This is a genomic window from Trujillonella endophytica (assembly GCF_900110555.1).
Taxonomy (GTDB): domain Bacteria; phylum Actinomycetota; class Actinomycetes; order Mycobacteriales; family Geodermatophilaceae; genus Trujillonella; species Trujillonella endophytica.
On sequence record NZ_FOEE01000017.1, the window covers coordinates 1 to 91,352 of the forward strand.

Below are 91,352 nucleotides of genomic sequence, written 5' to 3' on the forward strand. Positions count from 1 at the left end.
TGGCGGGCATGAGCGGTCGGCGATGGAGCGGTATGCGGTGACCGAGGAGTTGCTGGCGGCGGGGGCGCCGGTGGCGGCTCATTGGATCGCTGATCGGCAGTCGGGGCCGAATCTGTTGCGGTACGGCACGGAGGAGCAGCGGGAGACGCTGTTGCCGCGGATCGCGGCGGGGGAGTGTTTCTTCGTGATCGGGATGTCGGAGCCGGATTCGGGGTCGGATCTGGCGTCGATCCGGACGCGGGCGACGCGGAACGCGGCGGGGGACTGGGTGGTGAGCGGGGCGAAGGTGTGGACCTCCAATGCCCACCACACGCATTTCGGGATCGTGCTGGTGCGGACCTCGCCGGCGGATCCGGCGAACCGGCATGCGGGGTTGAGTCAGTTGCTGGTGGATCTGTCGTTGCCGGGGATCGGGATCAATCCGATCCGGATCCTGGACGGTGGGCATCACTTCAACGAGGTGGTGTTCGACGACGTCGTGGTGCCCGGGGACATGCTGTTGGGGGAGGAGGGTGGGGGCTGGCATCAGGTGACGGCGGAGTTGGCGTTCGAGCGCAGCGGGCCGGAGCGGTTCCTGTCGACGTATCCGTTGCTGGCGGAGTTCGGCCGGCGCGCGGCGGCGACCGGTGATGCGGGGCAGTTGGCGGTGTTGGGGCGGTTGTCGGCGCGGTTGCTGGCGTTGCGGCAGTTGTCGTTGCGGATCGCGGCGGCGCTGGACCGGGGGGAGTTGCCCAACATCGCGGCGGCGCTGGTGAAGGACGTGGGGACGACGTTCGAGGCCGATGTGGTGGACGAGGTGCGGCGGGTGACCGATGTGCCGGCGTCGCTGGACTCACCTGATCCGCTGGGTCGGGCGTTGGCGGAGGCGCAGTTGCACGCGCCGGGTTACACGCTGCGTGGGGGGACCAACGAGATCCTGCGCGGGATCGTCGCTCGTGGATTGGGACTGCGCTGATGGCATCCGAGCAGGACCTGCTGGTCGAGACCGTCGTCGACATCCTGGGCGGGCACGAGCCGTTCGTGCTCACGCCCGACCGGCCGTGGGACGAGCCGCTGTGGGCCGCGCTGGTGGAGACCGGCCTGACCGGCGTCGGCATCGCCGAGGACGCCGGCGGCTCCGGGGGTGAGCTCGCCGACGCGGTGGCGATCGTGCGGACCCTCGCCGCCGGGGCCGCGGCGGCGCCGGTGGCCGAGCAGCTGCTGGTCGCCGGACCGGCGCTCACGGCCGCCGGCGTGCCGGTGCCGTCGTGGGAGGCGCCCATCGGCGTGGCCGTCGCACCCTCGGTGCAGGCGACCGCGGACGGGGACCGATTCCTCCTCACCGGGACCGCGACCGGGGTGGCCTGGGTCGGCGTCGCCGAGCGCGTCGCGGTGTTGACCGGGAGCGGCGAGGAGACCGTGCTGGCCCTCGTCGGGACCGCCGGGCCGACGACCGTCCCGGCGGCGAACCTGGCCGGGGAACCGCGCGGCACGGTGACCTTCGAGGCGACCGCGGCCGCCGGTGCCCGGCTCACCGCGGAGCAGGCCGACGTCTTCCGGGCCCGCTACGCCCTGGCCCGGGCGGTGCAGATCGCCGCGGCCCTGGAGCAGGTGCTGGCCTGGACCGTGCAGTACGCCGGCGAGCGCCACCAGTTCGGCCGGCCGCTGGCGAAGTTCCAGGCCATCCAGATGGAGCTGGCCGAGATGGCCGGCGAGGTCACCGCGGTCACCGCGCTGACGGACGCCGCCGTCCAGGCCCTCGACCGGAGCGAGGGCGTCGTCCTCGCGGCCGCGGCCGCCAAGGTGCGGGCCGGCGCGGCCGTGGAGGTCGTGGCGCGGCTGGCGCACCAGGTGCACGGCGCGATCGGCTTCACCCAGGAGTACCGGCTGCACCACCTCACCCGGCGGTGCTGGTCCTGGCGCGACGAGGCCGGCAGCGAGCTGGAGTGGTCCCGCGTCCTGGGCGCGGGCCTGCTCGCCGGCGGCGGCGACGCGCTGTGGGAGTCGCTCACCCGGGCGGTCTGACCGCCCCGTCCGGCAGCGGGGCTCAGCCCCGCTGCCAGACGACCCGGAGCTCGGTGCGCCGGCCGAAGCGCTCCAGGTGCGAGCCGACGACGGACTCGACCCGCTCGAGGGCCTCGGGATCGGCGCCGGTGGCCAGCAGTTCCAGGCTGCCCTCGTGCGGGCGCAGCAGGCAGTCGCCGATCGCCAGCACGATCCGGAGGCCGTCGGCCTCCTCGCGGACCTCGCTGCGCCGGCCGAGGTGGGCGGCGAGCTGCATGGCGTAGCGCTCGGGGGTCGCCGTGGCGACGTCGGCCCGGGCGGTGAGCGGCGCGGTCACTCGGCACCACCCCCGGCCGCCGGGGTCTCGGGGCCGTCGGCGAGCAGCAGGTACAGCGACCGGCGGGTGTCGGCGAGGATCCGGGCCGCCGCGGCGCGCTGGGCCTCGGTGCCGGTGCGGGCGATCTCCTTGACCGCGCCGTGCACGCCCATCGTGAGCCCGCGCAGGTCGGGCCCGGCGCCGGCCTCCTGGTCGTCGGCGAACGGGTCGCTCCAGGTCTGCCGCCGCTCCTCGACGTGGGCACGGCCGGCGTCGGTGAGGGTGACCAGCTTGCGCCCGGACTCGGCGGTCACGGTGACCAGGCCCTCGTCCTCGAGCTGGCTGATGGTCGGGTAGATCGCGCCCGGGCTGGGGGTCCAGCGGCCGCCGCTGCGCTCGCCGATGGCCTGCATCAGCTGGTAGCCGTGCATCGGCTGCTGCGTGAGCAGTTGGAGCACGGCCGTGCGGACGTCACCGCGCGGCCGTCGGCCGCGGCCGCCGTGGTGGGGTCCGCCGCGGAACGGGCCGCCGCGGAAGGGGGCCCCCTCGGCGAATCCGGGAGCGTCGCCGCGGGGGTGGTGGAAGCGCGCGCCGGGGTGGCCGGCGTGTCCGCGCCTGGGATGCATGGGATGCATGGTGTTCCTCCTGGTGTATCGGATGACGCTAACGATACATCGCTACCGTCTGCCGTCAAGGGTGAAGCAGCCCGATCGGCGGACCCCCCGGGGTCACGTCGGGTGATCGGCGCACCGCAAGGCGTACAGCCGACTCCCAGCCGACGCCCAGGGCGGTGGTGGTTGCGGGAGGCAACGTGCTGGTCGTCCCGCCGTCGACCCCTGGAAGGCCGGATGAACCAGATCGCACTGCTCGCCGCCGACGTCCTCGCGATCGGCCTGCTCACCTTCGCCGTCTACTTCCCCCGCCACCGCCGCCGCGACCTGGTGCTCGCCTTCATCGCGGTGAACGTCGGCGTGCTCGCCGTCGCCACGGCGCTGGCCGGCAGCGGGGTGGGCGCCGGCGTGGGCCTGGGCCTGTTCGGGGTGCTGGCGATCATCCGGCTGCGCTCCACCGAGCTCGACCAGCACGAGGTCGCCTACTTCTTCTCGGCGCTCGCGCTCGGACTGCTCGGCGGCCTCGGGACCTCCGACGTCGCCCTCTCCGTCGCGCTCATGGCGCTGGTCGTGGCCGTGGTGTTCGTCGCCGACCACCCGCGGCTGCTGTCGCGCTACCGCCAGCAGCTGATGGTGCTCGACACCGCCTTCCCCGACGAGCGGGCGCTGATCGCCCACCTCGAGGGGCTGCTCGGCGCCCGGGTGCACCGGGTGACGGTGCAGCGCGTCGACCTGGTGAACGACACGACGTGGGTCGACGTCCGGTTCGAGACGCCGCGGCGCACGGCGGCGGCCCTGCCGGACGCCGCCCCGACCGGACGACCGTCGGCCGCCGGGCTACCGCAGACCGCCGCGGTGCAGGGGTGACCCCGCAGCTGCGCGCCGCGGCCGCGCTGGCCCCCGTTGGGCTCGAGGAGCTCGTGGCCCGCGCCGCCCGCCAGACCCGGATCGACCGCAAGTACGTGCTGCCGCTGGCCGCGGCCGACCGGCTGGTCGCCGAGCTGGGCCGGACCGGAGGCGCCCGGGTGCTGGACAGCGCCGGCGCCCGCGACTTCGGCTACGCGTCGCTGTACCTCGACACCCCGGACCTCGCCGGCTACCACCTGGCGGCGCGGGGGAGACGGCGGCGGTTCAAGGTCCGCCGGCGCACCTATCTCGACTCGGGTGATGCCTACGTGGAGGTGAAGACCCGCGGCGCGCGCGGGACCACGGTCAAGCAGCGCGTGCCCGACGACGGCGACGCGGCCGGCTTCGTGGAGGCCGCCCTCGCCGCGGCCGGGCACGGCGCCGTGCGCAGCCACCACCTGTCCCCGGTCCTGCACACCGCCTACCGGCGCACGACGCTGCTGCTGCCCGCGACCGACGACCGGGTCACCGTCGACACCGAGCTGACCTGGTGGCTGCCCGGAGCGGCCGCGCTCACCCTGCCCGGCCTCGCCGTCGTCGAGACCAAGACCGGCTCGGGCGTCTCCGCCGCCGACCGGCTCCTGTGGCGCAGCGGGCACCGCCCGGCCCGCGTCTCCAAGTACGGCACCGGGCTGGCCGCCCTGCGCGGCGACCTGCCGGACAACCGGTGGTGGCCGGTCCTGCGCCGCCACTTCACCGCCCTGACCCCCTGCACCTCTTCCTGCCCCGCCGACGATCGGATCCCCGCGTGACCCGCCTGAAGAAGACCCGTACCGCCGTCGCCGGCGCCCTCATGGCCGCGCTGCTCGCCGGCTGCACCGCCGAGGCCGCGTCGATCTCCGCCGACACCGCCTCGAGCGGTGGGGCCGGCAGCGTCTCGGCCGAGGAGGTCGCCGCCGTCACGGGCGTCACCGTCGGCGACGCGCTCGCCGCGAACGTGACCCCGGAGGACGTCGACGTCACCTACGACGAGGACGACGTCGTCGAGGTCGCCCTGAGCGGGGACTCCGCGACCTCGGACTCCGATGCCGTCACCGCCGCCGACGGCACCGTGACGATCACCGCTGCGGGTACCTACCGGCTCAGCGGCACCCTCGCCGGCCAGGTCGTCGTGGACAGCCCGGACGACGGCGTGGTCCGGCTGGTCCTCGACGACGCCGCGATCAGCTCGTCGACGACCGCGGCGATCGCGTTCCTGGACGCCGGATCCGCCGTCGTCGTGCTGGCCGACGGGTCGACCAACACGCTGTCCGACGGCGCCGACCCCACCGCCGACGACGCCGAGCCGAACGGGGCGCTCTACAGCACCGCGGACCTGGTCGTCACCGGCGACGGGTCGCTGGCCGTCACCGGTAACGCGAACGACGGGATCGCGAGCAAGGACGGTCTCGTGATCGCGGGCGGGGCGATCACCGTCGACGCGGTCGACGACGGCATCCGCGGCAAGGACTACCTGGTGTTCTCCGGCGGGGACGTGACCGTGACCGCGGGTGGCGACGGCCTGAAGTCCGACAACGCCGAGGACGCGGCCGCCGGGTACGTGTACGTCTCCGGGGGCACGGCAGAGGTGACCGCAGGCGGGGACGGCGTCTCCGCGGCGACCGACGTCGTCGTGGGCGGCGGCGCGGTCACCGTGACCTCCGGCGGCGGCGCCGGGCAGGCCGTCGCGGACGACGCGTCCGCGAAGGGGCTGAAGGGTGACGTGAGCGTGGTCGTGGGCGGCGGCACCGTCGAGGTGGACGCCGCCGACGACGCCGTGCACTCCGACGGCGCGGTCAGCGTCACGGACGGAACGCTGACGCTGGCCAGCGGGGACGACGGCGTCCACGCCGAGGCGGACCTCACCGTCGCGGGCGGCACCCTCACGGTGTCGGAGTCCTACGAGGCGCTGGAGAGCGCGGTCGTGACCATCAGCGGCGGCTCGCTGGACGTGACCGCGAGCGACGACGGCGTGAACCTCTCCGGCGGGTCGGGGGCGCTCACGATCTCCGGCGGGACGCTGGTGGTCGACGCGGAGGGCGACGGGCTGGACTCGATCGGCGCCGGGACGATGACCGGCGGCACGGTGGTGGTGAGCGGCACGACCGCCGGCGGCAACGGCGGGCTGGACCTCGACGGCGGGCTGACGGTCGACGGGGGAGTGCTGCTGGTGACCGACAGCGGCTCGATGTCGATGTCCCCCTCGGCGGACTCGGCGCAGGGCTGGGTCGCCGCGTCGCTCGGCTCGTCCCTGCCGGCGGGGACCGTCGTCCAGGTGCTGGACGACGCCGGCGAGGTGGTGGCCACGTACACGGCGCAGAAGTCGATGGCCACGCTCGTGTACTCGGCCGGCGACGTGGCGAGCGGCGCGACGTACTCGATCGTCTCCGGTGGCACCGCGTCGGGCGACGACACCGGCGGCCTGGCGCCGGGCGGATCGGCGGAGGGTGCGGCGGAGCTGACGAGCGTGACCGCCGGTGCGGCGCTGGCCGGTGGGATGGGCGGCGGCATGGGCGGGGCCCCCGGCGCGGGCGGCGGCTTCGACGGCGGGCCGCGGCCCGGCAACTGACCCGAGCGGCACGACCCGGCGGCGCCGTCCCTCCTCGGGACGGCGCCGCTGTCGCGTCTCCGGGCGCGGACACCTCGCCGCGCGGGGAGGCTGGTGGATGTGAGCGACAGAGAGATGGTCATCCACGTCCCGGATCACAGCCTGAGCCTGAGCGGCGTGGACGACGCCGTCGTCGACGCGTTCCTCGACTGGTTCCGACGGGCGGGGCCGGACGAGGTCTACGAGGTGTCCTCCGGGCAGGACCAGTCGACCTACGTGCAGAAGCGCAACATCACGCAGGTCCGCGTGAACTCGCACCGCTAGGAGCGCTGGCACCCGCCGGAACCCCTCCGGACGCGCGAACGGCGCCACCCCCTGCGGGGTGGCGCCGCTGGCGGGCCGGTGCGGGCGGTCAGTCGCCGTGGCCGCCGTGCGGCCAGTGGCCGCCGCGCATGCCGCCGGGCTCGGTGCTGTTCACCCGCTCGGTGACCCGCTCCTCCAGGTCGGCGAGCCGCTCGTCGGCCTCGGCCCGGGTGAGGTCGCCGTCGGTCACGGCCTGCTCGATGCGATCGGTCGCGGCCTGGACGAGCGCCGCGACGAGGTCCTCGACCGGCACGCCCTGGGCCTGCGCCACGGTGGCCAGCGAGGCGCCGTCGGCCTGGAGGGCGGTGCGCAGCTCGTCCTCGGTCATCCCGAGCGCCTCGGCGGCGGTGGACAGGCCGAGGTGGAGGCCCCAGCCGTGACCGCCGTGGCCGCCGAGCCCGGCGTCGCTGAGCGTGGCCGCCACCTCGTCGGCCTGCTCCTGGGTGAGGGTCCCGTCCTCGACCAGGTCGGCGAGTGCGTCGCGGATGTGCCCCTCGGCCCCCGGGGTGCTGGTCGAGGGGGTGTCGTCGTCGGCCAGGGCGGGGACGGCCACCGCCAGGCCGCCCAGGGCGAGCACGCCGGTCGCGCCGGCGATGATCAGCTTCTTGCGCACGGGTCCTCCTCGATGGCCGGTCCGTCCGGCCCTCGGCACGAGCGTGGGCTCCGCTCCTGTGTGCCGGCTGTCATCGACCTCCCGGCGACCTGTGCGTGTGGCGCGGACCGGACGCTCAGCCCGCCGGCGGGTGCTCGGCGATGCAGAAGAGGTTGCCCTCCGGATCCGTGAGGGTCGACCACTGCACCCAGGGCACCTCGTCGAGGACGTCCCAGCGGTGCGTGGCCCCCAGCCGGACCGCGCGGCCGACCTCGGCCTCCCGGGTCCCCCAGGGCACGGTCAGATCGACGTGCTGCCCCTGGCGCTCGGGTCGCGGCTCGATCCGCTGCTGGAAGAACATCGCGAACCCACCGGGCTCCCGGGCGCTCACGAAGGCGTACTCGTCGGTGGCCCCCTCCACGGCGCCGCCGAGCAACTCCGCCCAGAAAGCGGCGAGCGCCCGGGGATCGTCGGCCTCGACGTTCACCGCGCCGAGGGTGAGCCCGGTTGCAGGAGTCATGCCCGGCAGGCTACGGCGGGGGACCGACGGGTCCCGGCGCTCCTTCGAGGCGGCCCCGGCTCCCCGGCCCCTGCGGCCCGGCCCTAGCGACCCAGCCGCTGGGCCAGCAGCTCGGCGAGGTGCACGCCCTGGCGTCCGGCGAGGTCGTCCAGCTGGGTGCGGCAGGAGAAGCCGTCGGCCAGCACGACGCCGTCCTCCGGCAGCGCCGCCACCGCCGGCAGCAGCTGGTGTTCGGCGATCGCGACCGACACGTCGTGGTGGCCCTTCTCCACGCCCCAGTTGCCGGCCAGCCCGCAGCAGCCGCCCAGGCGCCGGAGCTCGGCGCCGGCGTCGCGCAGCAGCTGCTCGTCCGTCGCCCACCCCATGGTGGCGTGGTGGTGGCAGTGCGGCTGGGCCACGACGGGCACCCCGGTCAGGTCCGGCGGCTCCCACCCCGGGGTGTCGCGCAGCAGCTCGGCCAGCGTTCGCGTCGCGGCGGCGACCGCCTCGGCACCGGGCACCATGTCCTTCGCCTCGCCGCGCAGCACCGCGGTGCAGGACGGCTCCAGGCCCACGATCGGCACCCCGGCCGCGGCGAGCGGGGCGAGCGCGGCGACCGTCGGGGCGAGCACCCGGCGCGCGGCGTCGAGCTGGCCGGTCGTGATCCACGTCAGCCCGCAGCAGGTGTCGGCGCCCGTCACCTGCACCCGGTAGCCGGCGTCCTCGAGCACCGCGACGGCGGCGCGCGCGACCGACGGCGCGAAGTGGTCGGTGAAGGAGTCCACCCAGAGGGCGACCGGCGGTCCGTCGGAGGTCACCGTCGACGGCACGGCCGGCCTGGCCGCCCACTCCGCCCGGAACGTGCGCGGCGCGAACGCCGGCAGCGAGCGGCGCTGGTCGACCCCTGCGGTCCACTTGGCCAGCCGCCCGCCGAGACGGGAGGTCATCATCGCGTTGGCCAGCCGCGGAACCCGCGCCGCCAGGTCCGACCAGAACGGCAGCCGGCCCAGGACGTAGTGCGCGCGCGGCCGGATCCGGCCCTTGTAGCTCTGGTGCAGCACCTCGGACTTGTACGTCGCCATGTCGACGCCGGTCGGGCAGTCGCTCGAGCAGCCCTTGCACGACAGGCACAGGTCCAGGGCGTCGTGCACCTCCGGCGAGCGCCAGCCGGTGACCGGGCCACCCGGGGCGAGCATCTCCTGCAGCACCCGGGCGCGGCCGCGGGTGCTGTCCTTCTCCTCGCGGGTGGCGACGAAGGACGGGCACATCACCCCGGCGGACGCCGACAGGTCCGCCCGGCACTTGCCGACGCCGGTGCAGCGGTGCACGGCGTTGGAGAAGTCGCCGCCGTCGTGCGGATAGGCCAGCGCCAGGCCGGTCGTCAGCCGCGGCGCCGCGGACACCCGGATGTCGGCGTCCACCGGCGCCGGCCGCACGAGGATGCCGGGGTTGAGGACGTCGTCGGGGTCGAACACCGCCTTGACACGCTCGAACAGCGACAGCACGCGCCCCGAGTACATCGAGGCGAGCAGCTCCCCGCGTGCTCGGCCGTCGCCGTGCTCGCCGGAGATCGATCCGCCGTGCCGGGCGACCAGGGCGGCGGCGTCGGTGACGAACGCCCGGTAGGCACCCCGGCCGCGGTCGGGCTCGCGGCCGAACGGGAAGTCGATCCGCACGTGCACGCAGCCGTCGCCGAAGTGGCCGTAGGGCACGCCCTGCAGGTCGTGCTCGGCCAGCAGCGCGTCGAACTCGCGCAGGTAGGTGCCGAGCCGCTCGACCGGGACGGCGGCGTCCTCCCAGCCGGCGTGCGCCGGGCGCCCGTCGGACGTGCGGGCGGCCAGGCCGGCGCCGTCCTCGCGGATCCGCCAGATCGCCGCGGCCTGCGCGACGTCGGTGACCACGAGGGAGTCCAGCGCGCCGGCGTCGGCGAGGACGCCCTTCGCCTTCGCCTCGATCTCGGCCACGGAGTCGCCGGTCAGCTCGACGACCAGCCAGCCGCCGCCGCGGGGGAGGTCGGGCACGACCGCGGCGGGGACGTCGCGCAGCCGCTGCACGATCCGCTCGTCGAGGCCCTCGACCGCGGTCGGGCCGTGGGGGAGCAGAGCGGGGGTGGCGTCGGCGGCGTCGGCCATCGACGGGTAGCCGAGCACGACCAGGCCGCGGTACGGGGCATCGGCGACCAGCCGCACCGTGGCCCCGAGCACGAGGGCGAGCGTGCCCTCGCTGCCCACCAGGGCCCGGGCGACGTCGAAGCCGCGCTCGGGCAGCAGGTGCTCCAGCGAGTAGCCCGACACCTGCCGGCCGAAGCGCCCCAGCTCGGTGCGGATCGCCGCGAGGTCCCCGGCGACCAGTTGCTGCAGCCGGTCGAGGGTGGCCGATCCCGCCACGGGCCCGGCGCCGAACGTCAGCCGCTCGCCGCCGCCGGTGACCACGTCGAGGCCGACGACGTTGTCCGACGTCCGCCCGTAGCCCAGCGCCCGGGACCCGCACGCGTTGTTGCCGATCATCCCACCGACCGTGCACCGGTTGTGCGTGCTCGGGTCCGGCCCGAAGCGCAGCCCGTGCGGCCGGACCGCGGACTGCAGCGCGGCCTGCACGACCCCCGGGTCGACCGTCGCGGTCCGCGCCTCGGCGTCGATCGAGCGGACCCGCGTCAGGTACCGGCTGGTGTCGACGACGACGCCCGTGCCGACCGCGTTGCCGGCGATCGAGGTGCCCGCCCCGCGCGCGGTCAGCGGAACGCCGAGGGACCGGCAGACCTCGAGGACGGCGACCAGCTCGTCGGGGTGCCGCGGGCGGACCACCGCACGCGGGAGCACGCGGTAGAGCGATCCGTCGGAGGAGTACAGGGCCCGGGCCAGGCCCGAGTCGTCGACATCGGTCAGGCCGGCGCGGCGCAGCGCGGCGCCCAGCTCGGTGGCCTCGGCGGCGGCGGTGCGACTCACGACATGACCCTACGGGCGCCGCCCGGACCCCCGACGTCCCCCTGCCGGGGCGCGGTCAGGCCGGGGCGTCGAGCGGCAGGACGCGGACCGCGAGGACGGCGACGTCGTCCTCGGCGCGATCGGGGACCAGCCGGGAGAGCAGCCGGTCGCACAGCGCCCCGGGCCCGACGCCGGCGAGGTCCGCGACGGTGGCGGCGACCCGCGCGAGCCCCTCGTCGATCCCCACCCGGCCGGCCTCCACCAGCCCGTCGGTGCACAGCAGGACCGTGTCGCCGGGGTGCACGACGGTCCGGTGGTCGGTGCGCCGCGCCGGCTCCTCGGTGCCCAGCATCCGCTCGGCCGGCGTCTCCAGCAGGCCGGTGCGCCCGTCGGGGTGCAGCAGCAGCGGCGGCAGGTGCCCGGCCGAGGACCACCGCAGCGCGCGGCCGCCGTCGGGCCCCGGACCCTCGAGCCGCGCGACCAGGGCGGTGGCGAGCAGGCCCACGTGCAGGCCGGCGAGCACCCGGTCGACCCGGTCGAGGATGCGCGCGGGGCTGTCGGGGCGGTCGTAGGCCAGCGTCCGGACGGCGCTGCGCAGCTGGGCCATCGCGGAGGCGGCCTCGACGTTGTGGCCGACGACGTCGCCGATCACCAGCAGCGTCGCGCCGTCGGACTGCTCGAACGCGTCGTACCAGTCGCCGCCCACCAGCGCGTGCGAGCTCGCCGGCCGGTAGCGGACGGCGATGGCGAGCCCGGCGGGCTGCACCGGCGGCGTGAGCAGGCTGTGCTGCAGGGTCTCGGCCACCTGGAGCTGGCGCTCGTAGAGGCGGGCGTTGTCCACGGCCGGCGCCGCGCGGCGGGCCACCGCCACCGCGGCGGCGATCTCGGCCGCGCCGTGCGGCTCACGGCCGCCGCAGTTGACCAGCGAGAGCATTCCGAGGGCCGTGCCGCGCGCCTGCAGCGGCACGAACAGCGACGACGTCGGATCCAGCCGCCGCCAGGCCGCGCGCACCTCCGGGTCCGGTTGCGCGTCGGGCCCGAGGTCGAGCGCGATCTCGCGCAGCTGCACCGGCTCGCCGGAGCGCAGGGCGGCGGTCAGCGACGACTGGTCGCGCGGGGCGGTGACCCGGCGGGAGATGTAGGTGCGGACGTCGGGGAGGCGGCCGGGGTCCCGGTGCGCGACGGCGGAGCGATCGGGGGAGCCGTCCTCCCCGAGCACGGTCACCGTCGCCCAGTCGGCGAGCCCGGGCACGACCAGCGCGGCGAGCTGGCCCGCGGCCTCGACGACGTCCAGGCTGCCGCTGAGCGCGTCGAGCGACCCGGCCGGGACGGGCGGCTCGCCGTCCGCCGCCACGCCCCCGCCCAGCCGCAGCGCCGGCCCGTCCGGCGTGTTCTCCGCGGTGATCGTCAGCGGCTCTCCGGTGTCCGGGTGCCGGCCGTGCCAGGTGACCGGGCCGCCGCGGACGGCGAGCGCGTCGGCCAGCGGGGAGAGGACAGGGGCGAGCCAGGCGGGTACCGACCCGTCCGCGGCCGATGCGCTCACCCTGCCCCCCTTCGTCCGCGGGCCGCTACGGCAGGGGACCGCTGGGCAGGGTACGGGAGCCCGCCGGCGGTCCGGCGGAGCCGGGCCCGGTCACGGGACGACGGTGACCGGCCACTCGCCGGCCCGGACCAGACGCAGTGCCAGGCTCCCCGCCACCCGGTGCCCGGGATGGGTCGAGGCGCCGACGACCACCACGTCGGCGCGCCGCTCCCGGGCGGCGGCGGTCAGCTCGCGGTAGGGGTTGCCGACCCGGACGACGAACTCCGCCGGCGGCGCACCGGGCTCGGCGAGCTGCTCCACCGCCTGCCCCAACTCGGCCTGCACGGCGTCCTGCACCTCCCGCGCGGAGACCAGCGCCTGCGGGTCCAGGCCCGCGCCGATCGCGGCGGTCGTCGGCACCGGTTCGCGGACGTACACCAGGACCAGCCCGGCGTGCAGCCGGCGGGCCACGCCCACGGCGTAGGCGGCGGCGCGCAGGGAGGTGGGGGACCCGTCGACCCCGGCCACGACCGTCGACCCCCGCCGGTCGCCGGACGCGTGCTCGGGTGCCACGGGGCGACCGTAGCGCCGGAGGTGGCGGCGGGGAGGCCGGTCCCGCGGCGCCCCGGCGGACCCGAACCCGGGTCCCCACCCGGCCGCCCGGCCTAGCATCGCGGCGTGCGTCGGCCCTTCCTCCTCCTGGCCACGCGCGCCGAGGACGCCGCCGCCGACGACGAGTACGCCGCGTTCCTCCGGTTCACCGGGCTGGGGGAGTCGCAGCTGCGGCGCGTGCGGCTGGAGGCCGCGCCGATGCCGGAGTTCGACCTGGACGACTACGCGGGGGTCCTGGTGGGCGGGAGCCCGTTCACCTCCAGCGACCCCGACGAGCGGAAGTCGGCGGTGCAGCGGCGGGTGGAGGCGGAGCTGTCCGCGCTGCTGGACCGGGTGGTGCCGGCCGACACGCCGTTCTTCGGCGCCTGCTACGGCATCGGCACCCTCGGGGTGCACCAGGGCGGGGTGGTGGACCGCACGTACGGTGAACCGGTCTCCTGCGTTCCGGTGACCCTCACGCCGGAGGGCCGGGCCGATCCGGTGCTGGCCGGGATGCCGGAGGTCTTCGACGCGCTGGTCGGGCACAAGGAGGCCTGCCGGGTGCTGCCGCCGTCCGCGGTGCTGCTGGCGAGCTCGCCCGGCTGCCCGGTGCAGATGTTCCGGGTCGGCCGCAACGTCTACGCCACCCAGTTCCACCCGGAGCTCGACGTCGCCGGTGTCGTCACCCGGGCGCGGGTCTACCAGCACGCGGGCTACTTCCCCCCGGTCGAGCTCGAGGAGCTCGTCAGGCGGATCTCGACGGCGGTCGTGACCGAGCCCGGCCGGATGCTGGCGACCTTCGTCGACCGCTACCGCTGATCCGCCTCCGGGGGGGCGACGCGCAGCGCGGCCAGCGCGCGGTCCAGCAGCCGGACGTACTCCTCGGTCGGCTGCTCGGGCTGCCAGGTCCGGAAGGCGGCGCTGAGCGCCGCGCCCGCCGCGCCGGTGAGCAGCCGGGCGTGCAGCGGGTCGTCGGGGAGCCGCCGCTGCGCCCAGGCGGCCAGTGCCCGCTCGACGAAACCGTGCGCGGAGCCCACGTACTCGCCGAACTCGGGGAACTCGCCCAGCAGCCGCCGCCGCAGGGCGAGCCCCTCGTGGGACCCCGCCGCGGCGAAGCCGCGGCAGATCCAGCACAGGTCGGCCCACGGGTCGTCGGTGCGCGGCGACCGGTCGACGAGCTCGCGCAGCCGGCCGGCCATCTCCGGATCGGGGTCGAAGAGGGCGGCCACCTTGGTCGGGAAGTAGTTGAAGAAGGTGCGCCGGGACGTGCCGGCGGCGGCCGCGACGTCGTCCACCGTGACCGCCGCGAAGCCGCGCTCGGCGACCAGCCGGACGGCCGCCGCCTGGATGCCCCGCCAGGTCCTCAGGCGGGACGCCGCCAGGCGGTCGGCGTCCCGCGTCGGCTCGGGCATGGTCCGGCACCCTAGGGCTTGCACTCAGTGCAAGGAAGCCCCTAGCGTTGCGCGCGGGCTCGGGTGTGCCGAGGGGACGCCGGGAGGACCGCGGGGATGGCCGGAGACAGCGCGAGCCGGGCGCTGGTCCTGGGCGGGGGCGGCATCGCCGGCGTCGCCTGGGAGATCGGTCTGCTCGCCGGCCTCGCGTCGCACGGGGTGCACGCGCGTCGCGCCGACCTCGTCGTCGGCACGTCCGCCGGCTCGGTGACCGGCGCGCTGCTGCGCGGCGGCCGGGACCTGGCGGAGCTGTACGCCGAACAGCTGGCGCCCGTGCCCGACGGCGAGCCGGCCGTGGAGTTCGACGTCCTGACCCTGATGACGGCGATCGGTGCCGCACTCGCCGGCACGGCGGGGGAGCAGGACGCGCGGGCGCGGGTGGGGGAGTTCGCGCTCGCCGCCGACACCGTGCCCGAGGCCGACCGGCGTTCGGCGATCGCCTCGCGCATCGGTGACCCGCCGTGGCCTGCGCAGCGGCTGGTGGTCACGGCCGTCGACACGGCCGACGGCGCGTTCGTCGCCTTCGACGCCGACGCCGGGGTGTCCGTGCTCGACGCGGTCACCGCCAGCTGCGCCGTGCCCGGCCTCTGGCCACCGATCACCCTCGGCGGGCGCCGCTACATGGACGGCGGCATGCGCTCGGCGACCAACGCCGACCTCGCCTCCGGCTTCGACCGGGTGCTGGTCGTCGCGCCCGTCGACGGGAGTGCCGTGAACGCGCTGGGCCCGGGTTTCGCCGCCGAGCTCGACGGCCTCCGGCGCACCGGTGAGGTGCACGTGGTCGTCGCCGACGACGCCTCGCGCGCCGCCTTCGGCACCAATCCGCTGGACCCGCGCACCCGGGAGCCCTCGGCCCGCGCCGGACGCGCACAGGCCGACGCCGTGGCCGCGCAGGTGCGGGCGTTCTGGTCGTGACCGTGGTCGAGGCGGGTGCCGCGCTCCCGGGCGGGACGTCGGCCGGCCCGCCGGAGCTGATCGAGACCGAGGTGCTCGGCACGCCCGTGTCGGTGCTGGTCGCGCACGCGCCACGGCCCCGCGCGGTGGTGTACGCGCTCCACGGGGGCGGCTCCGGCAAGGAGTACTTCGACCACCCGCTCGCGCCGTCCCTGTCGCTGCTGCGGCTGGGTCCGGCGCTGGGGTTCACGGTGGTCGCGCCGGACCGGCCGGGCTACGTACCCGACGACGGCGCCTCGTCGATGCCGGCGCAGCGGCGGACCGACCTGCTCTACGCGGTGCTGGACACCGCCCTCGGCGACCGGGAACGTGGCGCGGGCGTGCTGCTGCTGGCGCACTCGATGGGCTGCATCTCGGGCATCCGGATGGCGGCCGACGACCGGGGCGCCGACCTGCTGGGGCTGGACTTCTCGGGCACCGGGCTGCGCTGGGCGCGGGCGGTCCACGAGGCCACCGCCGCGGGCGACGGCCGCGTGGGCGGCAGCGACCTGGGCCGGCTGATCTGGGGGCACGAGGAGCTGTACCCGCCGGGCAGCCGCCGGGCCGTCCGGCCGGCCACCCCGGGGGCGGCGAGCGAGGGGACCGACATCGACGGCTGGCACGCGGAGCTGCCGCGTGCGGCCGCCCGCGTCCGCATCCCGACGCGCTACGTCCTCGCCGAGCACGAGGCGTGGTGGGAGGGCGGACGGGAGGCGCTGGCCGAGGTGGCCGCCCTGTTCACGGCCGCACCCCTCGTCGAGACCGCGATCGAGGCCGGCGCCGGGCACAACATCAGCCTGGGCTGGACGGCGCGGGCCTACCACCTGCGCGTGCTCGCGTTCGCCGAGCAGTGCATCGCGCGGCGCGCCGCGGCCGGTACCGCATCCGGCGCGCGCTGATCGCTCCGCCCGCCGATCCTGCTCGCGATGCTGCCGGCGGGCCGGCGTCAGCGGTGGGCCAGCACCTCGTCGAGGTGGGCCAGGGGATCGGGGGATCGGTCCTCGGCGAAGTCGACCAGCCAGACGCGGAACGCGGCCAGGACCTGCGCGACCTCCACGCGGAGCCGCCAGTCGGGTGCGTCCGGCGTGCCGTGGCGGGCGGTCAGCAGCCCGGCCAGGCGCTGCTCGTGCTCCTCCAGCGAGAGCAGGGGCCCGACGCCCGCCGCCTCCGCGTCGCGGACGACCCGGAAGACCAGGCCCGCGGATCCGCCGGGGACCACGACGTCCTCGCCGAGGGCCCGCAGCCCCCGCCGCAGGACGCCGACGTCGTCGGCGTCCACCGGCGCGGCCGCGATCCACTCCGCCAGCCGGTCGGCCATCTCGTGCACCGGCGCCGAGAGCACCTGCTCCTTGGACGCGAAGTACCGGAAGAAGGTGCGCGGGGCGATCTGCGCGGCGGCGCAGATGTCGGCGACGGTGACCTTGGCGTAGCCGCGCTCGGCGAACAGGTGCAGCGCCGCGTCCACGGTGGCCGCGCGGGCGTGTGCGCGCTTGCGCTCCCGGAGTCCTTCGATGGCTGCTCACCTCGTCTGCCGGTCCGGCGAACCGGATCTGTCGATGATCGTCTCAATGTGGCATAGTCTGCCTCGTGGCATACCGTGCCACCAAACCGCGGCCCCGTGCCGCCCGGACCCGAGGACCGGCCGTGCCCGTACCCCGCCCGCCGCTGCGCCTGGGCGCGCCGGCCGCCGGAGTGCGTGCGAGCTGCCCGGCCGGGTCGGGGAGGACCGGCCGGGCAGCTCGACGCGGGAGCGTCCGCCTACTCGACGGGCGTGCCGCAGAAGGGCTCGCCGTCGTTGAGCGGGCGGAACCCGTCACCTTCGAGGATCAGGTAGAACGAGCACTGCTCGTCGTAGGTCGTCGTGGTCTGCGGGATGGGGTTGGGGTACAGGCCGTTGGCGTCCCAGTCGTCGGTCTCCTGCAGGGTGGAGATGAGCTCCTCCTGCGAGGCGTCGCAGCCGGCCTGCTCCAGGCCGTAGAGGAACAGGTCGGCGCCGAACCAGCCCTGGCTCTCGTAGAAGCCGGGGATGCCCGACTCGTTGCCCTGGGCCTGGAGGGCGGCGGCCAGTTCCTGGGTCGCCGGGGTGTCGTTCTCGACCGGCGTGAAGGCGTTGGAGAAGATCACGCCCTGCCCGACCGCGACGGCCGGCTCGGAGGCGAGCAGGTCGGCGCCGTAGCCGGTGGGCGAGGTGAAGACGCCCTCCCAGCCGGCCTGGCGCAGACCGGCGACCAGCGCCAGCGAGGTGTCGAAGTTGATGGTCGGGTACACCGCGTCGGCCCCGGCCTCGAGGATGCCGAGCACCAGCGGGCCGACGTCCGTGCTGCCGAACTGCACGCTGTCGTTGGTGTAGCTGACCTCGAGACCGGCCGCCTCCATCGAGGCCAGTCCGGACGCCAGGCCGGCCTGCGAGCTGGGGCTCACGTAGGCGATGCCGGCGACGTTGGTCGCGCCCTGCTCGGCGTAGAACTCCCCGGCGCCCGAGAAGACCGTCTCGTAGTCGGGCACGAAGCCGGAGTTGAACAGGTTGTCGTCGGTGGCCGTCCACTGCTCCGCGCCGTCCCACGCCCCGCCGAAGACCGGCACGCTGCTGCCCTGCGACGTGAGCCAGGGCGAGGCCCCGTAGAAGAAGGCGCTGACGTTGATCAGCGCGAAGACCTCGTCCTGCTGGACGAGCTTCTGCGCGCCGGTCAGAGCGCCCGCAGTGCTGGACGCGTCGTCGGCCTCGACGATGTCGAACTCCAGGTCGCTGCACTCGCCCTCGTAGGACTCGAACCGCGCCTCGGCCCCGCGGATGGAGCCCGCGGCGGCGTTGGCACCCGGGCCGCTGAGCGAGGTGAGCAGGCCTACCTTGACCGTGCCGCCGTTCCCGCCGCCGCCGCCACCGCCGCCGCCGTCACCCCCGCCGTCCTCGTCGTCGCTGCCGCACGCGGACAGCACGAGCGCCGCGGCGCACGCCACGCTGACCGCTGTCATGCCACTTCTGCGCATATCCCTGGGCTCCCATCGGGACGAAGGTTGTCGAACGATCGCAGGACCGCCGGGCGCACCATGCACCACGGTGTGGTGCGTGTCACTACCTGCCTCGAAGCCCCCGAGGCCGCCGACGAAGATCGTTACGGCGCCGTGACCTGTGCCACATCTCGTGGCAGCAAGTGCCAGGTCCGGACGGCGAACGGCCCGGCCGGTCCGTGTCGGACCGGCCGGGCCGTCGAAACGCCTCGTGCCGTCGGGCAGGGCCAGGGCCCGCCCGCCCCCCGGACGGGGTCCGCCGCGCACGTGTGCGTGGTGGGCCCCCTCCGGGGTCGGCGATCAGGAGAGCGGCGTCCCGCAGAACGGCTCACCGTCGTTGAGCGGCTGGAAGCCGTCGCCCTCGAGCACCACGTAGAACGAGCACTGCTCGTCGTACTCGGTGGTGCTCTGCGGGATCGGGGTCGGGTAGAGCCCGCCGCCGTCCCAGTCGTCGGTCTCCTGCAGGGTGGAGATGAGCTCCTCCTGCGTGGCGTCGCAGCCGGCCTGCTCCAGGCCGTAGAGGAACAGGTCGGCGCCGAACCAGCCCTGGCTCTCGTAGAAGCCGGGGATGCCCGACTCGTTGTCGGAGTGCTCGATCAGCGCGTTCTTGAGCTGCTCGGTGGCCTCCGTGCCGGCCTCGACCGGGGTGAAGGCGTTGGAGAAGATCACGCCCTGCCCGATCTGGACGGCCGGCGCCGAGGCGAGCAGGTCGGCACCGTAGCCGGTGGGCGAGACGAAGACGCCGTCCCAGCCGGCCTGGCGCAGACCGGCGACCAGCGCCAGCGACGTGTCGAAGTTGATCGTCGTCCAGACCGCGTCGGCACCCGAGTCGAGGATGCCGAGAACCAGCGGGCCGACGTCGGTGCTGCCGAACTGCACGCTGTTGTTGGTGTAGCTGACCTCGAGGCCGGCCTCCTCGATCGACTGGATCGCGACCTCGAGCCCGCCCTGCGAGCTCGGGCTGGTGTAGGCGATGCCGGCGACGTTGGTCGCGCCCTGCTCGGCCAGGAACTCGCCCTGGGCCGAGTACACGGTCTCGTAGTTCGGCACGAAGCCGGAGTTGAACAGGTTGTCGTCGGCTGCCGACCACTGCTCCGCGCCGTCCCAGGCCCCGCCGAACACCGGCACGGTGCTGGCCTGGCTGGTGAGGAACGGGGACGCGCCGTAGAAGAACGCGCTGACGTTGATCATCGCGAAGACCTCGTCCTGCTGGACGAGCTTCTGCGCGCCGGTGAGCGCGCCCGCCGTGCTGGAGGCGTCGTCGGCCTCCACGATGTTGAAGTCCAGGTCCCCGGCACAGCCCTCGCCGGCATCCTCGTACGCCGCGAACCGCGCCTCGGCGCCGCGGATGGATGCCTGGGCCGCAGCCGCACCCGGGCCGCTGAGCGCCGTCAGGATCCCGACGTCGACGGTTCCGGTGGCGCCGTCGCCACCGCCCCCGCTGCCCGACTCCTCGTCGTCACTGCCGCAGGCCGACAGCACGAGCGCTGTCGCGCACGCCATGCCCACGAACGCCACGCCTCTTCTGCGCATTTACCGGTTCCTCCATCAAGACGAGAGTTGTCGAACGATCGCAGGATCGCCCTCGGCACCATGCACGACGGTGTGGGCGGTGTCACCGGTGGGGTGCAGATCACGCGGCAGTCTCTGCCAGATCGTTACGTGGCCGTGACGTGGGAATCGAGCCCGTCGGGTCCGTCAACCATGGCCACCCGGGGCCCCGGGCGGCAGCACGTGGCCTGGTCAGGGGGGCGCAGCGACACGCGGTAGCGAACGCGACGAGGTCTCAACTGTGACCCAGGGCACGCGACACGCGTAGAGGTGTTGACGTGTGTCGAACGGTCGAGCACCCTGCCGAACATCCTGTGTGATGTCGGCGGGGCAGTCGTGGCTGCCGGCACACCGTTGCTCCCGGTTCTATGGAGTCGATGTGCTCTCGTACGTCCTCGCCGGCTTGGGCCTCGGGTCCATCTACGCGATAGCGGCCGGCTCCCTCGTCATCACCTACGTCGCCTCCGGCATTTTCAACCTGGCCTTCGCCGCCATGGCCTACTCGGTCGCCCGCTTCTACTACTTCCTCCTCGTGGAGGAGGACTGGGCGATCATCCCCGCGGCGATCGTCTCCCTCTTCGTCTTCGCTCCAGCGCTCGGGATGTTCCTGTACGCGGTGCTCTTCCGGCACCTGCGGCTGCGGTCGACCCTGGTGAAGCTCATGGCCACCGTGGGTCTGTCCGTGGCGCTCCCGCCGCTGATCAACCTGTGGCTCGAGCAGCCCACCGACCCCACGGCGCCGGGTCTGGCCCCGCGCCCGCTGGCGACGTACGACATCTTCGGGTCGACAATCAACGCCGACCAGCTGGCCACCTACATCGGCCTCGTCGTCGTGCTGATCGTGGGCGTGGGCCTGCTGCGCTTCACGAACGTGGGGCTCAAGGTCCGGGCGCTGGTCGACTCCGAGGCGCTCACCAGCCTGAGCGGTACCAGCCCCGGGCGGGTCTCCCTCGGTGTCTGGGCGGCGAGCGCGACGCTCGCCGGGCTCGCCGGCATCCTCATCGCGCCCACGGCCGGCCTCTCGGTCGGCTCGATGACCTTCCTGATGTCCGCGGCCTTCGCCGCGGTGGTCGCCGCCAAGCTGCGCAGCCTCCCGCTGGCCGTCGGCGTCGCCCTGCTCATGGGCGTGGCGACCAACGTCGTGCAGAAGTACATCGACCCCTCGAGCGACTTCGGCGCCGCGGTGGTGCCGAGCATCCCGTTCGCCTTCATGCTGCTCTTCCTGCTCTTCTACGCCCTGCGCGGCCAGGCCGGTGACCTCGTCGCCGGCGGGGCGCTGGACCGGGCGATCGCCACGCAGGGTGGCGACCCGAGCGTCGTCTCGGCCGTCACGGGCGGATCCAACCGGCTGATCCTCAACCCGGGCGTCCTCGCCGGGGTGATCTTCGTCGGGATCGTGGCCTTCATGCCGGGCATGCTGGACCGGTTCTGGTCGGGCCTGCTCGCCGGCGGCATCGCGATCGCGATCGCGCTGCTGTCCTACACGCTGGTCACCGGCGAGGGCGGGATGGTCTGGCTGAGCCAGATCACGTTCGCCGGCGGCGGCGCGGTCCTGGCGGCCGAGCTGGTCCGCAACTACGAGTGGGACCCGCTGGTCGCGGTCCTGCTCGGCGCGGTGTTCATCGTCCCGGTCGGTGTGATCATCGGCCTGCTCACCATCCGGCTGGGCAACCTGTACGTGGCGCTGGTGACCCTCACCTTCGGGTCGCTGATCCAGACGCTCGTCTTCGCCCGTGACCCGTTCTACAACTTCGGCTCGGGTCAGCCGATGCCGCGGCCGGAGTTCGCCACGACGAACGACGACTTCGCCTACCTGGGTCTGGCGGTCTTCGTCATCCTGGCGATCCTCATCGTCAACGTCCGGCGGTCCACCGCGGGTCTGGCGATGAGCGCGGTCCGGTTCAGCGAGAACGGCGCGAAGACCCTCGGGATCAGCGTCGTCCAGACGAAGGTCCTGGTCTCCGGGCTCGCGACCTACACGGCCGCCGTCGGCGGCGGGTTCATCGCGATGAACGCCGGCTCCACGCTGCCCGACTCGTTCAACCCCACCGGCGGTCTGGTCTGGCTCGCGGTGCTCGTGACCATGGGCGCCCGGTCCAACATCGCCGCGCTGATCGCCGGGATCATGTTCGTGATGATGCCGCAGGTCTTCTCGACCTACGTCAGCCACGACTACGCCGACGTCCCGATCATCCTGTTCGGTCTCGGTGCGCTCGGCCTCGCCCTGCACCCCGAGGGCGTGGTCATCCAGACCGGCAACAACATCATGAAGCTGTTCGGCAGGGGCAGGCGCACGAAGGCGGTCGTCCCGCCGGGCACGCCGGGTGCCTCCGGGCCGTCGGCGCACGAGTCGGGCGACGTCGACGCCACCCCGGGTTCGCCCGTGTCGGTCGAGAAGATCACTGCTGGAGGGCAGGCATGAGCACCGCACTGCACGCGCCGAACGCGCCGGTCACCGACACGGCGCCGCCGCGGCTCGAGGCGCGCGGGGTCACGATGCGCTTCGGCGGTCTGGTGGCGCTGAAGGACGTCGACCTCGCGGTCGGCAGCCAGGAGATCGTCGGGCTCGTCGGCCCCAACGGCGCCGGCAAGAGCACGCTGTTCGCCGTGATGTCGGGGCTGCTCAAGCCGACGGCCGGCCGCGTCTTCATGGACGGTCAGGACGTCACCGGCAGCTCGCCGCAGAAGCGGGCGGCTCGCGGGCTGTCGCGCACCTTCCAGCACCCGGAGCTGTTCTCCTCGCTCACGGTCCGCGAGCACCTCGTGCTCGCCTACCGGATGAAGAACGCCAAGAGCCGGATCTGGACCGACCTGGTCAACTTCCGCGGCTTCTTCTCGGCGCCGAAGACCGAGGACACCCGGGTCGACGAGCTGATCGACTCCCTGCAGCTCGGGGCCATCCAGCACCAGCCGGCCGCCGGCCTGCCGCTCGGCTCCGCCCGGCTGCTGGAGATCGCCCGGGCGCTCGCCCGGGAGCCGCGGGTGCTGATGCTCGACGAGCCGTCCTCCGGTCTCGACGTGCGGGAGACCGAGGAGGTCGCCGAGGTGCTCAAGGCCGTCGTGCGCGACCACGGTGTGTCGGTCGTGATGGTCGAGCACGACGTCGAGCTGGTCCTGGGCATGTCCGACTCCGTCCACGTGCTCGACTTCGGCGTCAAGATCGCCGGCGGCACGCCGGCGCAGGTCCGCCAGGACCCGGCGGTCCGCGCGGCGTACCTGGGCGAGGAGATCGAGAAGCCGGCCGTGCAGCGGGCAGAGGCCGAGATCGAGCAGGGGGAGACGGCGTGACCACGAGCGAGTCGACGTCGCTGCTGCAGGTCCAGCACCTGGCCGTGCGCTACGGCGCGGCCCAGTCGCTGTTCGACGTCAGCATCGACATCCCGGTGAACAGCGCCCTTGCGGTGCTGGGCTCCAACGGCGCGGGCAAGAGCACGCTGGCCCGGGCGCTGTCCGGCCTGGTGCCCCCCTCGGGAGGGCGGGTGATCTTCGACGGCAAGGACATCTCCAAGTGGTCGCCGACGAAGATCCGCCGGGCGGGCCTCGTCCACCTGCCGGAGGGCCGGGGTGTGTTCCCCGCGCTCACCGTCATGGAGAACCTGCGGATGGCCCTGACCACCCAGCGGGGCGGCAAGGACGCGTCCCTGGACCACGCGTTCGAGCTCTTCCCGGTCCTGGGGCAGCGGCGCAAGCAGCTGGCCGGCACTCTGTCGGGCGGTGAGCAGCAGATGCTGTCCCTCGCCCGGGCGCTGATGGTCTCGCCGAAGCTGGTCATCGCCGACGAGATGTCGCTGGGCCTGGCGCCGAAGCTCGTGGACGTCGTCTTCGAGAGCCTCGGGAAGATGCGCGAGGCGGGCGTCGCCGTCCTCATGATCGAGCAGTTCGCCAGCCGCGCGCTGGCCTTCGCCGACCAGGCGATCATCCTGCAGCGCGGCACGGTCACCTGGGCCGGGCGCGCAGAGGACGCCGGCGAGGAGCTGCTCCACGCCTACCTGGGTGGGGCCACCGCGGCCTGACCGATCGCAGTGCACGGCCCGTCGGGAGCATGCTCCCGGCGGGCCGTCGCCGTTCCCGCACCCGGGGGCGGTCGTCGGCACCCCGCCGATCTGGTAGGCCCAGTGGTGAGAGAACCGCGCCGGCGCCCCACCGCCGGTCCCGTGATGCCGAGGAGGCGCCCATGACCTCGATCGACGTGCCCGCGAGCCGTCAGCGGCCGTCGTTCGACGCCGCCCGCGCCGAGGCGGCCGTGCGCGAGCTGCTGGTGGCCGTCGGGGAGGACCCCGACCGCCCGGGGCTGCGCGACACCCCCGCCCGGGTCGCCCGGGCCTACGCCGAGACGTTCGGCGGCCTGGTCCAGGACCCGGCGGAGGTGCTGTCGACGACGTTCGAGGAGGACCACGACGAGCTCGTCCTGGTCAAGGACATCCCGATGTACTCCACGTGCGAGCACCACCTGGTCCCCTTCCACGGCGTGGCGCACATCGCGTACATCCCGTCCGAGGACGGGCGGGTCACGGGCCTGTCGAAGCTGGCCCGGCTGGTCGACGTCTACGCCCGCCGTCCCCAGGTCCAGGAGCGGATGACCCGGCAGGTCGCCGACGCGCTGCACGACGTGCTGAAGCCGCGGGGCGTGCTGGTGGTCGTCCAGGCAGAGCACCTGTGCATGGGCATGCGCGGCATCCGCAAGCCCGGCGCCGTGACCACGACGTCGGCGGTGCGCGGGCTCTTCCGCGACAGCGCGGCGACCCGGGCCGAGGCGATGTCCCTGGTGCTGGGCCGGTGACCCCCGCGGGCGGTCAGCGGCGCGGCCGGGCGATCGCGATGACCGGCGAGGAGGTCGACGCCTTCCTGGCCGAGGAGCGCACCTGCCGGGTGGCGACCACCGGCGGCGAGGGCGGGCCGCACGTCGCCCCGCTGTGGTTCGTCTGGGACGGCGGCGCGCTCTGGCTGAACTCGCTGACCCGCAGCCGGCGCTGGGCCGACCTGGCGCGCGATCCGCGGGTCGCGGTCGTCGTCGACGCCGGCACCGAGTACACGGAGCTGCGCGGGGTGGAGGTCACCGGACGCGCCGAGCCGGTGGGCGACGTGCCGCGGGGCACCGCGGACGTGCCCGAGCTGGGGGCCGTCGAGGGGGCCTTCGCGCGCAAGTACACCGGCCAGGACGTGTTCGTCCCCGACGGGCGGCACGCGTGGCTGCGGATCACTCCGGAGAAGCTGGTCAGCTGGGACTTCCGCAAGCTCGCGAGCCTGTCCCGGTGAACCGGCCCCGCCGCTGGGGGCCGCCGCGCGCCGGCGAGTGGTGGGCCCTGAGCAGAGGGCCCTCCGCTCAGGGCGCGAACACGGAGGTGAGCGCCGAGGCGACCTCGCGGTGACCGGCGACCAGCCGGCAGCGCCCCCGGCCGGCCCGGGCGAGGTCGCGGCCCAGGTCGACGTCGTCCTCCCCGGTGGTGTCCAGCAGCACGTCCAGGCGCGGCAGGCGCGCGGCGATCAGCCGCGGGTCGGGCCCGGCGTTGTGCACGCAGTCCGACAGCAGCAGGACGCGGCCGTCGCGCGCCGGGACGCCGGCCAGCTGGGCGGCGGCCGTCTCCAGGGCGAACGAGACGTTGGTGAGCCCCTGGGCGGGCATGCGGACGAGCAGGTCGAGCACCTTTCCCGGGTCCGTGGGCTCGCCCATCCGCACCAGCACCGCCGCGTCGGACCAGAACGCGACCACCGCGAGCCGGTCCCGGGCCAGCTCCCCGGCGAGGGCGCCCACGGTGGCGGCGGCGGTGCGGATCCGCTCGCCGCGCATCGAGCCCGAGACGTCCACGACGAGCACGACGGCCCTCCGGCGGCGCACGCGCTCGCGCACGATGACGTCGTCGTCGTCGGGCAGGGGCTTGGCGACCAGGGCGTCCAGCGTGCGCTCGAGGTCGAGCTCGTCCGACCCGCCGCTCCACGGCAGGCTGGTGAGCTCACCGACGCCCCGGCGGGGCCGGCGCTCCCGCGGAGGCCGGGCCACCGCCAGCCGGCGGGCGATCTCCCGGGCGCGCTGGCGCACTCGGGCCTCGGCGGCGTCGGCCGCGGCGAGGTCGGCCAGCGCGATCACCGTGCCGTCCTCGTCGGTCGCGCCACGGGCCGTGCGACCCGGGGGAGTGGTCCCCGGCCGCATCCGGCGCCGGTCACCACCGGTGAGCGTCAGCCCGCCGCCGCCGGAGCTGGGCGTGAACAGCGAGGGCTGCTCGGTCAGCTGCTTGGGCTTGCGCTTCAACGGCCGGGCGCCCCGAGGGCTGTCCCGCCGGTTGCCGCTGCGCCGCTCGACCGGGGAGTCGGCGGCGATCGTCCTTCAACCGGGGTCGGCTGCCGAGGGCTGCAGCAGGAAGTGGTCCTCCCAGATCTCGCGCAGGACGAACTCGGGGGTGGACTCGAGCGCCTCGTCGAGGAAGATCCGCCCCGACAGCGCCAGCATCAGCGCGTCGAGCACCACCGCGGTGTACTCCTCCGGCAGGCCACGGGGAGGCGCCACGGAGGGCTCGTCGGGCAGAGGGACGGCGCGCATGGTGGCCAGCTGCGCCGCGACCAGGGCCAGGTCGATGGCCCCGCGCACGCTGCTGCCCTGGCGGACGTCGTCGCGCTCCCGCGTCGCCCGCGTCAGGGCGACCGCATCCGCGATCAGCCGCGGGGACTCCACCCCGGTGCGCCGGCCGACGATGCCGCGCTCGGCCTCGTCGTCCTGGTAGTCGATCGACAGGCGGCAGAGCCGGTCGTAGACCGACGTCGACAGCCGGGTCGTGCCGATGTTGTCGTAGGGGTTCATGGAGGCGACCACGCGGAAGGAGGGGAGCGCTTCCACCGTGCCCACCCGCGGGATGGAGATGCGCCGCTCGGCCATCGCGGTGAGCAGCGTGTTGAGCGTGTCCTCCGGTGCGCGGTTGAACTCCTCGACGTAGAGGAAGCCGCCGGAGCGCATGGCGTCGACGAGGGGACCCGCGACGAAGTTGTCGGCGGTGTAGTCCTCGCGCAGCACGCGGGCGGGGCTGTGGTGCCCGACCAGCCGCGTCGGGGTGAGGTCGGCGTTGCCCTCCACGAACATCAGCGGGATGCCCCACTCGGTGGTGATGGAGCGCAGCAGCGTCGACTTCGACGTCCCCGGAGGCCCCTCGAGCAGCACGTCGCGGCCGGCGGAGACGCTGGCCAGGAGCAGGTCGAGCTCGCGGTCCCGGCCGACGAGGTGGCGGGCCACGCGGCGGCGGATGTCGCGCACCGAGGCGCCGTCGGCTCCGCCCACCCGCGAGCCGGTGATGACGGCGTCGGACGGGGGCGGGTCGCCGGGGAGGCTGGTGTCGAACGTCTCGTCGGGTGTTGCCACGAGTCCTCCTCGCCACGGCGCGCCCGGTGCTCCGGCCGCCATCCTTCGACCATGTTATGACTGCTGTATCGAGAGGCTTCCCGGAGGCGGACATCCGCGGGGCCGAGTCCGTCCACCCGCCTCGGAGGGACCATGACCGGCGAGATCAGCGGGGCGGTGACGACGACGGCGGATCCGGCGCCCCTGCGGCCGATGGCGCTGCTGCGCATCCGCCCGTTCGCCGTCCTGTACCTCAACGCCACGGTCATCGGCCTGAGCGTGATGGCGCAGACGGTCGCCCGCAGCTGGCTGGCCTTCGAGCTGACCGGCTCCAACGCAGCCCTCGGCGGCGTGCTCCTCGCCTTCGGGGTCGCGATGCTGGTGATGACCCCCTGGGGTGGGGTGGCCGCCGACCGGCTGCCCAAGCGCCTGGTGCTCCAGGTCTCCGTCGGCCTGCTCGCCGCGTCGAGCGCGTGGATCGGCCTCGCCGCGGCCTTCGACGTCATCGAGTACTGGATGCTGCTGGGGGCGAGCGTCCTGCAGGCGGTCGCGTTCGCGGTGTTCGGCCCCGCCCGCATGGCCTTCCTCGGGGAGGTCGTGCCCCGGGGGTCGCTCGGCAACTCCGTGTCGATGCTCCTGGTCAACAACGAGCTCAGCCGGGTGGTGGGGCCGGCGGTGGCCGGGGTGGTCGTCGGCGCCGTGACGGTCGGCATCGAGATCATCTTCCTGAGCAGCGCGGCGCTCCTCGCCCTCGGCGTCCTCACCACGGTCCGCATGCCGCCGGGGCTCCCGTCGGGCGACGCGGCGGTGCGCTCACCGCTGGGCGAGCTGACCGACGGCATCCGGTACGTCCTGCGCAGCCCCCAGCTGACGGCTCTGCTGTGGTGCGGCTTCGGCGTCACCATGGCCGGCCTGCCCTACGTCGCGTTCCTCCCCACGGTCTCCAGCGACCTCTTCGACACCGGCTCCGCGGGATACGGGGTGCTCTCGGCCACCGCGGCGGTCGGGGCCGTGGTCGTGGGCCTGCTCATGGGCCGGCGGCGGCACCGCGGATCGGAGACCCGCACCTTCGTGGTGGCGGGCGTCGTCTTCGGCGCCGCCGTCGGGCTGCTGGCGGTCGCACCCACGTTCTGGGCCGCCGTCCTCGTCCTCCTGGTGGTGGGCGCGGGGAACCTGGCATTCCAGACGGCCAACCAGTCCCTGCTCCTGGGGCTGTCCGACATGGCCTACCACGGCCGGATCCAGGGCCTGGTGATGATGAGCTTCGGAGCCTTCGGCATCGCCGCGCTGCCGCTGGGCGCGCTGGCCGACGCCGTGGGGCTGCGCTGGGTGCTGGGCGGCATGGGCGTCGCCACGCTGCTGGTGATGGGGGCCTTCGTCCTCGTCACCCGCGGTCGGCTGGCGCGCGAGGACGTGCTCCGCGACCTCGGCTGAGCGAGGGCGGGAGCGGCGTCCTCGCGTGGCGAGCCGGGCCGGCTAGCGCCGCCAGTCGACCCCGGGCAGCGACGCGGTCCAGGACTCCGTGATGAGGCCGCCCTCGAGCCGGTGGACGGTCAGCCAGGTCACCACCGTCATCGCGCCGGTGTCGAGGTTGATCCCCTGGGTGGTGGCCCGCGTCCACACCCGGTCGCCGTCGGCCACCTGGTCGTCCACGGTGGTGGTCGCGTCGTGCAGCAGGCGCCACGCGCCCGAGAGTTCCTTCTTGAACTCGGTGCGGGACACCGCCCGGGTGCCGGCCGAGGAGTGCCGCACGTAGGGCTCGGCGATCAGCTCGTCGACGACCCCCAGGTCGTGCCGATGCCACAGCCCGTCCCAGTAGCGGGCGACGACGTCCCGCGGATCTCCCTGCACGGACGCCGATGCTAGAGGTCGAGCACGCCGGGGGCCCGCGACCGCACGGTCACGGGCCCCCGGTGTCGGTGCTGCTCAGCCCGCGAAGGGGTCGCCCTCGATCTCCTCGGTGCCCAGGAAGATCGGCGCGTTGAACGAGTCCTCCGGGTGGGTCATCAGCAGGCCGTCGCGGATCCGGATCGAACGGACGCCCTGCTTCGTGAGCCACGCCTCGGCCGAGTCCAGATCGGTGATCTTGAAGCGGAGGCTGTAGATCATGTTGCCCCACTGGGCGACGTGCCGGCCGAGGTCGGAGTCCGGGGACTGCGGCTCGGCGAGCTCCAGCAGGCAGTCACCGAGTTGCAGGGTGGCGTACTTCGCCTGCAGGTCGGGGTCGAAGCCGTGCTTGAGCGGGATGGCCTGGAACTCGTCGACGTAGCTCTCCACCGCCTTGTCGAGGTCCTTCACGCCCAGCGTCACGTAGGAGAAGCGCTCGATCGTCAGCGGGTGGCTGCGCCACAGCTTCTCCAGGGAGGACCAGGTGTCCTGGTCGCGCGGGTCGTTGGGCATGTCGTGCTCGCAGAGCTCGACCATGAGCCCGAAGGTGTCGCGGGGGCTGGGGTAGCAGTAGCCCAGCCCGGGCTCGGCGCCCTCGACCTTGCCGCCGCCGGGCCGGCCGATGTAGATGCCCTTGCCGATGAGCCGGTCCACCAGCCCGCCGAGGTCCTCGACCTTGTACCCGACGGAGTGCAGGTGGGTGCCGAACTTGTCGTAGAACTTGCCGACGGGCTTGGACGTGTTGACCGGGAAGGCCGGGGCCATCGTCTCGATGCAGAGGTCACCGACCATGATCAGGGTGGCGTACCGGTCCTCGACGGGCAGGTAGTTCGGCTCGTCGACGCCCATGTAGACCAGGCCGCCGAAGACCCGCTCGTAGAACTCGCGCAGCTTCTGCGCGTCGTCGGCCATGTGGACCACGTGCACCATCTGACCGATGCCGTGGTCACCGGTGACCTTGACCTGCTTCTTCACTGGGCATCCTTCGTCTGTGTCGTGAGCGGGCTCCCGGCCGCGGGCGGGGCGGTGCGGATGTCGGAGGCGTGCCGGGTGCCGAAGAACATCGGCGCCCCGTGCGAGTCCTCGGGGTCGGTCACCAGGAGGTCGTCGCCGATCCGCTTCGTCCGGACGCCGTTGCCCTCCAGCCAGGAGGTGGCTGCGTCGAGGTCGCGGACCAGGAAGCGCAGGGCGTAGATCATGTTGCCCCAGGTCGCGACGTGCCGCCCGAGGTCGGAATCGGCCGACCGGGGCTGCACGATCTCCAGCAGGCAGTCACCCAGTTGCAGGACCTGGAAGTCGGTGTCGAGCTCCGGGTCGCTGCCCGACGCCAGCGGCACGGCCTGCAGTGCGTCGACGTAGGTCTGCACCGCCGAGTCCAGGTCGCCGACCGCGAGGACCACCGAGGAGAAGGACTCCAGCGTCGACGGGTGCGTACGCCACATCCCCTCCAGCGACGACCAGGTGGGGAGCAGCCGGGGGTCGTTCTGCATGTCGTGGGACGTGAGCTCGATCAGCAGGCCGGCCGTGGCCCGCGGGCTCGGGAACAGGTACGCGGCCTCGGGGTCGACGTCGGACAGCTTGCCGCCGCCGGGGCTGCTGATCGGGATGCCGCGGTCCAGCAGGCGCCGCTGCAGGCCGTTCAGGTCGTCGACCTTGTAGCCCACCGAGTGCAGGTGCCGGCCGTACTTGGTGTGGAACCGGGCGACCGAGAAGCGCGGATCGGCCGGCAGGCGCGGGGCCATGGTCTCGATGCAGAGGTCACCGACCATGAGCAGCGTCGCGTAGCGGTCCTCCCAGTCCAGGTAGTCCGGACCGTCGACACCGCTGTAGACGAAGCCGCCGAGGACGCGCTCGTAGAACTCGCGCAGCGCCTGCGCGTCCTCGGTGACGTGGATGACGTGGACCATCTGGCCGATGCCGTGGTCCCCCGTGCGACGGGCGTTCTGCTCCATCCGGGACTCAGGCGTCCGCGCCGGTGGCGGCGAACCACTGGAGGTCCGGCGGGTTGCCCGTCATGTCGATCGTGTCGGTCGGGCGCAGCCGCCCGGCCTGGCCCGCGGCACCCAGTTGCCCCGCGGCCGTGGCGACGTCGGCGTCCCCGAGCTCGTAGACGGCGACGTAGCGGGGCGCCGCCGTGCCGCCGGTGAGGTCGACCAGGCGGTAGCGGCTCACCCCGGTGACGGACGGGATGGCGGCCCGCACGTCGGGGATGTGGATCTCGTCGTACCACTGCTCGTACTCGGCGTCCTTGCCGGGGACGGCGCTGCTGTAGGCGATCAGGAGTGCCTTGGCCATACCGGGCTCCTCGAACTCAGGGGATGGGGGTCGGTCGTCGTGGGTGCGCATCCGCGGTTCCGCGGCCGACGAGGTCGATCTCCTCGACGGGCATGGAAGGGGTCAACCTCCTCGGCTGGGATGCGGTCGGGCCTGGCGCGGGCGGGGTGGGGCGAGCGGGGCCTCAGCCGGCCGGGGCGAGCGCGGTGAGGTGGCGCGGGCCGGCAGCGAGGCCGCCACGGAACCGGCCGGCGGTGCCGTCGCGCGGCGACGTCGATCGGGCCGGTCGGAGCTTCCGGGAGCGGCGTTCGCGGGGGGCGGTGGGCGGTGTCCAGACCTCCACCGGTCCCGGCACGGCCCACCTCGCAGTCCCTCGGCGCACGCCTGCTCCGGAGGCGCGCTGCCTCCGAAGGTAGACGAGCAGGCCAAAGGTCGTAAATACTTCGAATCGACGACGTGGGTCACACCACATCGCCTCGCGGCCGCGCCGTCCGGTGCAGTGCCGCCACCCGGCCGCCGCGGTCCGCGCGGGGAGCCCCGAGCCCGGGAGTCGTCGTGTCGCAGGACCCGGAGGACGTAGCGGTGCTGCCGCCGCCCCGGCGACCCGGGGCCACGAGCGCGGACGTCGCGCGCCTCGCCGGGGTGTCCCGCTCGACGGTCAGCCACATCCTCAACGGTCAGGTCACCCGGTTCGCCGAGGAGACCGTCGGACGGGTCCGGGACGCGGCCGCCCGGCTGGGGTACGTCCCCTCCGCCGCGGGCCGGTCGCTCGTCCTCGGGCGCAGCGACCTCGTCGTCCTGGCCGTGCCCAACACGACGCTGACCAACGTCCAGGACATCATCGAGGCGATCGCCGCGGACCTCGACGACCTGGGCTACAGCGTGGTCGTGCACTTCGACCGTGGCGGCGGCGCGGCGGCCAACCTCGCCCGGCTCCAGCACGTGGTCGACACGCTGCGCCCCGCCGGCATCGTCGACCTCGGCAGCCTGTCCCTGCGCGACCTCGACACGCTCGAGGAGCAGGGCTGCCCGATCCTCTCCCCGCGGCCCCGGCACGTCCGGGGCGTCGACGAGGGCAATCTGGCCATCGCGCGCACCCAGGCCGAGCACCTGATCGACCGCGGCTACACCGCGCTGGCCTACGCCTTCCTCGTCGACCACCGCGACGATCCCTTCGGGCGGATGCGCGCCGCGGTGGTCGCCGACGTCTGCGCCGAGGCGGGGCTGCCCGCTCCCACCGCCATCAGCGTCCCGCTCGACGCGGCCGGGGCGCAGACGGCGCTGTGCGACCTGCTGCGCGCGCGTGGGCGGCCGGTCGGCATCGCCTGCTCGAACGACGAGGTCGGGCTCGCCGTGTCCTTCGCCGCGCTCGCGCTGCGCGCGGCCGTGCCGGGGGACGTCGGGGTCATCGGCGTGGGCGGCGGGAGCGTCGGCCAGCTCGTCGCCCCCCGGCTCAGCACGATCACCTTCGACGTCCGGGCGTCGGTCGGCACGATCCGCCGCGGGGTGGCCGCCGCGCGCGGGGGAGTGGCCGAGGACGACGACCCCACGCTTTCGCCCGAGATCTTCCTGGTCCTGCAGGGCGAGACCACCTGAGGCTCCACCAGCCCGTTCGCCGAGAGCCCTCCGAGGCGCCCCGACGAAACGGTGGCACGATCTGCCACGTGACCGTTGACACGTGTCACCGCGCTCCGTACGGTCGTCGCGGCCGGGTGATCCGGCCCACACGGCCGGGATATCCGGAGGTGTGCGTGCTGGCGAGGAGGCTGGCCATGCCGGGTGCAGGGAACTACGACGTGGTGGTCGTCGGCTTCGGGGTGGCAGGCGCGTCGGCCGCCCTCGAGGCTGCTCGCACCGGCGCCCGCGTCCTGGTCCTGGACCGACGTGGCGTCCTCATCCGGCCGGGCGCACTCGCCGGCGGCACCGGCGCGGACGGCGCCCCCGCCGGCGCCTCGATGCGGGTGCGCCGCCGCCTGCGGTCCCGCCCGCGCACCGCCGTGCCACCGCTGTCCACCCTGCGCGCGGAGGCGCTCGCCGCCGGGGTCGAGGTGTGCCGGCAGGCGGCGGTGCACGAGCTCGTGGTCGAGGGCGGCCGGGTGACCGGCGTCGGCTACGCGGCCATGGACATGATGACCCCCTCGGGCGCGCGGTACTGGTGGCTGGACCGGCTGAGCGGGTGGACGCCCCGGCTGTCGGCCGGTCTGACCCGCACCCTGCGCCGCGCGGCCGAGGCGCTGTGGCACGACGCCTCCGAGGTCGGGGCCGTCTCCGCCGGCGCGGTGGTCCTCGCCACCGACCGGGCCGGCTGGGACTTCGTCGGCCCGGCCGTCTGGGGCGCCGGGGTCGCAACCGCCCGGCCCGCGGCCGGGGCAGCCCGCCGGCGACGGCTCAGCCTGGTCGCCGACGGCGCGACCGCACCCGGTCCCGAGCTGGAGGCCCGCGCCTGGTGCGCCCGCGAGACCGGTCTCGGGGCCGGCACCGACGCGCTCGCCGAGCTCCGGGTCGACCGCGGCACCGGCCAGGTGTGCGCCGGCGAGGGCCGCGAGGTTCCCGGCCTGTTCGCCGCCGTCCCCGCACCGGGAGACCGGACCGACGCGCTCCCGGCCGACAGCGCCCTGCTGGTCGCCGTCGGGCGGCGGGCCGGCCGGGCCGCCGCGACCGGGCGCCCCCGGCGCGGCCACCTCCGCTCGGTCGGCTGAGGACGCCGGTCCGGCGGAGCGGTCAGCGACCGACGAAGCGCGGCGGCCGGTTCTGCCGGAAGGCCGCGATGCCCTCGTGCAGGTCCTCGGTCGTCATGGTCACCGGCTGCGCCATGGCCTCCCACTGCAGGGAGGCCTCCAGGCCGGCGGCCGACTGCTCCAGCCCGGTCTTGGTGAGGCGGGCCGCGATGGGAGCGGCCTCGGCAAGGCGGTCGGCGACGGCGAGGGTGTGGGCCAGGACGTCGTCGGCGATCCCGGTGACCAGGCCCCAGTCGCACGCCTCCGCGGCCGGTACCTCGCGGCCGGTGAAGAGCATCTCGCGCGAGCGGGAGACGCCGATGGCCTCGGGCAGCAGCCAGGTCGCGCCCATGCCGCCGTGCGTCCCGCGGAAGATGAAGGGCGTGCTGAACCGCGCGCCGGTGGCGGCGAAGCGCAGGTCGCAGGCGAGCGCGAGGCAGACGCCGGCGCCCACGGTCGCCCCGTTGACCGCGGCGAGCACCGGGAACGGCAGCTGCCGGGGGCGCAGCCAGCTCCGGTAGAAGGGCAGCATCCGGTCGCGGAGCCGGTCGATCGTGACGTCGTCGTCGGACCCCTGGTCCAGCCAGGAGAGGTCCGCACCCGAGCAGAACGAGCTGCCCGCGCCGGTCACCACGACGACCCGGGTGTCGCGGTCGGCGGTGACCTGGTCGAGGGCGCGGTCCCAGGCCACGGTCATCTCCGCGGTCATGGCGTTGCGCACGCCCGGGCGGTTGAGCGTGAGCAGGCGGACGCCTCGCGCCGGCTCGCTCACCAGCACCGCGTCGCCCGGATCGGCCGCCATCGGTCGTCCCCTTCGCTGTCGGGAGCGGGGGGATCTACGGCAGCGCGTCCCGTCCCGCGGTGTGCCCGGGTCGCCGCCACGGGCACACCGGGGAGGAGCGGACTACCAGGTCAGGAGAGCGGCGGGGCGAGCGGTGTCGTCCCCGACGGCGGCCTTGAGGGCCGGCCGATCGGCCGACGAGGGGCCGGTCGCGGTGCCGTCCACGACCAGGCGCGGACCCGGGGCGAGCAGCCACATCTCGTCCATCAGCGACCGCAGCACCTCGCGGCGCAGCGAGTAGAAGTAGTTGCGACCCCGCTTGCGCACCTCGATGAGCCCGGCCTGGGTCAGGATCTTGGTGTGGTAGGAGATCGTCGGCTTGGAGACGGGCAGCGTGTCCTCGAGGACGCTGCACGCCAGCTCCTCCTGCTGTGCCATCTGCTGCACGATGTTCCATCGGATGGGGTCTCCGAGTGCCTTGAAGACCTCCGTCGCAGCGACGGGTTCACGGGTCATGACGCGGGCCCCTCCGGATCGATCACGCTCAGTAGTTCAACGGTTGTCAATCTAACGCGCGTTCCGCCCGGATGCCCACCCGTCTGCGCGGTGAACCGTCCCACAGCGCGTGACGGGCCTCCCCGGCCCGCGGTCGAGGAGGATCACTCGTCGACCGTCCAGGTGTCCCGCCCGCGCAGCACCGCCTGCAGGTCCGGTCCGCCCGCGCGCTGCGCCGCCTCGCGGGCCTCGCCCACCTGTGCCCGCACCGCGTCGTCGTAGGTCGTGCGCCGCACGTCCCGGAAGACGCCGGTCACCGTGTGCGTGAGGTCCTGGTCCGACAGCCGCGACAGCGCGAACGCCAGGTGGACGTCGGTGACGTCGTGCACGACCACGTCCGCGGGGTCGACGTCGGCGGCCTCGGCGACGGCCAGCCCGAATCCCGCGCGGACGACGACGGAGGTGCCCAGCCCGTCCTCGCCCTTCGGACCGAACCGGATCGGCTCCCCGTGGGTGAGCGGGATCAGCCGCTGCGGGGCGGTGTCGGGCCGGCGCAGCACGTCGAAGGACCCGTCGTTGAAGATCGGGCAGTCCTGGAAGATCTCCACCAGCGCGGTGCCGCGGTGCGCCGCGGCGGCGGCCAGGACCGCGGTCAGGCCCTTGCGGTCGGAGTCGATCGCGCGGCCGACGAACGTCGCCTCGGCACCGAGGGCCAGCGACACCGGGTTGAACGGATGGTCGACCGAGCCCATCGGCGAGGACTTGGTGACCTTCCCCGTCTCGCTGGTGGGGGAGTACTGGCCCTTGGTCAGCCCGTAGATCCGGTTGTTGAACAGCAGGATCTTCAGGTTGATGTTGCGGCGCAGGGCGTGGATGAGGTGGTTGCCGCCGATCGACAGCGCGTCGCCGTCGCCGGTCACCACCCACACCGACAGGTCCGGCCGCGCCACCGCCAGGCCGGTGGCGATCGCCGGCGCCCGGCCGTGGATGGAGTGCATGCCGAAGGTGTCCATGTAGTACGGGAACCGGGACGAGCACCCGATCCCCGACACGAAGACGGTGTTCTCCCGCTTGATGCCCAGCGTCGGCATGAAGGAGCGGACGGCGGCCAGCACGGCGTAGTCCCCGCACCCGGGGCACCAGCGCACCTCCTGGTCGGAGGTGAAGTCCTTGGCCGTCTGCGGGGCCTCGGCCGCGGGGACGAGGTCCAGCCCGCCGAGGCCGGGCATGCCCAGGTCGATCATGGTCACCGCTGGGCTCCCGGGAGGTGGGTGAGGAAGACGTCCTGCAGTTCCTCGGCCTTGAACGGCTGGCCCGACACCTTGGTGTGGCTCTGCACGTCGACGAGATAGCGGGAGCGCAGCAGCGAGGCGAGTTGCCCGAGGTTCATCTCGGGCACGAGCACCGCGCGGTAGCGGGCGAGCACCTCGCCGAGGTTGGCCGGGAACGGGTTGAGGTGGCGCAGGTGCGCGGTGGCCACGGGCAGGCCCCGCGCCCGAACGCGGCGGGCGGCGGCGCCGATCGGGCCGTAGGTCGAGCCCCAGCCGAGCACCAGCAGCCCGGCGTCCCCGGTCGGGTCGTCCACCTCGAGGTCGGGCACCTCGATGCCGGCGATCTTCGCCGCCCGCAGGTGGACCATCCGCTCGTGGTTGGCCGGGTCGTAGGAGATCGAGCCGGAGCCGTCGGCCTTCTCCAGGCCACCGATGCGGTGCTCCAGTCCGGCCGTGCCGGGGACGGCCCAGGGGCGGGCGAGGGTCTCCGGGTCGCGGAGGTAGGGCCAGAAGGCGCCCGACCCGTCCGGCGCGTTGGGCTCGGTCGCGAACGCGGGGTCCACGGTCGGCAGCTGCGCGACGTCGGGCACCTGCCACGGCTCGGACCCGTTGGCCAGGGCGCCGTCGGACAGCAGGATCACCGGCGTCCGGTAGGTGACCGCGATGCGGACGGCGTCCAGGACGGCAGCGAAGCAGTCGCCGGGCGTCTGTGGCGCGATGACCGGGACCGGGGACTCGCCGTTGCGGCCGTGCAGCGCCTGCAGCAGGTCGGCCTGCTCGGTCTTGGTCGGCAGCCCGGTCGAGGGGCCGCCGCGCTGCACGTCGATGACCAGCAGCGGCAGCTCCAGGGCCACGGCGAGGCCGATGGTCTCCGCCTTGAGGGCAATGCCCGGCCCGGACGTCGTCGTCACGCCGAGCGCGCCCCCGAAGGAGGCGCCCAGCGCGGCCCCGACGCCGGCGATCTCGTCCTCGGCCTGCACCGTCGTCACGCCGAAGGCCTTATGCCGGGAGACCTCGTGGAGGATGTCGGTCGCCGGGGTGATCGGGTACGTGCCCAGCAGCACCTCGAGCCCGGTGACGTGCGGAGCGGCCACGATGCCGTAGGCCAGCGCCGTGTTGCCGGTGATCTGGCGGTAGGTGCCGGCCGGCAGCTTCGCCTTCGCGACCTCGTAGACGACCGCGAAGGCCTCGGTGGTCTCGCCGTAGGCGTGCCCGGCCCGGAACGCCAGGATGTTGGCCTCGGCCAGCTCGGGGCGCTTGGCAAACTTCTCCCGCAGGAAGCGCTCGGTGCCCTCCTGCGGCCGGGAGTACATCCACGACAGCAGGCCGAGGGCGAACATGTTCTTCGCCCGCTCGGCGTCACGCTTGGGGAGGCCGGTGGACTCCAGGGCGCCGCGGGTGAGCGTGGCCATGGCGATCCGGTGCACCTGGAAGTCGGCGAGCGAGTCGTCCTCGAGCGGATCGGCCGCGTACCCGACCTTGGTGAGGTTGCGCGGGGTGAACTCGTCGGTGTTGACGATGACGATGCCGCCGCGCGGCAGGTCGCCGATGTTGGCGCGCAGGGCCGCAGGGTTCATCGCCACCAGGACGTCGGGCCGGTCGCCGGGGGTGAGGATGTCGAAGTCGGCGAAGTGCACCTGGAAGGACGAGACGCCGGGCAGGGTGCCGGCGGGTGCGCGGATCTCGGCCGGGAAGTTCGGCAGCGTCGACAGGTCGTTGCCGAAGCTGGCGGTCTCGGAGGTGAACCGGTCGCCGGTGAGCTGCATGCCGTCGCCGGAGTCGCCGGCGAAGCGGATGACGACGCGGTCGCGTCGCACCACGGTCGGGCGGCGCGTGCCGTCGGAGGCGCTCCCGGCCGGCGTCGTCGTGTCGGGGGACGTCGTGTCGGTGGACGTCATCGCGGGGTCGTCAGCCTCGTTCCGGGCGCGGTGGTTTCTCCAGGTCGCGCGGGCAGGGCGACGATGCCCGCGCGCGCGGAGGCACGAGAATGCACAAGGTTCGATGGATTGACAAGTCTCTTCACCCCGTGGTCTGCTCGCCAGGGGTCCGTCCGGGGCGCGCGGCACCGCCGTGCAGCCCGCCGCGGGAGTGCGTGTCAGCCTCTCGTCGGGGGCGGTCCTCCCCACAAGCCCCACGACGTCGTGGAACGGAGAAGCGGTGGAGCTCGAGCTCACGGCCGATCAGAAGCTCTTCCAGTCATCGGCCAGGTCACTGCTCGAGAAGGACCACTCGCTCGACCGGCTGCGCCGGCTCGAGCCGGGTGAGTCCGCGTGGGACCGCGACTCGTGGCAGCGCGGCGCCGAGCTGGGCTGGGCGGCGACGATCGTTCCCGAGGAGCTCGGCGGCGGCAGCGTCTCCGGCGAGGGGGTGCGCGACCTGACCCTCCTCGCCGAGGAGCTCGGCTCCGTCGTCGCCCCGGGGCCGTTCCTGCCCGTCAACGTCGTGCTCGCCGGCCTGGTCGCCGCGCACGGCACCGGTCCCGACCACACCGCCACCATCGAGGCGCTCGTCGCCGGCGAGCAGGTGGCCGCGTGGGCGGTGTACGAGCCCGGTGGCCACTGGGCCCCCGAGGCGGCCCACGTCGCGGCCTCGCCGACCGCCGACGGCTGGCGGCTCGACGGCACCAAGGACCGCGTCGAGGCCGGGCTCCAGGCCGACCTGCTGCTGGTCACCGCGACCACCCCCGAGGGGCTCGCGCAGTTCCTCGTGCCGACCTCCGCCGAGGGCGTGACCACCTCGCCGCAGTGGGCGCTGGACCTGTCCCGCCCGCTCGCCGAGGTCCGCCTCGACGGCGTCGTCGTCGGCCCGGACGCGGTCGTCGGCACGCCGGCCACCACGGCCGAGATCGTGGAGAAGCAGCTGCAGATCGCGCTGCTCGTCCAGTGCGCCGAGCTGTGCGGCGGCCTGGAGAAGATGTTCGCCCTGACGATGCAGTGGGGCTTCGACCGCTACTCCTTCGGGCGCCCGCTGGCCTCCTACCAGGCCCTCAAGCACCGCTACGCGGACATGCGCACCTGGCTGGAGGCCTGCCACTCCACCACCCAGGCCGCGGCGGAGGCCGTCCAGGCGGGCTCGCCCGACGCGCCGCAGCTGGTCAGTGTCGCCAAGTCCTTCGTGGCCGAGCGCGCACAGTGGATCCTGCAGGACTGCGTGCAGCTGCACGGCGGGATCGGCGTGACCTGGGAGCACGATCTGCACCTGTACCTGCGCCGGGCGACGTCCGACCGTGCCCTGTACGGCACGCCGGAGGACCACCGCCGCCGGCTCGCCGACCTCTCCTCTCTCTGAACTCCCCGTCTGCGAAGGGCTGACCACCGATGACGACTGCCGAGACGGAGACCGTCGAGTCGTTCCGCCTGCGTGCCCGCGCCTGGCTGGCGGAGAACATGCCGCGCCTGGACGCCGACGCGCCGCTGCCGACCCTGGGCGACGACGACCACGAGTGGGTGCGCGCGCGGGAGCTGCAGAAGCTGCTGCACGCCGGCGGCTTCGCGGGCATCTGCTTTCCCCGTGAGTACGGCGGCCTCGGCCTGAGCCCGGCCCACCAGCGTGCCTTCACCGAGGAGACCGCCGGCTACGAGATGCCGGTGCAGCTGAACATCCCGACGTTCAGCATCGTCGCCGCCACCCTGCTCGACATGGGCAGCGAGGAGCAGAAGCGCGAGCGCATCTCGGCGGCCATCCGCGGGGACGAGGTGCTCTGCCAGTTCCTGTCCGAGCCCAGCGGCGGCTCGGACCTGGCCGGCCTGCTCACCCGGGCCGAGCTCGACGGCGACACCTGGATCCTCAACGGCCAGAAGACGTGGAGCACCTCGGCGTACGCCGCCGACTGGGGGCTGTGCCTGGCGCGCACCAACTGGGACGTGCCCAAGCACCGCGGCCTGACCATGTTCCTGATACCCACCGAGGCCCCGGGCCTGCACATGAACCGGGTCAAGATGGTCAACGGCTCCCGCGAGTTCTGCGAGGAGTTCTTCACCGACGTCCAGCTGCCCGCCTCGGCCGTCGTCGGCGAGGTCAACAACGGCTGGGCCGTCGCCTCCCGGCAGCTGTTCCACGAGCGCAACGCCGTCGGTGGCGGATCGCCGTACGTCAGCGGCATCGCCGGCCGTCCGCGCGCCCTCGGCGGCCAGTCGCTGTTCACCGTCGCCCGCGCGACCGGCCGCGCGGCCGAGCCCGGGGTCCGGGAGCGGGTGGGGGAGTGGGTGGCGCTGGAGGCCGTCAAGAACCAGATGGTCTCCCGGGTCAGCCGGGCCATCGGCAGCGGCGCCCTGCCGCCGCCGGCCGCCTCGCTGCTGCGCCTGTTCCACGCCGAGGCCGCCCAGCGGGGCACCGACCTGGCGATGGACATCGCCGGCGCGCAGATCGCCGCGGGCGTCGGCACCGACGAGGGCGTCACGGGCCGCGCCGGTGTCTCCTACCTCAGCCGCCAGGGGGCCAGCCTGGGCGGCGGCAGCAGCGAGATGGCGCGCAACCAGATCAGCGAGCGCCTGCTCGGCATGCCGCGCGAGCCCGCCGCCGATCGGGACATCCCGTTCAACCAGGTCAAGCGGGGCCGGGTGTGATCGGATCCCGTCCGCATCTGCGCACCGCCCCGACCACCAACACCCGGAGTTCCGAATGAACCTCGCGATGATCCTCGACATGGTCGCCGACGGGATGGCCGACCGTGTCCTCATCGGCAACAAGGAGGACGGCCTCACCGGGGCCACGCTGCGGGCCAAGGCCTCCGCCGGCGCCGCGCACGTGGCCTCCCTCGGTGCCGACCGCCTCGTCTACCTCGGCCCCAACGGCTCCGGGTTCCCCGTGGCGCTGTTCGCCGCGACGCTCGCGGGCGTGCCGTTCCTCCCGCTGAACTACCGCCTCGGCGAGGAGCAGCTCGGCGAGATCATGAGCCGGCAGACCGCGCCGCTGGTCGTGACCGACACCCCCGAGCGGGTCCCGGGCTCGCGCACCATCGGCATCGCGGAGTTCGCCTCGCTGCCGGCCGTCGACGCCGCGCCGCTGCAGGCGTACGAGATCGAGTCCGAGTCGGTCGCCGTCCTGCTGATGACCAGTGGCACCACGGCGGCGCCCAAGAGCGCCGTGCTGCGGCACAGCAACCTGACGGCCTACCTCTTCGGCTCGGTGGAGTTCGCCTCGGTCGAGGAGACGGACGCGACGCTGGTCAGCGTCCCGCCTTACCACATCGCGGCGGTGGCCAACTGCCTGTCCAACCTGTACGCCGGCCGGCGGGTGGTCTACCTCGACGTCTTCAGCCCGGGCGAGTGGCTGGACGTCGTGGAGAAGCAGGGCATCACCCATGCCATGGTCGTGCCGACGATGCTCTCGCGCATCGTCGCCGAGCTCGAGACGCGGGGGACCGAGGGTCCGGCGTCGCTGCGCTCGGTGTCCTACGGTGGCGCCAAGATCGCCGCGGAGGTCATCGAGCGGGCCCTGCAGCTGTTCCCCGCGACGGGCTTCGTCAACGCCTACGGCCTGACCGAGACCGCGTCGTCGATCGCCGTCCTCGGCCCCGACGACCACCGCGAGGCCGTCGCGTCCGAGGACCCCGCCGTGCGCGCCCGGCTGGGTTCGGTGGGCCGCGCCCTGCCCTCGGTGGAGATCGAGGTGCACGACGACGAGGGCACCGTGTGCGCGCCCGGCGTGGTCGGCGACATCGTCGTCCGGGGCCCGCAGGTCGCGGGGGAGTACCTCGAGCAGGGCAGCAAGGTGCAGTCCGACGGCTGGTTCCCGACCCGGGACCGCGGCTACGTCGACGACGCCGGGTTCATCTTCGTCCGCGGCCGTTCGGACGACACGATCATCCGCGGCGGCGAGAACATCGCCCCGGCCGAGATCGAGGACGTCCTCGGCCGGCACCCGGCGGTACTCGAGGCGGTCGTCGCGGGCGTGCCCGACGTCGAGTGGGGCCAGGTCATCGGCGCCTTCGTGCAGCTGCGTCCCGACGCGCAGGCGACCGAGGACGAGGTGCGGCAGTGGGTCCGCGAGCGGCTGCGCGGCTCGAAGACCCCCGACCGGGTGGTCTTCGTCGAGGAGTTCCCGACGACCCCCACCGGCAAGGTGGTCCGGCGCGAGCTCGTGGCGCTCGTGACCCAGCCCAGCGCGCAGCCCGCCTGACCCGCCCGACCCCCGTCAGCCCGGGGGTCGGACCAACCGCCGACCGGCCGGTCGGGCCCCCCGCGAGGGGGTCCTCGACCGGCCGTTCGGCGTTCCGGGAAGGCTCGCCGGGCCCCCGCCGCCACGCTGTGAGCCAGAACGCATCCGGCCCTTGAGTTCGACACTTCGATGGATATACTCCGGATCGACTCAGGCGTGAGGGAGGTCTCCATGACCTGCACGAACGCGCGCGGCCCTCGCGGGTCCGGGCGGGCGTCCCGACTCTCCTGACCAGCCGGCCGCATCGTGCCGTGTGGTTCCCCCTGTCGAGAAGCTGAGGTTGCATCGCGTGTTGAAGCCGATGGAGGGCGTCCGGGTCCTCGAGGTCGCCCAGTTCACCTTCGTGCCGTCCGCCGGCGCTGTGCTGGCGGACTGGGGTGCCGATGTCATCAAGATCGAGCACGCCGAGAAGGGTGACGCGCAGCGAGGCCTGGTGAAGGCCCTCGGTCACGACGTCACGGGCAAGAACAGCTTCGCGCCGATCATGGACGGCCCCAACCGCGGCAAGCGCAGCCTGGGTCTCTCCCTGGAGAAGCCCGAGGCGCGCCGCGTGCTCGAGGACCTGATCAAGAGCAGCGACGTCTTCCTCACCAACTTCCTGCCCGAGGCGCGCCGGAAGCTGGGCATCGAGGTCGAGGACGTCCGGGCGATCAACCCGAAGATCATCTACGCGGTCGGCTCGGCCTTCGGCTACGCCGGTCCCGAGGCGGAGAAGGGCGGCTACGACGGCACGGCCTTCTGGTCGCGTGCCGGCGGCGCCGACACCGCCACCCCGCTCGACTACGAGGGCCTGGTCCAGCAGCCCGGTGGCGCCTACGGCGACAACATCGGCGGCATGACGATCGCCGGCGGCATCTCGGCCGCGCTCTTCGCCCGTGAGCGGACCGGTGAGGCCGCGACCGTCGACATCTCCCTGCTGGGCGTCGGCGCATGGGCCGGCCAGATGAACATCGGCCTCGCGCTGATGGCCGGTGGTCCGCTGCCGAAGTTCGACCCCAAGGCGGGCAACATCACCAATCCGCTGACCGGCACGTACAAGACCAAGGACGGCCGCTACCTGTCCCTGGTCATGCTGCAGCCGGGCCGGTACTGGCCCGACTTCGTCGCCAAGGTCGGGCGGCCCGACCTGGCGACCGACGAGCGGTTCGACTCGGCCGAGAAGCTGATGCAGAACTCCAAGGTCGCCGCCGAGATCGTCGCCGAGATCATCGCGGAGAAGACCAAGGACGAGTGGCTCCCCGCCTTCACGGCGATGGAGGGCCAGTGGGCGGTCGTGCAGAACACCTACGAGGTGGGCACCGACCCCCAGCTGGTGGCGACCGGCAACATCGCCGACGTCACCGACGCCGAGGGCAACCCCCGCAAGCTGATCACCAACCCGGTGCACTTCAACCGGGAGGCGCCGAAGCTCGCGCGCGGCCCGCTCTTCGCCGAGCACACCGACGAGATCCTCGCCGAGCTGGGGCTCTCCGACGAAGAGGCCATCCAGCTGAAGATCGCCGGCGCCGTCACGTGAGCGGGACGACCCCCACCCCGCCGACGACGGACCGGGTCGGCTTCATCGGCCTGGGCAGCCAGGGCGGTCCGATGGCCCGCCGCATCGTCGAGGACGGCGTCGCGACGGTCCTGTGGGCCCGCCGGCAGGAGACGCTCGACGCCTACGCCGACACCGCCGCCGAGTACGCCTCGTCCCCGGCGGACCTCGCGGCGCGCGTGGACATCGCGTGCGTGTGCGTGCTGAACGACGAGGGCGTGGAGGAGGTCGTCGCCGGGCCCGAGGGGCTGCTGTCGGCGATGGCCCCCGGCGGCGTCATCGCCATCCACAGCACCGTGCACCCGGAGACCTGCCAGCGGCTGGCCGAGCAGGCGGCGGCCAAGGGGATCACCCTCATCGACGCCCCGGTCAGCGGTGGTGGCCCGGGTGCCGAGGCCAAGCGCCTGCTGGTCATGGTCGGGGGGGACGCCGAGACGCTGGAGCGGGTCCGTCCCGTCTTCGAGACCTACGCCAACCCGATCGTCCACCTCGGCCCGGTGGGCGCCGGCCAGCGCGCGAAGCTGATCAACAACCTGATGCTGACCGCCAACCTCGGGGTCCTGGAGAGCGCCTACGCCCTGGCGCGGTCGCTCTCGGTCGACCCGGAGCAGCTGAGCACCGTGCTCAGCCACGGCAGCGGCAACAGCTTCGCGGTCAACGTGCTGCGCGGGCCGGACTTCGTGCTCGGCCCGATGGGTGCCATGGCGGGCCCGCTGCTGCAGAAGGACGCGCGGCTCGTCGTCGACCTGGCGACGGCCGCCGGCGCCGAGCCCGGCACCGTCCTGACCGCCGCGGACGCCGCCCTGTCCTCCATGGGCTGCCAGCGGTGACCTGCGCACCTGCGCGGAGGGCGCCGGCCGGGTCCGCCCGGCCGGCGTCCTCGACCCGTCCCCACGCGGAGGACTGACATGTTGCCCGACGACGCGAAGGTCGTCTCCGTCGACGACCACGTCGTCGAGCACCCCCGTGTGTGGCTGGACCGGCTCCCCCTGCGTCACCGGGAGGCCGCGCCGCAGATCGAGCGCGGGCCCGGCGGGCGGGACACCTGGGTGTTCGAGGGGGAGCCGGTGACGGACTTCGGTCTCGACGTCGTCGCCGGCAAGGACCCGCGGGAGTTCGGCGTGGATCCGCTGGGCTACCGCGACATGCGGCCCGGCTGCCACGACATCGGCGCGCGGATCGCCGACATGGACGCCGAGGGCGTGTGGGCCCAGCTGTGCTTCCCCACGTTCGGCGGCCCGGCGGGCAGCACGTTCTTCCGCGCCCGGGACCACGAGCTGGCGACGGCGTGCGTCCGCGCCTACAACGACTTCGTCCTCGACGAGTGGTGCGACGCGGCGCCCGACCGGCAGATCCCGCTCGTGCTGGTCCCCTTCTGGGACGTGCGCGCGGCGGTCGCCGAGGTGCACCGGACCGCGGCGCTCGGCGCCCGCTCGGTGAGCCTGCTCGAGGCGCCGCACCGGCTCGGGCTGCCGTCCTACAACTCCAGCCACTGGGACCCGCTGCTGCGCGCCTGCGAGGAGGCCGAGCTGCCGGTCTCCCTCCACTTCAGCTCCAGCGGCGCCCCGCAGGGCGTCGCGCGCGACTCCGACGCCCTGGTCACGATCGCGCTGTTCGGGGTGAACTCCGTCGTCGCCTGCGTCGAGCTGCTGATGTCGCCGGTGTTCCACCGGTTCCCCGGCCTGCGCGTGGTGTTCTCCCAGGCAGGGATCGGCTGGATGCCCTACGTCCTCGAGCGCGCCGACTACTCCTGGGAGCGGCACCGTTTCTGGTGCGACGTCGACGCCGAGCGCCGCCCCTCGGAGCTGTTCCGCGACCACGTGTACGGCTGCTTCACCTCCGACCAGGCGGGCCTGGACCAGCGGTACGCGATCGGGGTCGAGCAGATCCTCTTCTCCGGCGACTACCCGCACGCCGACTCGAACTGGCCGCACACCCGCAAGGTGCTGGGCGAGCAGCTCGTCGACGTCCCCGACGCCGAGGCCCGGCTGATCGCGGAGGGCAACGCCCGCCGCCTCTTCCGGTTCGCCGCGTGACCACGACCCCCCGCCCCACCCCTGCACAGACCTCGAGGAGCACCACGTGAAGCTGGGATTCATCGGCGCCGGACGCATCGGCCGGCCCATGATCGGCCGGCTCGTCGCCGCCGGTCACCAGGTGCACGTGCTCGACCGTTCCGAGGCGGCGCGCGAGGCCGTGGCCGCCGCCGGCGCCATCCCGGTCGACGACGTCGCGACCCTGGCCGAGGGCGCGCAGGCGGTCCTGCTGTGCCCCTACAGCGACACCCAGGTCAAGGAGATCGCCCTCGACGGCGACCTCATCGACGCGATGGAGCCCGGCACGTTGCTGGTCATCCACACCACGGGCAGCCCGCTGACGGCGACCGCGATCGCCGAGCGCGCCCGGGCCAAGGACATCGAGGTCGTCGACGCGCCCATCAGCGGTGGCCCGCACAACATCGAGGCCGGCGCGGTGACCCTGTACACCGGTGCCACCGAGGCGGGCCTGGAGCGGGCGCGACCCGTGCTGTCGGCCTACGGCGACCCGATCGTGCACCTGGGCACCACCGGCGCCGGGCAGCAGGTCAAGCTCCTCAACAACGCCGTCTTCGCCGCCAACATCGGCGTCATCGCCGAGGCCGTCCGGCTCGCCGGCGAGCTCGGCCTGGACGAGGGCGCCGTGCTGCGCGGCATCACCAACGGCAGCGGCAACAGCATGGCCCTCGGCGGGGCGGCCAACGCCGGCTCCATCGCCACCTTCGGCAAGGCGGTGGGCGAGTTCGTCGGCAAGGACATCGCCGTCGTCAAGCAGGTCGCCGCCCAGCTCGGCGTCGACCTCGGGGTCATGGAGGGCCCGCACCAGGTCCTCGCCGACCTGCTCCTGCCCGAACACCGCGCGCTCCTGCTCGCCGACGCGAGCGCCTGACCACCGTCCGACCCCCCTGTCGCGTGCAGTCGCCGCGACACCTCAGTGAAGAGGAGACCCACATGGCGTTCGCCGTGGACCGGATGCTCATCGACGGCGAGCTCGTGCCCGCCGGCACGGGCAGGACCTTCGACAACATCAACCCGGCGACCGAGGAGGTCGTCGGCTCCGTCCCGGACGCCGACGCCACCGACGTCGAGCGGGCCATCGGCGCCGCGCGCCGGGCCTTCGACACGACCGACTGGTCGACCGACGTCGAGCTCCGCCGGCGCTGCCTCACCCAGCTTCGCGACGCCCTGCGCGCCGAGGTCGAGACCCTGCGCGGTCTCGTCGTCGCGGAGACCGGTTCGCCGGTCATGCTGACCCAGGGCATCCAGCTCGAGGCGCCGATCGGCTTCTTCGACCACTACATCGACCTGCTCGAGAGCTTCGAGTTCGAGCGCACGGTGCCGACCAAGGAGCTCATGGGCTCCCGCGTCGACCGGGTGATCCGCCGCGAGGCGGCGGGCGTGGTCGCGGCCATCACGCCGTGGAACTATCCCTTCTACCTCAACATCGCGAAGATCGCGGGCGCCCTGGCGGCCGGCTGCACCGTGGTGCTCAAGCCCGCCCCCGACACCCCGTGGAGCGCGCTGGCCATCGGCGCCATCGCCGCGGCCCACACCGACATCCCGGCCGGTGTCCTCAACGTGGTGACCACCAGCGACAACTCGGTCGCCGAGATCCTGGCGACGCACCCCGACGTCGACCAGGTGACCCTCACGGGTTCCACCGCGACCGGCCGCAAGGTCATGGCCGCCGCCTCCGGGACGATCAAGCGCGTCACCCTGGAGCTGGGCGGCAAGTCTGCCGCGATCCTGCTGGAGGACGCCGACTTCCAGGCGATCATCCCGGGGCTCGCCGGTGGCGTCTGCGCCCACGCCGGTCAGGGGTGCGCCCAGCTGACCCGCATGCTGGTGCCGCGTGCCCGGTACGAGGAGGCCATCGCGATCGCCGCGGCCGTCATGCCGCACGTCCCGTGGGGCGACCCGACCGAGCCCGGCACCGTCATGGGCCCGGTCGTGAACGCCCGCCAGCGGGACGGCATCCTGCGCTACATCCAGTCGGCGCGTGACGAGGGCGGCCGCATCGCCTACGGTGGCGAGCCGCTGGACCGCGAGAAGGGCTACTACGTGCCCCCGACCCTCATCGCCGACGTGGACCCCAAGTCCACCGTGGCGCAGGAGGAGATCTTCGGGCCGGTCCTCGTCGTGCTGCCCTACGACGACGAGGAGGACGCCATCCGGATCGCCGACAACACACTGTTCGGCCTGTCGGGCGCCGTCTTCAGCGCCGACACCGCGCGGGCCATGCGGATCGCCCGCCGGCTCCGGACCGGCACGGTCGGGGTCAACGGCGCCCAGTGGTTCGACGTCCAGTCCCCCTTCGGTGGCTACAAGCAGAGCGGCCTCGGCCGTGAGTGGGGCAACGAGGGGCTCGAGGACTTCCTCGAGGTCAAGACCATCGCCTTCCCCGCGGCCGACTGACCGCGGGCTCGAGAAGAACAGAGAGGACATCCAGTGGGAAGAGTTGAGGGCAAGGTCGCCTTCGTCACCGGTGCCGCCCGCGGCCAGGGTCGCAGCCACGCCGTCCGCCTGGCGGAGGAGGGCGCCGACATCATCGCGGTCGACATCTGCAAGGACATCGCGACCAACGAGTACGCGCTCTCCTCGCCCGACGACCTGAAGGAGACCGCGCGCCTGGTCGAGGCCCACGACCGGCGGATCGTCACCGTCGAGGCCGACGTCCGGGAGCGCAGCCAGCTGGCCGCGGCCCTCGAGCAGGGCATCGCGGAGCTCGGCAAGGTCGACATCGTCGTCGCCAACGCGGGCATCATGCCGCTGGGCGGCGAGCCGAAGCTGCAGGCCTGGACCGACGTGGTCGACACCAACTTCCTCGGTGTCGTCAACGCCGTCCACGCGGCCCTGCCGCACCTCCCCGACGGCGCCTCGATCATCGCTACCGGGTCGGCCGCGGCGTTCATGACCGGCGCGGGCATCGCGCAGGCGGGGGAGAACCCCGGCGGCGCCGGCTACAGCTACGCCAAGCTGCAGCTGTCGGAGTTCATCCACGAGATCGCCCGCAACGTCGCGCCCCGCATGATCCGGGCCAACGTGGTGCACCCGACCAACTGCAACACGAACATGCTCAACAGCGCCCCCATGTACCGGGCCTTCCGCCCGGACATGGAGAACCCGACCCGCGAGGACGCCCTGCTGGCCTTCCCGGCCCAGCAGCTGCTGCCCATCCCGTACGTCGAGCCCATCGACATCAGCAACGCGGTGCTCTTCCTCGCCTCGGACGAGTCCCGCTACGTCACCGGTCTCCAGCTGCGGGTGGATGCCGGTTCCTACCTGAAGTTCCACGACTTCCATGTCTGAGACGCTGAGGAGCACCCAGATGAAGGTCCGCGTCGACCCGAACATCTGCCAGGGACACACCCTGTGCGCCATGACCGCGCCCAACCTCTTCGTCCTGAGCGACGAGGACGGCCACGCGTCGGCCATCACCGAGGACGTCCCCGCCGGCCAGGAGGAGCTCGCCCGCGAGGCGGCCCGCTCCTGTCCCGAGCAGGCAATCGTCCTCTCGGAGTGACGGCGGGGCACACGGGAGGACCGAGATGAGCATCGACGAGACGACCGCTCCGCGCGTCGACGACGAGTCGCGCAAGGAGGGACGTCGCATCGTCCTGGACCGGCACGGCCCGGAGTACCGGACCGAGTTCGTGGACTGGGCGCAGCGGTTGCACGCGGGTCCGCGCATCGCGTGGAACGACACGCACGGCGGTTACTGGTTCGTCAACGGCAACCAGGAGCTGTTCGACGTCGCCCGCCGGTCCGACGTGCTGTCGAACGATCACGACATCCACAACCGGCGGCGGGGGTACAAGGGCATCAACGTGCCCCCGCCGCCGGAGAGCAGCGGCACCATCGGCGGGTTCCTGGAGATGGACCCGCCGCGCCAGCGGTACTACCGCAACGCCCTGAACCCCTACCTGTCGCCGGCGGCGGTGGCACGGTGGCAGCCGGTGCTCGACGAGATCACCCGCGCCGCGATCGACGAGAAGATCGAGAGCGGCCGGATCGACTTCGTCGAGGACCTGGCCAACATCGTGCCCGCGGTCCTCACCATGGCCCTGCTGGGGCTGCCGCTGCGGGACTGGGTCGTCTACAACGAGCCGGCCCACGCCACGGTGTACACGCCGCAGCACTCCCCGGACTACCCGCGGGTGATGAAGATGGCGATGGACATGGGGATGTCGCTGTTCGGGCGCCTGCAGGAACTCAGGGCCACCCCCCGTCCCGGTCTGATCGACGCGATCATCAACGCGGACCTGGGCGGGGAGGGCCCCGAGGACGACATGGAGATCGTCGGTGTCGTCATGCTCCTCGTCGGCGGTGGGTTCGACACCACCACCGCGCTGACGGCGCACTCGCTCGAGTGGCTGGGGGAGCACCCCGACCAGCGCGAGCGGCTGCACCGCGAGTGGGACGCCCTCCGCGACAGCGCCACCGAGGAGTTCCTGCGCTTCTACACCCCGGCGCAGGGCGACGGCCGCACGGTCTCGGCGGACGTGGAGATCGACGGCGTCCGGTTCCACGAGGGCGACCGGCTCTGGCTGTCCTGGGCCATGGCCAACCGGGACGAGCAGGTGTTCGCCGATCCGCACGAGATCAAGCTGGACCGCACGGGCAACCGGCATGCCAGCTTCGGCCTCGGCATCCACCGGTGCATCGGCTCGAACGTCGCCCGCGCGGGGTTCAAGACGATGACGAAGGCGGTCCTGGACCGCATGCCCGACTTCGTGTGCGACCCGGCGGGGACCGTGCACTACGAGACCACCCAGGTCATCAACGGCATGCGGCACCTGCCCGCCACCTTCACCCCGGGCAAGCGCCTCGGCCCGGGGCTGGAGGAGACGATCGACAGGCTCCAGACGATCGTCGACGAGCAGGGGCTCGCCGAGCCGATCACGGTCCGCAAGGACCGCGCCCGGCTCGCCTGAGCGCGCTACGCGCGGGGGCCGGGCCGGGGCGCCAGACGTCCCGGCCCGGCTCCTGTGCCGTCGCAGGACCGGGCGTGGCCACCGCGCCGCGCCCACCCCGATCCCTCACCGCGGAACCGACGACGTCGGGCCCGCACCACCGCAAGGGGAGAACGGCATGACCGTCGACGACGCCCTGGCCCCCGAGGCCGACCGCGCGCGGCTGCGCATCGAGCTCGACCGCCACGGACCGGAGTACCGCACCGAGTTCGTGCGGTGGGTCGACCGCCTGCACGCCGAGGCGCCGATCGCGTGGAACGACACCCACGGCGGCTACTGGTTCGTCAACGGCAACACGGAGCTGTTCGACGTGGCCCGCCGCGCGGACGCCCTCTCCAACGACGCCGACATCTTCAACCGGCGCCGCGGCTACGACGGGATCAGCATCCCCGCCGGCCCCAAGGAGGCCCGCGGCGGCATGATCGGCGGGTTCCTCGAGATGGACCCGCCGGTCCAGCGCTACTACCGCAACGCGCTCAACGCCTACCTCTCGCCGGCCGCGGTCGCGCGCTGGCAGCCGGTGCTCGACGAGATCACCCGCGCGGCCCTCGACGAGGTGATCGAGACCGGCCGGATCGACTTCGTCGACGACCTGGCCAACATCGTCCCCGCGGTCTTCACGATGGCCCTGCTCGGGCTGCCGCTGGAGGACTGGGTCATCTACTGCGAGCCCGCGCACGCCGGCGTCTACACGCCGATCCACTCGCTGGACTACCCGCGGGTGCGCGAGCTCGGGATCACGATGGGCATGCGGATGTTCCAGAGCATCCAGGAGCTGAAGACCGACCCGAAGCCGGGGCTGCTGGACGCCGTCATCCGTGCCGACGTGGGTGACCACGAGAAGGACGACATGGAGATCGTCGGGATCGCCATGCTCCTCATCGGCGGCGGTTTCGACACCACCACGGCGCTCACCGCCCACGCCCTCGAGTGGCTGTCGGAGCACCCCGACCAGCGCGAGCGGCTGATCAGCGAGTGGGACACCCTGCGCGACAGCGCCACCGAGGAGTTCCTGCGCTTCTACACCCCGGCGCAGGGCGACGGCCGCACCGTCTCCCAGGACGTCGAGATCCACGGCGTCCACCTGCAGGAGGGCGACCGGCTCTGGCTGTCGTGGGCGATGGCCAACCGTGACGAGACGGTCTTCGAGGACCCGCACTCGGTCAGGCTCGACCGCACGGGCAACCGGCACGCCAGCTTCGGCCTCGGCGTCCACCGCTGCATCGGCTCCAACGTCGCCCGCGCGGCGTTCAAGACCATGCTGCAGGCCGTGCTGGACCGGCTGCCCGACTTCGTGTGCGACCCCGCCGGCGCCGTCCACTACGAGACGACGCAGGTGATCAACGGCATGCAGCACCTGCCGGCCACGTTCACCCCCGGGCGCCGCCTCGGCCCGGGGCTGCAGGAGACCATCGCCCGCCTGCAGCGGATCGTCGACGAGCAGCGTCTCGCCGAGCCGATCACGGTCCGCAAGGATCGGGCGCAGCTCACCACCTGAACACGGCCCCCTGCCCCCCGTCGACCGTGGCGGGGAGCAGGGGGCGAGAGTGGTGCCGGGGGCACGGGCTGGAGCCCGAGCCCCCGGCACCGGCATGACGACCCCGAACCGGTACCGACCTGTTGGAGCAACTCCCATGACCTACGTGATCGCCGAGCCCTGCGTCGACGTCCTCGACCGTTCCTGCGTGGACGCCTGCCCGGTCGACTGCATCTACGAGGGCGGCCGGATGGCCTTCATCCAGCCCGAGGAGTGCGTCGACTGCGGTGCCTGCGTGCAGGTGTGCCCCGTGGAGGCCATCTTCTACGAGGACGACCTGCCCGAGGAGTGGGCCGGGTACACCGCCCTCAACGCCGCCTTCTTCGCCGGCGTCGGCTCCCCGGGTGGGACGGCGAACCTGCCGAAGGGGACCGTGCCCGACCCGGCCGAGGTCACCGCCCTCCCGCAGCGGCCGGCCGAGGACTGACCTCCCCGCTCCGCCGACCGTTCTCCCCAGCCACACCCCGGCGCCCCGCCGACGCGGCGCCACGACCCGAGAGAAGGACACGTGACCCAGCCCCTGCCGTTGGTCCTGCCGTGGACCGAGTGGTACTGGACGTCGGGTGCCGACGGGAAGCTGCGCGTCCAGGGCTGCTCGTCCTGCGACGCGCTGATCCACCCGAGCAAGCCGATCTGTCACCTGTGCGGGAGCCGTGACCTCGCCGTCCGCGAGCTCTCCGGTCGCGGCACGCTCTTCGGGTTCACGATCAACCACCACTTCCCCTTCCCGGGCGTGACCAACCCGTTCGCCGTCGCCCAGGTGGCGCTCGAGGAGGACCCCCGCGTCAAGCTGACGACCCGGGTCGTGGAGGCCGAGCCGGACACGCTGCGCCTCGGCATGGCCATGGAGGTCGTCTTCGAACAGGTCGACGACGTCTGGCTGCCGCTGTTCCGGCCGTCGGCGCAGCAGCCGGCCGAGCCGGCGCCGCTGCCCGAGGACGAAGAGCCCGTCGAGCGGATCCGGACGCTGGTCCGCCCCCGGCTCGGCACCCGCAAGTTCGAGGACGACGCCGTCCTCTCCGGGGTCGGTGCCTCGAAGGTCGGCCGCCGGCAGATGGTCGACCCGCTGTCGCTGACCGTCGACGCCTGCCAGGCGGCGGTGGCCGACGCCGGTCTCACCATGGCCGACATCGACGGCCTGTCCACCTACCCGGGCGGCGGGGTGGAGAGCGGCTTCAGCGAGGGCGGCGTGACCGCCCTCGAGGCGGCGCTGCGCATCCGCCCCACCTGGTACAACGGCGGCGGCGAGACCTTCGGCCCGGGCGGGTCGGTCATCGCGGCGATGCTCGCCGTCTCGGCCGGGCTGGCCCGGCACGTGCTGTGCTTCCGGACGCTGTGGCAGTCCAGCCAGGAGACCCTCGCGCGGCAGGGCTACTTCGGCGGTGGCGGCCGCATGCGCATCGGCGGGGACATGGGCTGGGGGATGCCGTTCGGCGCGACCTCGGCGGCGCACCTGCTCGCCCAGACCGCGAACCGGTACATGCACAAGTACGGCGCCACCCGCGAGACGCTCGGCTGGATCGCGCTCAACCAGCGCGCCAACGCCGCGCTCAACCCCACCGCCGTCTACCGCGACCCGATGACGATGGACGACTACCTGGGTGCCCGCATGGTCACGACGCCGTTCGGGCTCTACGACAACGACGTGCCCATCGACGGGTCCATCGCGGTGATCGTGTCCGCCGCCGACGCGGTCGGTGACCTGGCCAAGCCGCCGGTGCGCATCGAGGCCGTCGGCACGCAGCTCATCGAGCGGATGGAGTGGGACCAGAGCACCTCCACCCACGAGCCCCAGGTGTTCGGCCCGGCGGCGCACATGTGGACCCGCACGGACCTGCGCCCCGACGACGTCGACGTCGCTTTGCTCTACGACGGCTTCAGCTTCAACTGCCTGTCGTGGCTGGAGGGGCTCGGTTTCTGCGGCGTCGGCGAGGCGAAGGACTTCCTCGACGGCGGCAAGAACATCGCCCGGGACGGCGTCCTCCCGCTGAACACCAACGGCGGTCAGCTGTCGCACGGCCGCACCCACGGGATGGGCCTGGTCCAGGAGGCGGTCCTGCAGCTGCGCAAGGAGGCCGGCGACCGGCAGGTCCACGGCGCCCGCACCGCGGTGGTCAGCAGCGGCGGTCTGACGCCCAGCGGCGTGCTGCTGCTGCGTACGGACTCCTGAGCCGACGGTGTCCCCGGGCCGCCCGGCGGCCCGGGGACACCCTCGACCCGAGGCGCGGGCGGCCGTATGCTGCCTGATGTTGTGATGCCTTTAGAAACATGGATGGGTGGCATGGCGGACGACGGGGAGACGCTCTTCATCGACGGGAAGTGGCTCCCGGCCGACGACGGGCGGACGTTCGACGTCACCGACCCCAGCAACGGGCGGGTGATCGGCCGGGCCGCGGACGCGGGCGCGGCCGAGACCGACCGCGCGATCGCCGCGGCCGACGCGGCGTTCGTCTCGTGGAGCCGCACCACGGCCTACCAGCGCGCCGAGGTGCTCTGGACGGCCCACCGCCTGATGACCGAGCGGGCGGAGGAGCTCGCCGCGCTGATGACCGCCGAGCAGGGCAAGCCGCTCAAGGCGGCCCGCAACGAGGTGCGCTACGCCGCGGACTTCCTCAGCTGGTTCGCCGAGGAGGCCAAGCGGGTCTACGGCAGCACCATCCCGTCGTCCCGCCCCGAGCAGCGGCTGTCGGTGCTGCGCCAGCCCGTCGGCGTGGTCGCGGGCATAACGCCGTGGAACTACCCGATCTCGATGATCACGCGGAAGGTCGCCCCCGCGGTCGCCGCCGGCTGCACGATCGTGCTCAAGCCGGCCGAGCAGACCCCGCTGTGCGCCGTCGCCGTCTTCGAGATCCTCGCCGAGGCGGGCCTGCCTGCCGGCGTCGCGAACCTGGTGACGACGAACCGTCCGGAGTCCGTCGGCGACCGCCTGCTGGACTCGCCGGTGGTGCGCAAGCTGACCTTCACCGGCTCCACCGAGGTGGGGAAGGCGCTCGCCGCCCGCGCCGCGGCGACCATGAAGCGCGTCTCCATGGAGCTCGGCGGCCACGCCCCGATGATCGTGTTCGACGACGCCGACCCGGTGCACGCGGCCAAGGGCGCCGCACTGGTGAAGTTCCTCAACACCGGTCAGGCGTGCATCAGCCCGAACCGCATCTACGTGCAGCGCGGCATCTTCGACACCTTCGCCGCCGCCCTCGTGGACCGCGTGGCCACGCTCAAGGTCGGCGCCGGCACCGAGCCCGGCGTGGGCATCGGCCCCCTGGTCGACGAGGCCGCGGTGGCGAAGGTCGAGCGGCAGGTCGACGACGCCGTCGGCAAGGGCGCGCGCCTTCTCTCGGGCGGCGGCCGGCTGGCCGAGGGCGATCTGGCCGCCGGCCGGTTCTTCGCCCCGACCGTGGTCGCCGACGTCGACGAGTCGATGGTCATCTACCGCGAGGAGACCTTCGGCCCGGTCGCGGCGCTCATCCCGTTCGACGACGAGGACGAGGTCCTGCAGCGGGCGAACGACACCGAGTACGGGCTGGCCTCGTACGTCTACACCAACGACCTCGGCCGTGCGGTCCGGGTGTCGGAGGCGCTGCGCTTCGGCATCGTCGGCGTCAACGACATCAATCCGACGGCCGCGGCCGCGCCCTTCGGCGGGGTCGGGGCCAGTGGCCTCGGCCGCGAGGGCGGGGCCGAGGGCATCGACGAGTACCTCGACGTCAAGCTCGTGGGGCTCGTCGTCCCCTGAAGGGGCACCCTGGGAACCCAGGGACACAGACCGGCGTCCTGGACGTCGCCCGGCGGCGCCGACCGCGAGTCCGCCGCCGGGACAGTCGTACACATCGAACGAGGAGTGGATATGAAGCTCAAGGTCGGACAGACGCTGACCAGTGCGGTCGACGCGACGTCGCTGGTGGTCGTGCGGGCGCCGGAGGGCGACGTGGACGTGACCTGTGGTGGCGCGCCGATGACCGCGCCGGGGGAGACCGCGGCCGCCGGTGCCACCGCGGAGGGCGAGGCCGGCAACGGCGTCCTCATGGGCAAGCGCTACGCGGACGAGGCCCTGGGCCTCGAGCTGCTGTGCGTGAAGCCCGGCGACTACGCCGTCGCCGTGAACGGCACGCAGCTGGCGCAGAAGAGCGCCCAGCCGCTGCCCGCCTCGGACTGACCGCCAGGGGGCGGGGCCGCGCGGCCCCGCCCCCGGCAGCGGATCCCTCGGCGCACGGCGCCGGGGGATCCGGCGCACCCCACGAGAGTTCACGGTCGGCCGCCGGCGGCGGTCGGCCCCCAGAAGGGAGAGTCCGGTGGCCCGGAAGGCACGGACAGACACGGGCAGCTCGGGCGTCGGCGTGGCCCGGTTCCTGCTGCGCACCGCGGTGGGCGGCACCATGATCGCCCACGGCGTGAAGCACGGCCGCTCGCTCAAGGGAACCGCCGGCTGGTTCGGCTCCATCGGCTTCAAGCAGCCGATGCTGCAGGCACGGACCAGCGCCGTCGTGGAGATCGGGTCCGGTGCCGCGCTGATCGCGGGTGCGGCCACCCCGCTCGCGGCGTCCGCGGTCGTCGGCACCCTCGCCGTCGCCGCGCGGTCGGTGCACATCCCCAACGGCTTCTTCATCAACGCCGAGGGCTGGGAGTACGTCGCCAACCTCTCGGTCGCCTCGGTCGCGCTGGCGGCGCTGGGCCCCGGCGGCTGGAGCGTGGACCGCGCCCTGGGCACCGACCGGTTCTCCGGCCCGCGGGCCGCGCTGTTCGTCGCGGGCCTCGGCCTCGGCGGCGCGGCGGCCCAGCTGGCCACCTTCTGGACCAAGCCGGCGCCGAAGCCCGTCGCGGGCTGAGCGGAGGACACCGTGAGCCAGATCCCGGAGCACGTCGTCGTCGTCGGTGCGGGGCTGGGCGGTCTGCGGACCGTCGAGCAGCTGCGTTCCCGCGGCCACACCGGGCGCATCACCCTCATCGGCGCCGAGGTGCACCCGCCCTACGACCGGCCGCCGCTGTCCAAGCAGATCCTCAACGGCACCTGGGAGCCGGCCAAGGCCACGTTCCGGGACCTCGAGGGGCTGGCCGAGCTCGACGTCACCACGGTCTTCGGCAAGCGCGCCGTCGGCCTCGACGGCACCACCGTGCAGCTCGAGGACGGCACCGCGGTGAGCGGCGACGTCGTCGTCCTGGCGACCGGCGTCACCGCGCGCACCCTTCCCGGGCAGCCGGCCGGGGTCGTCACCCTGCGGACGCTCGACGACGCGATCGCCCTGCGCGGGGCCTTCGACTCGCTGTCGTCGCTGCTCATCGTGGGCGCCGGCTTCATCGGTGCCGAGGTCGCCTGCGCGGCCCACGCCCGCGGGGTGCAGGTGACCGTGCTCGAGGCGCTCCCCGTTCCGGTCGAGCGGGCGCTCGGGCGTGAGGTCGGCGCGCTGGCCGCCCGCCTGTTCACCGAGGGCGGCATCGACCTGCGCTGCGACACGCGGATCACCCGCTTCGTGGACGAGCGCACGGTCGAGCTCTCCGACGGGTCGACCCTCGGCGCGGACCTGGTGCTGGTCGGCATCGGGTCGCTGCCGGACGTGGACTGGCTGGCGTCGTCGGGCTTCGACACGACGAACGGGGTCGCCTGCGACGCCTCCGGACGGGTCGTCGGCACCAGCGGGGTGTGGGCCCTCGGGGACATCGCCTCCTGGTGGGACGAGTCCCGGGGCCGCCACCACCGCAACGAGCACTGGACCACGACGGTGGACCAGTCCTCCATCGTGGCCAGCGACATCCTCGGCACAGAGCCGCCCGCCGCCACGGTGCCGTACGTGTGGTCCGACCAGTTCGGCATGAAGGTGCAGACCTTCGGGCGCACCGACCTCGCCGACGAGGTCGCCCAGCTGCACGGCACGGGGATGGACGGCGGTCCCGTGAAGGGCACCGTCGTCGGCTACTTCGCCGGTGGCGTGCTGGTCGGGGTCGTCGGCTTCGGCGCGCCGGCCAAGCTGGTGCGCTACCGCGCGATGATCGCCGAGGGGGCCGCCCGGGACGCCGTCCTGGCCCAGTCCGACGCCGGGTCCGCGGTCGGCGGCTGACCGGACCCACCGCTCCACCCGACGCGCACGCTCGCCGCGGGCCCCGACCTCCGGGCCCGCGGCGAGCGTGCCGTCTCAGCACGTACTCCGACCGGACCGTCCGCCGGAGCCTCCACGACAGGAGATCTGCATGACCGCGAACAGGCTCGCCGGCAAGGTCGCGCTCATCACGGGCGCGGCCCGTGGCCAGGGCCGGGCGGAGGCCGTCCGGCTGGCCGCCGAGGGCGCCGACATCATCGCCCTGGACAACTGCGTCACCGCCGGGACCACCGACTACGCCGGTCCGACCGAGGAGGACCTGGCCGAGACCGTGAAGCTGGTCGAGGCGCAGGACCGGCGGATCCTGGCCCGCAAGGCCGACATCCGGGACTTCGCGGCGCTGCAGGCGCTGGTGAAGGACGGCGTGGAGGAGTTCGGCCGGCTCGACGTGGTGGTGGCCAACGCCGGCATCTGCTCGGGCAACTGGTCGTGGGAGATCCCGGTCGAGCAGTGGCAGGAGACCATCGACGTCAACCTGACCGGCACCTTCTACACGATGAAGGCCACCATCCCGACGCTGATCGAGCAGGGCACCGGCGGGTCGATCATCATCACCAGCTCGGTCGCCGGGCTGCGCGGGCACCCGTTCCTGGCCCACTACGCGGCCAGCAAGCACGGCGTCGTCGGCATGGCGAAGTCCATGGCCGTCGAGCTCGGGCAGTACAACATCCGGGTCAACACGATCCACCCGCACGGCGTCGCGACCGGGATGCAGCCCGGGCGGATGGGCGAGCTCATCGTGGAGAACGCCGCCACCCTCGGGCCGATCTTCATGCAGACCCTGCCCGACCCCATCTCGCAGCCGGAGGACATCGCGGCCGTGGTCGCCTTCCTCGCCTCCGACGACTCCCACCACATGACCGGCGTCCAGCTGCCGGTCGACCTGGGCACGCTGCTGCGCTGATCCGGCGCAGGACGCACGAACGGCCCCGGGCGCTGGACGCACCGGGGCCGTTCGGGTTCGGAGGGGCCGCTAGACCCCCGGGTGGAGCCGGACGCGGGCGGTGCCGGGCGCGGTCTTCGCGCCCGTCTGGTTCTCCGACCACAGGTCCAGCTCGAGGACGGTGCTGCCGTCGTCGGCCGTGGTCCGCCCGGTCACGGTGCCGGTGATCGTGATCCGGTCGCCCTTGAGCGCCGGGGACTTGAAGCGGCACTCGAGGTGCTCGAGCAGGCCGCGGTCGCCGACCCACTGCTCGACGGCGCAGTGCATCCACGCCCAGATCAGGTTGCCCATGCCGAAGGCGCCGGGCATGCCGGCGGCCTTGCCGGCCTCGTCGTCCATGTGGATGTCGACGAACTCGTAGTTGACCGCGGCGTAGCGGTTCCAGGCGTGCAGCCCGGCCTGCCGGACGAACGGCGGGACGGTGGCGCCCACCTCGAACTCTCCCGCGGTGGCGGCCGGGGTCTGGACGTCGGTCATCGGATCTCCCTGGCTGGTTCGGCGGGTCAGTAGCGGATCAGGGACATGGTGGCGGTCTTGATCCGCTCGCCGTCCTGGTTGGTCCACGTCGTCGCGGTGTCGGTGACGAGCATGGCGCCCAGCCGGCTCTCCTTCTCCTGGTACCGGGCGATGACCGTCTCCGAGCGGATGACGTCCCCGGGCCGGATGCGGACGCCGGTGTAGTCGACGACCAGGCCGCCGTTGAGGGCCCGGAACAGGTCGGGCGGCTGGACGCCGAGGTTCTGCTCCATGGCGCCGACCGCCTTGTACTTCGGGTCGACCTCGAAGGCCTTCGCGTTGGGCTCGGTGCGGGCCGCGGCCCAGGCGAAGACGCTGATGTCGAGGGGGGCGACGAGGGTGCCCGCGGCCTCGGCGCCGGGGTCCAGGTAGTGCGCCGGCGGGGCCTCCGGGTAGTACACGGCGATGGCCCAGCGCCGGATGTCCGATGCGGTCACCGGATAGGAGACGGTGACGCCGTAGGGCTGCCCCACGATCGCCGCCATGTCCGGCCGGACCAGTCCCAGCTCGCTCATGTGCTCACCTCTCGCGTTCGCCGTCGTCGGCGACTCCCGGCTTCGGAACATACATGTGGAACTGTCGACCCAGAACAGACCCCTGAGTCCGGTTCAGCCCTCGGTCGCGTGGGCGGTCCGTCCGGCCAGGACGACGGCCCGTACCCGCTCCGCCGAGGGGGTGTCGAGCACGTCGGCGGGGCTCCCGTCGAGGAGTACGAGATCCGCGGGGACCCCGGGCGCCACGGCGCGGGGCGGCCCGCCGGGGGAGTCGGGCGGGCCCAGGTAGGCGGCCAGCGCGGCGGCCGGGCCCAGCCGCTCCGCGGCACCGACGACGGCGCCCGCGCGGGTCCGCCGGCCGACCGCGGCGGCGAGCACGCGCCAGGGGTCGAGGGGCCCGTGCGGGGCGTCGCTGGACAGCGCCACCGGTACGCCGCACGCGAGCAGGCTGGCCGCGCGGTACAGGTCGTCGTGCTCGTCGGCGGGGACGTCGCGCAGGTAGTCGTCGCCCCGGTCGGCCAGGAACCCCGGCTGGGTGACCACCCGCAGCCCCCGGCGGGCGAGGTCGGCCACAACCGCCCCGGGGACCAGTGCGGCGTGCTCGACGCGGTCACCCGGGCGGACGCCGGCGAGGTCGAGCGCGGCCAGGAGCAGGGCCAGGGCCTCGCGGGTGACGACGTGCACCGCCACCGCGCGCCCGGCGGCGTGCGCGGCGCGGATGCGGGCGACGAGCGGATCGAGGTCGGGCAGCCCCGAGTCGGCCAGGACGATCTTGACCGGCCCGGCGGTGAGCCCGGCGGGCAGGGCGCCGTCCAGGGGCGCGCCCAGGAGGGTGACCCCCTGGGGCAGCACGCCGTCGCGCCGCGCGGCCGCCAGCGCCGCCACGGCCGCCGGGGCGAGGTCCGGGGTCGCGTCGGTGACCGCCGTGATGCCGAACCGGGTGAGCTCGCCCCCGACGGTGGTGAGGTCCGGCAGCCGGGCGGGGCCCAGGCGCTCGCGCAGCCAGTCGTCGGCGCGCCACAACCGCCCGGTCGGCCGCCCGGATGCGTCCCGTTCCACGCCGGGATGGTCGGCCGAGGCGAGCCCCAGGGCCGCGGCGCCGGCGGAGTTCACCACCCACAGGGCGCCGCTGCGGTGCTGCACCCGGACCGGCCGCTCGGCGTGCAGCCGGTCCAGGGCGGCGGAGTCCAGGTCGCCGGCGACGGTCTCGGCGTAGCCGGTGCCCCGGATCCACCCGTCCTCGCCCGGCCCCGCCGCCGCCAGCGCCCGCCGCAACAGGCCGGCGTCGGTCACCGCGGGCGGGCCGGACGGCACCGAGCGGGCCGCCGCGGCCATCGCGTGCAGGTGCAGGTGGGCGTCGACCAGGCCGGGCAGCAGTGTGCCCCCCCGGCCGGGCAGCACCTCCTCGGTGGTCCGGTGCAGGGCCGGGCCCACCTCGACGACCCGGACGCCACCGACCCGGACGTCGACCCGCCGGCCGTCGAGCAGGACGACGTCCCGGAACAGCAGCCCGCTCACGGGGCTCATGGTTCGCTCCCGCGCGGCGCTCCGCTCCTCGCTCGCTGGCGCTCGCTGCGATGCTCACGCCGCTGTCCGCTCACGGGCTTCATGGTTCGCTCCCGCGCGGCGCTCCGCTCCTCGCTCGCCGGCGCTCGCTGCGATGCTCACGCCGCTGTCCGCTCACGGGGCCCCGATGCCCAGCTCGGCGAGGACCGCCGCAGTGTCCGCACCGGCCTGGGGAGCGACCCCGGGCACCGTGCGCCGCCGCGGGGGCGCCACCGGGACGGCGCCGTCGGCGGTGTCGACCACCCAGCGCTCGCCCTCCCGGCGGGCCGCGGGGGACGGGCCGTCCGGGACGCCGACGAGGGTGGCCGCGACGACGTCGGTCATCGAGACGTCCCGGAGGACACCGGGCCCGTCCGGCGACGCGGTCATCGCCAGCGCGGCGACGGTGAGGCCGGTCAGCGGATCGGCGATCGCGTCGCCGACGAACAGCGGGGACCCCTCGGCGTCCCGGGCGACCAGCCCGGCGCAGGCCGCGACGTCGTCCCCGAAGCCGATCCGGCCCGAGGCCCGGCCCCCCGCGGTCAGCGAGATCCAGGTGGTGCCCGCGGCGACCGCCGCCTCGGCGTCCAGCCCGAAGCCCGCCAGCGCGCGCGGCCGGGACGCCTCGATCACCACGTCGGCCGCCGCGACGAGGGCGCCCAGCGCCGCCCGCCCCCGCGGCTCGCCCGGGTCGAGCAGCACGGAGCGGTGCCCCGCGTGCAGGAGGCGGTAGAAGTCGGGGTCGCCGCGGCGGGCGCCGTCCGGCCGGTCGGGGACCTCGACCTTCACGACCCGGGCCCCGGCGAGGCCGAGCAGGGACGCGGCCAGCGGGCCGGCCCAGAGAGCGCTGAAGTCCACGACGAGCAGGTCCTCGACCGGCCGCGGCGACCCGGCGGGGAGCGAGGGAGGGGGTGCGGCGGGGGGGCGGACCGGGCCCGCGGGCACGCCGAGCAGTTCGGCACGCGCGGCCAGTTCCTCGCCCGGGTGCGCGTGGACCCAGGCCGCGACGGCGGGCCACGGATCGGCGGGCAGCTCCCGGCCGACCAGCGCGCCGAGCAGCAGGGGGTCGTCCGGGCGGGCGCAGGAGACGGCGGCCCAGCCGTCGAGCGTGGGCAGGAGGCGGCAGCTTCCGCCCGCCGAGACCCGCCCGGCGCGCCGGTGGCCGGTGAACGCCGCGCGCTCGGCGAGGAGGGCCGCGCCGTCGAGCACGACGGGGTGGGCGGTGCCGGCCGTGGCAGCCGCGATGCGGTCGGTCAGCTCCCGGGCGACCGTGGCGGCCCGGCCGGGCGGCACCAGGGGTGGGCCGTCGGGTGCGCCGGTGAGGGCGACGACCCCGCTGGCGGCCCAGTCGGTCGGCTCGGGCACGACGACCTCCTCCGCTCGGGGCCCGGCAGGCGCGCGAGGCTGGACGCGGCGGGCCGCCGAGCCTACCGTGGCACTCAGTGCCATCCGATTCTCCGAGGGTCGGTACCGAGCGATGAGGGGTGTGCTGTGGGCAAGTGGTTCGAAACGGTGGCGGAGGCCCAACGACGGGCGAAGCGTCGGCTGCCGAAGGGCGTGTACGGCGCCCTCGTGGCGGGGTCTGAGAAGGGCCTGACGGCGGCCGACAACCTCGCCGCGTTCGACGAGCTCGGCTTCGCGCCGCACTCGGCGGGCCTGGCCAACGACAAGCAGATGGCCACCACCGTCATGGGCCAGGAGCTGTCCCTGCCGGTGATGATCAGCCCGACCGGCGTCCAGGCGGTGCACCCGGACGGCGAGGTCGCCGTCGCCCGCGCCGCGGCGGCCCGGGGCACGGCGATGGGCCTGTCCTCGATGGCCAGCAAGCCGATGGAGGAGGTCGTCGCCGCCAACCCGAAGACGTTCTTCCAGCTCTACTGGGTCGGTGACCGCGACACCATGGCCGCCAAGGTCGAGCGGGCCAAGCGCGCCGGCGCCGCCGGCCTGATCGCCACCCTCGACTGGTCGTTCTCCTACGGCCGCGACTGGGGCAGCCCGTTCATCCCCGAGAAGATCAACTTCGAGGCGATGTACCGGTACGCACCGCAGGTCGCGCTCAAGCCCTCCTGGCTCTGGAGCTTCGCCAAGACCGGCGCGATCCCGGACCTCACCGTGCCCAACATGGTCGCGACGCCGGGCGACACGGCGCCGACCTTCTTCGGCGCCTACGGCCAGTGGATGCAGTCGCCGATGCCGACCTGGGAGGACGTCGCCTGGCTGCGGAACCTGTGGCCCGAGGCGCCGTTCATGCTCAAGGGCATCATGCGGGTGGACGACGCCAAGCGCGCCATCGACGCCGGCGCCACCGCCATCTCCGTGTCCAACCACGGCGGCAACAACCTGGACGGGACGCCGGCCTCCATCCGCGCCCTGCCGGCGGTCGCCGAGGCCGTCGGGGACCAGATCGAGGTCCTGCTGGACGGCGGGATCCGGCGCGGCTCCGATGTGGCCAAGGCCCTCGCTCTCGGCGCCCGCGCGGTCATGATCGGCCGCGCCTACCTGTGGGGCCTCGCGGCCAACGGCCAGGCCGGCGTCGAGAACGTCCTGGACCTGCTGCGCGACGGGCTGGGCTCGGCGATGGTCGGCCTCGGCCACCCCTCGATCACCGAGTTCTCCAAGGACGACCTGGTGATCCCGGCCGGCTTCGAGCGCCACCTGGGCGAGGACTCGGCCCACTCCCCGGGAACCGCCGCAGGCGCGCCGACCCAGCAGGAGAAGCCCGCCCCGCGTTGACGCAGCCGACGGCGGTGCGGCCCCGGATCACCGGGGCCGCACCGCCGCCGTCGTGTCCGGGGGCGGGGCCGCGGGCGCCGGTCAGCGGGCCTGGGTGCCCGACTGCTCGGCGCCGTCGACCGGGGCCGGCGCCGCGTCGAGCACCTCGTCGACCAGCCCCCAGGCGTGCGCGGTTCCGGCGTCGACCCGGGTGCCGGACAGCCCCAGCCAGGCCGCCCGCCAGCGCCCGGCCCGGCGGACGATGCTCACCGTGCCGCCGGCGCCGGGGATGAGCCCCATGGCGAGCTCGGGGAGCCCGAGGCGGGTGTCGGGGGCGGCGAGGACCCGGCCGGCGAAGCACGGCAGCTCGAAGCCCGCGCCCAGGCAGGTGCCGTGCACGCGCATCGTGACCCGGTCGCGGATGCGGTGCACCACCTCGGCGACGCCGGCGCCCAGCCGCACGACGTGCGCCCGCGCCGGGTCCGGCGCCGAACCGAACTCGTCGAGGTCGCCACCGGCCGAGAACGCGGGCCCGGCACCGGTGATCTCCACCAGGAGGTTGGGGTCCCACTCCGCCGGGGTCAGCGCGGCCACCAGTGCGTCGCGCATGGCGGCGTCCACGGCGTTGCGGCGGGCGGGCCGGTCCAGCCGGACGTGCAGGACGTCCCCCACGCGGGTGCACACGACCCGGTGCGTGCGGTCGTCCGGTTCGCGCGCGGGGCCGCGGGCGGCGAGCCAGCGGGCGAACTCCGGACCGGCGAGCAGTGTGGAGTAGGCGGCCGATTCCGCGGAGAGCGCGGCGGGCACCGGCAGCCCGGCGCTCTGCCGCAGCAGCCACACGTAGGTGAGGGCGGCGAGGGGCGTGGCGGCGAACCGCTCGGCGAGGGAGTCCAGCGCCTCCCCGAGGTGGGGGACGGCGACCGTGCGGGCGTCGGCGGCGCCGGGGGCGGCGGTGAGCCCCAGGTCCACGGCCTGGGCGAGGTCTCCCGGGATGCGGTCGGTGCCCCGGGCGACGGCCACCGTGGCGCGCCGGCTGCCCCGCAGCGCAGCGACGGCGCGGCTGCGCACCGGCGGCGGCAGCTCCGCGAACTCGCCCGCGTCGACGACGAGCAGGGGGTCGACCGGCCGGCCCGCCGGATCGAGGGTCAGGGGTGGAGGTGGCATCTCGGCGAGGTCGGCGGCGTGCAGCGTCGGCAGGCCGGGAGGGAGCTCACCGGGCGTGCCGGGGTCGCTGGCCTGCATGTGGGGGCTCCCGTCGGGTCGGCCGCGGCGGTGGGGGGCCCGTCGGCTCGCGAGGCGGCCGAACGTACCTCCTTGTTACCTACCGTAAGGCGTTCTACATTGCGAGATGGGTCCCGCGACGGTCCGCTCGCGGGCTGATCCCCGTCCCACCCACGTTCCTCCGTACCGATCGAAGGTCCCATGCCCGAGGCAGTCATCGTCAGCGCAGTCCGAACCGCGATCGGGACCACCCGCAAGGGCACCCTCGCGGACACCACGGCCGAGGAGCTCTCCACCGCGGTGCTCGCCGCGAGCGTGGAGCGGTCCGGGCTCGACCCGCAGCTCCTGGACGACGTCATCTGGGCGGAGTCGCTCTACGGCGGCGGCGCCGTCGGCCGGTTCGCCCTGGCCGGGATGGGCCTGGAGCACGTCCCCGGGGTCGCGGTCAACCGCCACTGCGCCGGCAGCCTCACCACGGTCGGCATGGCCGCCGCCTCGATCCGCGCCGGCATGGACCGCGCGATCATCGCCGGTGGCGTCCAATCCGGCTCGCTGTCGCCGATCACGCACCGCCGCGTTCCGGGCACCGTCGACGAGATCGTGTCGTGGTTCCCGCCCACCCACCCCGACAGCGCCGACGCCCCGAACCGGGACATGTCGATCACCGTCGGCTGGAACACCGCGCAGGAGGCGGGGCTGACCCGCTCCGACATGGACGCGTGGGCCCTGCGCTCCCACCAGCGGGCCGTCGAGGCGATCGACGCCGGCCTGTTCGTCGACGAGATCGTCCCGGTCAAGGCGCTGCAGAAGGACGGCAGCTACCTGGACTTCTCCGTCGACGAGCACCCGCGCCGCGACACCTCCATGGAGAAGCTGGCCGGGCTCAAGGTGCTGCACCCGGAGATCGAGGGTTTCTCGATCACCGCGGGCAACGCCAGCGGCAGCAACGACGCCGCGGCCGGGCTCACCCTGGTCAGCGACGAGCTCGCCGCGAGCGAGGGACTCACCCGCCTGGCGACCGTGAAGGCGTGGGCGTCCACCGCCACCGACCCGCGTCGCACCGGCATGGCACCGCTCGACGGCATCCCGAAGGTCCTCGAGCGGGCGGGTCTCTCGGTCGCCGACATCGCGGTGTGGGAGATCAACGAGGCCTTCGCCTCGGTCCCCGTCGCCGCGTGCAAGCTGCTCGGCATCGACGAGGACAAGGTCAACATCCACGGCAGCGGCTGCAGCCTCGGCCACCCGATCTCCGCCTCCGGCGCGCGCATGCTGACCACCCTGGTCAACGACCTGCGCCGGCTCGGCGGCGGCTACGGCGTGGCCACCATGTGTGCCGGCGGCGGCATGTCGGGCGCGGTTCTCATCCACGTGTAGCCGAGGGACCCCGTCGCCCTCACCCCCGCAGGCCGGGGGTGAGGGCGACGGGGCCGTCACAGCCCCCGGTCGGCCCCCTCGGCCGCCGGGGGCTGTTGCGTGCGGGGGCGGCGCATGAGGCCCTCCTGGACGACGGTGGCCACCAGCCGGCCGCGCAGGTCGGTGATCCGCCCCTGGTTGTAGGTCCGCCCGGCGCCCGCCGACGGCGACACCTGGTCGTACAGCAGCCACTCGTCGGCGCGGAACGGCCGCAGGAACCACAGGGCGTGGTCGAGGGTGGCCACCTGCAGGCCGGGCTCGGGCGCGTGCAGGCTCGTCGACGTCCCGATGAGGAACATGTCGCTGAGGTAGGTCAGGGCGCCGACGTGGAACGCGGGGTCGTCGGGAAGCCGGTTGCGGTAGCGCACCCAGAAGAGCTGACGGGGGCGCCCCACCACGCGCTCGGCCTCGGGCTCGGGGACCCGGACGGCGTCCCAGTTCGGCCACTCGCGGGCGAAGGCGCCGCCCAGGGAGTCGACCCGGGGGAGGGTCTCCGGCCGCGGCACCTCGGGGGGCGCCTCCTGGTGCTCGGGGCCCTCGTCGCCGGCGTGGAAGGACGCCGACATCGAGAAGATCGTCTCGCCGTCCTGGACGGCGTTGACCTGCCGCGTGCTGAACCCGCGACCGCTGCGCAGGCGGTCGACCAGCAGCAGGATCGGCTGCTGGGGGCGGCCCGGGCGTAGGAAGTAGCCGTGCAGCGAGTGCACCTGCTGGGCCTCGCCGACGGTGTGGACGGCGGCCATCATGGCCTGCCCCGCCACCTGGCCGCCGTAGGTCCGGGCCATGTTCGTGGGCACGGGGTGGCCCCGGAAGACGTCGGCGTCGAGCCGTTCCACGCTCAGCACGTCCAGGATGTCGGTCACCGGACACACGTACCAGGTGTCGCCGGCCCGGTGCAGGGCGGGGCTCCCGGCGGCCGGTGGGCCGCGGTCAGCGGGCGGTGGGCGCGCCGTCGGTCAGCGGGCTCTCCCGGACCGCGGAGACACACGGCTCGTCGCCCCGCAGCTCCCGCAGGTAGGCGCGGAGCCCGCGCAGGGTGTTCTCCAGGCCGAACTCGAACTCCTCGTCCCCGGTCATCGCCAGCGGGCGCGGGCGGTCCAGCTGGGAGAGCACCCGCAGGCGCGGGGCCTCGTCGAACGGCCCGGGCGCCACGTCGGAGCCCGCGTCGTCGTCGTCGGCCAGGCGCGCCAGGGCCGCCGACCCCCGCGTGAACACCGACAGCGCGGCGTAGGCGTTCATCGCCCCGTCGGGCGGGAAGCCGGCGGCGACGAGCACCTGGAGCACGCGGTCGATCCGCTCGGCCGCGAGCCGGCTGGCCTCGGGCGTGCCGGGACTGCGCAGCACGATGAGGTCGCACAGCAGCTCGTTCTCGCGGAACAGCCGCCGGTGGTGCCGGAAGTAGGCGCGCAGGTAGTCGTCCCACGCCAGGTCGTCGGGGATGTCGAGCTGCCGGTCGAACTCCGCCATCGCGCGCTCGGCCAGGGTGTCCAGCAGCTCGTCCTTGCTGCGGAAGTACCAGTAGATGCTGGTGACGCCGACGTCGAGCCGCTGGGCCAGGCGCGGCATGGACAGCGCCTCGAGCGACTCCTCGTCGGCCAGCTGGTAGGCCCCCTGCAGGATCTCCGCAGCACTGATGGAGCCGCGCGCCCGCCGCTTGCGGGGCGGGGGCTGCGGGGCAGGGGTGGACGACACGGGCCGGTTCTCCTTCCGCGGAGTGGCGTCCAGCCTAGTCCCGGCCCGATGCGCGTCGACCGCCCTCCGGTCCGCCGTCCGCGGTCGGACTCCGCGCGCGTGACCTGCGGCTGCGCCCCTTCCCGGTGTTCACCGCTTCCGCTCCGGCGGACCCATGTGATAGTTGTCGAAACATCTACGGTAAGCATGTGCGGAGGGAAGCCGCCGTCCCGTCGGGGGACGTCGACCCCCTCCCGAGAGCGAGGTCTGCCGTGACCGCCTCCCCATGGGCGCCGCCCACTCCGGCCGTGCCGGTCCCCGCCGCGCCGTCGCTGGCCGCGCACGTCCGCGACTGGCGCGCCGCGCACGGGCTCACCCACGGCGACCTGGCCCGCCGGCTGGGCGTCGCGCGCACCACGGTCCGCAACTGGGAGCTCGGGCGCCGGCCCCAGCCCCTCCAGCTCGCGGCGCTGGCCCGGCTGTTCGGCTGGGACGACCTGACCGCCCGCGCCGTCGCGGGGGAGGACCGGGTGCGCACCGAGCGCACCTCGGGAGGCCGGCACGCCTCGCCGCTGTGCCGCGCGCGCCTGGCCGCCGGCCTGACGATGACCCAGGTGGCCAACCGGGTCGGCGTCACCCCGGCCAGCGTGTCGCGCTGGGAGAACGGCTGCCGCCGGCCCAGCCCGGGTCACCGCCCGCGCCTGGCCACGGTGCTGCGCGTGGGGGCCGAGCAGCTGGACCGGCTGCTGGAGGACACCCCGGCGGGCCGGTGGGACGGCGCCGCGCTCCCGGGGCTCGGGGCGCTGCGCCGCGCCGCCGGGTGGACCCAGCGCGAGTTCGCGCTCGCCGTCGGCATCGGCTCGACGACCGCCCACCGGTGGGAGAACGGCCGCACCCGCGTGCCGGAGGAGCGGGTCGAACGGGTCGCCGCGGTCCTCGGCCTGACCGAGGCGGAGCTGCTGGAGCGGGGCGCGACGGAGGTCGTCCGCGCCGACGCGATCCCGGCGCTCGCCCGGCTGCGCACCGCGGCGGGCATGAGCCAGTCGGAGGCCGCCCACCACGTCGGCATCAGCGTCCGGACCCTGCGCCGCTACGAGCACGGCCGCCGGCGCCCGGGGCTCGCCGCCGCCCGCGCCCTCGCCCGCTGCTACCGGCGGCCGCTGGCGGAGGTGCTGCGCGCCGGCGCCGTTCCCGTGCCGCCGATCCTCGTCCACCGGGCATGGGTGCCGGGCGACCTGCCCGCCGTCCTCGAGGCGCTGCGTGCGACGTCGGGTCTGTCGGCCGCGGAGCTCGGCCGCCGCCTCGGGACGACGGGGCGCCGGGTGCGCTCGTGGGAGCGGGGCCTGGCCGTTCCCGGGCGCGCCGCGTGCCAGCGGCTGGAGCTGCTGCACCAGCTGCCGCCCGACCGGCTCGCCCGGCTCGCGCGCGGGTTCACCCCGGCCGGCTGAGCGCGGGCGCGGCCCGCCGCGGGCTCAGCCCGGCAGGTCGGCGGCGAGCGCGACGACGTCCTCCAGCTCGCGGAGCGCGTCGGTGAGGTGGGTGCAGGTGCTGGTGCCGCCGAACTCGGCGCGCACCCGCGCGCGGAGGTCGGCCACGGCGGTCCCGGCCAGCCGCCCGGCGCTGGCCGCGGCCGCCGGGCACTCCTGCCACGGCAGCACCCGCGGCAGGGCCTGCGCGGCCAGCACCGTCCCGGTCGCGCGGTCCACGCGGGCGCGCACGTCGTACTCGTGCAGCACCGTCTCGGTCCCGGCCAGCGAGGTGTGGGAGTCGCGGAACATGGCGTCGACCACGAGCACGGCAGGGTCGGCGGGGTCGGCGGCGACGTCGAGCCGGCGGTGGCGGCGCATCGCCCCGGGCGGGAGCGGGCCGAACGCGTGCCAGCCGTCGGCGTCCGCGGTCCGGAGCTCGGGCGCCACCGGTCCCTGCATCGGTGGCAGGGACCCGCGGCTGCGGATGTGCACCATCATCGTGCCGTCCTCGCGCCAGCCGGAGCAGATCCCGGCCGAGGCGCCCAGGGCGGCCGACAGGGCGGCACCCGCCGGTGACGTGGCGCCGCCCGCCGGCGCGGCCGAGGGGCCCTCGATCATCAGGGCGTAGCCGGAGATCAGCGAGGTGACCGGGACGTCGTCCAGGAGCAGGAACAGCGGCGACCGCGCGGCCCGCTCGTCCGGGAGCGCCGCGTCCAGCGCGGTGCGCCAGCCCGAGGCGGCGCGCAGGCCGAGCAGGTCCGCCGTCCCCGGGTGCGCGGGGGCGGTCCGCAGCTCCTCGACCCGGCCGCCGACCACGACCGCCGTCGTCTCCGCCGTCCGGAGCACCGACGCCGTGCCGTCGGGGGCGGTGCCGAGGTCGCGGGCGGCGCCGAGCAGGTGCAGCGGACCGGCAGCGCCCTCGGGGCGCACGATCTCGGTGGTCGCCGTCCGTCGCACCGACCCGGGGGCGCGCGGCGGGGTGCCGTGCCCCGGGTCGTGCAGGCCGTGCGGCGGGTCGAGGGCGACGCTCATCAGTGCCTCCGCCGGGCGCGGTACAGGGGTCGCCGCCGACCGTACAGTGACCGGCAGGCCATCTCGAAGAGGAGAACCAGCATGCGGGACGCAGTGATCGTCGAGGCCGTCCGGGCTCCGGTCGGCAGGCGCAAGGGTGGGCTGTCGGGGGTGCACCCGGCCGACCTGTCGGCGCACGTGCTCCGCTCGCTGGTGGAGCGCGCCGGCGTCGACCCCGCGCTCGTCGAGGACGTCATCTGGGGCTGTGTGGGCCAGGTGGGCGAGCAGACGTTCGACATCGGGCGGACCGCGGCGCTCGCCGCGGGCTGGCCGGAGACGGTCACCGGCGTGACGATCGACCGCCAGTGCGGGTCCTCCCAGCAGTCGATCCACTTCGCCGCCGCCGGGCTCGTCGCCGGGCAGTACGACGTCGTCGTCGCCGGCGGGGTGGAGTCGATGAGCCGGGTGCCGATGGGCACCTCGCTGATGGACCGGGACCCGTTCGGCGAGGCGTTCATGGCGCGCTACGGCACCTTTCCCAACCAGGGCGTGGGCGCCGAGATGATCGCGGAGAAGTGGGGCATCACCCGCGGGCAGTGCGACGAGTTCTCCGTGGCCTCGCACGAGAAGGCGGCGGCCGCCCGTGCCGACGGCCGGTTCGCCGCGCAGATCGCGCCGGTGACCCTGCCCGACGGCACGGTGGTGAGCGAGGACGAGGGCATCCGCCCGGGGACGACGACCGAGGTGCTGGGCGGCCTGAAGACCGTCTTCAAGCCCGAGGGCGGCGTGATCACCGCGGGCAACTCGTCGCAGATCTCCGACGGGTCCGCGGCGCTGCTGATGATGACCGGCGAGAAGGCCCGCGAGCTGGGCCTGACGCCGCTCGCCCGGGTGCACACCGCCGTCCTGGCCGGGGCCGACCCGGTGATGATGCTGACCGCCCCGATCCCGGCGACGGAGAAGGCGCTGAAGCGGTCCGGGCTCTCGCTGGACGAGATCGGCGCCTTCGAGGTCAACGAGGCGTTCGCCCCGGTGCCCCTGGCCTGGCTCGCCGACGTCGGCGCCGACGCCAAGGCGCTCAACCCGCTCGGCGGCGCGATCGCGCTGGGGCACCCGCTCGGCGGCTCCGGCGCCCGGATCGCCACGACCCTGCTGCACCACATGCGCGACAACGGCATCCGCTACGGCCTGCAGACCATGTGCGAGGGCGGCGGCCAGGCCAACGCCACCATCTTCGAGCTCCTCTGACACCGCCGCTGTTCGCGGCACAGGAAGCGATCCCCGCCTTTCCGGGCCCGGGACGTGGGGATCGCTTCCTATGCCTCGGGGGGCGGGTGCCCGGCGGGCGTCAGCGCCAGGCGAAGACCGGCTGCTCCAGGTGGTCGACCCGCGTGTCCAGGCCCCGGCAGGCGACCTGGCAGAACTGGTAGACGACGGCCGCGGTCGGCGCGTGCACGAACCCGCCCAGCAGCGGCAGCCGGATGACCGGCTGCTCGGACTCGGGGATGCGCACCAGCAGCGGCTCCACGTCGAGGTCGGCGACCGGCACCCGGTGGATGCGGGCGACCTCGGACTCCTGCGGGGTGAGCTCGCCGACCTCGCCGGCCCAGCAGACGACGGGGGTCATCACGTAGCCCGACCGGGTCACGTAGTCGTCGAGCAGCCCGAGGACGGCGTCCGGCGGCAGCGTCAGCCCGACCTCCTCCTCGAGTTCGCGCAGCGCGCCCTGGGCGGGCGTCTCGCCGGCGTCCAGCCGCCCACCGGGCAGCGCCCACTGGCCGGCGTGGTTGCGCATCCGCGCCGCCCGGCGGGTGATGAGCAGCGCCGGGACGCCGTCGTGGCAGATCACGCAGACGGCGACGGCGGCGTGCTTGAGGTCGGGCCGGTCCGCCGCGCGGCGGGGAAAGGCCGAGACCCGGGCGGCGACGCCGTCCCGGTCGATGGTCGCGCTCATGGGTGCACCTCCGGACGGACCGTACGTCCTCAGCCCCGCGCCGGGCGGGCGCGGACGTGCAGCCGCTCGCCCTGCGGGCCGTACAGGTTGAGGATCTCGGCCGGCGCGTCGCCGGGGTTGCCCACCCAGTGCGGGGTGCGGGTGTCGAACTCGGCCACCTCGCCCGGCTTGAGCTCGAGGTCGTGCTCGCCGAGCACGAGCCGGACCCGGCCGGACAGCACGTAGAGCCACTCGTGGCCCTCGTGCGTCTTCTGCTCGGGCTCGCCCGGCGGCCAGTGCGGCGGGATGACCTGCTTGTAGGCCTGGACGCCGCCCGGCCGGCGGGTCAGCGGCTGGAAGACGTGCCCACCGCGTTCGAAGGGGCGGGCGACGACCCGGGGGTCGGGCGTCGACCGCACGCCGATCAGCTCGTCGATCGGCACCTCGTGGGCACGGGCCAGCGGCAGCAGCAGTTCGAGCGTCGGCCGGCGCTGCCCCGACTCCAGGCGGGAGAGGGTGCTCACCGAGATCCCGGTGGTCTCGGCCAGCCGGGTGAGGGTGACGCCGCTCTTCGACCGCAACTCGCGCAGCCGGGGCCCCACGGCCGCCAGGACGTCGTCGTCGGTCATGCCACCAGTTTGCCGTTCCGGCAACGATGTTTGTCAAGTCTGCGGCAGCAGCGCACCCTTCCGGACATGAGCGAACGAGTGGACGTCCTGGTGATCGGTGGGGGAGCGGCGGGGCTCTCCGGTGCGCTGGCCCTGGCGCGGGCCCGGCGCAGCGTGCTGGTGGTGGACGCGGGTGAGCCGCGCAACGCGCCCGCGGCCGGGGTGCACAACTTCCTGACCCGCGACGGCACGCCGCCGGCCGAGCTGATCGCCCTCGCGCGCGCCGAGGTCGCCGGTTACGGCGCCGAGGTCCGCGACGGCCGGGTGACGGCGGCCCGCCGGGTCGACGGCGGGTTCGAGGTGGCGCTGGCCGACGGCGGCACGGTCCGGGCCCGCCGGCTGCTGATGGCCGGCGGGGCGCGCGACGAGCTGCCCGAGGTGCCGGGGCTGGCGGAGCTGTGGGGCACCGACGTCCTGCACTGCCCGTACTGCCACGGCTGGGAGGTGCGCGACGAGGCCGTCGGCGTCCTGGCGACCAGCGCCATGGGGGTGCACCACGCTCTGCTGTGGCGGCAGTGGACGGCGGATCTGACCTTCTTCCAGCACACCGGCCCGGAGCCGACCGCCGAGGAGGCCGAGCAGTTCGCCGCCCGCGGCATCGAGGTGGTGACGGGGGAGGTCGTGGGGCTGGAGACCGAGGGCGGCCGGCTGACCGGGGTGCGGCTGGCCGGCGGGGCCGTCGTCCCGCGGCGGGCGCTGGTCGCCCAGAGCCGGGTGCGCGCGCCGGGGGAGGCGCTCGCCGGCCTGGGGCTGGAGCCTGCGGAGGTGGGGATGAACGGCGTCGTCTTCGGCAGCGTGCTCCCGGTCGGTACCGACGGCGCCACCGCGGTGCCGGGGGTGTGGGTGGCCGGCAACGCCGGCGACGTGCGCGCCCAGGTGGTCGTGGCCGCGGCCCAGGGCCTGGCCGCCGCCGGTCAGATCAACATGGACCTCGTCCTGGAGGAGACCCGCGCGGCCGTCGCCGCCCGGACCGCGGTCGGTGCGGCGTGACCGTCTACGACGAGCAGTGGTGGGAGGAGCGCTACGCCTCGGGGCAGTCGGAGTGGAGCGGTCGGCCCAACGACGTCCTGGTCGCCGAGACCGCCGACCTGCCGCCGGGCACGGCACTGGACGTCGGCTGCGGCACGGGCGGGGACGCGGTGTGGCTGGCCGCCCGGGGGTGGCGGGTGACCGGCGTCGACCTGTCGCGCACCGCGCTGGACCGGGCGGCCGCCGCGGCGGAGGCGTCCGGGGTCGCGGAGCGGACGACGTGGCAGCACGGTGACGTCACCTCGTGGGTGCCCCCGGAGCGTGCCTTCGACCTGGTGACGTCGGCGTTCCTGCACGCCGCGGCGTCCCAGCGGGAGGACGTCGTGCGGCGGCTGGCGGCCGGGGTGGCGCCGGGCGGCACGCTGCTGATCGCCCAGCACGACCCGAGCGACCTGCACACGGTGCGCCACGGCGGGGACCCCGACCTGTTCGCCACGGCCGAGGAGCTCGCCGCCGCCCTGCCGGCGGGGGAGTTCGACGTGCTCGTGGCGCAGGCGCGACCGCGGCTGGGCCGCGCGCACGAGGGTGAGGACGTGCCCATGGCCGACGCCGTCCTGCGGGCGCGCCGCCGCTGACCGGACGCCGCCGGGGGCGGCGCATGACGCGGGTCACACACCCGATGTTCCGGCGATCCAGCACGTCCCGACGTGTTCGGGGCGCGTCATCGCGTCGACACCTCGTCGTCTTCAAGGGGAGCCCGAACGCAGGGACCGCACAAGGATTCACTTGGCACCAAGGAGACGACAATGCGCATCCGAACCCTCACCGCTGCCACCGCCCTCGCCGCCGGCGCGACCGTCGCGCTGGCCGCCCCGGCCGCCGCCGCGCCGCCGAACCAGTCGGGACTGGTCAACGTCAACGTCTCCGACCTCGTCGTCCAGATCCCGATCGGGATCGCCGCCAACATCTGCGACGTCAACGTCGCCGTGCTGGTGCAGGACCTGGTCGACGACGCCGCCAACTGCGACGCGGAGGCCACCCCCGACGCCGACGCCGAGATCACGCGCGCGCCCGGCGGTCCCGGCACCCAGGAAGGGCTCGTGAACGTCAACGTGTCCGACATCGACATCCAGGCGCCCATCGGCGTCGTCGCCAACGTGTGCGACGTGAACGTCGCGGTCCTCGCCGGCCTCGTGGCCGACGACGCGGTGCCGTGCGAGGGCAGCGCGCTCCCGACCTCGGACATCACCATCCTCCCCTGACGTGCCCCGCCGGCCGGCGGTGATCCCGCCGGCGCCGGCCGCGTCAGCCGGCCCTCGGTCGGTGAGCCCTGATCCCGCTCGCCGGCCGGGGGTCCGGCGCGTCCGGGGTCGGGTCGCTCCCGGCCCCCCGGCCCGGCAGGAACGACCGCTGGGTCATGTCGAAGGTCGCCAGGACCTCCAGGAAGAACTCCGAGGCGGCGGTCGCCACCTCCGCCACCTCCTCCGGCGGGGTCTCCCGCAGCGCCTCCAGCAGCACCTCGTGGTGCACCCGGGCCAGGTCGAGGATGCTCACACCGCCGTCCACGGCGGCCCGGCCCAGTTCGTAGCCGCGGTGCAGGCCCGCCTCCCCGCGCTGCGGCAGGTAGCTCAGGAACGCGACCCGGTAGTCCCGGGTGAGGGCGTCCGCCCCGGTCATCCCGCGGCGTCCCGTCGGCCCCTCGACCGGGCGCCGGTCGGCCGGCCGAGATACGCCAGGCCCTCCTCGAGGTCGAGCGCGGTCGGCACGTCCCCGGTGTCCATCCCCAGGGAGACCATCGCGAAGGCCACGTCGGGCTGGATCCCGACGATGACGGTCTCGGCACCCCGGAGCCGCGCCATCTCCGCGATCGTGCGCAGCGTGTTCGCGCCGAAGGAGTCGAGGACGTCCAGCGCGGCCACGTCGATCACCACGCCGCGGGACCGGTGCCGGCCGATCTGCTCGACGAGGTCGTTGCGGAACAGCAGCATCTGGGAGTCGTCGAGGGCGGTGTGGATGGAGGCGATCAGCCAGTCGCCCTGCCGCAGGATCGAGACGAGCTTGGGTCCGGTCACATCGTCCCGGTCCCGTCCCCCCGGGTGACCGAGAAGCCGAGCAGCCGCTCGGCTTCCTCGAGGCCACCCTGCAGGTCGCCGATGGTGTCCATCTTGCTGAGGTCGACGCCGATCGTCACCAGCGTCTGCGCGATGTCCGGGGACAGCCCGGTGATGATCACGCTCGCGCCCATGAGACGCGAGGCGTCGACCGTGCGCACGAGGTGGTTGGCCACCGTCTCGTCCACCGCGGGGACGCCGGTGATGTCGATGACGACGACCTTCGCCCGGTGGGTGCGGATGCCGGTGAGCAGCTGCTCGGTCAGTTGGCGCGCCCGCTCGCTGTCGAGCACACCGATCATCGGGAGGATCAGCAGCCGCTCGCGGACGGGGAGCACCGGCGTGCTCAGCTCCCGGATCGAGTCCTGCTGCTGCCGGATCACGCGCTCGCGCTCGTCGACGAAGGACACCGCGACGGTGTTGGCGATCCGGTTGGCGGCGGGCTCGTAGGCGTCCAGCACCCGGTTGAGCAACGCGAAGTCGCGCTGGTACTTCTCGAACAGCGACCGGGCGAGCACGTCGCGCAGCAGCAGCACGATCCCGACGACCTCGTGCGTCTCCACCCCGCGGGGGATGATCCGCTCGGACAGGTCCCGGGCGTAGCGCTGCAGCGCCTCCACGCTCCCGGTCTCGAGCACCTCGACGTAGTTGTCGTAGACCGACGTCGTCTCCGCCGCCATCTCCTGCGGCGTCATGGCGTGCAGCAGGCCGGCGCCCTGGATCCGCGCCGCCCACTCCTGCCGCAGCTTGGTGCGGTGCTCGCGCAGGTGGGAGACCAGCTGCGGGAGGAGCTCCTCCTCGTTGACGGGAGAGCGGGGGAGCGGCGGCGGGGGCGGGGTCGTGTCGGGACGCTCGGTCATCGCGCATCACACCATTTCGTCATCGTCACCGTGGTGCCGCGGCCGCTCTCGGACACGACCGCGAACTCGTCCATCAACCGCCGGGCGCCGGGAAGTCCCAGGCCGAGACCGTTGTACGTGCTGTAGCCGTCGGCCAGGGCGGCCTGGACGTCGGGGATCCCCGGACCGGTGTCGCGGGCGGTGATCCGGACGCCGGCCCGCGGCTGGTCGAGCAGCTCGACGACCACCTCGCCCGCCCCGGCGAAGCGCACGATGTTGCGCGTCACCTCGGACACGGCCGTGGCGATCAGCGTCAGCTCCGTCCGGGCGAAGCCGAGCCGGGAGGCCAGCTCGCGGGCGGCCTGCCGGGCCGCGACGACGTCGGCGTCGACGGCGATGGGGATCCGCAGCTCGTCGTCCCGCGACTGGGTGCGCTCCATCAACGGCGGGCTCAGGCGCGCGCACACCTCGCACTCCAGCAGGTGCCGTCCCGCATCGACCTCGCGCTGCCGGCGCCGGTCCCCGCCCGACAGCGCGAGCAGGACCGGGCGGCAGCGGTCGGTCGGTGGCTCCACGTTCTCGCGCACCAGCAGGTACTCGACGCGCAGGCGGGCGCGGGTGCGGTTCAGCTGCGCCGCGACCGCCCCGGCCGTGGACCCGAGCTCCTCGGCCAGGGAACGGGTGTCCTGGCCCGAGACCTCGTGCGCGACGAGCGTGTCGCGCTCGCGGTCGGTCAGCCGCGCCAGCGCCGCGGCCACGGCCTCCTGCTCCTCGCGGGCGAGCATGTCGTCGTCGGGGGCGTCCGGCGGGCTGAGGTCCACGACGCGGTGCTGGTTGCGCCGGTCGCGGTCCTGCTGCCGCCACAGGGAGGTGACGACGTTGCGGGCCGTGACGATGGCGTAGGGCTCGAGCATCCCGGGTTCCACCCGGGGAGCCGCGGTCAGGACCCGGACCAGGGTCTCCTGCACGAGGTCCTCGGCGGTGGTCGGATCGGCGACCCGGGCGCCGATCACCCGTCGCACCATCGGGATGAGCGCGGCGACGTCGGGCGCGGAGGGATCCTCCCGCGCGCCGATGAAGTCCGTTGCGCCCATCGTCGGCACGGTAGCCCCGGACGGACGTCGCGGCGGGACGGACGCCGCGGTTCCGTTGCCCTCCGGTCCGGTTCCGTGTTTGCCGGGTGGGTGAGACGGGCACCACTCTCGTGTGGACTACGCCGTAGGGTTCGCCCGCCCCGACCGCTGGTCGTGGAACGGGACGTCGGAGCAGACCCCCTGGCACGCGGTGTCGGCCGACCGCCCGCCGCGCGACCTGGACGGCGTCGTCGACCTGGCCGTGTGCGGGGCGATCGTGCAGGTCTGGGGCTCGCAGCGGTGGGAGCGCATGGGCACCGGCCGCACGGCGTGCCCGGAGTGCGTCCGGCTGACCGCCCGCACGCACGCGTCGGCGGGCGGCTCCGGCTCCCGCGGCGCGCCGCTGCTGCGCGCCGTCTGACCGGCCCACCGGTGCGGTCGGTTCCTCGTCCTCACCGCGGGTCGGGGACGTAGCGGGGAAAGGCTGAGCCGCGCCCCCGACCGTCCGGCCGGGCCGTGACGCGGCTGGACGGTCGCCCAGGCGGCTTCGCGAGGCGGCAGGAGCGTTCCGCGCCCCCGGCAGGGAGCGGGGAGGTGCCGGGTCAGCGGCGGTCGTCGCGCCGGCCGCTGATCGCCGACAGCCCGGTGATCTCCCGGCCGACGATGAGCGCCTGCACCGAGTCGGTGCCCTCGAAGGTGAACACCGCCTCCATGTCCGCGTGGTGACGGGCCACGTGGTGGTCGAGCAGGATGCCGTCGCCGCCGAGGATGTCGCGGGCGTCGGCCACGATCGCCCGTGCCTTCGCCGCGTGGTTCATCTTCGCCAGGGACGCCATCGCGGGGGTCATCCGGTCGGCGTCGGCCAGCTTGGACAGCCGCCAGCACATCAGCTGCATCGAGGTGATCTCGGCGAGCATGCGGGCCAGCTTGTCCTGCACCAGCTGGAAGCCGGCGATCGGCCGGCCGAACTGCTCGCGCTGCAGCGCGTGGGCCAGCGCCAGCTCGTAGGAGGCGGTGGCCAGACCCAGGGCCCGCCAGGCCACCGTGTACCGCGTGCGGTCCAGGACCCGGGAGACGTCGGCGAACGAGCGGCAGCCCGCGAGCTTGTTCTCGGCGGGCACCCGAACGCCGGCGAGGGTGATCTCGGCCTGCCACACCGCGCGCAGCGCCGTCTTGCCGGTCATGACCGTCGCCTCGAAGCCCGGCGTCCCCTTCTCGACGACGTACCCGCCGACGTCGCCGTCCCCGTCGCGGGCCCAGATGAGGACGAGGTCGGCGATGGACCCGTTGCCGATCCACTTCTTCTGCCCGTCGAGCACCCAGGCGTCGCCGTCGCGGCGGGCGGAGGTCTCGAGACCGACGGCGTCCGAGCCGTGCCGGGGCTCGGTCAGCCCGAAGGCGCCGATGGTCTCCATCCGGGCCATCGCCGGCAGCCAGCGCTGTCGCTGCTCCTCCGAGCCGAGCAGCGCGATCGACTGCATGGCCAGGAAGCTGTGCACCCCGTTGAAGGTGCCGATGCTGCCGTCGGCGCGGGCCAGCTCGGCGGCGACCAGGCCGGCCGACACCGCGCTCATGCCGGGGCAGCCGTACCCGGAGATCGTGCCGCCGGCGATGCCCAGCGCGGCCAGCTTCGGCACGATCGGGAACGGGAACTCCGCCCGCTCCCAGTAGTCGTTGACGAGCGGGGTCACCTCGCGCTCGGCGAACTCCCGGACCCGGTCGCGGATCTCGATCTCCGCCGGCTCGAGGAGCTCGTCCACCGCGTAGAGGTCGGGGCTGGTCACGCCTGGACGCTACGACCGCCGGGACGGGGCCGCTCGGCCGAGCGCCGGTCGGTCGCCCGCGCGCCCGACCACCCGGATACTGGCCCGACCTGTCGACGACCGGGGAGGGCCGGTGCCGTTCCTGCTGTTCGCCCGCCTCGCCCGGGTGCTGCGCCTGCGCCTGCGCAGCTGGCGGCTGCCGCTCGCGGTCACCGTGATCGTCTTCGGCACCAGCTGGGCCGCCATGGCGCTGGTGGAGCCGGCCGGGAGCGGGATCGCCGACCCCGGCACCTACTGGTGGTACTTCGTCGTGACCTCGGCGACCGTCGGCTACGGGGACTTCTTCCCGGTCTCGGCGGCGGGCCGGGTGGTCGGCACGTACGTCATCGTCGGCGGCATCGTCACGCTGACCCTGCTGTTCACCATGCTCAGCACGGCACTGCAGACGGCGCGGGGCCGCCGGACGAGGGGAGTGGTCACGCTGGACGTAGAGGGGCACGTCGTCCTGCTCGGGTACACGCCGGGGCGGACCGACCGGATCGTGGCCGAGCTGACCGCGGAGGGTGGGACGCGCGTCGTCCTGTGCGCGTGGGACGACGTGGTGGAGGACCCGCTGCCACACCTGCCCGACGTCGACTTCGTCCGCGGCGACCTGACCCACGCCGACGTGATGGTCCGGGCCTGCGTGGCCCGGGCCCGCACCGCCGTCGTCGACGGCCGGGACGACAACGAGACGCTGGCCATCGCCGTGGCGGTCGACCACAGCAACCCGGGCATCCACCTGGTCGCCGCGGTGCGCGACCTGGACCGGCGGGAGACGCTGCGCTACGTCAACCCGGACGTGCAGGTGGTGCAGTGGCAGATGCCGTTCCTGCTGTCGGAGGAGGCGGCCGACCCCGGGCTGACCCAGGTCTACAACGACCTGATGACCAGCGGCGGTCACGGCAACACCTACTCGGCGCTGGTGCCCCGGGGAACCGGGGAGGCGACCGCCGGCGACGTGCAGACCCGCCTCGGGCGCCGGTTCGGCGCGACGCTGCTGGCCGTCCGTGGACCGGACGGCGAGCTCGTGGTCAGCCCGCCCTGGGACCGGCCGGTGCCTGCGGGCACCACCCTCTACTACGTCGCCCGCGAGCGGCTGGGGGCCGAACGGATCTTCGCCGAGGCCTGAGTTCCCGGCCGCCGGCGGGATCGGCGTCCCGCGCGGCGCCGCCCGGTCAGGCCAGCGTGACGACGAGGGCGACCAGGCCCGCGACGACGGCGAGCGCCACGAGCGCCACCACCACCGTGGGGACGACGATCCACCGCCGCTTGAACCGCCGCCGCGGACGACCGCCGCGGCCCCGCCGGACCGGCGCCGGAGCGGGGGGCCCGGACGGCGCGGGGGACCGGGCGCGGTCGGCGCGCCGCTCGCGACGCTTCTCGGCCAGGTGACGGGCCTGGTCCCGGGCGACCGAGCCCAGGGCGGCGGCCGAGCCCACGGCGAGGGCCTTGAGGTCCTCGGCGCTGATCCGCTCGATCCGGTCCCCGCGGGCGGCGGCGGCCGCGTGCGGAGGCGGTGGCGGGGGCGGGCCGGCGCTCTGCGGCACCGGCGGGGGCCAGACCGACGCCGCCGCCTGGCCGGTCAGGACCGCCTGCAGCTGCGACCGGGCCTGCTCCGGCGTCGTCCGCTGGGCGGGGTCCTTGGTGAGCAGGCCGCGGAGCACGGGTTCGAGCGGGCCGGCATGCAGCATCGGCGGTGGGTGCTCGGACACCACGGCCATCAGGGTGGCCATCGGCTCGTCCCGGGCGAACGCGGGCCGGCCCTCCACGGCCGTGTACAGCGTCGCGCCCAGCGACCACATGTCCGTCGGTGGACCGATGGGCGCGCCGTGGGCGCGCTCGGGGGACATGTAGGACGGCGAGCCGATCATCGTCCCGGCGGTGGTGAGGGACGAGTCGCCGGTACCCGTCGCGATGCCGAAGTCGGTGAGGTACGCCCGCCCAGCGGTGTCGACCAGGACGTTGCCCGGCTTGACGTCGCGGTGCACGATCCCGGCGCGGTGGGCGGCCACCAGACCGGACAGGACGTCCAGGCCGATCCTCGCGACGGCGTGCCACGGCAGCGGCCCCTGCTCCTCGACGAGCTCCTGCAGGCTGCGCGAGGGGATGTGCTCCATCACCAGCCAGGGCCGGCCGTCTTCCTCGACGACGTCGAAGACCGAGGTCACCTGCGGGTGGTCCAGGCTCGCCGCGTTCCGGGCCTCGCGGAGGGTGCGTTCGCGCAGGATCTCGCGCTCGTGCTCGGTCACGTGGACCGGATAGGTGATCTCCTTGACGGCGACGGGCCGGTCCAGCAGCCGGTCGGTGCCCAGCCACACCACGCCCATGCCACCGCGCCCGATCACCTCGGTCAGTGCGTAGCGGCCACCGAGCAGGCGGCTCTCGGCTCCGGCGTCGGCCGTCATGGGCGGACAGTACGCCGGGCGGACACGCGCGGGCCCGGAACGGAGCGGCGGTGCGCCCGGCGCGCGGTGGGACTGCGATGCTCCCTGCGGTGGCGCCCGGCCGATCGATGACCGGGCGCCCCGACGCGCCGCCGACCGACGTGGCGCGCCGCACCGATCGGAGGTACCGAATGACCACGCCGGGTTCCCACGGCCCCCACGATCCGTCCGGGGGCGGTGCTCCTGGCTGGGGCCAGCCGCCCGCCGGCTCCCCGGGCGGCTACTCGCCGCCGCCCCCGCCCCCGCCGGGTGGGGCGACCCCGCCGCCGCCCGGCGGGTTCGGCCAGGGGCAGCCGCAGCAGGGGCAGCCGTACCCGCCGCAGGGTCAGCCGTACCCGCCGCAGGGGCAGCCGTACCCGCAACAGGGGCAGCCGTACCCGCCGCAGGGCCAGCCGTACCCGCCGCAGGGCGGCGCGCCGGGTCAGCCGTGGGCCCCGCAGAAGTCCGGCCGGCCCAAGTGGCTGATCCCGGTCGTCGCGGCCGTCGTGGCGGTGCTCGCGCTGGGGGGCCTGTACTGGTTCCTCACCACCCCGCAGTTCGACGTGGACGACTGCCTCCACCAGGAGGGGGCGAACGAGTTCGAGGAGGTCGACTGCGACGACTCGGACGCCCAGGCCCGCATCATCGGGGTGCACGACGAGGAGCTGACGGAGAGCGAGTTCTACTCCGACAACTCGACGTGCTCGGAGTTCCCCGAGACCGTCGGGCAGATCTGGGTGCCCAATACCATCGGGGACGACGGCACGATCTACTGCACCGTTCCCATCGGCTGATCCCCGGCTGACTGCCCGGGCCCGGTCGGCGCTGCGCCGACCGGGCCCGTCGTCGTCCCGGGGCGGTCACCCGCCGGCGAGGCGGACGTCGAGCAGCGTGACCTCCCGGCGCAGCACGGTCCCGATCAGGTCGCGCACTGCCCGCTCCGCCTGGCGGCCGACCAGGGGGGCGTTGACCCGCGCCTCGGCGGTGAGTCGCGAGTGCGTGCCCTCGCCGCCGGGCGTGAGCCGCCGCTCGCCCAGGACCTCGACCGGCCGGCCGAAGATCTCGGCGCGCACCTCGACGTCGCACGACCAGCCGTCGCCGTCCCGCCGCCACGTGCGGGTGTCGCTCACGGCGACCTCGCGGCCGACGAAGCGGGCGAACACCGCGGGGATGCCGGCCGTGGGCGCGAGCATCCGGACCCGGGTCAGCGTCGCGTCGGCCGCCACTTCCTGGAGTTGCGCCCCCAGCGCCGCGGTGGTCTCGCGCAGGAAGGACTCGTCGGTGAGGACGGCGTGCACCCGGTCGGGCGGCGCGGGGTGGTCGGTGACGACGTCGATGGGCACACCTCATCCTCGGCGGAGGACCGGGCCGGTGCCCGGTGGACCGCGGTGGGTGCTCCGCCGGTGTGACCGTCGGCCGGCCGGCGCCGGCTACGGAACCTCGGCGGCCGGGGTGGTCCCGTCGGCGGGGGCGGTTGTGTCCGGTGCGGCGGGGTCCGGTGCGGCGGGGTCTGGTGCGGCGGGGTCTGGTGCGGCGGGGTCCGGCGCGGCGCAGGGAGTCAACTCCGTCACGGCGGTGGGGGTCGCGGGAGCGGGCGGCGGCGCGGGAACGGCGGGCTCGGGGGCGGGGTCCGTCGGTGGTGCGCTCGGTGCGGGCGGCTCGACGGGGGGAACCTCAGGCTCGCCGCCCACGCCGCCGTCCGGTGGGGCGGGCTCGTCGCAGGGGGGCTGGGCGGGTGGCGGTTCCTCCACCGGCGGTGGGGCCTCGGTGGGTGGTGGTGCCTCGGTGGGTGGTGGGGCCTCGGTGGGTGGGCGGGCCTCGGTCGGTGGTGGGGCCGCCTCGGTGGGTGGTGTGGCCTCGGTGGGTGGGGGTGCCTCGGTGGGTGGGGGCACGTCGGTGGCTGACGGAGCTGCGGCCGGTGGTTCCCCGGCTGTGGCCCGCGGCGCGGGATCGGCCGGTGCCGGTGCCGGTGCCGGTGCCGGTGCCGGTGGCGGTGGCGTCGGCTCGGCCGGGGGAGGGGGCGCCGGCGGGGTCGGCGCCGGGGGCTCGGGTGGCGGCGGGGGATCGGGTGCGGCCGGCGGATCGGGTGCGGCCGGCGGAGGGGGCGCCGGCGGCTCGGGTGTGGGCGGCACGACCGCCGGCCCGGGGTCCTCGCCGCCGGACGGGCCGGGACTCGGGAGCGGGACCGGCACGGGCGTGGAGAGCGCGCGCAGTGACACCTGCGCGGGGAGGGGCAGGTCGATCCCCGGCAGGACGCCGATGGTGGGCACCTCCAGGGGGCCCGCGCGCAGCGGTGAGCCGGACGCCGGGCCGCCCACGGGGTCGCTGTCCGCCGCGCTGCTGACGGCCGCGGTGATCGGAACGGGGTCGGCGACCAGCGCGGGTGCCTCCGCGCTGCCCACCGCGGCCAGGGTCGCGGCGACGCCCAGGGCCAGCGCGACGCCGCCCAGAACGGGTGCGGCGCGGTCGCCGGTCGTCCCCATGGCGTCCCCCTGCGTCGCGGTGAGGGCCGCATGGTCGCGGCCGCAGGTGGCCGGGAGGCGTCGTGCGGGCGCCGTCGGGGCGACGGGTGGCGCGGGCCGTGCGCGCCGCGCGCGAGCGCACGGACGTCGTCACCCTCAGTTCCGCCCGCGGCCGGGGCCCGGCGGTCAGCCGCGGTCGAAGAGGGTGACGCGGTCCGGCGCGGCGGTGAAGGGGTTCGCCCACTCGGAGGCGGCACCGGTGATCGGCTGGGCGTCGGTGACGACCACGAACGGCGTCCCCGGGTAGACCGCCAGGACCCGCGTGCCCGAGGTCAGCACCTCGGTGCGCTCCAGGACCTCGCCCCGCCGCAGCTGCTGCGTGGTCCGCTCCCCGCGCAGTTGCTCGCCGACCGCCGCCGTCCACCGGGCGCCGTCCTGGACGAACTCGATGGCCCGGACCCGCTGCCCCCGCGGCGCGGGTTCGCAGCCGGCGAACTCCGCCAGGGCCTCGTACAGCCGCTCGGCCTGCTCGTCGTCGGCGGCGCGGGGCAGGAAGAACGCAGTCATGCCCGCATCCTCCCCGCCGGTACCGACGAGGACGGACCGGAGCGGGTGGGCCGACCCGCCGGTTCCGAGCGCATGCGCCTCTTGCGCGCGGTACCCGGTGGGGGTATACCGGTGAGCAGTACCACCGGGGGGTATGGCACGACGACGAACCGGAACGACGGCCCGGCGAGAGGTCGGGGGAGGAGAGCGCTATGGCAACGCAGAGGACGACCGCCGTGCTGGAGGTCGCCGGCGTGAACTGGGCGTCGGAGAAGGCCGTGGTCGAGCGGGTGCTCGGCCGCCGCCCCGGCGTGCTGGAGGTCGAGGCGAACGCCGTCGGCCAGACTGCGACGGTCACCTACGACCCCACGCGGACCTCGGTCGCCGATCTCACGGGGTGGATCCGCGAGTGCGGGTACCACTGCGCCGGGCAGTCGGTTCCGCAGCACGTGTGCGACCCCGAGGCCGAGCCGCTGTCCCACGCCCCGGTCGGGCACCACGCCGGCCACCGGCCGGACGGGGGCGCCGAGCCTGCGCCACAGGACCTCGGCGATGACGCGTCCGAGCACGGTGATCACGCCGGGACGACCCCGCAGGACGCCATGGGGCACGGCGGGCACCACGCCGGGATGTCGATGGACGACATGGCCCGCGACATGCGCAACCGGTTCCTGGTCGCGGCCCTGTTGTCGATCCCGATCCTGCTGTGGTCGCCGATCGGCCGCGAGGTCCTCGGCTTCGAGGCGGAGGCACCGTTCGGCCTGCGGGACGACGTCTTCTCGCTGTTCCTGTCGCTGCCGGTGATCTTCTACAGCGCCTGGATCTTCGTCGACGGCGCCTGGCGGGCACTGCGCGCCCGCACGCTGGACATGATGGTGCTGGTCGCCGTCGCGGTCGGCGCCGGGTGGAGCTACAGCCTCGTCATCACGCTCACCGGCGGCGGCGAGGTGTTCTACGAGGCCGCCACCGTGCTCACCGCGTTCGTGCTGCTCGGCCACTGGTTCGAGATGCGCGCCCGTGGCGGCGCCAACGACGCCATCCGCACGCTGCTGGAGCTCGCCCCGCCGCGCGCGGTGGTGATCCGAGACGGGCAGCCGGTCGAGGTACCCACCGCCGAGGTGCTCGTCGGGGACCTGCTGCTGGTCCGTCCCGGGGCCAAGATCCCCGTCGACGGAACCGTCGAGGACGGCGACTCCGAGATCGACGAGTCGATGGTGACCGGGGAGAGCCTCCCGGTGCACAAGGCGCCCGGCGACGAGGTCATCGGCGGCTCGGTCAACACCACCGGCACGCTGCGGGTGCGCGCCACGAAGGTGGGCGCCGACACGGCACTGGCCCAGATCGTGCAGCTGGTGCAGGAGGCGCAGAACTCCAAGGCGCCCGGCCAGCGGCTGGCCGACCGGGCCGCGTTCTGGCTGGTGTTCGTGGCCCTCCTCGGCGGCGGCCTGACCTTCGCCGTCTGGTTCCTGTCCGGCGCCACCTTCGCGACCGCGATGCTGTTCGCGATCACCGTGGTCGTGGTGACCTGCCCGGACGCGCTCGGCCTGGCCACCCCGACGGCGATCATGGTCGGCACCGGGCTCGGCGCACAGCGGGGCGTGCTGTTCAAGAACGCCACAGCCCTGGAGACGTCGGCCCGGATCGACACCGTGGTGATGGACAAGACCGGCACCCTGACGAAGGGCGAGCCGGAGGTCACCGACGTCGTCGTCGACCGGATGTCCGCGGACGACGTCCTGGCCCTGGTCGCGGCCGTGGAGCGGGAGTCCGAGCACCCGCTGGCCGCCGCCGTCGCGCGGCACGCCGACACGCTCGGCGTGCCGGCGCTGACCGCCACGGGATTCCGCACCGTGCCCGGTCACGGCGCGTCCGCGCACGTCGACGGCCACCGGGTGCTGGTCGGCAACGCCAGGCTGATGGCAGACGAGGGCGTCGACCTCGGGCCTCTGGGTGCGCGCCGGGACGAGCTGGCCGGCAGCGGCCGCACCGCCGTCCTGGCCGCGGTCGACGGTCGCGCCGTCGGCGTGATCGCCCTGGCCGACGCGGCCCGCGAGACCTCGGCTGCGGCGGTGGCAGCCCTGCACGAGGCGGGCGTACAGGTGGTCATGCTCAGCGGCGACAACGAGGCCACCGCGCGGCGCATCGCCGGCCAACTGGGCATCGACGCGGTTCTCGCCGAGGTCCTGCCCGGTGACAAGGCGGCCAGGATCACCGAGTTGCAGCGCGCCGGCAAGCGCGTCGCCATGGTCGGCGACGGCGTGAACGACGCGCCCGCGCTGGCCCAGGCCGATCTCGGGATCGCCATCGGCGCCGGCACGGACGTCGCCATCGAGACCGCCGACGTCGTCCTGATGCGCTCCGATCCGCTCGACGTCCCCACCGCGCTGGCCATCGGACGCGGCACGCTGCGCAAGATGCGGCAGAACCTCGGCTGGGCCGTCGGCTACAACGCGATCGCCCTGCCGATCGCCGCCGGCGTGTTCGAGCCGGCGTTCGGGCTCGTGCTGCGGCCCGAGATCGCCGCGCTGTCGATGTCGGGTTCCAGCTTCCTGGTCGCGGTCAACGCGCTGCTGCTCAAGCGGCTGCGGCTCCCCGACGCTCCGGGAGCGCCCACGGCCGAGACGGTCACGGCCCCCGAGCCGGAGCCGGTCTCACGCTGACACGGCTCGAGCCTCTCGCCCGGCCGGAACACCCCTGAGCTTCCGGCGGTGACGCTCCCGCGGGCGAAGGAGTTCGGACAGGTCGACCTCTGGTCGTGCTGCGCCGGGCTCGGGACGGCGACGACCGACCCCCTGTCGTCACCGTCCCCCAGGACGGGTGGTCCCGCGCAGGGTGGCCAGGCGGTCCTGGAACTCCGGCTCGTCGATCTCGCCCCGTGCGAAACGCTCGGCGAGCAGCCGCTCGGGGTCCGAGGTCGGCGGAGTGGGCGTCGTCGGGCCGCCGGGACCGATCGCGCGGACCAGCAGGACGACGGCGGAGATCAGCAGCCCCCAGAACAGGAGCATCCCGACCGTCATGCCGACCCATCCCCATGCACCGGGGTCGTGGTCGTACCAGAACATCATCGTCCGCCGTCCCCTCGGTCGGTCGCGGTGGGCCGCGTGCCGAGGTCCGGGCGACCGGCTTCCTCGCTGCGAGCGCACCTGCTACGACGGTGCACCGTGGCTCACTCCGAGGTCAGGGACCGCGGGCCCGTCCGCCCTTGCCGAAGGTCCCGTCCGGGCGGGCCCCAGCCCTGGACCGCGTGCCCGCCGCAGCGATGTCCACGGCCGTCCGGCGCCTCCTGCGGACAGCTCGCAGCCGCGGCGCGCGGCGGCGGTGCCGACGGGAGCCGTCGGACCATGAGTCCTCTGCACCGTTCGGCGCCGTGCCAACAGGAGGGATGCGCCGGCCGAGACACGACGAAAGGCTCCCTCGTCACCCGTGAGGGCGACGAGGGAGCTCTGTCGCATGCGGGCCGTGGCCGGCGGGGTGCGTGACTCGCCCGGTCGGGCGATGTACCGGCACCAACTGGTCCGCCACCCTGTGCGGCGTGCAGTTCGCAGCCAGGGTGTCGCTGCCCGTCCTCGATGAGGCCAGGGCGGTGTTCGGGCTGCGCGGAGACCTGCGGGAGCAGGCCGCCCGGCACTGGCAGGTGCCCGACTGGACCACGCTCGACGTGACCGGGCCGACCGAGGTCGTCGGCGCCTCGGGCCGCACCTGGTACCGGTGGAAGGCCACCGTCGACGCCAAGGTGCGCGCCAACCGGTCGGGTTGAGCGGCGGCGCGGTAGGACTGCCCGGCGCGCGACCGGTGCGACGGAGCGCGGTCGGAGAACTGCGCGCCTCGGCGCCATCGCTGCGGCGGGAGCGGCGCGCCGAAGGTGGCGGCGTCTGGCGTGTCCCGCGAACGTGGTGGAACCTGATGTCGATGTCGAGTCCGTCGGGGGAAATGGCGATGAGCGAGCGGATCACCTGGACGAACTGCCCGGACTGTGGGGCTACCGCCGCCGTGGGCTGGATCGGGGACCGGCCGGTGGAGCTGGACTGCTTCAGTGGCTGCTCGTGGTGGAGCGAGCAGCCACCGGTGCGCGTGGTGCTGGCGCCCACCGCGCTCAGCGGCCGGTAGGACCAGCCAGCTGGACAGGTGCGGCGATCACCGTGGTGCTCTCCGCCTGGTGGCGGAAGCCGCCGTCCCGGCCCGGGACGACCGCGGACCAGGTCCTGCTGCCGGCCCGCCGGTGCCGCCTGTCGGTGACCGGCATCCGTGCAGGTCAGGCGGTGTGGGGCTGTCCAGCTTCGGCTGATGCTTGACGGAGCTACGTCGGTTGATCCTTGACGCTCAGGACGTCGCTCGGTGGATCGATGCCCGCTTCTTGCGGATCTCTCCTCGGCCGGCTCGGGCCACGGTCTTGGTCAGGTCGTTGCCGATCCAGAACTGCAGGAGCCGGTCGGTGACGTGCACGTCGCAGCGGGCGCCGGCGTGGTGTCTGCCCACGCTGACCTGCTGCCACGCCACGCAGACCACTCCGTTGCTGGCCACCCGCCGAGACACCCAGTCATCCCCGGTCCGATCCGGCGCGGGCACGGTCACCGGTGCTGCGCCGCCGGCGGTGAAGCGGTCGGCCGGGGTCTGCATGTCCAGGGACTGGTGCGGCCGCTGGGTGTTGTAGAACGCCACCCATTCGTCGACCG

Annotated in this window: 90 protein-coding genes and 1 pseudogene; 50 read left to right on the forward strand and 41 right to left on the reverse strand. The window is 74.3% G+C overall.

Going from position 1 to position 91,352, the window contains the following annotated elements; translation table 11 throughout:
- Together BMY88_RS20290 and BMY88_RS20295 are read left to right on the forward strand one after the other, a co-directional pair.
- Positions 1 to 955: acyl-CoA dehydrogenase family protein (locus tag BMY88_RS20290; protein WP_091948100.1), on the forward strand; the 955-nt coding region annotated here is incomplete at its 5' end.
- Positions 955 to 2,004, forward strand: a complete 1,050-nt coding sequence (locus BMY88_RS20295) for an acyl-CoA dehydrogenase family protein (RefSeq protein WP_091948103.1) — start codon at positions 955 to 957, stop codon at positions 2,002 to 2,004. The genes BMY88_RS20290 and BMY88_RS20295, both read left to right, overlap by 1 nt.
- Positions 2,005 to 2,026: 22 nt before the next feature.
- Here BMY88_RS20295 and BMY88_RS20300 read toward each other — a convergent pair whose 3' ends face one another.
- Together BMY88_RS20300 and BMY88_RS20305 are read right to left on the reverse strand one after the other, a co-directional pair.
- The gene (locus BMY88_RS20300) at positions 2,027 to 2,320 is read right to left on the reverse strand and encodes a DUF2218 domain-containing protein (protein WP_211435746.1); all 294 of its coding nucleotides are present in this window, start codon (positions 2,318 to 2,320) and stop codon (positions 2,027 to 2,029) included.
- Complete coding sequence (locus BMY88_RS20305) at positions 2,317 to 2,925, reverse strand: PadR family transcriptional regulator (RefSeq protein ID WP_211435747.1); 609 nt, start codon at positions 2,923 to 2,925, stop codon at positions 2,317 to 2,319. The genes BMY88_RS20300 and BMY88_RS20305 overlap by 4 nt, the downstream gene beginning before the upstream one ends.
- A gap of 222 nt (positions 2,926 to 3,147) precedes the next feature.
- Between BMY88_RS20305 and BMY88_RS20310 the strand changes: the two genes are divergently transcribed.
- From BMY88_RS20310 to BMY88_RS20325, 4 genes are all read left to right on the forward strand, one after another.
- Complete coding sequence (locus BMY88_RS20310) at positions 3,148 to 3,777, forward strand: DUF4956 domain-containing protein (protein ID WP_091948109.1); 630 nt, start codon at positions 3,148 to 3,150, stop codon at positions 3,775 to 3,777.
- Positions 3,774 to 4,568 (forward strand): polyphosphate polymerase domain-containing protein, encoded by a 795-nt coding sequence (locus tag BMY88_RS20315; RefSeq protein WP_091948112.1) that lies wholly within the window; start codon positions 3,774 to 3,776, stop codon positions 4,566 to 4,568. Before BMY88_RS20310 ends, BMY88_RS20315 begins: the two co-directional genes overlap by 4 nt.
- Complete coding sequence (locus tag BMY88_RS20320) at positions 4,565 to 6,364, forward strand: carbohydrate-binding domain-containing protein (protein WP_244524819.1); 1,800 nt, start codon at positions 4,565 to 4,567, stop codon at positions 6,362 to 6,364. The genes BMY88_RS20315 and BMY88_RS20320 overlap by 4 nt, the downstream gene beginning before the upstream one ends.
- 99 nt (positions 6,365 to 6,463) lie before the next feature.
- A complete protein-coding gene (locus BMY88_RS20325; protein ID WP_139220538.1) occupies positions 6,464 to 6,667 on the forward strand; it encodes a hypothetical protein in 204 nt (67 codons plus the stop codon).
- 88 nt (positions 6,668 to 6,755) lie between these two features.
- Here the strand turns inward: BMY88_RS20325 and BMY88_RS20330 are convergent, their stop codons facing one another.
- The 5 genes from BMY88_RS20330 to BMY88_RS20350 all read right to left on the reverse strand — a co-directional run bounded on the left by BMY88_RS20330 (position 6,756) and on the right by BMY88_RS20350 (position 12,816).
- The gene (locus BMY88_RS20330; protein ID WP_091948118.1) at positions 6,756 to 7,319 is read right to left on the reverse strand and encodes a hypothetical protein; all 564 of its coding nucleotides are present in this window, start codon (positions 7,317 to 7,319) and stop codon (positions 6,756 to 6,758) included.
- A gap of 115 nt (positions 7,320 to 7,434) precedes the next feature.
- The gene (locus BMY88_RS20335) at positions 7,435 to 7,818 is read right to left on the reverse strand and encodes a VOC family protein (protein WP_091948121.1); all 384 of its coding nucleotides are present in this window, start codon (positions 7,816 to 7,818) and stop codon (positions 7,435 to 7,437) included.
- Between the two features lie 83 nt (positions 7,819 to 7,901).
- On the reverse strand, positions 7,902 to 10,742 hold the full coding sequence (locus BMY88_RS20340) for an FAD-binding and (Fe-S)-binding domain-containing protein (protein WP_091948123.1): 2,841 nt from the start codon (positions 10,740 to 10,742) through the stop codon (positions 7,902 to 7,904).
- A gap of 55 nt (positions 10,743 to 10,797) precedes the next feature.
- A complete protein-coding gene (locus BMY88_RS20345; protein WP_091948126.1) occupies positions 10,798 to 12,264 on the reverse strand; it encodes a PP2C family protein-serine/threonine phosphatase in 1,467 nt (488 codons plus the stop codon).
- Positions 12,265 to 12,354: 90 nt separating this feature from the next.
- Positions 12,355 to 12,816: a universal stress protein gene (locus BMY88_RS20350; RefSeq protein ID WP_211435748.1), complete on the reverse strand. Its 462-nt coding sequence runs from the start codon at positions 12,814 to 12,816 to the stop codon at positions 12,355 to 12,357.
- Positions 12,817 to 12,921: 105 nt separating this feature from the next.
- Here BMY88_RS20350 and BMY88_RS20355 point away from each other — a divergent pair, with 105 nt between their 5' ends.
- Positions 12,922 to 13,653 carry a glutamine amidotransferase gene (locus tag BMY88_RS20355; protein WP_091948132.1) on the forward strand — a complete coding sequence of 244 codons (732 nt, stop codon included), beginning with the start codon at positions 12,922 to 12,924 and terminating at the stop codon, positions 13,651 to 13,653.
- Here the strand turns inward: BMY88_RS20355 and BMY88_RS24190 are convergent.
- The gene (locus tag BMY88_RS24190) at positions 13,644 to 14,246 is read right to left on the reverse strand and encodes a TetR family transcriptional regulator (RefSeq protein WP_091948135.1); all 603 of its coding nucleotides are present in this window, start codon (positions 14,244 to 14,246) and stop codon (positions 13,644 to 13,646) included. The two genes, BMY88_RS20355 and BMY88_RS24190, sit on opposite strands and share 10 nt — an antisense overlap.
- Before the next feature lie 96 nt (positions 14,247 to 14,342).
- Here BMY88_RS24190 and BMY88_RS20365 point away from each other — a divergent pair, with 96 nt between their 5' ends.
- Positions 14,343 to 15,200, forward strand: a complete 858-nt coding sequence (locus BMY88_RS20365) for a patatin-like phospholipase family protein (RefSeq protein WP_091948137.1) — start codon at positions 14,343 to 14,345, stop codon at positions 15,198 to 15,200.
- Positions 15,197 to 16,117 (forward strand): alpha/beta hydrolase, encoded by a 921-nt coding sequence (locus tag BMY88_RS20370; RefSeq protein WP_091948140.1) that lies wholly within the window; start codon positions 15,197 to 15,199, stop codon positions 16,115 to 16,117. Before BMY88_RS20365 ends, BMY88_RS20370 begins: the two co-directional genes overlap by 4 nt.
- Before the next feature lie 47 nt (positions 16,118 to 16,164).
- Here the strand turns inward: BMY88_RS20370 and BMY88_RS20375 are convergent, their stop codons facing one another.
- From BMY88_RS20375 to BMY88_RS20385, 3 genes are all read right to left on the reverse strand, one after another.
- On the reverse strand, positions 16,165 to 16,683 hold the full coding sequence (locus BMY88_RS20375; RefSeq protein ID WP_211435749.1) for a TetR/AcrR family transcriptional regulator: 519 nt from the start codon (positions 16,681 to 16,683) through the stop codon (positions 16,165 to 16,167).
- Positions 16,684 to 16,976: 293 nt separating this feature from the next.
- Positions 16,977 to 18,191 (reverse strand): ABC transporter substrate-binding protein, encoded by a 1,215-nt coding sequence (locus BMY88_RS20380; RefSeq protein ID WP_170861215.1) that lies wholly within the window; start codon positions 18,189 to 18,191, stop codon positions 16,977 to 16,979.
- 336 nt (positions 18,192 to 18,527) lie between these two features.
- On the reverse strand, positions 18,528 to 19,760 hold the full coding sequence (locus tag BMY88_RS20385) for an ABC transporter substrate-binding protein (RefSeq protein WP_091948150.1): 1,233 nt from the start codon (positions 19,758 to 19,760) through the stop codon (positions 18,528 to 18,530).
- Positions 19,761 to 20,157: 397 nt separating this feature from the next.
- Between BMY88_RS20385 and BMY88_RS20390 the strand changes: the two genes are divergently transcribed.
- From BMY88_RS20390 to BMY88_RS20410, 5 genes are all read left to right on the forward strand, one after another.
- Positions 20,158 to 22,200 carry an ABC transporter permease gene (locus tag BMY88_RS20390; RefSeq protein WP_091948153.1) on the forward strand — a complete coding sequence of 681 codons (2,043 nt, stop codon included), beginning with the start codon at positions 20,158 to 20,160 and terminating at the stop codon, positions 22,198 to 22,200.
- The gene (locus tag BMY88_RS20395; RefSeq protein WP_091948157.1) at positions 22,197 to 23,066 is read left to right on the forward strand and encodes an ABC transporter ATP-binding protein; all 870 of its coding nucleotides are present in this window, start codon (positions 22,197 to 22,199) and stop codon (positions 23,064 to 23,066) included. Before BMY88_RS20390 ends, BMY88_RS20395 begins: the two co-directional genes overlap by 4 nt.
- Positions 23,063 to 23,791, forward strand: coding sequence for an ABC transporter ATP-binding protein (locus BMY88_RS20400; RefSeq protein ID WP_091948160.1), 729 nt, complete (start codon positions 23,063 to 23,065; stop codon positions 23,789 to 23,791). The genes BMY88_RS20395 and BMY88_RS20400 overlap by 4 nt, the downstream gene beginning before the upstream one ends.
- A gap of 161 nt (positions 23,792 to 23,952) precedes the next feature.
- Positions 23,953 to 24,558 carry a GTP cyclohydrolase I FolE gene (gene folE, locus BMY88_RS20405; protein ID WP_091948163.1) on the forward strand — a complete coding sequence of 202 codons (606 nt, stop codon included), beginning with the start codon at positions 23,953 to 23,955 and terminating at the stop codon, positions 24,556 to 24,558.
- On the forward strand, positions 24,555 to 25,034 hold the full coding sequence (locus tag BMY88_RS20410; protein ID WP_211435750.1) for a pyridoxamine 5'-phosphate oxidase family protein: 480 nt from the start codon (positions 24,555 to 24,557) through the stop codon (positions 25,032 to 25,034). Before folE ends, BMY88_RS20410 begins: the two co-directional genes overlap by 4 nt.
- A 67-nt stretch (positions 25,035 to 25,101) precedes the next feature.
- Here BMY88_RS20410 and BMY88_RS20415 read toward each other — a convergent pair whose 3' ends face one another.
- Positions 25,102 to 26,025 (reverse strand): vWA domain-containing protein, encoded by a 924-nt coding sequence (locus BMY88_RS20415; protein ID WP_091948166.1) that lies wholly within the window; start codon positions 26,023 to 26,025, stop codon positions 25,102 to 25,104.
- Positions 26,026 to 26,100: 75 nt separating this feature from the next.
- Complete coding sequence (locus tag BMY88_RS20420) at positions 26,101 to 27,123, reverse strand: AAA family ATPase (RefSeq protein ID WP_244524820.1); 1,023 nt, start codon at positions 27,121 to 27,123, stop codon at positions 26,101 to 26,103.
- A gap of 132 nt (positions 27,124 to 27,255) precedes the next feature.
- On the opposite strand from BMY88_RS20420, the gene BMY88_RS20425 reads away from it, so the two are divergent.
- The gene (locus tag BMY88_RS20425; RefSeq protein ID WP_091948172.1) at positions 27,256 to 28,536 is read left to right on the forward strand and encodes an MFS transporter; all 1,281 of its coding nucleotides are present in this window, start codon (positions 27,256 to 27,258) and stop codon (positions 28,534 to 28,536) included.
- A 42-nt stretch (positions 28,537 to 28,578) separates the two neighbouring features.
- Here the strand turns inward: BMY88_RS20425 and BMY88_RS20430 are convergent, their stop codons facing one another.
- From BMY88_RS20430 to BMY88_RS20445, 4 genes are all read right to left on the reverse strand, one after another.
- Positions 28,579 to 28,953, reverse strand: a complete 375-nt coding sequence (locus tag BMY88_RS20430) for an ester cyclase (protein WP_091948175.1) — start codon at positions 28,951 to 28,953, stop codon at positions 28,579 to 28,581.
- Positions 28,954 to 29,028: 75 nt separating this feature from the next.
- Positions 29,029 to 29,964, reverse strand: coding sequence for a VOC family protein (locus tag BMY88_RS20435; RefSeq protein ID WP_091948178.1), 936 nt, complete (start codon positions 29,962 to 29,964; stop codon positions 29,029 to 29,031).
- Positions 29,961 to 30,941: a VOC family protein gene (locus BMY88_RS20440; protein ID WP_091948181.1), complete on the reverse strand. Its 981-nt coding sequence runs from the start codon at positions 30,939 to 30,941 to the stop codon at positions 29,961 to 29,963. Before BMY88_RS20440 ends, BMY88_RS20435 begins: the two co-directional genes overlap by 4 nt.
- 7 nt (positions 30,942 to 30,948) lie before the next feature.
- Positions 30,949 to 31,284 carry a hypothetical protein gene (locus tag BMY88_RS20445; RefSeq protein WP_091948184.1) on the reverse strand — a complete coding sequence of 112 codons (336 nt, stop codon included), beginning with the start codon at positions 31,282 to 31,284 and terminating at the stop codon, positions 30,949 to 30,951.
- Between the two features lie 561 nt (positions 31,285 to 31,845).
- Here BMY88_RS20445 and BMY88_RS20450 point away from each other — a divergent pair.
- Together BMY88_RS20450 and BMY88_RS24195 are read left to right on the forward strand one after the other, a co-directional pair.
- On the forward strand, positions 31,846 to 32,859 hold the full coding sequence (locus tag BMY88_RS20450; RefSeq protein WP_139220539.1) for a LacI family DNA-binding transcriptional regulator: 1,014 nt from the start codon (positions 31,846 to 31,848) through the stop codon (positions 32,857 to 32,859).
- A 176-nt stretch (positions 32,860 to 33,035) separates the two neighbouring features.
- Entirely contained in the window at positions 33,036 to 33,962 is a 927-nt protein-coding gene (locus BMY88_RS24195) for an FAD-binding protein (RefSeq protein WP_091948190.1), read from the forward strand.
- 22 nt (positions 33,963 to 33,984) lie between these two features.
- Here the strand turns inward: BMY88_RS24195 and BMY88_RS20460 are convergent, their stop codons facing one another.
- The 4 genes from BMY88_RS20460 to BMY88_RS20475 all read right to left on the reverse strand — a co-directional run bounded on the left by BMY88_RS20460 (position 33,985) and on the right by BMY88_RS20475 (position 38,425).
- On the reverse strand, positions 33,985 to 34,782 hold the full coding sequence (locus BMY88_RS20460; protein WP_091948193.1) for an enoyl-CoA hydratase/isomerase family protein: 798 nt from the start codon (positions 34,780 to 34,782) through the stop codon (positions 33,985 to 33,987).
- 102 nt (positions 34,783 to 34,884) lie between these two features.
- Positions 34,885 to 35,277, reverse strand: coding sequence for an ArsR/SmtB family transcription factor (locus BMY88_RS20465; RefSeq protein WP_091948197.1), 393 nt, complete (start codon positions 35,275 to 35,277; stop codon positions 34,885 to 34,887).
- Between the two features lie 143 nt (positions 35,278 to 35,420).
- A complete protein-coding gene (locus tag BMY88_RS20470) occupies positions 35,421 to 36,500 on the reverse strand; it encodes a 2-oxoacid:ferredoxin oxidoreductase subunit beta (protein ID WP_211435760.1) in 1,080 nt (359 codons plus the stop codon).
- A 2-nt stretch (positions 36,501 to 36,502) separates the two neighbouring features.
- A complete protein-coding gene (locus tag BMY88_RS20475; RefSeq protein WP_091948204.1) occupies positions 36,503 to 38,425 on the reverse strand; it encodes a 2-oxoacid:acceptor oxidoreductase subunit alpha in 1,923 nt (640 codons plus the stop codon).
- Between the two features lie 259 nt (positions 38,426 to 38,684).
- On the opposite strand from BMY88_RS20475, the gene BMY88_RS20480 reads away from it, so the two are divergent.
- The 20 genes and pseudogenes from BMY88_RS20480 to BMY88_RS20570 all read left to right on the forward strand — a co-directional run bounded on the left by BMY88_RS20480 (position 38,685) and on the right by BMY88_RS20570 (position 59,759).
- Positions 38,685 to 39,815 carry an acyl-CoA dehydrogenase family protein gene (locus BMY88_RS20480; RefSeq protein ID WP_091948207.1) on the forward strand — a complete coding sequence of 377 codons (1,131 nt, stop codon included), beginning with the start codon at positions 38,685 to 38,687 and terminating at the stop codon, positions 39,813 to 39,815.
- 29 nt (positions 39,816 to 39,844) lie between these two features.
- The gene (locus BMY88_RS20485) at positions 39,845 to 41,092 is read left to right on the forward strand and encodes an acyl-CoA dehydrogenase family protein (RefSeq protein ID WP_091948211.1); all 1,248 of its coding nucleotides are present in this window, start codon (positions 39,845 to 39,847) and stop codon (positions 41,090 to 41,092) included.
- A gap of 55 nt (positions 41,093 to 41,147) precedes the next feature.
- Entirely contained in the window at positions 41,148 to 42,647 is a 1,500-nt protein-coding gene (locus tag BMY88_RS20490) for a class I adenylate-forming enzyme family protein (RefSeq protein ID WP_091948214.1), read from the forward strand.
- 328 nt (positions 42,648 to 42,975) lie between these two features.
- Positions 42,976 to 44,202, forward strand: a complete 1,227-nt coding sequence (locus tag BMY88_RS20495; RefSeq protein ID WP_211435751.1) for a CaiB/BaiF CoA transferase family protein — start codon at positions 42,976 to 42,978, stop codon at positions 44,200 to 44,202.
- The gene (locus tag BMY88_RS20500; protein WP_211435752.1) at positions 44,199 to 45,050 is read left to right on the forward strand and encodes an NAD(P)-dependent oxidoreductase; all 852 of its coding nucleotides are present in this window, start codon (positions 44,199 to 44,201) and stop codon (positions 45,048 to 45,050) included. The genes BMY88_RS20495 and BMY88_RS20500 overlap by 4 nt, the downstream gene beginning before the upstream one ends.
- Before the next feature lie 78 nt (positions 45,051 to 45,128).
- Complete coding sequence (locus BMY88_RS20505) at positions 45,129 to 46,256, forward strand: amidohydrolase family protein (protein ID WP_091948219.1); 1,128 nt, start codon at positions 45,129 to 45,131, stop codon at positions 46,254 to 46,256.
- Positions 46,257 to 46,284: 28 nt separating this feature from the next.
- Positions 46,285 to 46,770 (forward strand): annotated as a pseudogene (locus BMY88_RS24875) (NAD(P)-dependent oxidoreductase); the annotation flags it as partial.
- A complete protein-coding gene (locus tag BMY88_RS24880; RefSeq protein WP_428978326.1) occupies positions 46,771 to 47,145 on the forward strand; it encodes an NAD-binding protein in 375 nt (124 codons plus the stop codon).
- A 62-nt stretch (positions 47,146 to 47,207) separates the two neighbouring features.
- Positions 47,208 to 48,671, forward strand: coding sequence for an aldehyde dehydrogenase family protein (locus tag BMY88_RS20515; protein ID WP_091948224.1), 1,464 nt, complete (start codon positions 47,208 to 47,210; stop codon positions 48,669 to 48,671).
- A 33-nt stretch (positions 48,672 to 48,704) separates the two neighbouring features.
- Positions 48,705 to 49,565, forward strand: a complete 861-nt coding sequence (locus BMY88_RS20520; RefSeq protein WP_091948228.1) for a mycofactocin-coupled SDR family oxidoreductase — start codon at positions 48,705 to 48,707, stop codon at positions 49,563 to 49,565.
- A 19-nt stretch (positions 49,566 to 49,584) separates the two neighbouring features.
- On the forward strand, positions 49,585 to 49,779 hold the full coding sequence (locus BMY88_RS20525) for a ferredoxin (protein ID WP_091948355.1): 195 nt from the start codon (positions 49,585 to 49,587) through the stop codon (positions 49,777 to 49,779).
- 25 nt (positions 49,780 to 49,804) lie between these two features.
- Positions 49,805 to 51,190: a cytochrome P450 gene (locus BMY88_RS20530; RefSeq protein ID WP_091948231.1), complete on the forward strand. Its 1,386-nt coding sequence runs from the start codon at positions 49,805 to 49,807 to the stop codon at positions 51,188 to 51,190.
- A gap of 157 nt (positions 51,191 to 51,347) precedes the next feature.
- Positions 51,348 to 52,727 (forward strand): cytochrome P450, encoded by a 1,380-nt coding sequence (locus BMY88_RS20535; RefSeq protein ID WP_091948234.1) that lies wholly within the window; start codon positions 51,348 to 51,350, stop codon positions 52,725 to 52,727.
- A 136-nt stretch (positions 52,728 to 52,863) separates the two neighbouring features.
- Positions 52,864 to 53,193, forward strand: a complete 330-nt coding sequence (fdxA, locus tag BMY88_RS20540) for a ferredoxin (RefSeq protein ID WP_091948237.1) — start codon at positions 52,864 to 52,866, stop codon at positions 53,191 to 53,193.
- Positions 53,194 to 53,274: 81 nt separating this feature from the next.
- Positions 53,275 to 54,936 carry a thiolase C-terminal domain-containing protein gene (locus BMY88_RS20545; protein WP_091948240.1) on the forward strand — a complete coding sequence of 554 codons (1,662 nt, stop codon included), beginning with the start codon at positions 53,275 to 53,277 and terminating at the stop codon, positions 54,934 to 54,936.
- Positions 54,937 to 55,047: 111 nt separating this feature from the next.
- Entirely contained in the window at positions 55,048 to 56,499 is a 1,452-nt protein-coding gene (locus BMY88_RS20550; protein WP_091948244.1) for an NAD-dependent succinate-semialdehyde dehydrogenase, read from the forward strand.
- Between the two features lie 111 nt (positions 56,500 to 56,610).
- Positions 56,611 to 56,919, forward strand: coding sequence for a hypothetical protein (locus BMY88_RS20555; protein ID WP_091948246.1), 309 nt, complete (start codon positions 56,611 to 56,613; stop codon positions 56,917 to 56,919).
- Positions 56,920 to 57,055: 136 nt separating this feature from the next.
- The gene (locus tag BMY88_RS20560; RefSeq protein ID WP_211435753.1) at positions 57,056 to 57,589 is read left to right on the forward strand and encodes a DoxX family protein; all 534 of its coding nucleotides are present in this window, start codon (positions 57,056 to 57,058) and stop codon (positions 57,587 to 57,589) included.
- A gap of 12 nt (positions 57,590 to 57,601) precedes the next feature.
- Complete coding sequence (locus tag BMY88_RS20565) at positions 57,602 to 58,816, forward strand: NAD(P)/FAD-dependent oxidoreductase (RefSeq protein WP_091948249.1); 1,215 nt, start codon at positions 57,602 to 57,604, stop codon at positions 58,814 to 58,816.
- Between the two features lie 130 nt (positions 58,817 to 58,946).
- The gene (locus BMY88_RS20570) at positions 58,947 to 59,759 is read left to right on the forward strand and encodes a mycofactocin-coupled SDR family oxidoreductase (RefSeq protein WP_091948252.1); all 813 of its coding nucleotides are present in this window, start codon (positions 58,947 to 58,949) and stop codon (positions 59,757 to 59,759) included.
- A gap of 69 nt (positions 59,760 to 59,828) precedes the next feature.
- Here the strand turns inward: BMY88_RS20570 and BMY88_RS20575 are convergent, their stop codons facing one another.
- The 4 genes from BMY88_RS20575 to BMY88_RS20590 form a co-directional block, all read right to left on the reverse strand.
- Positions 59,829 to 60,275, reverse strand: coding sequence for a MaoC/PaaZ C-terminal domain-containing protein (locus BMY88_RS20575; protein ID WP_091948256.1), 447 nt, complete (start codon positions 60,273 to 60,275; stop codon positions 59,829 to 59,831).
- Positions 60,276 to 60,301: 26 nt separating this feature from the next.
- A complete protein-coding gene (locus BMY88_RS20580) occupies positions 60,302 to 60,829 on the reverse strand; it encodes an FAS1-like dehydratase domain-containing protein (protein ID WP_170861216.1) in 528 nt (175 codons plus the stop codon).
- Positions 60,830 to 60,922: 93 nt separating this feature from the next.
- Complete coding sequence (locus BMY88_RS20585; protein WP_091948262.1) at positions 60,923 to 62,335, reverse strand: amidohydrolase family protein; 1,413 nt, start codon at positions 62,333 to 62,335, stop codon at positions 60,923 to 60,925.
- 153 nt (positions 62,336 to 62,488) lie between these two features.
- A complete protein-coding gene (locus BMY88_RS20590; RefSeq protein WP_211435754.1) occupies positions 62,489 to 63,718 on the reverse strand; it encodes a CoA transferase in 1,230 nt (409 codons plus the stop codon).
- A gap of 126 nt (positions 63,719 to 63,844) precedes the next feature.
- Between BMY88_RS20590 and mftD the strand changes: the two genes are divergently transcribed.
- The gene (gene mftD / locus BMY88_RS20595) at positions 63,845 to 65,086 is read left to right on the forward strand and encodes a pre-mycofactocin synthase MftD (protein ID WP_091948269.1); all 1,242 of its coding nucleotides are present in this window, start codon (positions 63,845 to 63,847) and stop codon (positions 65,084 to 65,086) included.
- Between the two features lie 81 nt (positions 65,087 to 65,167).
- Here mftD and BMY88_RS20600 read toward each other — a convergent pair whose 3' ends face one another.
- Positions 65,168 to 66,307: an enoyl-CoA hydratase/isomerase family protein gene (locus BMY88_RS20600; RefSeq protein WP_211435755.1), complete on the reverse strand. Its 1,140-nt coding sequence runs from the start codon at positions 66,305 to 66,307 to the stop codon at positions 65,168 to 65,170.
- Positions 66,308 to 66,487: 180 nt separating this feature from the next.
- Between BMY88_RS20600 and BMY88_RS20605 the strand changes: the two genes are divergently transcribed.
- Positions 66,488 to 67,660, forward strand: a complete 1,173-nt coding sequence (locus tag BMY88_RS20605; protein ID WP_091948272.1) for a thiolase family protein — start codon at positions 66,488 to 66,490, stop codon at positions 67,658 to 67,660.
- 56 nt (positions 67,661 to 67,716) lie between these two features.
- Here BMY88_RS20605 and BMY88_RS20610 read toward each other — a convergent pair whose 3' ends face one another.
- Entirely contained in the window at positions 67,717 to 68,562 is an 846-nt protein-coding gene (locus BMY88_RS20610) for an acyl-CoA thioesterase (RefSeq protein WP_091948275.1), read from the reverse strand.
- A gap of 67 nt (positions 68,563 to 68,629) precedes the next feature.
- Positions 68,630 to 69,391 carry a TetR/AcrR family transcriptional regulator gene (locus tag BMY88_RS20615; RefSeq protein WP_091948278.1) on the reverse strand — a complete coding sequence of 254 codons (762 nt, stop codon included), beginning with the start codon at positions 69,389 to 69,391 and terminating at the stop codon, positions 68,630 to 68,632.
- A 287-nt stretch (positions 69,392 to 69,678) separates the two neighbouring features.
- On the opposite strand from BMY88_RS20615, the gene BMY88_RS24740 reads away from it, so the two are divergent.
- Positions 69,679 to 70,818, forward strand: a complete 1,140-nt coding sequence (locus BMY88_RS24740; RefSeq protein ID WP_139220540.1) for a helix-turn-helix domain-containing protein — start codon at positions 69,679 to 69,681, stop codon at positions 70,816 to 70,818.
- A 24-nt stretch (positions 70,819 to 70,842) separates the two neighbouring features.
- Here BMY88_RS24740 and BMY88_RS20625 read toward each other — a convergent pair whose 3' ends face one another.
- Positions 70,843 to 71,871, reverse strand: a complete 1,029-nt coding sequence (locus tag BMY88_RS20625; protein WP_091948285.1) for a DUF2889 domain-containing protein — start codon at positions 71,869 to 71,871, stop codon at positions 70,843 to 70,845.
- 81 nt (positions 71,872 to 71,952) lie between these two features.
- Here BMY88_RS20625 and BMY88_RS20630 point away from each other — a divergent pair, with 81 nt between their 5' ends.
- Positions 71,953 to 73,098, forward strand: coding sequence for a thiolase family protein (locus BMY88_RS20630; RefSeq protein ID WP_091948288.1), 1,146 nt, complete (start codon positions 71,953 to 71,955; stop codon positions 73,096 to 73,098).
- Between the two features lie 100 nt (positions 73,099 to 73,198).
- Here BMY88_RS20630 and BMY88_RS20635 read toward each other — a convergent pair whose 3' ends face one another.
- Together BMY88_RS20635 and BMY88_RS20640 are read right to left on the reverse strand one after the other, a co-directional pair.
- Positions 73,199 to 73,804 (reverse strand): NUDIX hydrolase, encoded by a 606-nt coding sequence (locus BMY88_RS20635; RefSeq protein ID WP_091948291.1) that lies wholly within the window; start codon positions 73,802 to 73,804, stop codon positions 73,199 to 73,201.
- 29 nt (positions 73,805 to 73,833) lie between these two features.
- Entirely contained in the window at positions 73,834 to 74,412 is a 579-nt protein-coding gene (locus BMY88_RS20640; RefSeq protein WP_091948296.1) for a helix-turn-helix domain-containing protein, read from the reverse strand.
- A gap of 66 nt (positions 74,413 to 74,478) precedes the next feature.
- Here BMY88_RS20640 and BMY88_RS20645 point away from each other — a divergent pair, with 66 nt between their 5' ends.
- The 3 genes from BMY88_RS20645 (at position 74,479) to BMY88_RS24745 (ending at position 76,682) form a co-directional block, all read left to right on the forward strand.
- Complete coding sequence (locus tag BMY88_RS20645; protein ID WP_091948300.1) at positions 74,479 to 75,441, forward strand: NAD(P)/FAD-dependent oxidoreductase; 963 nt, start codon at positions 74,479 to 74,481, stop codon at positions 75,439 to 75,441.
- Positions 75,438 to 76,055: a class I SAM-dependent methyltransferase gene (locus BMY88_RS20650; protein ID WP_091948304.1), complete on the forward strand. Its 618-nt coding sequence runs from the start codon at positions 75,438 to 75,440 to the stop codon at positions 76,053 to 76,055. Before BMY88_RS20645 ends, BMY88_RS20650 begins: the two co-directional genes overlap by 4 nt.
- A 171-nt stretch (positions 76,056 to 76,226) precedes the next feature.
- Positions 76,227 to 76,682 carry a hypothetical protein gene (locus BMY88_RS24745; protein WP_091948307.1) on the forward strand — a complete coding sequence of 152 codons (456 nt, stop codon included), beginning with the start codon at positions 76,227 to 76,229 and terminating at the stop codon, positions 76,680 to 76,682.
- Positions 76,683 to 76,725: 43 nt separating this feature from the next.
- On the opposite strand, the gene BMY88_RS20660 is transcribed toward BMY88_RS24745, so the two are convergent.
- The 4 genes from BMY88_RS20660 to BMY88_RS20675 are packed head-to-tail and all read right to left on the reverse strand — an operon-like array spanning position 76,726 to position 79,464.
- Positions 76,726 to 77,097, reverse strand: coding sequence for a phosphatase RsbU N-terminal domain-containing protein (locus tag BMY88_RS20660; protein WP_091948310.1), 372 nt, complete (start codon positions 77,095 to 77,097; stop codon positions 76,726 to 76,728).
- Entirely contained in the window at positions 77,094 to 77,492 is a 399-nt protein-coding gene (locus tag BMY88_RS20665) for an STAS domain-containing protein (RefSeq protein WP_244524822.1), read from the reverse strand. The genes BMY88_RS20660 and BMY88_RS20665 overlap by 4 nt, the downstream gene beginning before the upstream one ends.
- Positions 77,489 to 78,391 carry an STAS domain-containing protein gene (locus BMY88_RS20670; protein WP_091948313.1) on the reverse strand — a complete coding sequence of 301 codons (903 nt, stop codon included), beginning with the start codon at positions 78,389 to 78,391 and terminating at the stop codon, positions 77,489 to 77,491. The genes BMY88_RS20665 and BMY88_RS20670 overlap by 4 nt, the downstream gene beginning before the upstream one ends.
- Positions 78,388 to 79,464, reverse strand: a complete 1,077-nt coding sequence (locus tag BMY88_RS20675; RefSeq protein ID WP_091948365.1) for a sigma-70 family RNA polymerase sigma factor — start codon at positions 79,462 to 79,464, stop codon at positions 78,388 to 78,390. The genes BMY88_RS20670 and BMY88_RS20675 overlap by 4 nt, the downstream gene beginning before the upstream one ends.
- A gap of 112 nt (positions 79,465 to 79,576) precedes the next feature.
- On the opposite strand from BMY88_RS20675, the gene BMY88_RS20680 reads away from it, so the two are divergent.
- Positions 79,577 to 79,864, forward strand: a complete 288-nt coding sequence (locus BMY88_RS20680) for a hypothetical protein (RefSeq protein WP_211435756.1) — start codon at positions 79,577 to 79,579, stop codon at positions 79,862 to 79,864.
- Between the two features lie 181 nt (positions 79,865 to 80,045).
- Here the strand turns inward: BMY88_RS20680 and BMY88_RS20685 are convergent, their stop codons facing one another.
- Positions 80,046 to 81,227, reverse strand: a complete 1,182-nt coding sequence (locus tag BMY88_RS20685; RefSeq protein ID WP_091948316.1) for an acyl-CoA dehydrogenase family protein — start codon at positions 81,225 to 81,227, stop codon at positions 80,046 to 80,048.
- A 112-nt stretch (positions 81,228 to 81,339) separates the two neighbouring features.
- Between BMY88_RS20685 and BMY88_RS20690 the strand changes: the two genes are divergently transcribed.
- Positions 81,340 to 82,377: an ion channel gene (locus BMY88_RS20690; RefSeq protein ID WP_091948319.1), complete on the forward strand. Its 1,038-nt coding sequence runs from the start codon at positions 81,340 to 81,342 to the stop codon at positions 82,375 to 82,377.
- 46 nt (positions 82,378 to 82,423) lie between these two features.
- Here the strand turns inward: BMY88_RS20690 and BMY88_RS20695 are convergent, their stop codons facing one another.
- Complete coding sequence (locus BMY88_RS20695; protein WP_091948322.1) at positions 82,424 to 83,653, reverse strand: serine/threonine-protein kinase; 1,230 nt, start codon at positions 83,651 to 83,653, stop codon at positions 82,424 to 82,426.
- A gap of 170 nt (positions 83,654 to 83,823) precedes the next feature.
- On the opposite strand from BMY88_RS20695, the gene BMY88_RS24200 reads away from it, so the two are divergent.
- On the forward strand, positions 83,824 to 84,465 hold the full coding sequence (locus tag BMY88_RS24200) for an LppU/SCO3897 family protein (RefSeq protein ID WP_139220541.1): 642 nt from the start codon (positions 83,824 to 83,826) through the stop codon (positions 84,463 to 84,465).
- Positions 84,466 to 84,531: 66 nt separating this feature from the next.
- On the opposite strand, the gene BMY88_RS20705 is transcribed toward BMY88_RS24200, so the two are convergent.
- Positions 84,532 to 85,014: a DUF2505 domain-containing protein gene (locus BMY88_RS20705; RefSeq protein ID WP_091948325.1), complete on the reverse strand. Its 483-nt coding sequence runs from the start codon at positions 85,012 to 85,014 to the stop codon at positions 84,532 to 84,534.
- Between the two features lie 1,305 nt (positions 85,015 to 86,319).
- On the reverse strand, positions 86,320 to 86,700 hold the full coding sequence (locus tag BMY88_RS20710; protein ID WP_091948329.1) for a hypothetical protein: 381 nt from the start codon (positions 86,698 to 86,700) through the stop codon (positions 86,320 to 86,322).
- A 191-nt stretch (positions 86,701 to 86,891) separates the two neighbouring features.
- On the opposite strand from BMY88_RS20710, the gene BMY88_RS20715 reads away from it, so the two are divergent.
- On the forward strand, positions 86,892 to 89,339 hold the full coding sequence (locus BMY88_RS20715; protein ID WP_091948331.1) for a heavy metal translocating P-type ATPase: 2,448 nt from the start codon (positions 86,892 to 86,894) through the stop codon (positions 89,337 to 89,339).
- A gap of 138 nt (positions 89,340 to 89,477) precedes the next feature.
- Here BMY88_RS20715 and BMY88_RS20720 read toward each other — a convergent pair whose 3' ends face one another.
- Positions 89,478 to 89,744 carry an SHOCT domain-containing protein gene (locus BMY88_RS20720; protein ID WP_091948334.1) on the reverse strand — a complete coding sequence of 89 codons (267 nt, stop codon included), beginning with the start codon at positions 89,742 to 89,744 and terminating at the stop codon, positions 89,478 to 89,480.
- A gap of 467 nt (positions 89,745 to 90,211) precedes the next feature.
- On the opposite strand from BMY88_RS20720, the gene BMY88_RS23560 reads away from it, so the two are divergent.
- Together BMY88_RS23560 and BMY88_RS23970 are read left to right on the forward strand one after the other, a co-directional pair.
- Positions 90,212 to 90,436, forward strand: a complete 225-nt coding sequence (locus BMY88_RS23560; protein ID WP_139220542.1) for a hypothetical protein — start codon at positions 90,212 to 90,214, stop codon at positions 90,434 to 90,436.
- A 179-nt stretch (positions 90,437 to 90,615) separates the two neighbouring features.
- Positions 90,616 to 90,786, forward strand: a complete 171-nt coding sequence (locus tag BMY88_RS23970) for a hypothetical protein (RefSeq protein ID WP_170861217.1) — start codon at positions 90,616 to 90,618, stop codon at positions 90,784 to 90,786.
- 213 nt (positions 90,787 to 90,999) lie between these two features.
- Here BMY88_RS23970 and BMY88_RS20730 read toward each other — a convergent pair.
- A partial coding sequence (locus BMY88_RS20730; protein ID WP_139220543.1) for an integrase core domain-containing protein occupies positions 91,000 to 91,352 on the reverse strand: 353 nt, incomplete at its 5' end.

Coding starts and splice junctions, on each gene's coding strand:
- BMY88_RS20295 (WP_091948103.1), top strand. CDS start 955: ATGGCATCCGAGCAGGACCTGCTGGTCGAGACCGTCGTCGACATCCTG.
- BMY88_RS20305 (WP_211435747.1), bottom strand. CDS start 2,925: ATGCATCCCAGGCGCGGACACGCCGGCCACCCCGGCGCGCGCTTCCAC.
- BMY88_RS20310 (WP_091948109.1), top strand. CDS start 3,148: ATGAACCAGATCGCACTGCTCGCCGCCGACGTCCTCGCGATCGGCCTG.
- BMY88_RS20335 (WP_091948121.1), bottom strand. CDS start 7,818: ATGACTCCTGCAACCGGGCTCACCCTCGGCGCGGTGAACGTCGAGGCC.
- BMY88_RS24190 (WP_091948135.1), bottom strand. CDS start 14,246: ATGCCCGAGCCGACGCGGGACGCCGACCGCCTGGCGGCGTCCCGCCTG.
- BMY88_RS20365 (WP_091948137.1), top strand. CDS start 14,343: ATGGCCGGAGACAGCGCGAGCCGGGCGCTGGTCCTGGGCGGGGGCGGC.
- BMY88_RS20380 (WP_170861215.1), bottom strand. CDS start 18,191: ATGACAGCGGTCAGCGTGGCGTGCGCCGCGGCGCTCGTGCTGTCCGCG.
- BMY88_RS20385 (WP_091948150.1), bottom strand. CDS start 19,760: ATGCGCAGAAGAGGCGTGGCGTTCGTGGGCATGGCGTGCGCGACAGCG.
- BMY88_RS20395 (WP_091948157.1), top strand. CDS start 22,197: ATGAGCACCGCACTGCACGCGCCGAACGCGCCGGTCACCGACACGGCG.
- folE (WP_091948163.1), top strand. CDS start 23,953: ATGACCTCGATCGACGTGCCCGCGAGCCGTCAGCGGCCGTCGTTCGAC.
- BMY88_RS20425 (WP_091948172.1), top strand. CDS start 27,256: ATGACCGGCGAGATCAGCGGGGCGGTGACGACGACGGCGGATCCGGCG.
- BMY88_RS20440 (WP_091948181.1), bottom strand. CDS start 30,941: ATGGAGCAGAACGCCCGTCGCACGGGGGACCACGGCATCGGCCAGATG.
- BMY88_RS20445 (WP_091948184.1), bottom strand. CDS start 31,284: ATGGCCAAGGCACTCCTGATCGCCTACAGCAGCGCCGTCCCCGGCAAG.
- BMY88_RS24195 (WP_091948190.1), top strand. CDS start 33,036: ATGCCGGGTGCAGGGAACTACGACGTGGTGGTCGTCGGCTTCGGGGTG.
- BMY88_RS20460 (WP_091948193.1), bottom strand. CDS start 34,782: ATGGCGGCCGATCCGGGCGACGCGGTGCTGGTGAGCGAGCCGGCGCGA.
- BMY88_RS20465 (WP_091948197.1), bottom strand. CDS start 35,277: ATGACCCGTGAACCCGTCGCTGCGACGGAGGTCTTCAAGGCACTCGGA.
- BMY88_RS20470 (WP_211435760.1), bottom strand. CDS start 36,500: ATGATCGACCTGGGCATGCCCGGCCTCGGCGGGCTGGACCTCGTCCCC.
- BMY88_RS20475 (WP_091948204.1), bottom strand. CDS start 38,425: ATGACGTCCACCGACACGACGTCCCCCGACACGACGACGCCGGCCGGG.
- BMY88_RS20485 (WP_091948211.1), top strand. CDS start 39,845: ATGACGACTGCCGAGACGGAGACCGTCGAGTCGTTCCGCCTGCGTGCC.
- BMY88_RS20490 (WP_091948214.1), top strand. CDS start 41,148: ATGAACCTCGCGATGATCCTCGACATGGTCGCCGACGGGATGGCCGAC.
- BMY88_RS20505 (WP_091948219.1), top strand. CDS start 45,129: ATGTTGCCCGACGACGCGAAGGTCGTCTCCGTCGACGACCACGTCGTC.
- BMY88_RS20515 (WP_091948224.1), top strand. CDS start 47,208: ATGGCGTTCGCCGTGGACCGGATGCTCATCGACGGCGAGCTCGTGCCC.
- BMY88_RS20525 (WP_091948355.1), top strand. CDS start 49,585: ATGAAGGTCCGCGTCGACCCGAACATCTGCCAGGGACACACCCTGTGC.
- BMY88_RS20530 (WP_091948231.1), top strand. CDS start 49,805: ATGAGCATCGACGAGACGACCGCTCCGCGCGTCGACGACGAGTCGCGC.
- BMY88_RS20535 (WP_091948234.1), top strand. CDS start 51,348: ATGACCGTCGACGACGCCCTGGCCCCCGAGGCCGACCGCGCGCGGCTG.
- fdxA (WP_091948237.1), top strand. CDS start 52,864: ATGACCTACGTGATCGCCGAGCCCTGCGTCGACGTCCTCGACCGTTCC.
- BMY88_RS20550 (WP_091948244.1), top strand. CDS start 55,048: ATGGCGGACGACGGGGAGACGCTCTTCATCGACGGGAAGTGGCTCCCG.
- BMY88_RS20555 (WP_091948246.1), top strand. CDS start 56,611: ATGAAGCTCAAGGTCGGACAGACGCTGACCAGTGCGGTCGACGCGACG.
- BMY88_RS20570 (WP_091948252.1), top strand. CDS start 58,947: ATGACCGCGAACAGGCTCGCCGGCAAGGTCGCGCTCATCACGGGCGCG.
- BMY88_RS20575 (WP_091948256.1), bottom strand. CDS start 60,275: ATGACCGACGTCCAGACCCCGGCCGCCACCGCGGGAGAGTTCGAGGTG.
- BMY88_RS20580 (WP_170861216.1), bottom strand. CDS start 60,829: ATGAGCGAGCTGGGACTGGTCCGGCCGGACATGGCGGCGATCGTGGGG.
- BMY88_RS20585 (WP_091948262.1), bottom strand. CDS start 62,335: ATGAGCCCCGTGAGCGGGCTGCTGTTCCGGGACGTCGTCCTGCTCGAC.
- BMY88_RS20600 (WP_211435755.1), bottom strand. CDS start 66,307: ATGCAGGCCAGCGACCCCGGCACGCCCGGTGAGCTCCCTCCCGGCCTG.
- BMY88_RS20605 (WP_091948272.1), top strand. CDS start 66,488: ATGCCCGAGGCAGTCATCGTCAGCGCAGTCCGAACCGCGATCGGGACC.
- BMY88_RS20625 (WP_091948285.1), bottom strand. CDS start 71,871: ATGAGCGTCGCCCTCGACCCGCCGCACGGCCTGCACGACCCGGGGCAC.
- BMY88_RS20630 (WP_091948288.1), top strand. CDS start 71,953: ATGCGGGACGCAGTGATCGTCGAGGCCGTCCGGGCTCCGGTCGGCAGG.
- BMY88_RS20635 (WP_091948291.1), bottom strand. CDS start 73,804: ATGAGCGCGACCATCGACCGGGACGGCGTCGCCGCCCGGGTCTCGGCC.
- BMY88_RS20640 (WP_091948296.1), bottom strand. CDS start 74,412: ATGACCGACGACGACGTCCTGGCGGCCGTGGGGCCCCGGCTGCGCGAG.
- BMY88_RS20645 (WP_091948300.1), top strand. CDS start 74,479: ATGAGCGAACGAGTGGACGTCCTGGTGATCGGTGGGGGAGCGGCGGGG.
- BMY88_RS24745 (WP_091948307.1), top strand. CDS start 76,227: ATGCGCATCCGAACCCTCACCGCTGCCACCGCCCTCGCCGCCGGCGCG.
- BMY88_RS20660 (WP_091948310.1), bottom strand. CDS start 77,097: ATGACCGGGGCGGACGCCCTCACCCGGGACTACCGGGTCGCGTTCCTG.
- BMY88_RS20670 (WP_091948313.1), bottom strand. CDS start 78,391: ATGACCGAGCGTCCCGACACGACCCCGCCCCCGCCGCCGCTCCCCCGC.
- BMY88_RS20675 (WP_091948365.1), bottom strand. CDS start 79,464: ATGGGCGCAACGGACTTCATCGGCGCGCGGGAGGATCCCTCCGCGCCC.
- BMY88_RS20695 (WP_091948322.1), bottom strand. CDS start 83,653: ATGACGGCCGACGCCGGAGCCGAGAGCCGCCTGCTCGGTGGCCGCTAC.
- BMY88_RS24200 (WP_139220541.1), top strand. CDS start 83,824: ATGACCACGCCGGGTTCCCACGGCCCCCACGATCCGTCCGGGGGCGGT.
- BMY88_RS20710 (WP_091948329.1), bottom strand. CDS start 86,700: ATGACTGCGTTCTTCCTGCCCCGCGCCGCCGACGACGAGCAGGCCGAG.
- BMY88_RS20715 (WP_091948331.1), top strand. CDS start 86,892: ATGGCAACGCAGAGGACGACCGCCGTGCTGGAGGTCGCCGGCGTGAAC.
- BMY88_RS20720 (WP_091948334.1), bottom strand. CDS start 89,744: ATGATGTTCTGGTACGACCACGACCCCGGTGCATGGGGATGGGTCGGC.
- BMY88_RS23970 (WP_170861217.1), top strand. CDS start 90,616: ATGAGCGAGCGGATCACCTGGACGAACTGCCCGGACTGTGGGGCTACC.